Source organism: Nostoc commune NIES-4072 (genome assembly GCF_003113895.1).
In the GTDB taxonomy this organism is placed as follows: Bacteria; Cyanobacteriota; Cyanobacteriia; order Cyanobacteriales; family Nostocaceae; genus Nostoc; species Nostoc commune.
This window is the reverse complement of the sequence record NZ_BDUD01000002.1, coordinates 1-115,343: the sequence shown is the minus strand read 5'-3', so window position 1 is coordinate 115,343 and position 115,343 is coordinate 1. Positions and strand designations below refer to the sequence as shown.

At 41.5% G+C, this 115,343-nt stretch carries 118 protein-coding genes and 9 pseudogenes (1 of these 127 running past the window's edge); 73 read left to right on the top strand and 54 right to left on the bottom strand.

What is annotated here, in order from left to right; translation table 11 throughout:
* Positions 1-1,392, top strand: the 3' portion of a protein-coding gene (locus CDC33_RS32780) for a hypothetical protein (RefSeq protein ID WP_109012854.1). 168 nt of this gene lie to the left of the window's left edge; only the last 1,392 of its 1,560 coding nucleotides appear in the window; the start codon falls outside the window, past its left edge; the stop codon is at positions 1,390-1,392.
* A gap of 29 nt (positions 1,393-1,421) precedes the next feature.
* Here the strand turns inward: CDC33_RS32780 and CDC33_RS32775 are convergent, their stop codons facing one another.
* The gene (locus CDC33_RS32775) at positions 1,422-2,642 is read right to left on the bottom strand and encodes an ISAs1 family transposase (RefSeq protein WP_109012853.1); all 1,221 of its coding nucleotides are present in this window, start codon (positions 2,640-2,642) and stop codon (positions 1,422-1,424) included.
* Positions 2,643-3,001: 359 nt separating this feature from the next.
* On the opposite strand from CDC33_RS32775, the gene CDC33_RS32770 reads away from it, so the two are divergent.
* The gene (locus CDC33_RS32770; RefSeq protein ID WP_146195897.1) at positions 3,002-3,694 is read left to right on the top strand and encodes a patatin-like phospholipase family protein; all 693 of its coding nucleotides are present in this window, start codon (positions 3,002-3,004) and stop codon (positions 3,692-3,694) included.
* A 243-nt stretch (positions 3,695-3,937) separates the two neighbouring features.
* Here the strand turns inward: CDC33_RS32770 and CDC33_RS32765 are convergent.
* Positions 3,938-4,680: pseudogene (locus CDC33_RS32765) on the bottom strand (IS5 family transposase); the annotation flags it as partial.
* Positions 4,681-5,014: 334 nt separating this feature from the next.
* Between CDC33_RS32765 and CDC33_RS32760 the strand changes: the two are divergent.
* Positions 5,015-5,548 (top strand): hypothetical protein, encoded by a 534-nt coding sequence (locus CDC33_RS32760; protein WP_109012851.1) that lies wholly within the window; start codon positions 5,015-5,017, stop codon positions 5,546-5,548.
* A gap of 8 nt (positions 5,549-5,556) precedes the next feature.
* The gene (locus CDC33_RS39400) at positions 5,557-5,799 is read left to right on the top strand and encodes a hypothetical protein (protein WP_219930123.1); all 243 of its coding nucleotides are present in this window, start codon (positions 5,557-5,559) and stop codon (positions 5,797-5,799) included.
* A gap of 108 nt (positions 5,800-5,907) precedes the next feature.
* Here CDC33_RS39400 and CDC33_RS32755 read toward each other — a convergent pair whose 3' ends face one another.
* The gene (locus tag CDC33_RS32755; protein WP_109012850.1) at positions 5,908-6,213 is read right to left on the bottom strand and encodes a hypothetical protein; all 306 of its coding nucleotides are present in this window, start codon (positions 6,211-6,213) and stop codon (positions 5,908-5,910) included.
* A gap of 252 nt (positions 6,214-6,465) precedes the next feature.
* On the opposite strand from CDC33_RS32755, the gene CDC33_RS32745 reads away from it, so the two are divergent.
* From CDC33_RS32745 to CDC33_RS32735, 3 genes are all read left to right on the top strand, one after another.
* A complete protein-coding gene (locus CDC33_RS32745) occupies positions 6,466-7,221 on the top strand; it encodes a hypothetical protein (RefSeq protein ID WP_244919462.1) in 756 nt (251 codons plus the stop codon).
* Positions 7,184-10,303, top strand: coding sequence for a plasmid replication protein, CyRepA1 family (locus tag CDC33_RS32740; protein WP_109012849.1), 3,120 nt, complete (start codon positions 7,184-7,186; stop codon positions 10,301-10,303). The genes CDC33_RS32745 and CDC33_RS32740 overlap by 38 nt, the downstream gene beginning before the upstream one ends.
* A 302-nt stretch (positions 10,304-10,605) precedes the next feature.
* The gene (locus CDC33_RS32735; RefSeq protein ID WP_109012848.1) at positions 10,606-13,029 is read left to right on the top strand and encodes a CHAT domain-containing protein; all 2,424 of its coding nucleotides are present in this window, start codon (positions 10,606-10,608) and stop codon (positions 13,027-13,029) included.
* 52 nt (positions 13,030-13,081) lie between these two features.
* Here the strand turns inward: CDC33_RS32735 and CDC33_RS41440 are convergent, their stop codons facing one another.
* From CDC33_RS41440 to CDC33_RS32700, 8 genes are all read right to left on the bottom strand, one after another.
* Complete coding sequence (locus CDC33_RS41440; protein WP_280524467.1) at positions 13,082-13,213, bottom strand: DUF6760 family protein; 132 nt, start codon at positions 13,211-13,213, stop codon at positions 13,082-13,084.
* Positions 13,214-13,221: 8 nt separating this feature from the next.
* Complete coding sequence (locus CDC33_RS32730; RefSeq protein ID WP_109012847.1) at positions 13,222-13,605, bottom strand: hypothetical protein; 384 nt, start codon at positions 13,603-13,605, stop codon at positions 13,222-13,224.
* Positions 13,606-13,791: 186 nt separating this feature from the next.
* Complete coding sequence (locus tag CDC33_RS32725) at positions 13,792-14,181, bottom strand: hypothetical protein (protein ID WP_219930122.1); 390 nt, start codon at positions 14,179-14,181, stop codon at positions 13,792-13,794.
* Complete coding sequence (locus CDC33_RS32720; protein WP_109012846.1) at positions 14,181-14,669, bottom strand: phage tail protein; 489 nt, start codon at positions 14,667-14,669, stop codon at positions 14,181-14,183. The genes CDC33_RS32725 and CDC33_RS32720 overlap by 1 nt, the downstream gene beginning before the upstream one ends.
* Before the next feature lie 312 nt (positions 14,670-14,981).
* Complete coding sequence (locus CDC33_RS32715; protein ID WP_109012845.1) at positions 14,982-15,455, bottom strand: phage tail protein; 474 nt, start codon at positions 15,453-15,455, stop codon at positions 14,982-14,984.
* 72 nt (positions 15,456-15,527) lie between these two features.
* Entirely contained in the window at positions 15,528-15,998 is a 471-nt protein-coding gene (locus CDC33_RS32710; protein ID WP_109012844.1) for a phage tail protein, read from the bottom strand.
* Between the two features lie 86 nt (positions 15,999-16,084).
* A complete protein-coding gene (locus tag CDC33_RS32705; RefSeq protein ID WP_109012843.1) occupies positions 16,085-17,785 on the bottom strand; it encodes a phage tail sheath family protein in 1,701 nt (566 codons plus the stop codon).
* Positions 17,786-17,846: 61 nt separating this feature from the next.
* Positions 17,847-18,392, bottom strand: a complete 546-nt coding sequence (locus CDC33_RS32700; protein WP_109012842.1) for a Pvc16 family protein — start codon at positions 18,390-18,392, stop codon at positions 17,847-17,849.
* A 222-nt stretch (positions 18,393-18,614) separates the two neighbouring features.
* On the opposite strand from CDC33_RS32700, the gene CDC33_RS32695 reads away from it, so the two are divergent.
* Positions 18,615-19,727, top strand: coding sequence for a sensor histidine kinase (locus CDC33_RS32695; protein WP_109012841.1), 1,113 nt, complete (start codon positions 18,615-18,617; stop codon positions 19,725-19,727).
* A gap of 4 nt (positions 19,728-19,731) precedes the next feature.
* On the opposite strand, the gene CDC33_RS32690 is transcribed toward CDC33_RS32695, so the two are convergent.
* On the bottom strand, positions 19,732-19,941 hold the full coding sequence (locus CDC33_RS32690) for a hypothetical protein (protein ID WP_181374282.1): 210 nt from the start codon (positions 19,939-19,941) through the stop codon (positions 19,732-19,734).
* 404 nt (positions 19,942-20,345) lie between these two features.
* On the opposite strand from CDC33_RS32690, the gene CDC33_RS32685 reads away from it, so the two are divergent.
* The 3 genes from CDC33_RS32685 to CDC33_RS32675 all read left to right on the top strand — a co-directional run bounded on the left by CDC33_RS32685 (position 20,346) and on the right by CDC33_RS32675 (position 23,157).
* Complete coding sequence (locus tag CDC33_RS32685) at positions 20,346-21,020, top strand: response regulator (protein ID WP_109012840.1); 675 nt, start codon at positions 20,346-20,348, stop codon at positions 21,018-21,020.
* 14 nt (positions 21,021-21,034) lie between these two features.
* A complete protein-coding gene (locus CDC33_RS32680) occupies positions 21,035-22,321 on the top strand; it encodes a Pvc16 family protein (RefSeq protein ID WP_109012839.1) in 1,287 nt (428 codons plus the stop codon).
* 293 nt (positions 22,322-22,614) lie between these two features.
* Positions 22,615-23,157, top strand: coding sequence for an REP-associated tyrosine transposase (locus CDC33_RS32675; RefSeq protein WP_109012838.1), 543 nt, complete (start codon positions 22,615-22,617; stop codon positions 23,155-23,157).
* A 281-nt stretch (positions 23,158-23,438) separates the two neighbouring features.
* Here the strand turns inward: CDC33_RS32675 and CDC33_RS42125 are convergent, their stop codons facing one another.
* A complete protein-coding gene (locus CDC33_RS42125; protein WP_501193678.1) occupies positions 23,439-24,329 on the bottom strand; it encodes an eCIS core domain-containing protein in 891 nt (296 codons plus the stop codon).
* A gap of 91 nt (positions 24,330-24,420) precedes the next feature.
* Here CDC33_RS42125 and CDC33_RS39395 point away from each other — a divergent pair, with 91 nt between their 5' ends.
* Positions 24,421-24,705 carry a hypothetical protein gene (locus CDC33_RS39395; protein WP_181374366.1) on the top strand — a complete coding sequence of 95 codons (285 nt, stop codon included), beginning with the start codon at positions 24,421-24,423 and terminating at the stop codon, positions 24,703-24,705.
* Between the two features lie 149 nt (positions 24,706-24,854).
* Positions 24,855-26,813, top strand: coding sequence for an ATP-binding protein (locus CDC33_RS32665; protein WP_109012837.1), 1,959 nt, complete (start codon positions 24,855-24,857; stop codon positions 26,811-26,813).
* Positions 26,814-26,853: 40 nt separating this feature from the next.
* On the opposite strand, the gene CDC33_RS32660 is transcribed toward CDC33_RS32665, so the two are convergent.
* Positions 26,854-27,063: a Nif11-like leader peptide family natural product precursor gene (locus CDC33_RS32660; RefSeq protein ID WP_109012836.1), complete on the bottom strand. Its 210-nt coding sequence runs from the start codon at positions 27,061-27,063 to the stop codon at positions 26,854-26,856.
* A 317-nt stretch (positions 27,064-27,380) separates the two neighbouring features.
* On the opposite strand from CDC33_RS32660, the gene CDC33_RS32655 reads away from it, so the two are divergent.
* The 15 genes from CDC33_RS32655 (at position 27,381) to CDC33_RS32585 (ending at position 48,786) form a co-directional block, all read left to right on the top strand.
* Complete coding sequence (locus tag CDC33_RS32655) at positions 27,381-29,765, top strand: substrate-binding domain-containing protein (RefSeq protein WP_146195896.1); 2,385 nt, start codon at positions 27,381-27,383, stop codon at positions 29,763-29,765.
* Between the two features lie 329 nt (positions 29,766-30,094).
* Positions 30,095-30,670 (top strand): phage tail protein, encoded by a 576-nt coding sequence (locus CDC33_RS32650; protein ID WP_109012834.1) that lies wholly within the window; start codon positions 30,095-30,097, stop codon positions 30,668-30,670.
* Positions 30,671-30,755: 85 nt separating this feature from the next.
* Positions 30,756-31,547: a hypothetical protein gene (locus tag CDC33_RS32645; RefSeq protein ID WP_109012833.1), complete on the top strand. Its 792-nt coding sequence runs from the start codon at positions 30,756-30,758 to the stop codon at positions 31,545-31,547.
* 123 nt (positions 31,548-31,670) lie between these two features.
* Positions 31,671-32,180 carry a CIS tube protein gene (locus CDC33_RS32640; protein ID WP_109012832.1) on the top strand — a complete coding sequence of 170 codons (510 nt, stop codon included), beginning with the start codon at positions 31,671-31,673 and terminating at the stop codon, positions 32,178-32,180.
* A gap of 52 nt (positions 32,181-32,232) precedes the next feature.
* Entirely contained in the window at positions 32,233-34,380 is a 2,148-nt protein-coding gene (locus CDC33_RS32635) for a VgrG-related protein (RefSeq protein ID WP_109012831.1), read from the top strand.
* A 157-nt stretch (positions 34,381-34,537) separates the two neighbouring features.
* Positions 34,538-34,834, top strand: a complete 297-nt coding sequence (locus CDC33_RS32630) for a PAAR domain-containing protein (protein ID WP_109012830.1) — start codon at positions 34,538-34,540, stop codon at positions 34,832-34,834.
* A gap of 234 nt (positions 34,835-35,068) precedes the next feature.
* Positions 35,069-35,482, top strand: coding sequence for a GPW/gp25 family protein (locus CDC33_RS32625; protein WP_109012829.1), 414 nt, complete (start codon positions 35,069-35,071; stop codon positions 35,480-35,482).
* Positions 35,483-35,484: 2 nt separating this feature from the next.
* Positions 35,485-37,689 carry a putative baseplate assembly protein gene (locus CDC33_RS32620; RefSeq protein WP_109012828.1) on the top strand — a complete coding sequence of 735 codons (2,205 nt, stop codon included), beginning with the start codon at positions 35,485-35,487 and terminating at the stop codon, positions 37,687-37,689.
* A gap of 14 nt (positions 37,690-37,703) precedes the next feature.
* A complete protein-coding gene (locus CDC33_RS32615; protein WP_109012827.1) occupies positions 37,704-38,771 on the top strand; it encodes a phage tail protein in 1,068 nt (355 codons plus the stop codon).
* Between the two features lie 139 nt (positions 38,772-38,910).
* Positions 38,911-40,140, top strand: coding sequence for a DUF4159 domain-containing protein (locus CDC33_RS32610; RefSeq protein ID WP_109012826.1), 1,230 nt, complete (start codon positions 38,911-38,913; stop codon positions 40,138-40,140).
* Positions 40,141-40,334: 194 nt separating this feature from the next.
* Positions 40,335-42,542 carry a WD40 repeat domain-containing protein gene (locus tag CDC33_RS32605; RefSeq protein ID WP_109012825.1) on the top strand — a complete coding sequence of 736 codons (2,208 nt, stop codon included), beginning with the start codon at positions 40,335-40,337 and terminating at the stop codon, positions 42,540-42,542.
* 36 nt (positions 42,543-42,578) lie between these two features.
* Positions 42,579-45,671: a COG1470 family protein gene (locus tag CDC33_RS32600; protein WP_181374281.1), complete on the top strand. Its 3,093-nt coding sequence runs from the start codon at positions 42,579-42,581 to the stop codon at positions 45,669-45,671.
* Positions 45,672-45,705: 34 nt separating this feature from the next.
* The gene (locus tag CDC33_RS32595) at positions 45,706-47,433 is read left to right on the top strand and encodes a tetratricopeptide repeat protein (RefSeq protein WP_109012824.1); all 1,728 of its coding nucleotides are present in this window, start codon (positions 45,706-45,708) and stop codon (positions 47,431-47,433) included.
* 672 nt (positions 47,434-48,105) lie between these two features.
* Positions 48,106-48,453, top strand: a complete 348-nt coding sequence (locus CDC33_RS32590; protein WP_146195895.1) for a helix-turn-helix domain-containing protein — start codon at positions 48,106-48,108, stop codon at positions 48,451-48,453.
* 96 nt (positions 48,454-48,549) lie between these two features.
* Complete coding sequence (locus CDC33_RS32585; RefSeq protein WP_181374280.1) at positions 48,550-48,786, top strand: hypothetical protein; 237 nt, start codon at positions 48,550-48,552, stop codon at positions 48,784-48,786.
* A gap of 398 nt (positions 48,787-49,184) precedes the next feature.
* Here the strand turns inward: CDC33_RS32585 and CDC33_RS32580 are convergent, their stop codons facing one another.
* Both CDC33_RS32580 and CDC33_RS32575 read right to left on the bottom strand, forming a co-directional pair.
* Positions 49,185-51,071, bottom strand: coding sequence for a protein kinase domain-containing protein (locus CDC33_RS32580; protein WP_181374279.1), 1,887 nt, complete (start codon positions 51,069-51,071; stop codon positions 49,185-49,187).
* Complete coding sequence (locus tag CDC33_RS32575) at positions 51,068-52,498, bottom strand: helix-turn-helix domain-containing protein (protein WP_109012822.1); 1,431 nt, start codon at positions 52,496-52,498, stop codon at positions 51,068-51,070. Before CDC33_RS32575 ends, CDC33_RS32580 begins: the two co-directional genes overlap by 4 nt.
* A gap of 460 nt (positions 52,499-52,958) precedes the next feature.
* Here CDC33_RS32575 and CDC33_RS40790 point away from each other — a divergent pair, with 460 nt between their 5' ends.
* The 6 genes and pseudogenes from CDC33_RS40790 (at position 52,959) to CDC33_RS32545 (ending at position 58,404) form a co-directional block, all read left to right on the top strand.
* Complete coding sequence (locus CDC33_RS40790) at positions 52,959-54,167, top strand: hypothetical protein (protein ID WP_369694403.1); 1,209 nt, start codon at positions 52,959-52,961, stop codon at positions 54,165-54,167.
* 265 nt (positions 54,168-54,432) lie between these two features.
* Positions 54,433-56,010: pseudogene (locus CDC33_RS32565) on the top strand (DUF3854 domain-containing protein); the annotation flags it as partial.
* A gap of 157 nt (positions 56,011-56,167) precedes the next feature.
* Entirely contained in the window at positions 56,168-56,632 is a 465-nt protein-coding gene (locus CDC33_RS32560; RefSeq protein ID WP_181374278.1) for a hypothetical protein, read from the top strand.
* A gap of 30 nt (positions 56,633-56,662) precedes the next feature.
* Entirely contained in the window at positions 56,663-57,106 is a 444-nt protein-coding gene (locus CDC33_RS39390) for a hypothetical protein (RefSeq protein WP_181374277.1), read from the top strand.
* A gap of 12 nt (positions 57,107-57,118) precedes the next feature.
* Complete coding sequence (locus CDC33_RS32550) at positions 57,119-57,970, top strand: hypothetical protein (RefSeq protein WP_109012821.1); 852 nt, start codon at positions 57,119-57,121, stop codon at positions 57,968-57,970.
* Positions 57,886-58,404, top strand: coding sequence for a hypothetical protein (locus tag CDC33_RS32545; protein ID WP_109012820.1), 519 nt, complete (start codon positions 57,886-57,888; stop codon positions 58,402-58,404). The genes CDC33_RS32550 and CDC33_RS32545 overlap by 85 nt, the downstream gene beginning before the upstream one ends.
* Positions 58,405-58,832: 428 nt before the next feature.
* On the opposite strand, the gene CDC33_RS32540 is transcribed toward CDC33_RS32545, so the two are convergent.
* Entirely contained in the window at positions 58,833-59,363 is a 531-nt protein-coding gene (locus CDC33_RS32540) for a hypothetical protein (RefSeq protein WP_181374276.1), read from the bottom strand.
* Positions 59,364-59,410: 47 nt separating this feature from the next.
* On the opposite strand from CDC33_RS32540, the pseudogene CDC33_RS42035 reads away from it, so the two are divergent.
* The 4 genes and pseudogenes from CDC33_RS42035 to CDC33_RS32515 all read left to right on the top strand — a co-directional run bounded on the left by CDC33_RS42035 (position 59,411) and on the right by CDC33_RS32515 (position 66,267).
* A pseudogene (locus CDC33_RS42035) lies at positions 59,411-64,347 on the top strand (hypothetical protein).
* A gap of 296 nt (positions 64,348-64,643) precedes the next feature.
* A complete protein-coding gene (locus CDC33_RS32525) occupies positions 64,644-64,904 on the top strand; it encodes a hypothetical protein (RefSeq protein ID WP_109012819.1) in 261 nt (86 codons plus the stop codon).
* 279 nt (positions 64,905-65,183) lie between these two features.
* Positions 65,184-65,663, top strand: coding sequence for a type II toxin-antitoxin system antitoxin SocA domain-containing protein (locus CDC33_RS32520; RefSeq protein ID WP_109012818.1), 480 nt, complete (start codon positions 65,184-65,186; stop codon positions 65,661-65,663).
* A 1-nt stretch (position 65,664) separates the two neighbouring features.
* The gene (locus tag CDC33_RS32515; protein ID WP_109012817.1) at positions 65,665-66,267 is read left to right on the top strand and encodes a type II toxin-antitoxin system PemK/MazF family toxin; all 603 of its coding nucleotides are present in this window, start codon (positions 65,665-65,667) and stop codon (positions 66,265-66,267) included.
* A gap of 451 nt (positions 66,268-66,718) precedes the next feature.
* On the opposite strand, the gene CDC33_RS32510 is transcribed toward CDC33_RS32515, so the two are convergent.
* Both CDC33_RS32510 and CDC33_RS32505 read right to left on the bottom strand, forming a co-directional pair.
* Positions 66,719-67,009, bottom strand: a complete 291-nt coding sequence (locus CDC33_RS32510; protein WP_109012816.1) for a hypothetical protein — start codon at positions 67,007-67,009, stop codon at positions 66,719-66,721.
* Positions 67,010-67,019: 10 nt separating this feature from the next.
* A pseudogene (locus tag CDC33_RS32505) lies at positions 67,020-67,259 on the bottom strand (ParM/StbA family protein); the annotation flags it as partial.
* A 468-nt stretch (positions 67,260-67,727) separates the two neighbouring features.
* On the opposite strand from CDC33_RS32505, the pseudogene CDC33_RS41770 reads away from it, so the two are divergent.
* Positions 67,728-67,832: pseudogene (locus CDC33_RS41770) on the top strand (hypothetical protein); the annotation flags it as partial.
* A 37-nt stretch (positions 67,833-67,869) separates the two neighbouring features.
* Here CDC33_RS41770 and CDC33_RS40785 read toward each other — a convergent pair.
* The gene (locus CDC33_RS40785) at positions 67,870-68,022 is read right to left on the bottom strand and encodes a hypothetical protein (protein ID WP_244919458.1); all 153 of its coding nucleotides are present in this window, start codon (positions 68,020-68,022) and stop codon (positions 67,870-67,872) included.
* 63 nt (positions 68,023-68,085) lie between these two features.
* The gene (locus tag CDC33_RS38020; RefSeq protein ID WP_146195894.1) at positions 68,086-68,277 is read right to left on the bottom strand and encodes a hypothetical protein; all 192 of its coding nucleotides are present in this window, start codon (positions 68,275-68,277) and stop codon (positions 68,086-68,088) included.
* A 274-nt stretch (positions 68,278-68,551) separates the two neighbouring features.
* Between CDC33_RS38020 and CDC33_RS32495 the strand changes: the two genes are divergently transcribed.
* Together CDC33_RS32495 and CDC33_RS32490 are read left to right on the top strand one after the other, a co-directional pair.
* On the top strand, positions 68,552-69,364 hold the full coding sequence (locus tag CDC33_RS32495) for a ParA family protein (protein ID WP_094333474.1): 813 nt from the start codon (positions 68,552-68,554) through the stop codon (positions 69,362-69,364).
* A 2-nt stretch (positions 69,365-69,366) separates the two neighbouring features.
* A complete protein-coding gene (locus CDC33_RS32490) occupies positions 69,367-70,503 on the top strand; it encodes a ParB/RepB/Spo0J family partition protein (protein WP_109012814.1) in 1,137 nt (378 codons plus the stop codon).
* A gap of 278 nt (positions 70,504-70,781) precedes the next feature.
* On the opposite strand, the gene CDC33_RS32485 is transcribed toward CDC33_RS32490, so the two are convergent.
* Positions 70,782-71,828 (bottom strand): J domain-containing protein, encoded by a 1,047-nt coding sequence (locus CDC33_RS32485; protein WP_109012813.1) that lies wholly within the window; start codon positions 71,826-71,828, stop codon positions 70,782-70,784.
* A gap of 361 nt (positions 71,829-72,189) precedes the next feature.
* Between CDC33_RS32485 and CDC33_RS32480 the strand changes: the two genes are divergently transcribed.
* On the top strand, positions 72,190-73,074 hold the full coding sequence (locus CDC33_RS32480; RefSeq protein ID WP_109012812.1) for a DUF4351 domain-containing protein: 885 nt from the start codon (positions 72,190-72,192) through the stop codon (positions 73,072-73,074).
* Between the two features lie 321 nt (positions 73,075-73,395).
* Here the strand turns inward: CDC33_RS32480 and CDC33_RS32470 are convergent, their stop codons facing one another.
* The 5 genes from CDC33_RS32470 to CDC33_RS32450 form a co-directional block, all read right to left on the bottom strand.
* Positions 73,396-76,608 carry a plasmid replication protein, CyRepA1 family gene (locus CDC33_RS32470; RefSeq protein ID WP_244919457.1) on the bottom strand — a complete coding sequence of 1,071 codons (3,213 nt, stop codon included), beginning with the start codon at positions 76,606-76,608 and terminating at the stop codon, positions 73,396-73,398.
* Between the two features lie 113 nt (positions 76,609-76,721).
* Positions 76,722-77,321 carry an alpha-ketoglutarate-dependent dioxygenase AlkB family protein gene (locus CDC33_RS32465; protein ID WP_109012810.1) on the bottom strand — a complete coding sequence of 200 codons (600 nt, stop codon included), beginning with the start codon at positions 77,319-77,321 and terminating at the stop codon, positions 76,722-76,724.
* Positions 77,322-77,350: 29 nt separating this feature from the next.
* The gene (locus CDC33_RS32460; RefSeq protein ID WP_109012809.1) at positions 77,351-78,112 is read right to left on the bottom strand and encodes a hypothetical protein; all 762 of its coding nucleotides are present in this window, start codon (positions 78,110-78,112) and stop codon (positions 77,351-77,353) included.
* 262 nt (positions 78,113-78,374) lie between these two features.
* On the bottom strand, positions 78,375-78,791 hold the full coding sequence (locus CDC33_RS32455; protein WP_109012808.1) for a DUF1392 family protein: 417 nt from the start codon (positions 78,789-78,791) through the stop codon (positions 78,375-78,377).
* Complete coding sequence (locus tag CDC33_RS32450) at positions 78,784-78,990, bottom strand: hypothetical protein (protein ID WP_109012807.1); 207 nt, start codon at positions 78,988-78,990, stop codon at positions 78,784-78,786. Before CDC33_RS32450 ends, CDC33_RS32455 begins: the two co-directional genes overlap by 8 nt.
* A gap of 385 nt (positions 78,991-79,375) precedes the next feature.
* On the opposite strand from CDC33_RS32450, the gene CDC33_RS32445 reads away from it, so the two are divergent.
* Positions 79,376-80,593, top strand: a complete 1,218-nt coding sequence (locus tag CDC33_RS32445) for an ISAs1 family transposase (RefSeq protein WP_109008091.1) — start codon at positions 79,376-79,378, stop codon at positions 80,591-80,593.
* Positions 80,594-80,623: 30 nt separating this feature from the next.
* Here CDC33_RS32445 and CDC33_RS32440 read toward each other — a convergent pair whose 3' ends face one another.
* Complete coding sequence (locus CDC33_RS32440; protein WP_181374274.1) at positions 80,624-81,187, bottom strand: CHASE2 domain-containing protein; 564 nt, start codon at positions 81,185-81,187, stop codon at positions 80,624-80,626.
* A gap of 232 nt (positions 81,188-81,419) precedes the next feature.
* On the opposite strand from CDC33_RS32440, the gene CDC33_RS42120 reads away from it, so the two are divergent.
* Positions 81,420-81,836 carry a helix-turn-helix domain-containing protein gene (locus CDC33_RS42120; RefSeq protein ID WP_501193676.1) on the top strand — a complete coding sequence of 139 codons (417 nt, stop codon included), beginning with the start codon at positions 81,420-81,422 and terminating at the stop codon, positions 81,834-81,836.
* Here the strand turns inward: CDC33_RS42120 and CDC33_RS32435 are convergent.
* From CDC33_RS32435 to CDC33_RS32425, 3 genes and pseudogenes are all read right to left on the bottom strand, one after another.
* Positions 81,817-82,155: pseudogene (locus tag CDC33_RS32435) on the bottom strand (tyrosine-type recombinase/integrase); the annotation flags it as partial. The gene CDC33_RS42120 and the pseudogene CDC33_RS32435 overlap by 20 nt on opposite strands.
* A 191-nt stretch (positions 82,156-82,346) precedes the next feature.
* Positions 82,347-82,775, bottom strand: a complete 429-nt coding sequence (locus CDC33_RS32430) for a type II toxin-antitoxin system VapC family toxin (RefSeq protein ID WP_109012806.1) — start codon at positions 82,773-82,775, stop codon at positions 82,347-82,349.
* 36 nt (positions 82,776-82,811) lie between these two features.
* Positions 82,812-83,153, bottom strand: a complete 342-nt coding sequence (locus tag CDC33_RS32425; protein ID WP_109012805.1) for a hypothetical protein — start codon at positions 83,151-83,153, stop codon at positions 82,812-82,814.
* Positions 83,154-83,269: 116 nt separating this feature from the next.
* On the opposite strand from CDC33_RS32425, the gene CDC33_RS39380 reads away from it, so the two are divergent.
* Positions 83,270-83,413, top strand: a complete 144-nt coding sequence (locus CDC33_RS39380; RefSeq protein WP_181374273.1) for a hypothetical protein — start codon at positions 83,270-83,272, stop codon at positions 83,411-83,413.
* Positions 83,414-83,691: 278 nt separating this feature from the next.
* On the opposite strand, the gene CDC33_RS32420 is transcribed toward CDC33_RS39380, so the two are convergent.
* Positions 83,692-83,922: a hypothetical protein gene (locus tag CDC33_RS32420; RefSeq protein WP_109012804.1), complete on the bottom strand. Its 231-nt coding sequence runs from the start codon at positions 83,920-83,922 to the stop codon at positions 83,692-83,694.
* A gap of 216 nt (positions 83,923-84,138) precedes the next feature.
* Here CDC33_RS32420 and CDC33_RS32415 point away from each other — a divergent pair, with 216 nt between their 5' ends.
* Positions 84,139-84,705, top strand: coding sequence for a hypothetical protein (locus CDC33_RS32415; RefSeq protein ID WP_109012803.1), 567 nt, complete (start codon positions 84,139-84,141; stop codon positions 84,703-84,705).
* Positions 84,706-84,990: 285 nt separating this feature from the next.
* Here the strand turns inward: CDC33_RS32415 and CDC33_RS39375 are convergent, their stop codons facing one another.
* Positions 84,991-85,167, bottom strand: a complete 177-nt coding sequence (locus CDC33_RS39375) for a hypothetical protein (protein ID WP_181374272.1) — start codon at positions 85,165-85,167, stop codon at positions 84,991-84,993.
* Positions 85,168-85,227: 60 nt separating this feature from the next.
* On the opposite strand from CDC33_RS39375, the gene CDC33_RS32405 reads away from it, so the two are divergent.
* Positions 85,228-85,398 (top strand): hypothetical protein, encoded by a 171-nt coding sequence (locus tag CDC33_RS32405; RefSeq protein ID WP_219930120.1) that lies wholly within the window; start codon positions 85,228-85,230, stop codon positions 85,396-85,398.
* A 46-nt stretch (positions 85,399-85,444) separates the two neighbouring features.
* Here the strand turns inward: CDC33_RS32405 and CDC33_RS32400 are convergent, their stop codons facing one another.
* The gene (locus tag CDC33_RS32400; RefSeq protein WP_109012802.1) at positions 85,445-86,236 is read right to left on the bottom strand and encodes an Rpn family recombination-promoting nuclease/putative transposase; all 792 of its coding nucleotides are present in this window, start codon (positions 86,234-86,236) and stop codon (positions 85,445-85,447) included.
* 94 nt (positions 86,237-86,330) lie between these two features.
* Here CDC33_RS32400 and CDC33_RS32395 point away from each other — a divergent pair, with 94 nt between their 5' ends.
* The 7 genes from CDC33_RS32395 (at position 86,331) to CDC33_RS32365 (ending at position 88,794) form a co-directional block, all read left to right on the top strand.
* Positions 86,331-86,525 (top strand): hypothetical protein, encoded by a 195-nt coding sequence (locus tag CDC33_RS32395; protein WP_109013329.1) that lies wholly within the window; start codon positions 86,331-86,333, stop codon positions 86,523-86,525.
* Between the two features lie 8 nt (positions 86,526-86,533).
* Positions 86,534-86,734 (top strand): hypothetical protein, encoded by a 201-nt coding sequence (locus tag CDC33_RS32390; protein WP_109012801.1) that lies wholly within the window; start codon positions 86,534-86,536, stop codon positions 86,732-86,734.
* Positions 86,731-87,054 (top strand): G protein-coupled receptor family protein, encoded by a 324-nt coding sequence (locus CDC33_RS32385; protein ID WP_109012800.1) that lies wholly within the window; start codon positions 86,731-86,733, stop codon positions 87,052-87,054. Before CDC33_RS32390 ends, CDC33_RS32385 begins: the two co-directional genes overlap by 4 nt.
* A gap of 80 nt (positions 87,055-87,134) precedes the next feature.
* Positions 87,135-87,305 (top strand): hypothetical protein, encoded by a 171-nt coding sequence (locus CDC33_RS32380; RefSeq protein WP_244919456.1) that lies wholly within the window; start codon positions 87,135-87,137, stop codon positions 87,303-87,305.
* Positions 87,306-87,642: 337 nt separating this feature from the next.
* Complete coding sequence (locus tag CDC33_RS32375; protein ID WP_109012798.1) at positions 87,643-88,017, top strand: hypothetical protein; 375 nt, start codon at positions 87,643-87,645, stop codon at positions 88,015-88,017.
* Positions 88,018-88,029: 12 nt separating this feature from the next.
* The gene (locus CDC33_RS32370; RefSeq protein WP_244919455.1) at positions 88,030-88,281 is read left to right on the top strand and encodes a hypothetical protein; all 252 of its coding nucleotides are present in this window, start codon (positions 88,030-88,032) and stop codon (positions 88,279-88,281) included.
* A gap of 201 nt (positions 88,282-88,482) precedes the next feature.
* Positions 88,483-88,794 (top strand): hypothetical protein, encoded by a 312-nt coding sequence (locus CDC33_RS32365; RefSeq protein ID WP_109012797.1) that lies wholly within the window; start codon positions 88,483-88,485, stop codon positions 88,792-88,794.
* A 670-nt stretch (positions 88,795-89,464) separates the two neighbouring features.
* Here CDC33_RS32365 and CDC33_RS40775 read toward each other — a convergent pair.
* From CDC33_RS40775 to CDC33_RS40770, 5 genes and pseudogenes are all read right to left on the bottom strand, one after another.
* Positions 89,465-89,959: pseudogene (locus CDC33_RS40775) on the bottom strand (transposase); the annotation flags it as partial.
* Positions 89,960-90,148: 189 nt separating this feature from the next.
* Positions 90,149-91,735 (bottom strand): strawberry notch C-terminal domain-containing protein, encoded by a 1,587-nt coding sequence (locus CDC33_RS32355; protein WP_244919452.1) that lies wholly within the window; start codon positions 91,733-91,735, stop codon positions 90,149-90,151.
* Positions 91,736-91,754: 19 nt separating this feature from the next.
* On the bottom strand, positions 91,755-91,892 hold the full coding sequence (locus CDC33_RS39365) for a hypothetical protein (protein WP_181374269.1): 138 nt from the start codon (positions 91,890-91,892) through the stop codon (positions 91,755-91,757).
* Positions 91,893-91,908: 16 nt separating this feature from the next.
* Positions 91,909-92,751: a strawberry notch-like NTP hydrolase domain-containing protein gene (locus CDC33_RS32350; RefSeq protein WP_280524477.1), complete on the bottom strand. Its 843-nt coding sequence runs from the start codon at positions 92,749-92,751 to the stop codon at positions 91,909-91,911.
* The gene (locus CDC33_RS40770) at positions 92,687-93,100 is read right to left on the bottom strand and encodes a zinc ribbon domain-containing protein (protein ID WP_244919451.1); all 414 of its coding nucleotides are present in this window, start codon (positions 93,098-93,100) and stop codon (positions 92,687-92,689) included. Before CDC33_RS40770 ends, CDC33_RS32350 begins: the two co-directional genes overlap by 65 nt.
* 23 nt (positions 93,101-93,123) lie before the next feature.
* Here CDC33_RS40770 and CDC33_RS32340 point away from each other — a divergent pair, with 23 nt between their 5' ends.
* Positions 93,124-93,711 carry a Uma2 family endonuclease gene (locus CDC33_RS32340; RefSeq protein WP_109012796.1) on the top strand — a complete coding sequence of 196 codons (588 nt, stop codon included), beginning with the start codon at positions 93,124-93,126 and terminating at the stop codon, positions 93,709-93,711.
* 151 nt (positions 93,712-93,862) lie between these two features.
* Here the strand turns inward: CDC33_RS32340 and CDC33_RS32335 are convergent, their stop codons facing one another.
* Positions 93,863-94,633 (bottom strand): sigma-70 family RNA polymerase sigma factor, encoded by a 771-nt coding sequence (locus CDC33_RS32335; RefSeq protein WP_109012795.1) that lies wholly within the window; start codon positions 94,631-94,633, stop codon positions 93,863-93,865.
* A gap of 363 nt (positions 94,634-94,996) precedes the next feature.
* On the opposite strand from CDC33_RS32335, the gene CDC33_RS32330 reads away from it, so the two are divergent.
* Positions 94,997-95,314: a hypothetical protein gene (locus CDC33_RS32330; RefSeq protein ID WP_146195893.1), complete on the top strand. Its 318-nt coding sequence runs from the start codon at positions 94,997-94,999 to the stop codon at positions 95,312-95,314.
* Between the two features lie 7 nt (positions 95,315-95,321).
* On the opposite strand, the pseudogene CDC33_RS40765 reads toward CDC33_RS32330, so the two are convergent.
* Together CDC33_RS40765 and CDC33_RS39960 are read right to left on the bottom strand one after the other, a co-directional pair.
* Positions 95,322-95,831 (bottom strand): annotated as a pseudogene (locus CDC33_RS40765) (transposase); the annotation flags it as partial.
* Positions 95,761-96,084 (bottom strand): hypothetical protein, encoded by a 324-nt coding sequence (locus CDC33_RS39960; RefSeq protein WP_146195892.1) that lies wholly within the window; start codon positions 96,082-96,084, stop codon positions 95,761-95,763. The gene CDC33_RS39960 and the pseudogene CDC33_RS40765, both read right to left, overlap by 71 nt.
* Positions 96,085-96,171: 87 nt before the next feature.
* On the opposite strand from CDC33_RS39960, the gene CDC33_RS32320 reads away from it, so the two are divergent.
* From CDC33_RS32320 to CDC33_RS32300, 5 genes are all read left to right on the top strand, one after another.
* Positions 96,172-96,513: a hypothetical protein gene (locus CDC33_RS32320; RefSeq protein WP_146195891.1), complete on the top strand. Its 342-nt coding sequence runs from the start codon at positions 96,172-96,174 to the stop codon at positions 96,511-96,513.
* A complete protein-coding gene (locus CDC33_RS32315; RefSeq protein ID WP_244919450.1) occupies positions 96,494-96,985 on the top strand; it encodes a hypothetical protein in 492 nt (163 codons plus the stop codon). The genes CDC33_RS32320 and CDC33_RS32315 overlap by 20 nt, the downstream gene beginning before the upstream one ends.
* A gap of 109 nt (positions 96,986-97,094) precedes the next feature.
* Positions 97,095-97,412 carry a hypothetical protein gene (locus tag CDC33_RS32310; protein WP_109012791.1) on the top strand — a complete coding sequence of 106 codons (318 nt, stop codon included), beginning with the start codon at positions 97,095-97,097 and terminating at the stop codon, positions 97,410-97,412.
* A complete protein-coding gene (locus tag CDC33_RS32305) occupies positions 97,409-97,774 on the top strand; it encodes a retroviral-like aspartic protease family protein (RefSeq protein WP_109012790.1) in 366 nt (121 codons plus the stop codon). Before CDC33_RS32310 ends, CDC33_RS32305 begins: the two co-directional genes overlap by 4 nt.
* Positions 97,775-97,919: 145 nt before the next feature.
* Entirely contained in the window at positions 97,920-98,270 is a 351-nt protein-coding gene (locus CDC33_RS32300; RefSeq protein ID WP_109012789.1) for a hypothetical protein, read from the top strand.
* 65 nt (positions 98,271-98,335) lie between these two features.
* Here CDC33_RS32300 and CDC33_RS32295 read toward each other — a convergent pair whose 3' ends face one another.
* From CDC33_RS32295 to CDC33_RS32290, 3 genes are read right to left on the bottom strand one after another with little or no spacing between them, the layout of a single operon-like run.
* Positions 98,336-98,692 (bottom strand): hypothetical protein, encoded by a 357-nt coding sequence (locus tag CDC33_RS32295; protein ID WP_109008668.1) that lies wholly within the window; start codon positions 98,690-98,692, stop codon positions 98,336-98,338.
* Positions 98,664-98,816, bottom strand: coding sequence for a hypothetical protein (locus tag CDC33_RS39355; protein ID WP_181373980.1), 153 nt, complete (start codon positions 98,814-98,816; stop codon positions 98,664-98,666). The genes CDC33_RS32295 and CDC33_RS39355 overlap by 29 nt, the downstream gene beginning before the upstream one ends.
* On the bottom strand, positions 98,800-99,384 hold the full coding sequence (locus CDC33_RS32290; protein ID WP_244919449.1) for a transposase: 585 nt from the start codon (positions 99,382-99,384) through the stop codon (positions 98,800-98,802). Before CDC33_RS32290 ends, CDC33_RS39355 begins: the two co-directional genes overlap by 17 nt.
* A gap of 131 nt (positions 99,385-99,515) precedes the next feature.
* Between CDC33_RS32290 and CDC33_RS39350 the strand changes: the two genes are divergently transcribed.
* Complete coding sequence (locus CDC33_RS39350; protein WP_181374267.1) at positions 99,516-99,689, top strand: hypothetical protein; 174 nt, start codon at positions 99,516-99,518, stop codon at positions 99,687-99,689.
* On the opposite strand, the gene CDC33_RS32285 is transcribed toward CDC33_RS39350, so the two are convergent.
* Together CDC33_RS32285 and CDC33_RS32280 are read right to left on the bottom strand one after the other, a co-directional pair.
* Complete coding sequence (locus CDC33_RS32285; protein ID WP_244919555.1) at positions 99,619-99,831, bottom strand: DEAD/DEAH box helicase family protein; 213 nt, start codon at positions 99,829-99,831, stop codon at positions 99,619-99,621. The two genes, CDC33_RS39350 and CDC33_RS32285, sit on opposite strands and share 71 nt — an antisense overlap.
* Positions 99,832-99,880: 49 nt before the next feature.
* The gene (locus CDC33_RS32280) at positions 99,881-100,987 is read right to left on the bottom strand and encodes a type I restriction endonuclease (RefSeq protein WP_244919448.1); all 1,107 of its coding nucleotides are present in this window, start codon (positions 100,985-100,987) and stop codon (positions 99,881-99,883) included.
* A gap of 208 nt (positions 100,988-101,195) precedes the next feature.
* Here CDC33_RS32280 and CDC33_RS32275 point away from each other — a divergent pair, with 208 nt between their 5' ends.
* The gene (locus CDC33_RS32275) at positions 101,196-102,026 is read left to right on the top strand and encodes a hypothetical protein (protein ID WP_109012788.1); all 831 of its coding nucleotides are present in this window, start codon (positions 101,196-101,198) and stop codon (positions 102,024-102,026) included.
* An 89-nt stretch (positions 102,027-102,115) separates the two neighbouring features.
* Here CDC33_RS32275 and CDC33_RS40760 read toward each other — a convergent pair whose 3' ends face one another.
* From CDC33_RS40760 to CDC33_RS41765, 6 genes and pseudogenes are all read right to left on the bottom strand, one after another.
* Positions 102,116-102,463, bottom strand: coding sequence for a macro domain-containing protein (locus tag CDC33_RS40760; protein WP_244919447.1), 348 nt, complete (start codon positions 102,461-102,463; stop codon positions 102,116-102,118).
* Positions 102,451-102,651 (bottom strand): macro domain-containing protein, encoded by a 201-nt coding sequence (locus tag CDC33_RS40755; RefSeq protein WP_244919446.1) that lies wholly within the window; start codon positions 102,649-102,651, stop codon positions 102,451-102,453. Before CDC33_RS40755 ends, CDC33_RS40760 begins: the two co-directional genes overlap by 13 nt.
* A gap of 10 nt (positions 102,652-102,661) precedes the next feature.
* Positions 102,662-103,744 carry a HigA family addiction module antitoxin gene (locus tag CDC33_RS32265; protein WP_109012787.1) on the bottom strand — a complete coding sequence of 361 codons (1,083 nt, stop codon included), beginning with the start codon at positions 103,742-103,744 and terminating at the stop codon, positions 102,662-102,664.
* Positions 103,745-103,769: 25 nt separating this feature from the next.
* Positions 103,770-104,069: a type II toxin-antitoxin system RelE/ParE family toxin gene (locus CDC33_RS32260; RefSeq protein ID WP_109013327.1), complete on the bottom strand. Its 300-nt coding sequence runs from the start codon at positions 104,067-104,069 to the stop codon at positions 103,770-103,772.
* 336 nt (positions 104,070-104,405) lie between these two features.
* Positions 104,406-105,182: a restriction endonuclease subunit S gene (locus CDC33_RS32255; protein WP_244919554.1), complete on the bottom strand. Its 777-nt coding sequence runs from the start codon at positions 105,180-105,182 to the stop codon at positions 104,406-104,408.
* A gap of 12 nt (positions 105,183-105,194) precedes the next feature.
* Positions 105,195-105,404: pseudogene (locus CDC33_RS41765) on the bottom strand (hypothetical protein); the annotation flags it as partial.
* Positions 105,405-105,525: 121 nt separating this feature from the next.
* On the opposite strand from CDC33_RS41765, the gene CDC33_RS40750 reads away from it, so the two are divergent.
* The 9 genes from CDC33_RS40750 (at position 105,526) to CDC33_RS32210 (ending at position 113,337) form a co-directional block, all read left to right on the top strand.
* Positions 105,526-105,678, top strand: a complete 153-nt coding sequence (locus CDC33_RS40750) for a hypothetical protein (protein ID WP_244919445.1) — start codon at positions 105,526-105,528, stop codon at positions 105,676-105,678.
* A gap of 21 nt (positions 105,679-105,699) precedes the next feature.
* Positions 105,700-106,026, top strand: coding sequence for a hypothetical protein (locus CDC33_RS32245; RefSeq protein WP_109012785.1), 327 nt, complete (start codon positions 105,700-105,702; stop codon positions 106,024-106,026).
* Positions 106,019-106,234 carry a hypothetical protein gene (locus CDC33_RS32240; RefSeq protein WP_109012784.1) on the top strand — a complete coding sequence of 72 codons (216 nt, stop codon included), beginning with the start codon at positions 106,019-106,021 and terminating at the stop codon, positions 106,232-106,234. The genes CDC33_RS32245 and CDC33_RS32240 overlap by 8 nt, the downstream gene beginning before the upstream one ends.
* A 44-nt stretch (positions 106,235-106,278) precedes the next feature.
* On the top strand, positions 106,279-107,040 hold the full coding sequence (locus CDC33_RS32235; protein WP_109012783.1) for a hypothetical protein: 762 nt from the start codon (positions 106,279-106,281) through the stop codon (positions 107,038-107,040).
* Between the two features lie 65 nt (positions 107,041-107,105).
* On the top strand, positions 107,106-107,375 hold the full coding sequence (locus tag CDC33_RS32230; protein ID WP_109012782.1) for a hypothetical protein: 270 nt from the start codon (positions 107,106-107,108) through the stop codon (positions 107,373-107,375).
* Positions 107,372-107,701: a hypothetical protein gene (locus CDC33_RS32225; protein WP_109012781.1), complete on the top strand. Its 330-nt coding sequence runs from the start codon at positions 107,372-107,374 to the stop codon at positions 107,699-107,701. The genes CDC33_RS32230 and CDC33_RS32225 overlap by 4 nt, the downstream gene beginning before the upstream one ends.
* Positions 107,702-107,747: 46 nt before the next feature.
* Positions 107,748-108,080: a MerR family transcriptional regulator gene (locus tag CDC33_RS32220; RefSeq protein ID WP_109012780.1), complete on the top strand. Its 333-nt coding sequence runs from the start codon at positions 107,748-107,750 to the stop codon at positions 108,078-108,080.
* Between the two features lie 61 nt (positions 108,081-108,141).
* Positions 108,142-110,919, top strand: a complete 2,778-nt coding sequence (locus CDC33_RS32215) for a DEAD/DEAH box helicase (RefSeq protein WP_109012779.1) — start codon at positions 108,142-108,144, stop codon at positions 110,917-110,919.
* On the top strand, positions 110,920-113,337 hold the full coding sequence (locus CDC33_RS32210) for a hypothetical protein (RefSeq protein WP_109012778.1): 2,418 nt from the start codon (positions 110,920-110,922) through the stop codon (positions 113,335-113,337).
* Positions 113,338-113,553: 216 nt separating this feature from the next.
* On the opposite strand, the gene CDC33_RS39345 is transcribed toward CDC33_RS32210, so the two are convergent.
* Positions 113,554-113,694 carry a hypothetical protein gene (locus CDC33_RS39345; RefSeq protein WP_181374265.1) on the bottom strand — a complete coding sequence of 47 codons (141 nt, stop codon included), beginning with the start codon at positions 113,692-113,694 and terminating at the stop codon, positions 113,554-113,556.
* Here CDC33_RS39345 and CDC33_RS32205 point away from each other — a divergent pair.
* Positions 113,688-115,283: a strawberry notch C-terminal domain-containing protein gene (locus CDC33_RS32205; RefSeq protein ID WP_280524476.1), complete on the top strand. Its 1,596-nt coding sequence runs from the start codon at positions 113,688-113,690 to the stop codon at positions 115,281-115,283. The two genes, CDC33_RS39345 and CDC33_RS32205, sit on opposite strands and share 7 nt — an antisense overlap.
* Positions 115,284-115,343: the final 60 nt, after the last annotated feature.

Sequence of the window (115,343 nt, the reverse complement as noted above, 5' to 3'; positions counted from 1 at the left end):
TTGAGAACAACTCAACTACTGTTAGAGATGCAGGAATACCCTAATAAAGACATCTCTGAATTTGAATCATTAATTCCATTTCTGAAGGAATCTTGTGGTGATGGCTGGAAGATGGCGCAAAACAACTTAATAACTAAAGAATCTTTGAATAAATTTGCTTTAGAGGTATGGGAAAATTCTGGTTTTGGTCTTTTTTTGGAAAATGCTATTGATGATTTAATGTTAAAAGCAGCACCAATTTGTATAGAAGATACTCTTACTAATACTCTAAAAATACTCATACACTACCAAAAGCCATTAAACTTACGAAGAAATGGAAACCGTAAGCATAAAGAGGAAATCGAATTTGCAATTAAGTTATTAAAAAATTACTTGAATGAACTTAACAATAATTTTAATCTTGATAATATATATAATGAACTGGAAACTATGAAAGAAAGAATAGAAAAAGAAATAAATATACAACTCCAAAAAGCAAAAAAAATATCAGAAAAATCTTTGCGAGATTTTTTTTTGGATGAACTTTTAATTAAATTTCGTGACAATGATAATAAATTTAGCTCATTCTTTCAAGAAATCGATCTTCTCATTAAAAGAGGTGTAGTAGACTTTTCTCTAAATAGATTGAGGAGAAGCGCTATACCTAGAATTCAAGCGTTTTTAAACTTTGTAGACAATTATTTTAATGATTATATACCTGAGTCGCTTTTAACAATTATAAAATATAAAGTGGTGTTAAAAGGAGTGAATGTAGTTTATTTTGAGAATCAGGAAGAAGCTGAAGATTTCAGAGATTCAGTAACTACTGATGCCTGTACTATTTTTAACAAACATCTTAATGAGTTTGTATTAGAAGGTAATAGAATAATTGATTTAAATCAGGAAGAAATACAAAAATCTTTAATAGATAAAACCCGAAAATCATTAACAGAAGTTCTTGATTACCTGAACGATAAATTTGATGTTGGACTAAAGTTACCAATATTTATAGAAGAAAATATTGTATATAATAATTCTTCAACAATTATAACAATTTCTGAACGCAAGAAAATTCTTTTGCAGAGAGGTTTTGATTGGATACGTAGTCGTATTAGTGACAAAAAGATTAGTCCTAATATTTTTTCTATTTCTTTGGAAAACATGATAGACGAAATGAATATTGAATTTGATAATCAATTTATAGAAATTCAACAATTAATGTTTAACTTTGTCACTAATGAATTAACTCAACTAATTGATGAATTTTCGGCAAACATTCAAAAAAAAATGAAAAGCTTTCAGGAAGCACTAGAACAATCTTTGGTAGATAAACTTCAAGAAAAGAAAAATGAGGAAGATTTAATGATTGTGCTTGATAATTTCCTAAATGGTTTTAATGAATACCAGGGTTAGCGCGTCTCAAACCCTATTGACAGGGGGATTTATGGCAGAGGTACTGAGTTTGAGAGAGCCGCAGCTAACACAGAAAGCATATAGTGATCGTTCATAGCTGCCCGTCGTGATTTTTGGCGAATACTGCGACGAAAAGACGATTCTCGCTCTAATGCATTAAGAGCAATACGACGTAGTAAAGCAAAGTTTTGTGGACTGTGTAAAGAACGAATTCGGCATTCATCCTCGTGGAAGGTAACATCCAATGTCCAATGAACAGAATTTTCTATTCCCCAATGCTGTCGAATTGCACTAGCAATCTTGTTTGCATCATTAATAAGGCTAGTAATGTAAAATTGTACTTCGTGTGTTGTTTTATTCCAATGCTGAATCGAACGTACTACCATGACTATTGTTTTTAGTCCTCCCCATAAATCTAGTTGATAAAGTCCAGGAATCTGCGACACAGGTACGGTGTAAACTGTACGTTTTTCGATGCGGTGATGTCCTTTTTCAATACGTTGACTAATACCGATATCAATATCTTTAAATCCAATGGATTGTGCTGCCTCAAACCAATTTTTTACTTGTTGATGGAGTGTTGGATGATTATCTTTCAGACTCAGAATATAATCCGCATTAGCTGCAATAATTTTCTCGGCAATCAATTTCTGTGTACCCATCGCATCAATGGTAATGATGCAGCCAGAGATGTCTAATATGTCCAATAGTGCTGGAATTGCAGTGATTTCATTTGATTTAGAACTGACTTTTGTTTGTCCCAAAACTAAACGATGTTCACTCGACCAGGCACTCACTGTGTGCAAGGCTTTTAGTTTTGATTCTCGGTCATAAGAGCCTCTATGAGTTTTGCCATCTATGGCTACTACTTCTACTCCCAATTTCTCAACCAAGGATTGAACCCACTGCCGAAAACATTGCTCAAATTCTTTTGGGTTAATTCTTTCAAACACCCTCCTAAAAGTATCGGGGCTGGGTATTCCGAATGGTAGTTGCAAAAACGTTTTCAACCACTCTTGTTTACTGATTCCATACTCCTCAATATCTTCCCAACCTGACGCTCCTGCTATTACTGCCAAAATCGCTATGGTGATGATATCTGTGAGTAAATGATATCTTGTCCTTTCCACTCTGGGATCTTTTATTTGTGTGAAGTATTCCTGAAACTTAGTGGTAATGTCTTTGCTATTTACACTGGGTGTAAAAGATGCTTTGGTTTTGCTTTTCTTGTTCTCAAATCCTGCTGGCATTACTCGAACCTTGCACCTAGATGGATTAAATCTTACCCTAGCCCGGATAGTGCCACTTTGTTTCCAACTTGATTGCTTATAGGTAAGTCCGCTTGTCAATAGGGTTTGAGACGCGCTAACCCTGTATTGTATCAGAACACAATAAAGAAGTTTTATTAGTAGAAATTTTAGAGCCTTTCTGGGCATTTCAATCATATAAAAGTTTTAATATACCTTATTTAATATCTCTTTGGAAGACTCTAGAGCTTTTAAATTTAACTGAAACATCTGAAAACTTTGATCCTATTAAATGTGCAATTCAAATATCTCGCAAGCAAACTAATTATCCTCTGTATTATGTTAAAAGTTTAAGAAATTTTGTGTCAGTCATTGTTCATGAAACAGCCGAAAATCATTTATCTCTTTTAAGAGTATCTGAAAATCAGATGAAAGATGGAATTACTCAAGTTTCAAGGCGAGATTCAACAACCATTGATTTAAAGTTTGAAAGAGTCATACCTAAGTTTGGATTAGTCTTAGCAGGAGGTGGTGCTAAAGGTGCTTATGAAGCTGGTGTACTAAAATACATGGATGAGATAAATTTAGTCCCTTCAATTATTGCTGGTACTAGCATTGGTGCGATTAATGGTGCAGTTTTAGCTTCGCATCAATCATTTCATGAAGGAGTTAAGCGTGTAATTAAACTTTGGAAAGGAATTGGAAAACAAAATGTAATAATACGTAGCAAAGATAATAGTTCTTTTTTTGATTCAGAACCTCTTAAAAAGTTATTATATGAAGAAGTTGATCCTGACCAATTAAGAAATGGAACTGAACTTTGGGTTGCTACTTTCTCCTCTTTCAAAGATCCTAATTTTGATTATGGAATAATTCTACCGTTATTAATTGATGTATGTTCTTCCATCAATGGAAAGTCTGCTAACTACTATCGTATTCAAGACTGTAAAAACAATGAGATACTCTATAAAACTTTGATTGCTAACAGCGGTACTGGCGAATGTGCTGATGCTGTTGTAGGGCTACAGGTACAGGAAAAGTTTCGAGATCAGTAGGAGTATTTACGCTTCGCACAATTACAACGGCAGGGATTACCTACAGGCATATTATCACTACGAGTTCTGGAACCAGGGCGATCGCACCCTCAAGTCGTCGAAGTATATCCCCAAGCGGTTGAGTAGAGGGAGTTCAGGAGATGGAGCGGGGGAAAGCGGGGGTTAGGGCGTGTTTTCAAACTATAACCACAATAGAATGGAGGCGATCGTAATCATAGCTGTATAATTGGCTGCAAGTTTTTCATATCGAGTAGCAATGCGGCGAAATTGCTTGAGTCTATTGATAGCACGCTCAACAACGTTGCGTTGACGATAGATTTCACGGTTAAACGGGCCGCGTCGCGGTTCATTTGAAAGTCGTGGAATAGTGAGGCGGATACCACGGCGGCGAAGGTAATTACGTATTCTCCGACCAGTGTAACCTTTGTCTCCAACTAATCGTAAAGGGCGCAAACGTGGACGACCTCGCCCAGAACGCTTAACTGAGCCTTGTTCCATCAATTGTTCGAGAAAAATTGACTCGTTTCTCTGACCAGGACTGAGAATAAAAGTTATGGGTTTACCTTTACCCTCACACCGAATGTGTATTTTTGTACTGAAACCACCCCGGGAACGACCTAGTTTCTCGTCTTCTTCACCCCCTTTTTTCCACCAGCTGCGTGCTGATGGGCGCGTACAACTGTGCCATCGACATAATGAACTTGCCAATCAAGTTTTCCATGTTCGTCTGCGATCGCTTGTAGGTGCTCTAAGATTTGATTCCAAATTCCAGCTTTTTGCCATCGATAAAATCTTGTTGCTACACTTGCCCACGGACCATAACGCTCTGGTAAGTCTCGCCACGGTGCTCCTGTTCTCAGAATCCATAGAATTCCATTGATGACTGTGCGATGGTCTTTATTGGGTTTTCCTGTTCTGGGTTTTTGTTGTGGTAGTAACGGTTTTAACCTCTCCCACTGTTCGCTACTTAATTCTCCTCGGTTCATCAACCTACCCTGTCTGCGATCGCCTATTTTTTAGGATACAACGAGTTTGAAAACACGCCCTAGGCAGTATTGCAGGTGTTGGGGTCATGAAATCATCAAAGCAGAATTAGGGTAAACGCGCAGTATTTCTTAAACCTTTACTGCATAAGCATATTGATGAAAAATCGGTTTAATGGAAAAACGCCCAAACCTTTGCTATTAAAGGATTATACTTTAGATGCATTGCCCTAATTTTAGCTCCTATGGTAAATTTACTGAATATTGCTAATATCAATCTGGAATCAGGTTTTATGCATTTGTAGCTGTTCTGTACTACAACCAACGGAGAAAAAATATGAATGTTAATGCGTTTGAATCTTTAATTACTATTAATTTAGGATTTAAAGAACTTATTAAAACAATGATAGAGTTAATAGAAAAGAGGAGCGAAAAAAATAAAAAGCAATTTGTGGATGATCTTCAAAGAGACTTACAAGAAGTGAGCTTTCATAAAATTAAAGATATTTTAAAAAAAATTATTAATGAAGGAGAAATCAGCGTACCATCTAGATCTAAATTGATAGATTGGTATACGAATACTGCGGATAGTTTAGAGGCTGCTATATCTAAATTAGAGGACTACTATATCCCCTCAACATCTAATGATTCAAAAACTGGACGTTCTCAACGTGTTAGCTTGCCAAGAGAGTGGAATGCTATACAGACTTTTAGTAATCTGAAATTTGGAAAACAGAAGCTAAGAGAGGATGTTCAAAACTACATAACAACGGGAGCAACGCGATTTTGTGAGGTGCTAAAATCTGGGACGTATATAGCTTGTTTCAGGATGCGATCGCAACTAAAAAACCAGATTTTGTTGAGAATATAGGGGTGTAATTGAGAACTAAACCCCGATCTCACTTTTTCGCGTTGCTCCCCATAACAACTCATATAGGACATAAAGTTGGAAAACTGACCTCAGAAGAAATTCAGTATATAGAGCCACTTCTAAGTCAAATGGAGCAGACGAATGAACAAGTAGGTATACTTTTTAAGGCTATTCAAGCCAGTAGTAACCAGCCAGCAATCTCAACTGGAAGTCAGCAAACCTTGCTAGAAGCAGAAAAACAAAATAAATAATTGCCAAAAGTAAAATGAGGGTAGTCCCAATCTAGTGGGATTGTAATTGTTGGTTGCATAGATAAATTGGTTGTTTGTGAAGATGGGTTGGGCGATCGCCTGGGTGAATTACGCCGCCACTAGCTCCAAGTGCGACTCATACCCCCGTAACCGTTTCCAGTCCTGGGAGGTCAGTTCGTCAACAGGGCGGTCTAACAACTGCTCACAGTTATCCACTTCAGCATTTAGCAACTGCTGTAATTCGTCAGTAGTCAGTTGTTCCAACGCTCGGTATTGCAAATATTCATCAACAAAGCCATTCGCAGTTAAAACAATTGCGAATTGCGTTAGCGCAGCGTTAGCGAGTCCTCGAGCGTCATTGCGACTTGCGAATTGGTTTAGCGAGGGAGCAATGCGATTTTGTGAGGTGGGCAAGCAGGGGGAGCAGGGGAGGCAGGGGAGGCAGGGGAGGAGAAAGAAATTAAGTGTATTTTGAAGGATTTATAGTAGCGAAGATTACTAAATTCTCTCTTTACTCCCCCTGCTCCCCCTGCTCCCCCTGCTCCCCCTGCTCCCCCTGCTCCCCCTGCTCCCCCTGCCCCAAAAAGCGATGATCTAACATTTTCGCGTTGCTCCCGTGGAGCTAGTGGTGGTAAACTTTTAGACCAGTTGGACTGGATTAAGTCAATGACGAATGTGACTGGTGTACTGCACATTCTCATTGGCACTTATGAACTTTTGAATTTTCGCAATTTAAGCGGACAGGCATCACGACGGGGGTTGGATATTCATTTTCCTCGTTATTTGTTTCAGCATGAACTTGACCGTCAGGATTTTCAAGGAATTTTACTGGCACTGCTGAAGCAAGTTCCTCTTCAGGTTGATATTCCAGCTTTGATGCAGCATTGGGTTTATTTCTATGAGCGTTCTATTGGTTGCGTGGGTGTGTTGAAGGATTGGCTGATTCGGGCTGTGGCTGCGGCGTTGCATGATGGGGCTGACTCGCTGACTTTGGAACGGTTGCATGAACATACTCTGTCGCTGGCTCAGTGTGAGCGGATGGCGATAGAGGCGACTGAGGGAGAACAAAAACTTTGTTACATGGAAAGTCGCCGCGAACATTTATGGCATTTGTTACAGATGGGGATGACTTCAACTTCGGTTCCCGGTGGGATTGTGAATTTATCACCGGGAGTAAAGTCTACTGTTGCACCTGTTTATTCTTCTGCTACCTCTAAATCAACTCGAAAAAAACGTTCTGAACCAGAGATGGTACAGACTGATACTCCTAATCCAGAAACAATGGCTGGTAGCCCGGAACCAAAGAAGAAGCAAACTCGAAAAAAGAAGGAAGCCCCTGTGGCAGTTACGGAAACAATGCAGGACAGCCAAGAAACAACGCAGGATGACTTTGCCTTACGAATATCTGCTTTACAGTCCTAAAATCTCCCGTCGCAATGATGGACGATTGCGCGATCGCGATTTAAAGAAGTACCAGCACATTGAACTAGGCGGCTGGTGGTGCAATGGCGTTGACCCCCTCAACAACTACGTCCTAATGATGTGGGGCTGCTTCAAACCCGACCACCCTAGACGCGATCGCCAGAAGATCCACAAGTTTATCAAATACGAACACCCCTTTAGAGAAGAGACACGCGCCTTCTTCCTCTTAGTCCCGAATCGCATTTGGGTAAAAGTCTCAAATCGCTCTGGCATCCCCATCACAGAAGAAGACTTACAACACCCCGGTGGTTTCTGGTATTGGGTCTGGCGGCATAACGTACCAGTGACCATCGTGGAAGGTGTCAAGAAAGCGGGGGCATTATTGACTGCCGGTTATGCTGCGATCGCTATCCCTGGTGTTAACGCTGGATACCGCACACCCCAGGATGAGTACGGTACTGCCATCGGGAAACCCTTTCTGATTCCCGACTTGAAACATTTTGCAACACAGGGGAGGATTGTTAACATCTGCTTTGACCAGGACAACAAACCTGAGACAGTCCAGCGAGTCAGAACCGCTATCAGTCGCATGGGTCGGCTGCTGGTAAATGAGGGTTGTTCGCTGCGAGTGATTGATTTACCATTAGGGGCAGAGAAAGGGGTTGATGATTTTATCGTTGCTCACGGTCAGCCAGCATTTGATGCACTCTACAACACGGCTGTTGCACTGGAGTTGTGGGAGATTAAGTTGTTTACTCTACTGACTTACCCGCCGTCAATCGCACTCAACCAAAGATTCCTGGGTCAGTTGCTCGTCCCCGAAGGCGAAAAACTGATTGTTCTCAAAGCGCCAAAGGGAACGGGTAAAACCGAATGGCTGGCAACTGAAGTGGCAAAAGCACATGACCAAGAGAGACGGGTACTAATAATCACCCACCGTATCCAACTGGGCGAGGCGTTGTGTAATCGCTTTGGTGTTAACTATGTTACCGAAGTCCGCACGAATGAAACAGGCACATTGTTGGGATACGGGGTCTGCGTGGACTCTTTGCATCAAGAAAGTCAGGCGCGATTCAACCCTAATGACTGGTCAAATGATGTGATTATTATTGATGAATGTGACCAAGTTTTCTGGCATTTGCTTAACTCTGGCACTGAAGTGCAGAAACGTCGGGTATCTGTTCTCAAAAACCTCAAACAACTGGTACAGAATGTTTTGGGCAGCAGTCAAGGAAAGATTTACCTGTCTAGTGCCGATGTTTCTGACACAGATGTGAAGTATGTTTTATCACTCGCTGGAGAATATCGAGTTAACCCGTTCGTCATTGTCAACAATTATCGAGATAGTGCTGGAAACTGTTACAACTATTCTGGCAGTAATCCGAAGAATCTCATCGCCGCACTAGACAAAGCGATAGCCAAAGGGGGGCATCATTTACTCTGCTGCTCTGCTCAGAAAGCTAAGTCAAAATGGGGGACGCAAGCTCTGGAAGAACGTTTTCGCCGCAAATTACCATACCTGCGGATTCTGCGAATTGACAGTGAATCTGTTGCTGACCCCTCTCATGCGGCTTTCGGCTGTATCGCTCATCTCAACGAGATTCTGACTCAGTATGATTTGGTTATCGCATCTCCAAGTTTAGAAACTGGGGTATCCATCGATATTCGAGGACATTTTGATGGTGTTTGGGGTATTTTTCAGGGAGTGCAGCCTGTTAACTCCGTGCGGCAGATGTTGGCACGGGTTAGGGAAACTGTTGACCGTCACATTTGGGTCAGAGAGTGGGGAATGTCAGTTGTGGGCAATGGCTCTACATCCATCGGAGGATTACTAAGAAGTCAACACGTCGCAACACAAGCTAATATTGCGCTGTTGTCGGCGGCGGATAATGATGACTACAGCTATGTTGACCAGAATTTTCAGCCCGAATCTTTGCAGACTTGGGGGAAACGTGGTTCTGTAATCAACGTAGAGATGCGGCGCTATCGAGAATCGGTGCTTGCGGGTTTGGTCGAAGATGGATATATCGTTATTGATGCCGACGATGCTGATGACGATGAGAGTGGGGCAGTAATCGAGTCGGTTAAAGCGGCTAGTCAGGAATTGTATGCTAGTGAATGTCAGGCGATCGCGGATTCTCCAACCATCTCTGATGCCGAACTCAAGAAGCTCCTTGACACAAGGGCGAAAACGAAAACCGAACGACATCAGCAGCGCAAGGCGGAATTGTCCCGTCGTTACGAAATTGACGTAACCCCTGATTTGGTTGAGAAGGATGACGACGGGTGGTATCCTCAACTGAGAATGCACTATTATTTCACGCTGGGGCGGGAATTTCTGACGAACCGTGATGCGAAACGGGCTAAGGCGCAGTTAGAGGCTGGGGAGAATTCGGTTTGGAAGCCAGATTTTAACAAGGGGCAGCTATTGCCTGCTGTCCTATTATTGGAGAGACTGAACTTGTTGCAGTTTCTTATACCTGGGGAACACTTACGCTCTTCTGACGAGGCGATGCAGGAGTTGAAGAAGGCGGCGATGAAGAATCGGTATCTCATCAAAACTTGTTTAAACCTCACCATTTCGGAAAAATTTTCTCCCATAGTGATCGCACAGAAATTACTTGCCAAGATTGATTTGAAGTTGAACTACGTTGGTCGGTTGGGTAAGCGTGAAAATCGGGAGTGCGTTTATCGGTTTGTTGCCCCTGATGATCAGCGTGATTCGATTTTTGGCCAGTGGTTAAATCGAGATGAAGCATTTCAAAATGAGTTGGTGTCAGTCAGTAATAATATAAGTACAACTACACCAGTCATTGACACCCAATCCCAGGATATTCCTCAAACACCCACGTTAATGGAAAGTCCTGTTACCCAAGGTTGGAAAGGGCTGAAACTGAAAATGCAGCAAGGTTTGGACAGCGCTGGTCAGTTCTACCAACAGCTTGTCTCCACAATAGGCTCGGCTGTTGGAATTGCTGATGGTGAGCCTTACTGGAATGGGTATCTGGGGCAGTGGCAGGTTTGGGTTAACTTTGCTGACGGGTGTACCTCTGTGGTCTGTGATTGGTTGGCGGTGGTGTAGTGAGAGAAAGCTTTGGTAAAGAGTTCAGTAATTTTAGCTTTTGGTTTGGAACTTATCCCCATTTCTGACTTAACCGCAATGTGTTTCTTGAGAGTTACGGGAAGCTTTGCGTAGCTTGCTTCTTTATTCGCGATAGTGTTCTGTAGGAAATGAGTACGGCGAACGTAGTCGCTTAGACCAGGCTAATCTTCCTACAGCGCTGTCTCACCTGTCACTTTTTCCTTACTATAACTCTATGTTCAACTTATAATTGTAGAAGCTGAAAATGCTGAAAACAACGGTTATTACTCTCTACAAATAATATGCAATTTTTAACATTAAATAAAAATAAATCTGTTTTTTCCTTAATCGCTTTAAATTGTTTAATTACTTTACAATTGGCATTTTTTTTAGCAATACCGGGGTGGACTCAGACTATAGATGATAATCGTTTATATCAAGCTAATCTCTTACTAGGATTAGGAATTAGGCAGCATCAGACTGCCCAATTTGCAGAAGCAATAGCATCTTTAGACAAAGCCTTGCAGCTTTTTCGGCAGAATAAGAACGCTGTTGGCGAAGCAAATACTCTCAGTATTTTGGGTAAAATTTACTTTACTTTAGGACAGTACAAGCGAGCAGTTGATTGTTATCAGCAGCAAAGAAATGTTTTGTTGGCGCTTGGCGATCGCGCAGGTGAAGCTAAGGCTTTAGACGATTTGAGTAATACTTATATCTATCAAGGAAATGGGAATGAAGCAAAAAAATTGCATGATTTAGCCCAAAAAATTAGAAAAGATATAGGTAATCCCCAAGGAGAAGCTGCTTTTTTAGGTAATATAGGGTTAGCCTATGAATCTCAAGGAAAGTTTCCCCAAGCAATTGCAACTTATCAACAGCAGTTAGCGATCGCACAAAAATCTAATGATGTTGTTAACATAAATAATTCCTTCAACAGATTAGCACAGGTTTACCAGTCGCAAGGACAGTACCAACAGTTAATGCAACTGTACCAGCAGCAATTGGCGATGGCTACGCCCGCCGCAGGCATCGCCCAGCAAAATCAAGACAGGGTAAGGGTTGCTGATTTACTAAGCCAACTAGCGCAAGTATACAAATCACAAGGACAATATCTGCAAGCAATAGAAATATATCAGCAGCAGTTGTCAACCATCAGAAATCTCAAAGACTCACTGGGAGAAATTAATTCTCTAAGCAATTTAGGAGGCACTTATCGTCAGAGTGGACAGTATGAACAAGCCCTAGAAATGTATCAGCAGCAGTTAGCTATCGCTCGCAACAAAAATGAACAATTACAAACAGGAGTAGCACTCAATAATATAGGCTTAACGCTGCTGCAAGCAGGAAAACTATCAGTAGCAGAAAAAACTCTAGTTGATGTGACAAAGGTTTGGGAACTCATCCGAGCGAAAGTAGGTAATAATATTAACTATGTTCAAGAACAAGCCGCTACCTATCGAATTTGGCAACAACTATTGATTGCTCAAAATCAACCTGAAGCGGCCTTAGAAATGGCAGAACGCAGTAAATCTTGGTCTATAGCTCAGTTGTTAGGAATGCGCTTGTCTTCTGAACCAGCATGGGCTGCTGCCAAAACTGCCCCTCCAGAACTAAATCCGCCAACAATTGACCAAATTCGCCAAATTGCTAAACAACAAAACGCCACATTAATTGAATATTCAATTATTCCTGATGAAGGTTTGTATGTTTGGGTAGTGCAGCCATCAGGTGATGTAAGGTTTCGTCGCATTGATATCAAATCTCAACCCACAATTTATCCTGTTTCCTCCATAGCTGATGTAGTTGCTAGTATTGGCGAAGCTATACAAATTAAAGGTAAGAGCGAAGCCTCAGCAAAAGCCAACATTCAAACAAACCCATTATTGCAGCTTCACCAGTTACTAATTAAACCCATTGCTGATTTATTGCCAAAAGAAACTGCTAGCCGTCTGATATTTATCACCCAACAAGAACTTTCTTTAGTTCCATTTGCAGCGCTGGTTGACATCTCTGGCAAATATCTAATTGAGAAACACACAATTGTCACTGTTCCGGCAATTCAAGTGTTAGCTTTAACTCATAAACAACAGCGAGGTTTTGCCAAAAATAATGCCTTAGTAGTGGGTAATCCAAGTATGCCAAGAATTGCCCTTTTCATTGGGCAACCACCGCAACCCTTAGCGCCTCTTGTCAATGCTGAACAAGAAGCAATAGAAATTGCTGAATTGTTGAAGGCTAAACCTTTGATTGCCAATCAAGCAACGAAGAAGACTGTTTTGCAACAATTAAAGAAAGCTCAAACAGTGCATTTAGCTACTTATGGGATAATAGATAGTATAAAGCGACAAGGTATTCCCGGTGTGATCGCTCTTGCTCCAGGTGACGGTGATAATGGTGTCCTGAGTGCCGCAGAAATTTTAGACTTGAAGCTGAAAACGACACTATTTCTTATCAGCGCCACAGAAGTGACCAAGAGTCAAATTACCAGTGATGGCATTAGTGGTTTATCCTTGTCTCTGATTTCTGCTGGAGTCCCTAGTGTAATCATGCCCCTGTGGTCATCACCTGAAGTCCCCACGACTTTTTTCATGACCGAATTTTACAATCAGTTGAATCAAACGGGTGACAAAGCCAAAGCTTTACGCCAAGCAATGTTGAAAACTAAGGAACAATATCCAAATCCCAGAGACTGGGCTGGATTCATGTTAATAGGTGAGAGAAAATAAGGAAATGCCAGAAATTAATGCTATTGATTAGCGAAGGAAAATAAACATGATATTATTGCTCCTTAATCTTGGCTATTTCCGATACCCAAAGCCGCCGATTAGCATGGGTTAGTGTCAAGATATCCTCTAAAGACCAATGAAAATAAAAGGCAATTAAAGCTACCTCCTCGTGCAGTTGTTCCAAGGGGTAGCTTATGATTCCCCCGATAAAGAAAGCTCCACTTGAAAACTACTATTGCAATGGGGACAATCAACCTGAATACAAGCATCGCCTTGCTGATTTATCCGATTAAAAAACTCTCGTAAATAAGTCAAATCTCTTGTAAAAAGACCTTCTAATAATTCAGGGGTGACTACAGATAAACTTCCTAAACGAGTAATTACCTGAGATAGCATCACCAAGACACCATAGGCTGAACTTTCTTTAGCGTGACGATGTTTCTGCACATATATTTCATCCTTTGCCGTCGCCAAGCGCATCACCCCATGACGATGAACCAGTCCTTCGCTATCTCCCAAGCCTCTAGGCAAGATAAATTCAAATTCCGTGTCTGTGATATTGTCGTGACTGTGCATGGAAGTTCTGATTTAAAAATAAAATTTAGCTTATAGAAAAAGGCAGCAGGTAAACAAATTATGCTAATAGATATTGACATAATAACTAGCATCTGAATTTGGACTGTATCGGAAACACCCCTGTTTAAACTTTGCTGTTTCAGGAAGAGGCTTTAAATTCTCCCCCTTCACTAATAAGAACAGATATTAGGGGGAGAGGTTAAGCGTAGACGTTTCTACATAACGTGAAAATTCTGATACCTGCTCAGATGGTAATTTCGCATTATTTGGCGAAACTTCATCTCCCCCATCAAGTTCGTTAATCTGACGATAAAATCGTTGTAAGTAATTGAGATCGCAGGCAAATAACCCTTCTATCACAGCCGTATTCACTTCTTCCAAAGCTCCCAATCTGATAATAACGCGAGCCAGAATCACGACGGTAGCATAGGCTGGATTGGATTTTACACGAGGATCTCGCAAAGGAACTATTTCATCAATTGCTTTAGACAGACGCATTACACCTTTGCGGTGTAAATTGCCATCAGCATCTAAATATCCCTTGGGTAAGGTAAATTCAAACTCTGTTTGGAACATTACTTACTTACGTTTGTCCGCTTAAATTCTTCAACAACTAATTCGATCTCTTCAATTTCTAGCTCATTAGCAGATGCTTTCACATCAGTAATTGTATAGCTACTCGGCCATGCACCCTTGAATTCAAATGTTGCCTGTGCTTCGGCTGCTTGGTTATAGATAGTTAAAAAACCATCTCGCCTCTGTTGCGCCCAATTTCCCTCTTCTACTGCCTTCAACCAGTTCCATAAGGTCATAGATGATGTCATTCCCCGACGCAGAACTAAATTACTACTTTTGACATTACCAGGAATGTGCGTACTGACAATCCGACCAGTTTTGGCTTTACTCCAAACTTGTGGCGTTACTTCGGAAATTGGGATTACTTCCTGAGTCCGCTTAAAACCCTGACACTCCATAAAGTACCCATCTACACTATCAATGCTACCGTCAAGTTTGAGTTCCAGGTAAAAACGGCAACTTGTAAGAAATTCGGGTTGTTTTAACACAGTTAGCTTGCAGTTGAGTTAATTAGCTTTATTACTACACCACTCGAATTATGCTTGGTGGGTAAGGAATTTAGTAAATGACGGTCAAGGATGAAAGTTGCCGATTAGCCTCTGCATTTTGCAACTAATGATAGAGAGATTATAGTGCAAGCAAAGCTACCTCTTCTGAAGTACCAGCACGTCAGATGTCGCAATTTGTGGATCTGTCAGCGCCTTCTGCTTGTTTGTGAAGACGGGTTGCTTTGCTGCACTCGCAGCTTGTCACGATTTCGTTTCTGAGATAGCATTGGCAATAGACACTCAACCAACTATTTATTTTTTGCGTTCTACATACCTATAAGAAAATGATACGGTTTCTGTGAGTGCTTGGTTGCCAGCAACATCCAGATTGGACATCTTATATGACAGAGGCATTACACCCGTGAAGTGCCAGTGAGATGATTCGCTGCCATCTTGTTTAAAAACTTTGATATCAGCAGTTTTCAACTCACCTTTCGTCTTAGTCGCTCCGCCTAAATCTCTATTGGCATGAGAATCGTAAAACCAATCAGAGACGGCTTTAGGCTTGTTGCTGTTGGTAACAAATATGATGGTTATATTTTCGTTTTTAACTGCGGAAGCAGCTTGCTGGGAAGTAACTTTGCTGCCCCCACTAACTCCTAACGGGCTATCAGTACCAGTAACTTGAATCGACATTTTTAGGCCAGAAACCTTCTGGACAAATAAATCATCACCTAGTCCATCGGCGGTAAATTGAAACCTAGCCGATGCTAAATATTCTGCCATCTATTTACTCCTAGTCAATTACATTCTTTCACATTTATCTCAATTTAAATGCTTTTGATCAAAAGATTTTACTTATTTTGATCGCTGGATCATTTGAGCGTTAAATTCAAATGATTCCATCAAAATATCTTTGCTAGCAACATCAAAATCTGACACAGAATAACTGACAATTTGACATTGCTTGAGGTCGTAACTAACTACTTCACCACCGCTAGCATCTAAGATTGTTATTTTGCCATCAGTATAACCATCATTCCATTTGCCACCGCCACCGGTATAAGTTGCAGGTAAGGCTTTAGCCCAAACGTCGAACAGTTTCTTGTTGCCATCTTCCAGAGCTGCCTCGATAGTGAAGTTTTTATTATCGGTGTAACCACTAGAAGTTGTCTGGTAAGTTACCTGCGCCTTGGCACCTGATGCTATGGGAAGATCAGCAGCAGCGATTTTTGCTTCCACATCTATACCACTGAAGCTCTTAATCGGATAAACTGTGCCACCAAATTCAAAAATAAAATTACTAGAAGAAATTACTTCTACAGCCATGTTTTACTCCTTGCAAATTGTATAGTATTCGTAATTAATAATTAGTAATTGGTAATTATTATTCGTAATTACCAATTACTAATTAACTATTGCCCTGGCGCCCACTGACTGATGCGGAAGATTACAAATTCCGCAGGGCGTACTGGAGCAACACCGATTTCAATGTACAAGCGACCGAGCATCATGGTATCTGGAGTATTGAGTTCTGCATCGCACTTGACATAGAAAGCGTCAGCAGCACTTGCTCCCACTAGCGCTCCCTCGCGCCACAAGCGTTCCAAGAAACTGGAGACAGTAGCGTTAACGCGACCCCAGAGTCTAGAATCGTTCGGCTCAAATACCACCCACTGGGTACCAATTTCAATCGATTTTTCGATGTAGCTCATCAGACGGCGAACTGAAATGTAACGCCACTGAATGTTATCTGGCTCGACCAGGGTGCGAGCACCCCAAATCTTAATGCCTCGATTGAAGTTAGCAAAGTTGCGGATGCAGTTGATGCCTAACGGGTTCAACAATTCCTGTTCGCGGAAGTTGGTTTCGTATGCTAAACCGATGACACCGCGAGGAGTGTCGTTAGCGGGTGCTTTGTAGAGTCCTCTAGTTTCGTCGGTACGACACCAAACGCCCATCATGTGACCGCAGGGAGGAATAGCAATCGGTCTACCGCCATTGCGGGGGTTAGCAACTTTGATCCAGGGATAGTAGAGAGCGGCAAACTGGGAACGGCGGTTAAAAGCGCTCAACCACTGCGCTACGTGTTGGGGCTTGACTTGTTCAGCTGGTACTGCTGCACCATTCTTGCAAGGAGGCGCATCGAGAACTACCATGCGGAAAGGGGGGCTGGGCGAGGAGTTCTCACACCTGCTGATCATCATTTCCATCATACCGTGTACCTGATCGAGGTCTATTAGTCCCTCTTGGTAGACCCGCATCAGGTCTGGGCAGGCAATCATAGCAACGTCGTCAATTTCAAAAATCCCCTGAATGCCAGTACGATCGTCGCGTGTCCCTTGCAAATCGCGGGGGAAGCGATCTGGAGTAGAAATATGAGGAGGTGGGCTGACCTCGTACATCCCATTAACAGGACGGCGGGATAGAGGTTGCCCGTTTTGGGCGATATCCTCAATAGTCAAGAATTCAGATGTTTCCAGAACCGTAACTACATAGTCTGCTACCTGGGTATTGATGGTCGAGTTCATTGTCAGGTGCTCGTACCGTTCAAGCTCCTGCTCACTCCGCTTGACTACAATAGTGAAAAATTCGCCTGAGTCTAGTGGCGGTTCTGTTCCTTCGGGTGCATCTTCTGGGGGAGGTTTAGGCGTACTGGATTGAATTTGCACAGTCAGCCGGGGGGTAGATCCTGGTAGAGCGAGTGCGCTCCCTTCTTCAGATGCCTTAATAAAGAACCGCAAAGATGGACGACCGCCTGAGTTTAAAACCTTTGTAGCACTTTCTTCAGCAGGTGGCGCTGCCGAACCAGGCAGCTTGATACCGATGCTAGAAACCCAACAGCGACCACCACCATTCAGAAACCAACCGTAAACGGCAAAAGGTAAGTAAGCATTGAAGTCTGTGAAGCCATCAGATCCTTGCTTGCCAAAGTATTCAAGGTATTGATCCCAAGTGGTGACCATCATCGGTTGAAACAGTTCAGCGTCACCACGTACATCTTCAGTAAAGCCAATAAAACCAGCAACACTCAGGCTGATTCCTTCTATCGGGCGACTGCCACGGTCTACTTCTTCGACGTAAACACCAGGGGCAAAGTAATCTAATCTGGGCATAGGTACTCTTTTTGCATTTGCTATGAAGTTGGCAATCAGCAGGTACTAAACCTGCGTTTAATTAGTCTTTTGAGCTAATTAATCTACTTGGATGTATTGATTCTGCTTTTAGCTGCAAGGGTATTGTTACTGTCACATATAAAGCTGGACGCAACCTAACACCTAAAGCACTCCACAAAGCTAATGCATCTAGAGGCTTAATGGCACAAACAAGCAATTGTAAGTTGCCATGACCACGCAGTGTAGGATCTAGCACCTCTTCTGGCAGCTTGCGGTGACGCAATAGTAGCTTTAATGCCTCTGACAGCAGACGTTGTTCCCCTAGCGCTGTAAACCCCCAGACACTTACTAGGAAAGACACATCAATCCAAACAGTTGAGTATTTCTCAGAGGTTGTATCCTGTGTCTCATAGCTGTTTCTTCTCCCTATTTGCCAAACTGAATATTGCCCTTCGTTATGTTCTCGTATGTCATAACAGTAAAGGTTCAGCAATGGCTCCATACCTTGTTGTAGACCAGGATGGTTAAAATCTATTTGCTCTGTACTGATTAGAGAAGTTCCACCAGCCAGGATCTCCGCTAACGTCTGAGTAACAGCAGGGAGCATAAAACATACTGGGCACTTGGTTTGTATATATCTAGATTAAGGATAGAAAAACCTTATGGTTATTAGACTTTGGTCGAAAGTTTAAAAAATGTGTGCTAATTAATTAAGTAGTAGAAAATACTACTAATGTAGAAGAATTATTTATAGCTTGCGGTAGATGACATAGTATGAATTTTGCCAAGAGCGTGTATTATCTTCCCACTAAGCAATTACTAATTTTATATGCAAAAATCACTAGCTCAGATGTATGCAGATTCTTCAGCTAGACCTTCGTCTTATCTATTAGGCTATCCAGATATAAGAAGTATGTGTCAGCTACAAGTTGAACAGTTAGCAACACAGCTACCAAGCATTACTGTTTGGAGCGTTTATAATGATCTAGATAGAGGAAAGAGTCGGATAGGGGCAGGCTACAGGCAAGAACAATTAAGTTCTTATACAGAAATTTCTTACCTAGAATCAGAACTGTGGTGGATAGATTCTTTACCTTCTTTGCAGTTGAGCGAATTGACGATCGCAAGCAGCTACAATGCCTACGTCTTCCCTTTTTGTCAGCAAGGTTCTCATCCTGAGTATCTTTTGGTGTTGAGCTATCAGCCTCTCTTGCCATCCCAACAACAATGTGTAGAGCAATCCGCTCAACTGTTGAGCCATTATTTAGTTATTTATAAAGAATATTCACGGCAAAAGGCAGAGATTCAATTACTTGAGCAAGCATTACAGCGTTCAGAACATCAAACTCGCAATCCTCTGGCTTTGATTGCTCTCTATGCCGAAAATCTTCGCCTTTGTTTGCATACAGGAGCAGAGCAAGAACAAGCAAAAGTGATTCACGAAACTGCACAGAAGTTAAGTAGTGACTTGAAGAGTTTGCTTTACTGTGGGCAGCAGGCCAAATTGCAATTTACTAGTTGTGATTTGAGGCTGGTATTGGCTGAGAGTATTCAAGATTTGCAACCTTGGCTAGAGCAAAAACAACTGCGTGTATTGTATCCGAATGCGCCCATTACTTTAGCAGTGGATCGGTGGCAGCTAAAGCAAGTTTTTGACAATTTATTGAGCAATGCTGTTAGTTTTAGTCCTGAGGGGGAAACTATTAGCTGGCAGTGGCAAATATTTAGAAATGAAGCAATTTTCCAAGTGCGCGATCGCGGCCCTGGAGTTCCCCCAGAGGCTCTAGAACAAGTATTTGCACCTTTTTATACTCAAAGACCAGGAGGAACAGGGTTAGGATTAGCGATCGCTAAAAAAATTATCCTCGACCATCGCGGCAGTCTTTGGGTAGACAATCTCCCTGAAGGAGGGGCACAGTTCTCTTTTACATTACCTTGCTAGTCAACTACCACACCCACTCTTGGGATGTGTATCTAGGGTCTTGATGCACTACTCGTTTTGCTAATGTTTCTGCCTTGTAAGCTAAGAACTGCTCTTGCTGAAAAAATGCCCAACTACCCAACCATTTATTCATTTTCTTAAGCCAGTGCGGTGGACGAGTTCCCCGGCATAAAGCAACTGGTGTGCCTCGCCGTTGGGTGCGAATGCTGAACAAGTCCTAAAGCACAAAAATCGCAACTAAGGGTTGGTTGGCTTGCTTTTTACTTACACAATTATTCGTATCCAACATGAACCAATACTTCTCGGTTAAGCATTTTTAACTCGGAATCGGGTTTAGGGTAAAGGGTAAGGGTTAAAGGTTTTTTCTTTCCCTTCCCCCTTTTCCTCTTAACCGAAAAGTATTGCGAACCGCTTCTCGCGTCCAGACATCGATTTTAAACGACGTTTAGCGCTATGAAAGCAATATATTGCCACTCAAAAACAATGCAGAAACTGTTAAATAATGGGGTATTAAAACCCATTATTTAACTGTGATTACATCCTCACGCCACTTGCGGGATGAGGTTTTATCCATGAGCAAGAACACTGGTAATTACAAAGATTTTGAGGTCATTTATTTTGATAACTAAGTTACCTGTTTCAATTGTCTTAGTAGAAGATGAACCGCGCTTTCGAGCAGGTTTGCTGACTCTGCTGAATTTCTATAGCAATAATGGTAATGCAGAGTTTCAGGTTGTCGGTGAAGCAGATTCGATGGATGCAGCCTTAAACTTAATAGCACAGCAACAACCAAATTTACTGCTGTTAGATTTGGAGTTAGCTCAAGGAGATGGAATTACTACCCTGACGCGCTTGAAAAGTTTATCCTACAAGGGTAAAGTACTAGTTTTATCGGGACACGAGGAGGAAGAATGGATATTTCGGGCAATGCAAGCTGGGGCTTATGGGTACGTATTGAAAGACCGTGTTGCGACTCAACTTTGTGATGCGATCGCTACTGTCCTCAATAATCAGATATATCTTGCCCCAGAAGTTTCGACTGTATTTTTCCGCTTATTTCACTCTTATACCCAAACCACCATTGATGCCGCGCAAGGCATTCACTTAACTGAGCGGGAGAAAGAAGTTTTAGAATGGCTAGTCAAAGGTGCTTCTAACGAACAGATTGCCTCTGAACTTTACATTACAGTAGCTACGGTCAAAGCACATTTGACGGCCATATTTGAAAAATTAAAAGTTAACAGCCGCACTCAGGCGATCGTTAAAGCATTAAAACTAGGACTTACGCAATAAATAATAGATAACAGATGAGTAATTATTTAGCTATTGCCACTATAACAGCAGTGCTACAAAGAACTTTGCAGGCAAGCATTCAACTAGATGTGGATAGCGCTAGAGTAACAACAGTTAAGCCTAGTAATTTGGGAAGTGGTACACCTGAAACAGGGGTTAACTTATTTCTTTACCATGTCACACCTAATCATATCAGCAGTAAAAATCATGGATACGCCTATAGAGAATCTAATGGACAGCCAAGCAAACGCAGTCAAAGAGGTTTAGACCTTTACTATTTGCTGAGTTTCTATGGCAATGAAGTCGAGTTAGAACCGCAACGTCTACTGGGTAGCGTTGTGCGGACGCTGCAAGACTATTCAATAATTAATCAGCAGATGATTCAAGATACGCTAGCTGACTCAAGCTTTAGCTTTTTAGCTGATTCTGACCTTGCGAATCAAGTAGAATTAATCAAAATTGAGCCACTCGATTTGTCTTTAGAAGATTTATCTAAGGTGTGGTCTGTACTTTTCCAGACTCCATATAATTTATCAGTTGCCTATCAAACCAGCGTTGTCTTAATTGATGGGGCTGAACCTGCTCAAAAAGCATTGCCTGTGCGGGAATACAGAGCTACACTGGTGCCTTTTATGGCTCAACCAATGGTAGAAAAAGTTGTATCGCAAGCAGGTGTCTATCAGCCAATTTTAGCAGACAGTTCTTTGATGATTCGAGGTCAGCGATTAAAGGGCGATGTCACCCATGTACGGATAGGTGATGTGGTGGTGACTCCAGAACAGGTAAGTGAAAAGCAGATAGTATTGCCTCTATCTTTGGTATCTGCTAATGAGTTGCGGGCTGGTGTGCAGAGGTTGCAAGTAGTTCATCAAGTAATGACAGGGATACCGCCAGCGCCTAAAGGCAGAGTGGAGTCGAATGCAGTAGCTGTTGTAGTGCGCCCGACGATTATACAAGTCAAAGTATCTAAGATTCAAGGGAGTGCAGATGAACTGCGATCGGCTGAGGTGAGTATCAAGGTTAATCTCAAAATTGGCAAAGGGCAGAGGGTAGTTTTGTTGTTAAACGAGCGTTCAACAAATGATCCTGTAGGTTATATGTTTGAGCAGGGTAAGCGACGGCAAGAATATACTAATTTGATAAAATTCGTTATCTCTGGCGTTAAGGCAGGAGAATATTTAGCGCGTGTGCAAGTGGATGGTGCGGAAAGTGTTTTGAGCGTGGATACAAATCCAGATAGTCGAACTTTTAATCAATATATTAGCCCCAAAATAGTTTTGAGAAATAGTAGGTTGGGTTGAGGAACGAAACCCAACAAATGCGCGGAGATGTTGGGTTTCGCGATCGCGAAACCCAACCTACAATAACTTAGGTTGCTTGTATCAAACAAACTTTTAGAAAAGTGCGATCGCTCTCTCAAAACCTTACTCATCTTATTCGCTCGCACTTCTTCATTTCCATCTCATCAAACTACGGATTGCCTGTAAGTAGTGGGTTGGGTTGAGGCATGAAACCCAACAAATGCGCGAAGATGCGGGGTTTCGCGAGCGCTCAACCCAACCTACAATAATTTATAAATTTTACGCTCAATATTATGCAATATCGGCGGGCAAAAACACCAGGAGCTACTTATTTTTTTACCCTTGTTACCCACCATCGTCGTTCAATTTTGGATAAATCTGAAAATATAGATTTACTCAGGGAAGCTTTTCGTTATGTTATGAGACAACATCCCTTTAAAATTGATGCGATAGTCATTTTGCCAGATCATCTCCATTGTATTTGGACATTACCCGAAAATGATGCTGATTTTTCAACTCGCTGGCGATTAATTAAAAGTTATTTTAGTCGTAAATGCCATGTTTATTATCAAGGTAAAATGACTTCATCTCGACAAAGAAAGGGAGAAAAAGCGATTTGGCAACGTCGATTTTGGGAGCATCAAATTAGAGATGATCATGATTTTGTTAATCATGTGGAATATATTCATCATAATCCAGTTCATCACGGATTAGTTCTTGCGCCGAAAGATTGGCAATATTCGAGTTTTCACCGTTATGTGAAAGCGGGAGTTTATGATTTGATGTGGGGTGCTGAAGACAGGTTGATATTTAATGGCAATGTTGGCATGGAATGACGGGTAGGTTGGGTAGAACGTAAGTGAAACCCAACAATTTAACATATTTGATGGGTTTATATAATGTTGGGTTTCGTTCCTCAACCCAACCTACAAGATCAGGCGATCGCACTGTCTTTCTTCACACCTCACTCCAACATTCCCCACACCAACTCCCAACGATGTACCTCACATCACTAACCCCGACCCTCACCCCTTGCTCACCAGTCCTCCACTCTTCCCCTTCGCCCTTCGCCCCATCCGCCCCCCGCACATCGACAACCTTCCCCTGCATGTCGGAACTATGTCACCCTTTCCAACATATTCTTGCAGTGGACAATAAGCTCCAAGCATAAATTCCTCAGACTCTTCCCCCAATCCCCCCACACTCTTTCGGGTACCGCGGGCCTATCCACATCCCCTCCTCCCTGTCGTGATACTGGCCACTTGCCCCTCGTCCTTCCTTCTAACACAGAGACTCCCTCGAGTGCTGTTTTCTTGAGCATTTCTATCTCATGCATCTTCAAAACAGGAGCCGCCACACCATCACTCAAGCTCCTCTCCTCACTCTGCTCCAACAACAACTTCTGAAGTTGCTCCAAGATTTTATTCGCCATATCTAATATGCCTTCGTCTACTCCCTCTTTGTCTCGTCTCAATCTCAAGTCCGATAATCGTTTCTCTATCGTGTGCAAATCGCGACGTTCCCAAACTTCTACTCTAATACTACTGCCTGGCAAAGTTGTTTCAGGACTTGGACCCTCCCCACCAACCGCGTCCCCCTCCTTCATCCTCCATACCGTCCCCGTTAATCCTACCCCTGACTGCTGCATTACGTGCGTCAACTCATGCGCTAATAACTCCTGCCCCCCGCGACTCCCCGGCTCATACGCCCCCTGCCGAAAGAACACATCCTGCCCCGTTGTAAACGCCTTCGCCTGTATCGACTGATTCAACTGATCCGCCTGAGAATCCGTATGCACGCGCACGCCACTAAAGTCAGCCCCAAACGCCTGCTCCATCGGTTCTTTCACGAACGGTGACAACGGCTGACCCCCACCTCTCGCACGAATCAACTCGCTTTCCCATTCACTGGAAATATCTCCCCCTGCATCCCTCGAAGACCGCACCGTAATCTGCCGTTGTACCCGTCCCCCTTGCCCGCCATTGGCTATATTCTCACTGGGCGACATTGTATTTCTGGCTCGGAATGGGGAAGAGTGAATTTCTTTTACCACTTGCCGCGCCACCCGGTCAGCCTCTTGCTCGTACACATCGCCCACTGTGCCAAGGGTCAGCTTTGCTTGCACTCCCATTTCTCCCGATTCGGGGTATGATGCCGGTGGCCTGGCTGATGCGAGTGTGCGGTTGATATTATCAATTATCCCTCCCGGCAGATTCTCTGCACTTGAGTGGTCATGGCTGGCTTGCTTACCAATCGTCGGACTTATCGCCATCTCTGGTAATGGTCGGGCGGAGAATCCTTTCGTTGCTGTTTGCACTGCGGGGGGTTGCCAAGATTTCGCCTGTTCCTTACCACTAGTATTAGACATAATTCTTCCTCGCTAACGTCAAGCTTCTGTATGATATTTTCGGGGATTTATCGAAATTTCGCTATAGCAAAAAGTATACTGATAACCTTGGCTAGAACTATGATTTGGTTTTGGGGGAAAGCATTTGGATACAAGCTTTCTGGTTGTCTTACAAAGGGTTAATCTATGACAAATACCGGACTACCAAACTGGTATCAAACTAACTGGCAAATCATTCAGCAAGAAATCTTGCGCCTTCGTCAGTTGTTGGAAACCTTTATTGAAGGCAAACCCCAGGATGTGATAGACAATGCGATCGCCCCATCCTGTGCCATAGCTCTACTCAGCTCAAAATTTAATCTATCTGCCTTTGCACGGGATATACTTTTACTGTGTGTGGGGATGGAAATCGAGCCGAGTTTTGCCAACCTCTGCGCCCAAGCTAATGGGAACAGCGATCGCAATTATCCCACCCTCAGTTTAGCCCTGTCCATTTTTCCCGGTGCTAGTCTGTCTGTCCTCTCTCCCCAAAACCCCTTGCAGCTTTGGCAAATGATTGAGTTTGCCCCTGGCTTTTCCTTCACGCAAACGGCAATGAGAATCGACAAACGCATTCTCTGTTATCTGTTAGGGGAAGTCGCCTTTGACGAACAACTCTTAGGAATTGTCACTTTTCCCGAAGCCAAACCCCAAACTCAACCTTTACCCCCAACTCATGAGAGAATTTGCGATCGCATCATTGCCACTTGGTCGCAAACCCAGCGTAAATTACCCCTGTTGCAATTATGCGGTTATGAAGCCTCCAGCAAATATCAAATTGTCAATCATATTTGCGATCGCCTCAACTTTAACCTGGGTATAATTAATGCCGCCGTCCTTCCCACAGCCCCCCACGAACTGCATCAACTCAAGCAAAGATGGGAAAGAGAAGCCATATTAGGAAATCGGGTATTATTACTCGACTGTGACAGCATCTCCACCGCCGATCCTCTGAAAACTACGGCGATTTCTCTATTTATTGAAAATCTCCAGACTCCGGCAATTATCAGCACCCTCGAACGTCTGCCGTCTCGACAACAAACTATTGTCAGCTTTGATGTGAGTTCCCTGGGCTTCCACGAACAAAAAACCTTGTGGGAAATTCATCTGGGTACAGCAGCAAACCAACTCAACGGACAACTCACCAAGCTGGTATCCCAATTTAACCTCAGCCCAGCCACCATTAAAGCCGCCTGCCAGCAAATTACCACCCAATACGCATTATCCAGCGAAAATCCCGAATCTGTGATCGCTAATCAACTGTGGGATTTTTGCCGCACTCAAGCCCGCCCTCGCCTTGATGACTTAGCCCAACGCATCAACGCCACATCGACTTGGGAAGACTTAGTGCTACCTGATCCCCAACGTCAGGTACTCTGTGATATCTTCACACATCTACAACAACGGTCAAAAGTTTACCAAGACTGGGGTTTTGCTAGTAAAAGCAATCGCGGTTTTGGCATCACTGCCTTGTTTCACGGCGAAAGCGGTACAGGGAAAACAATGGCGGCGGAAGTATTAGCAAAGCAATATCGCCTTGACCTCTACCGTATCGACCTTAGCGCCGTTGTCAGTAAATATATTGGGGAAACCGAAAAGAATTTAGCCCGCATATTCGATGCTGCCGAAGCCGGAGGAGTTATTTTACTGTTCGATGAAGCCGATGCCTTGTTTGGCAAGCGTTCGGAAGTGAAAGATAGCCGCGATCGCCATGCTAATGTGGAAGTCAGTTATCTACTTCAACGTATGGAAGCCTACGGCGGTTTAGCTATCTTGACCACTAACTTAAAAAACGCTCTAGATACTGCCTTTTTGCGCCGTATCCGCTTTATGGTAGATTTCCCCTTCCCAGCCGCACAATATCGCGCGCAAATTTGGCAGCGCATTTTCCCACCGCAGACACCAACCAAAGGGCTAGACTATCAAAAACTCGGACAGTTACAAGTCGCTGGTGGCAATATCCGCAACATTGCCATGAATGCTGCTTTTATCGCTGCTGATGCCAATGAACCGGTGATGATGAAACATATTCTTACAGCAACGCAACGAGATTATTTAAAGTTGCAAAGACTGCTGACAAAAGAAGAGGTGAAAGGCTGGGTCTAGCTTGCCCAGACAATCACCTCCACCTAAATTTGTCACCAAATTAAATCCCTGGAATCTCGGATACTTTACACTGCAACTCTTCAACATTGACGCTAGTAACTTCTTTCCATTCTTGAAGGGTGAAGTTATAGCCAAGACCTTGAGCTAACTGCACAAATGTTTCTATATTCGGTGCTGAGTTGAGATTTTCCCGTAAAGATAAATTAGCTTGAGCCGCTCTAAATAATCTGGTTACTTCTTCTTTAGCCATAATTCCTAGTTATTGAAAGTTGACGTATATACAATACTTGGCAATCATATTTATAATATGTGTAGAGTGAATTAGTAGCAACTGAAAGTTGATAAATTTAACTGCATTTAGCAGATATTATGCTTAAGGCTAAGGCCCACTATCTCTAGATGTACAAAACCAAAAGAATTTATCAACCAAAATTCGACTATAGTCTAGTCGCTCAGACAAGCAGTAAATGCCAAAATAAAAAAATTAAATACAAATAGCTTTATATTTTGGCCATAGGGTAGAATGTACGCTTTTATCTTTAATATTTAGCACCTAAATTATCTGCTGTGCTGACAAAAATTCCCCAAAATTTACTTAGAACCTATCTACAAAGGCAAGAGCCACTGGCTAGGCTAAATCGCTATAACTTTCTAGGGCGATTTTTATGGATGAAGCCAATTCTGGGAGAAATCAAAGATGAACTATTTCCGCCAGTCGTTGAAGTTACCCCAGTTGTTGAAGAAACTGCCACAACAGGGGAACCAGTCGCTATACTCTATACAAATGAACGGCTTTACATTGAGTATCGCTCCTGCCCAATTCGCAACCCTTTAAACTGCTCTTTCCCCCAACAAGCAGTGCAGGAAGATGCAAAAGCTACTTCATGCGTCAAATGCGGTTTTCCAGCCACCTTAGCCCAGAAGACCAAGCTCAAAGGTAATCGGGGTACTTACACAGTAGAAACTTTACTGGGTAGGCGAGGAATGGGGCGCTTGTACCAAGGTACGCAACTAGATGACAGCCAGCCAGTGACAATTAAAGAATATTTACTGCCGCAAAAGGTTTTTAACAAAGAGGAATTAACTCAGCGCAAAGCCGCATTTATCAGCTTGGCAGGATTGAATTTAGCCGACGGCAGAATGCAGGACTGTCGCCTGATATGTCCTTGGGAAGCGATCGCCGATCGAACTAATATAAAGGAAGAACGCTGCTACCTGATCACCAAAAGCAAATTAGATACCTATCCAACTCTGAGCCGCTACCTAGCTCGTCATGGAGCTATGACTTCTGCTCAAGTGCAGCAAGTCCTCAAGCAAGTTTTGCAAACATTGGTATTTCTTCACGAACAGAAATTTTCGCTGCCTTCAGGTCAAATTAAACAGAAACTAGCCCACGGTAATCTCAATCTCCACAGCCTACTCATAGACGAAGAATCATTTTTTATCTATCTATGTGACCTAGCTCTCTGGGAAAATCTCTTTCACCCACCTACTACCACAACAATCAAACCAGTCCTCGCAGATGATTTATCAGCATTGGGACAAGTCGCCTTTCAATTACTTATAGGCAAAGCAGTAGACCCTGCTTCCGAAGCACCTATCCACCCCAAAGATTACCAGCAATGGCCGCCAATCAGCCCTCAACTCAAAGAATTTATTCTCCGCTTGGTTGGTATGGGTATTGGGTTTGAAAGTGCTAATGCTGCCCACCAAGCTTTATTGAAACTACCAACAGAAAAGGAAGAGCCAATTCATTCTTTGGTAGTAACAGAAGAAAAACCACAAAAGGTGAAAGTTTCTCGCACTCCCTTAATTATTTTTGGTACTACTGTGAGCTTGCTGTTGTTAGGGGGATTAATTTGGTTTTTAGCCTCAAAACTCTCTGCCCAAGAAGCAACTGAAAGCGAATTTCTTGCTTGCTGTATTAAAGATGTACCGCCACTGCCTCATGGCAAATTTACTTATACAGGTGAAGCCAAGGGAACCTGGACTTATGTTTTGCAACAGCCAAACCTAATTGCTAAAGACAAAACTTTAGAAGCAGAACTGCAAAAACGGCTGCGGAAATCGCAACTCATCTATAAACCTGTTAAGTATAAAGATAATATATCTGCCACTCAGAATGCCGTTGTTCAAGAAGTCCGTGCAGGGAAAGCTGACTTTGCTATCACCAGTTTAGTTGATCAGCAAAATGATGATTTAACCTATAAAGAATTTGCTTATGATGGCTTAGTAGTGTTCGTTAACTTCAGCTATTCCCGAAGAGAAAAAAGTCTTCCTAACGCCCTGAAGGGAAAAATTACATTTGCCCAATTGCGCCAACTTTACACAGGTCAAATCAAAAATTGGCAGGAACTTGGAGGCCCGGATTTACGAGTTAAACTATATATTCCCACGGAAACTGAGGCATTGCAAATATTTGAGCAACGGGTACTCAAAGATAAATCATCTATTGAGGCGTTTAGAAGTTTGTGGCAAAACAGCAAGAAGAAAGCTAATTCTAATATAACTACACCAGCTACATTAATTACTCAATTGTCTACTTCTGCTATTTTGCGAAAGGTGATTGAAGATTTTGAGAATAATAAAGTAGGTGGTAAAGCAGGTGGAATTGGTTTTGGTACAATCAGCAAAGTCTATGGTCAATGTTCGGTTTATCCTCTGGCAGTAGCCGAGCAAGGAGAGCCTGTCCAATCGATTGTGCAAAATAACGGCTTACCAATAGATCCAAGTACGGATTTGTGCAATAACAAGGGGAGCTACTATCCTAATGAGCAGCTTTTTAGTACAAAAAAATATCCCTTGGCTTATCCTATTACTGTAGTCTATGCAAGAGATAATAGACGCTCTACAGTTGGGGCGAACTTTGTAAATATTCTTAAGACTAAAGAAAGTCAGCAGCTTCTGAGCAAAACGGGGTTAGTACCTTTGCAACCTTTACCTGAAAATTGATGAGCCTCAATTCAGATAGATAAGTCTGTACTGCTAAGGATTTGAGAAATTCGACTTTTGTCTAGTATCAAGGACAAACCTACCTCTCTATACTATGTGGTGATTATAGGTGTTTGTTTATGGTCAAGTATTCTTCCCCAGGCTGCGCTCGCCTAAATGACCTCCATACTCTCTCTGAGTTAGCAGGGCAAGTTCTGCAAGATCCAGGGTTATTGGGGCAGATCAGCTAAAGAGTATATCAACTAATGCAGGAAGATATGCCCAGCCAAAGACAAACAATCAATAATTACACAAGACTATTTTGATGTTTGCATCATCCCCAGCTAACCATGCCAGCTAACAGCAACTCTGACAAAAAAGGCAATAACACCCGTGAACTCAACTACGTTACAGCCAATCGCTTTTATGTAGAAATGGAGAGTAGTATTACTGCCTGTTTTACTGAGTGTTCGGGTTTGGGTGTAGATTTGGATTATAAAACTCAATATGAAGGCGGGGTGAATGATCAGCAACGGATTTTTTTAGGTCAAGCTAAATTCTCGCCAGTCACACTCAAACGCGGAATTACTAACGATTTGGTTTTCTGGCATTGGTTAGAGCAGATATTAACCCAAAAAGACCCTAGTCGTAATAATGCAAGCAGTACTAAAAACCGCCGCAATGTCAATATTTTACTCTTCAATCAAGCGGGGGAAACGATGCAGCGTTGGACTCTAATTGGTGTAGTTCCTGTCGGCTGGAAAGCTCCTTCTTTAAGCGCAGATAGCACCACTGTAGCCATTGAAGAATTAACTTTAATCTATGAAGGAATAAAAGTTACTAATCAACAGTCAAAATCCAGTGGTAGTGGTGCTTCTATTCTGAAGGACGGACGCGACAATAAAGGATATTTCACTAGTTATTAAAATTTTTGTAGTGAGGAAACGGGGAACAGCAAAGAAGACAAATAGAAATTTACTGATTTTTTCCCAAATCAAATATAACTCCTATATGACAGAAGCACTCAATGACGACCCCATAAGTAGCAAGTGTTACGCACAGATAAGACCTCATGAACCTCTGGGGATAAAAGCTCCCTTACTACCTGCTATTACATTAGGTCAAAATTGGCAGCTAACACATATTTGTCCCATAGAATTGGTGTCTGCGGATATTACAGAAAATACTGCCAGCGTCCCATCCTCAGAAAGAATAATCGCCGCAGAGACAGAAGCTCAACCAAAGGAATGTGATGTGGAACTAGAGTCAGAACTGCCACAATTACCTCAAGTTTTGCAGAATTTAGCCCTCATCAGCCCTTTGGTGAGGGAATCTGACTTTATCGATGTGCAACCTGTCGCTAAAGAAAATGTAGCGCCGACTGGTCAACAGAGGGTGAAGATAGCATCTAGCGATCGCCTGACTTATTCTCCCATACCTGTGAAACACCATCAGCAAAAAAAACAGCCCAACTTAACAGCATCCGACACAACCCCAGCAGCTTGGTCAAGTATTAGTGACTTATTAACCAATGTCGATAGGACAGATATCGACAATATAGATCATGTCATGAACACAAATTCCCATGTGTTAAGTCAGTCATCAAACTCTACTGTAATCTCTCCTCAACAGCGATCGCCAACTTTTACTCAACAAACTACTTATTCACGTCAATCTTCAAAAAAGCCAGACTCACGGAATTTAGAACTTCTGGCGCAAGAAGTTTATGCCTTTATTCAACAGAAATTAATGCTAGAGCGAGAATTTCACACTCAATCCTCTTCTGGGAAACTGCCTTGGTAAGGAGGTTTTTTGACCTTAACTTATGTAGTGCAGTTTCTATGCTGATTCTTAGTTATTTAGCCATATTCCAACCAGATTAATATTGCCTCTTCCTATTCCCTGTCCCCTCATAAGAAAAATTATATGCCAACTTCTAGTCTGGTTAAAGCCAAACTGATTGCCTGCGATAAAGGTGTCGAAGATATCGAATTTATGTATAACCCTACTCAGTTAGATTTTGGGCAGTCAATTAGTTTGAATAAAAATCCCGGTGCAAGAACTGGTAGGGGATTGCCAAAAGTTACTTTTGCTTATCCAGAACCTTGTACTCTCAACATTAGAGATATATTTTTTGACACCTATGAAGATGGCACTAGCGTATTAACATACATCAGCAAATTTCAAAAAGCTGTTGACTTTGCTCAAGCCGGAGAAGGCAAAGAAAAACGCCCACCCATATATATATTTACTTGGGGAGAGCAACAGTACATACGTTGCTTTGTCACCAGTATTATCTACAGCTTAATGATGTTTCTGCCTGATGGTACACCAGTAAGAGCCAAGCTGGATTTAACTTTAGAAGAAGTAGATGAGTCAACTTCCCAACCTGGTATGGGAACTCCGGCAAATGTGAATCGTACAAGGCAGAGATAGACGCAGGCTTTAAATATTAGTAATAAAAATTAAGTTAATTAAAAAAATTCTTATGGGAACTTATAGTGCAGAACCGATATTGCAGATTGATAACAAGGATGCTTCCGCAGCATTACTTGAGGATATTCTGCAAATATCTGTGGAAGAAAGTCTACATCAACCTGGAATGTTTACTTTAGTAATTCGCAATGATTACTTTCCTGGGCGACAAGAGGATACAGCATGGCGATACCAAGACTTATTTACAATTGGTAAATCGATAAAAATTGGTTTTAAGTCTAGTACTACACAAGCACAAGAATTTTCAGAGCAGGGTCAAGGCTATATTCTTGAAGGAGAAATTACAGCTATAGAAACTCAGTTTAACAGCGAATCCCAAGCACCCCTAATTATTCGCGGTTATGATATATCTCACCGCCTGCATCGGGGACGCTTTAATCGCTCTTATCAGAATGCTAAAGACAGCGATATTGCCAAAAAAATTGCTGGGGAAGTGGGTATATCTATTGGTACTGTAGATGATAGCGGCGGCCCTCATGGTTTTGATGATCCCCCTGGATATATTTTTCAGAAGAATCAAACTAATATGGAATTTCTGCACGAGAGGGCAGCGAGAATTGGTTTTGAACTTTTCGTGCAAGATAACAAACTGCACTTTCGTAAACCTACCACAGGAGATACTTTAAATCTCCAGTGGTTAAAAAATATTCATAGTTTGGCAGTGCGTGTTACTAGTGCAGAACAGATCAATTCTGTGCAGGTTCGAGCTTGGGACTACAGCCAAAAACAAGCCATCGTCTCTAATAAAAATGCGCCTCAAGTAGTGACACAAATTGATTTTGGTAAAGGTAATAGTACCAATAATAGCTTTAATGGTAAGCCAAATTCACCGACAATGGTGATAGTAGATCGCCCGGTTTCTACTATTGCTGAAGCAGATGCGATCGCCCAAGGTATATGTAATGAAATTGCCGGAGAATTTGTCCATGCAGATGGTAAAGGTGAAGGCAACCCTTTATTACGCACAGGAAAAGTCATAAAACTAGAAGGCATGGGTAAATATAATGGTAAATATTACGTTACCCAGACCCGTCACTTATATCAAGAAGGCAACTATATCACAGAATTTAGCGTCCGAGGTTTACGAGGAAATAATTGGATGCCTCGCATTACCCAAAGCAATTTACAACCAGGACAAACGCTTTTAGTAGGGATTGTCACTGACAATAATGACCCCCAAAAATGGGGCAGAGTAAAAGTAAAATTTCCCACTTTGACCGAAGACCACCAAAGCAACTGGGCGAGAGTTGTGGGAGCAGGAGCAGCAGGCGATCGCGGTTTTGATTGCCTACCAGAAATCAATGACGAAGTGTTGGTAGCTTTTGAGCATGGCGATATTCATCGTCCTTATGTAATTGGCGGAGTATGGAATGGTAAAGATGCGCCACCCGAAACTGTAGACAAATCGGTGGTTGATGGCAAAGTACGCTTAAGAACATTTAAAACTCGCTTAGGTCATAAACTGCAATTTGTAGAAGAAGATAAAGATAGCAGTAAATCTGGCTGTTACCTGGAGACAACAAAAGCTCATAAATTCCATATGAATGATAGTGATAAATTTGTGGAAACTAAAACCACAGATGGTCATTATGTGCGATTAGATGATAAAGATAAGAAGATTGAAATTAAAACAAAAAATGGTCATCAAGTGCTGATGGATGACATGGGGAAAAATATAAAAATTAAAACAACTGGCGGTCATCAAATAATGATGGATGACATGGGGAAAAAAATTGAAATTAAAACGCCCAACGGTCAAAAAATAACTATGAGCGATACGAGCAATAGTATTAACATCGAGGCGGTGCAGAAAATTAATATTAAAGCGCCGATGGAAATTAAATTAGAATCAGGCCCTAGTAGTATAAAAATTGCTCCTGGTGGTATTGAAATGCAAACTCCAGCTAAAATCAGCGCCCAAGCAGGAGGAATGTTAGATTTTAAAGCTGTCGGTACTGCAAATATGAAAGCTGGAGCGGCAATGTCACTGCAATCTGGGGCGGCGCTATCAGTACAGGCTGGTGCTTCTTGTAGCGTTCAATCCGGTGCAGCACTAAATTTACAAGCTGGGGCTGCTGCTGCTTTGATGGCTGCTGTTACAGCTAGCGTTACAGCACCTTTGATTCGCCTTAATTGTTAAGTCGTGTAACGGCAAATCTGTGAACATAGCCTTCCTCCATGCCCTAAAAGTGCGGGGATTGTCAAGCCTATACCTACTAATGGCTAATAACTGGATGGCAAGATTTCATACATAATCAACGTTTAAAACTATATTGCAATTAGCAAAAGGAAAGTTTATGTTACCAGTTGCAGTTTTAGGAGATTTGGCTAGTGGCAGTCCAATAATAGGGCCTGGAGCGCCAAATGTCTTAGTTATGGGAAGACCAATCGCTTGTATGGGGGATGCTGTAGCCGGGCCAACAATTGCTACTGGGGCGCTAGTTATGCCCTCTTCTGTCACGGTTTTGGCTTGTGGTCGTCCTGTAGCACACATGGGGACTATGGCTGTAGGCGTGACTCCACCAGCGCCAGTGCCAGTACCCATATCCTTGCCTGTGATTGCTACCGGGGTGACGGTGTTAGTAGCACCATAATGAGGACTGGACTTACCAATGAAGCTCAACCCATTACCAACTCAACCAACCATATCGTATATAATTAGCCGGACTTGATATCACCTGTCATCTGTTCCCTGCTTTGATACTCCCCACTGCATAGGCGGATGGGGTTTTCCGCGAATTTAGATAAATAACTCGACTTTTGGCTAATAGTGTTTGCAGTTACTCTAAATTACATTAACTGCACAGTTAGCCACTAAAGTTATTTGCATGTCAGATGCAGCTAATAATCGACAATCATATCTGGGTACAGGCTGGTCATTCCCTTTACGGGTGAATGTACAAGGAAGTATCCAGATCAGTTCAGCAGAAAGAAATATTGAGGAGTCTATTTGGCTGATCTTGGGTACGCAATTAGGCGAACGGGTATATCGGCCTAACTTTGGGTCACGTCTTTCAGAATTGACTTTTGCACCCATGAATACTCAAACTTTACTGCTGCTGCGTCTGTATGTGCAAGAGGCTTTGGAAATGTGGGAACCGCGTATTGTCGTCGATGCTGTACGCACTGAACCAGATCCAGTGCAAGGTCGAGTAGATATTACTTTGGAATATCGCCCCAAGGAAAGCCATGATACTCGCAGTTTGGTCTATCCTTTCTATTTGTTGCCGCGAGGGGAGTAATCGTGGAATTTGATTTTCTACCCAATTTACCCAAGTCGGATTTAGACGATCGCACTTTTAAGGACTTAGTAGAAGAATGCATTCTCCGCATTCCTCGTTACTGTCCTGAATGGACAAACTACAACCCCAGCGACCCAGGAATTACCCTGATTGAACTGTTTGCTTGGTTAACAGACCAAATGATGCTGCGGTTCAATCAAGTTCCCAGACGCAATTATGTTGCCTTTCTGGAGTTACTAGGGATTCGCTTACAAGCACCAACTCCCGCTAAGACTGATGTTACTTTTTATCTGAGTTCGTCTCTACCTGAGACTTACACAATTCCTGAAGGTACAGAAATAGCCACACTGCGGACTGAAACCGAAGAAGCGATTGTCTTTAGCACAGATCGTCAGTTACAGATTGGCAATCCTAGCATTCTTCATTTTCTCACGGCGGAGATGGCAGAGGATTTGCCGCAAATATTGCGCGATCGCTTTGGCGGATTGTGGACGCTCAGTGCTGATGGTCACTGGAGCGGGCGAGAGCTAGCATTCTTTAACGAACAACCCCATGCTGGCAATTGCTTTTATCTAGTATTTGACCCAGGACAGCCGATTGATGGCAATGTGATTGCAGTTAATTTTCAAGGAGAAGCTGCCACATCTACTGGTATCAACCCAGAAGCACCGCCACGTCGCTGGGAAGCTTGGAATGGCAGGGTTTGGGAACCAGTGTTAATGCGAGAAAGAGATGACCGCACTAAAGGATTCAGTTTTAGTGAAATAGCTCGTGCTGGTGGGAACCCACTACAAGGTGCAGATATCGTGCTGCATATGCCCCAGTTCTGGCCTGTGACCCAGTTTGCCACATACCAAGGTCGCTGGGTGCGCTGCGTTTATGCTGACCCATTACCCAATCAATCTGGCTACATTAGCTCTCCCCGAATTGTCGGGCTATCTGTGCGCGCTATTGGTGGTACTGTGGGAGCAAGCCAAAGCGAATTAATCACCAATGAGCCGCTAGGAGAGAGCAACGGTAAACCCGGACAAACATTTCAGCTAATGGGTTCTCCTGCGCTGGAACGTAAAGAAAAAGAATATATCCTAGTTACGCCACCAGGAGAACTGCCCCAAAGGTGGTATGAGGTGATGGATTTTGCTAATTCAGGGCCTCAAGACCGTCACTATACCATCGACTCGCGCACCGGAACTGTGCAGTTTGGCCCCCTGATTCGTGAACCGGGTCAAATTCAGCAACAAACAATGTTGCGTGCCAAATTGCAAATGACACAGGCGGCAGATAGAGAACGACTGCTCAATACAATAGGCGAAGAAACAGTGAACTCTTTAGAGCGGCAATATGGGGCTGTGCCACCGAGAGGTTCGACAATTACGATGGTTGCCTATCGCATTGGCGGCGGTGTGAAGGGAAATGTACAAGTTGGCTCAATCAGAGTTTTGAAAAATTCTGTGCCTTATGTGGCCAATATTGTCAACTACAAACCCGGACGCAACGGTGCTAATGCCGAATCTTTAGAAGAAGCAGTCATCCGCGTCCCGGCAATGCTGCGTACACGCGATCGCGCTGTCACTCCTGAAGATTTTGAAGCCTTAACCATCAAAGCGGCTAACGGCGCTATTGCCCGTGCTAGGTGCTTACCAGCCAAAGGCGGTAGCGAAGCTGGGATAGTACGCCTGCTAGTCATACCACACGCGAATACAGAAGGGATTGCGCGTAGTCAAGGTATAGACCCAGACCAACTTGCCCTCAGCCCCCAACTGAGTGAGCAAATTCTCGCCTATCTCAATGAACGGCGATTACTGGGGGTGCAGGTATGTTTACAAGAACCGGAATATGTGGGGGTTGCAGTCCAAACAGAGGTAGCCCTAGAAGCAGAATATCAAAATCCCCGCGCCCAACAAGAAATCCTCAGCAAATTGCAAGTCGCCCTTTACCGCTTTCTCAATCCCCTAACTGGGGGAATGGAAGGGAAAGGCTGGCCATTTGGTCGCCCCGTTTATCCTTCAGATATTGTGACTTTGTTTCAGCAAATTGCCGGGGTGCGCTACCTGGGTGTAGTGCAGTTGTTCGAGTTACGCAAACAAGGTACAAACTGGGTGCGATCGCTGCCACAAAATCCAGTCATCGCTCCTGGCCCATTGGGTTTAGTTTGCTCCTGGCAAAATGCTCAACTCCGCTCTGGTCATATTATTAACTTGATTTAACCTGCAAAGAGAAAATGTCACAAGCCCGCTCTGGTTCTTCCCTACATCTGCAACTTACTCCCATGCAGATCCCCGAAACAGCCATATCATCGGGGTCAGGAGGAGCCATGCAGATGCGGCGCTTCCCCGCAGCCTCTGGGCTTCAGCAGCATACCCCCATCACCAACTCCTTGGTTTTGTACCCAGGCGAACCCAGTGAAATGGTTGTCAAAATGAAAAATTCGGGAAAACCGTTGCAGGAATTGCACCTGGAAAGCCAAGGGAATTTTCCGGCTTTTTGGTGTCGCACCCATCTAGAAGGGCAGACAATTGATCATGATAAAGAGATTTATGCTTTGCTATACTTCCGAGTGCCAGAAAATTTCTTTGAGGAAAATGAGTCTTTAGCTGCTGACCAATCTCTGGTTATCGATTATCACTGTCGCCTTGATGTCAGCTATACAGCGATGGATGGTAGTGAGCAAGGGTTAGAAACTGCCAGCTTTAACCTGCACGTGCGTCCACGCAGCCTGTACCTCGATTTTTTGCCGAGTATTTACCGTGAAGCAGATTTTATCGGTCGCTTCCTGCACATTTTTGAGCAGGCGTTTGAACCGACAATGGATATTCTCGATAGCTTATCGGCTTATCTAGATCCTTTAACGGCTCCTCAAACCTTGCTGCCGTTTCTGGCTTATTGGGTAGGCTGGCCGATTGACTCTCGCTGGGGTATGATGCGCCAGCGTTATCTGATTCGTCAAGCTTTAGAGCTTTACCGTTGGCGGGGTACTCGTCGGGGTTTGCGATTATATCTGCATCTTTATACAGACTTGCCTTTAGATGAGCATTTGCCTGAAAACCAGAAGCATATCAGTATTGAAGAAATCTTTAGTCGAGGCTTTTTGTTCGGAGAAACGCACCTGGGAGAAGACTCACTACTAGGGGGTGGACGACCCTATCATTTCATTGTCCGGCTGCGTCTTGAACCAGATCAGCAGGTAGATGCAGGTTTAGTGCGCGAGGTAATTGACAGAGAAAAGCCAGCTTTCTGCACCTACGACCTCTTCATCGAACAAAGAAATCAGGAGTTACCAACAAACTAATACCAATTCAAAATTCAAAATTCAAAATTCAAAATTAATAATCAAGACAGGACAAGCGTTTGGGGCTGTATATCTGTCGTATTCTTTTTTCAAATTGGTATAATTTCTCACTTTCCAACATCCACAATCCTGAATTGCCATGACTGAACAATTTCCCCTACCACCGATTAAAATTCTCGAACGCTTGCTGGTGACTGATGGACTGCTGATGAACGCTGATCGCTGGCGAGTAGCTCACGAATACCATCGTCACAGACAAAATATTCACTATCAATCCCTCAATCAGCCAGGAATTGTTTGTGGATTGGGAGTGCATTTAATATCTGCCCCAGCAGAAGTGCCAGCAAATTACCGCGATGAACGTTGGCTAGAAGTTCAGCCCGGTATTGCTATTGACATAGCTGGCAACCCGATTATTGTACCGCAGCCAGAAACTTATCGCATTGCTACCCAAGCGCCGCTAGATAAATCACTGACTGTATATTTAGTCATCAGTTACGTAGATCCAGAAAGATTGCGCCGTCCCACAAACCCTGAGATTATCGCAGAAACTTTTCGGATTGACGAGAAACTTAGCCCCCCAACAGAAACAGAAGTAGAATTGTGCCGGATTTTCCTAAAACAGGGAGAAGTAAAGTTAGCGGTAGAAGTAAAGTTAAAAAATCCCGTTGATGTGTTTTTTCCTGAGCATAACCAGCTAGACTTGCGTTATCGGCAGCAGGTGCGATCGCGCCCCCAAGCAACTATACGTGTTGCCCAAATCGCCAATAGTGCAGCCACAAAGCGCAGTGCCGAAAATCTCTCGTATTTAGTCAAATCTGTTTCTAGTCTTTACCCAAATTTGTCTGCTCAACAAATCGAGCCAATCAACTTAGAAATTAAAGACATTGATTCGCAAATCCAAACTTGCGATTTACTATTTTTGGCGACTAGTGCAGAGTTTTCTTTAAACCCAATAGAACTGGCAGTTCTCAAGAATTACTTAGATTTAGGAGGCGTTTTATTAATAGATACACCCAGTAATAGCAATATCACAATTAGCAGCGTTTTAGACTTAGCAAAACAGTTAGGAACTTCTTTACAAGATATCAAAGACATCAAGCCTAATCATTATTTGCGAACAGAACCATTTTTATTTTCTTCACTACCTGTTGTGAATCAAGAACACATTCAGATACAATACGGTGAAGGCATCATCTTAGTTACAGGCGACCTTTCTAGCGCCTGGGGATTAAATGATGCCTTGTTATTATCGCGGGAAACGATCCGCACTGCTCAGGAGATAGGAATTAATATTTTACATTTTAGTTGGAAACGAAGACAGATTATGCAGTTATTAAAACTTGAAAATAAAAACTCAAACTCTTAATTGTCGGCATAAACTGTGGGAAGACTTGGTGTATATCAACAATAAATTCTTTCTCAACTTTATGGAATATTTAATCCTTGCCATGTCAGTAAATATGAATTAATCTGTTATCGATTGATGCCAAAATTTTATTAAAAACACATTTATAAAAACATTAATTATTTTGATTTATAGAGGCGTTGGGTATCTTGATTATGGCAAATAGTATCAGTACAACAATTTCCGAACAAGTTGTGAAATTTAAGCCAGGTGGAACGCCCGCCTCTTTTAACATAACTGTAACCAATGACAGCGATCGCTTCGTTGCCTTTCAATTAGAGATAATCGCTGCTGGCGCTGACATCATTTCTGGACTGCGTTGGTACAGTCTTTCGCCAGAAGTCAGCGCCAAAAAACCACCAGGTGATAGCACGCGATTTACTGTCATGATCACAGATAGCCCAGTTCCAGGGTTTGTTGGCATCATGAACCTGACCGTGCGGATTTTCTCATTAGAACTGGGACTGGGAGAAGACACAAGAGAAGTGGTGCGTCTGATTGTAGAACAAAGCAAAGGATACACACCTGTAAAAGTGACTCTCCCTGTAGCCACATTTTCAGCTTCTCCTAAAGAATTAAAAGAAATTCCTGTCAGTGTCTACAATCCCAATCAACTCACAGCCGATGTCGTCCTAAGTTTTTTAGGCGTAGACCAGAAATGGTTAGTTAAAGGTAGCAAAATAAGCTTGAAAATTCCCCCCGGGGAAGAGAAAGATAGAACTTTCTCATGCCAATTGCCTAATCCTAGTGAAGTTCCTAGTCAGCCATATCCCTTCACCATTGAAGCTAACCTCGTTGACGGCCCTTCATCTAGCACCAGTGGAATCATAAAAGTTCTGACTCAAGGGTTTATAGAATTTAGCTGTATACCCAAAGAACAACAAATGCCACCATCAGCCTCAGCATGGTGGATACCTATGTGGAAATGTCACTCTACCATCTACATACTCAACTTCGACAATGCCAGCAATTTAAAATCTGATGTGATGGTGCAGGTTGAACCAGAAGCGGGACAGAGTAAAAGCAGTTGGGAACTACTACCAGAGAAAGCCAATATTTCCCCAGGTGAAACAGTACAGTTGCAGTTAGTGATCAAAAAGCGCCGACACTGGTGGGGGGGAAGCAGAAAATTGCGATTTGAGGTCAAAGCTAGTAAGTCAGAAGCAGATGTCAAAGCTAGTAAGTCAGAAGCAAATATAGATATCCGCAACGATACCCAATTCTTAAAACTGAATTTACTGCCTGTTTTGCCAATTTGGATGCAGCTATTGATAGGTGCAGGCTTGCTCACAATAGCTTGGGCTTGTTCTTGGTTAAATCCTGCTAACCGATGGTATGGTCATGAAAAGCCTGTGAAGTCTGTGCAATTCAATGGTACAGGAGAAAGTGCCATCAGTGGGAGTGATGACCAAAAAATCATTAAGTGGAAGAGTGCAGGCTTCCTCAATCCACTAATTAACCAGTTTGGGGGTGATTTGCCCTCCCAGGGCAAAGCAGTACGAGTAGTTCGCTATCGCCCAGTGGATAATAATCTCTTAGCCGCAGGGTTAGAAAATGGCGAAATCAGGATATTTAATCTGGCTGGGGCTGACAAAAAACCGATAAATTCTTTATTTTTTCGCAAAGACGATCGCGTTGGCACGGACGATCGCGTATTTGCTCTAGAGTTTACTAAAGACTCGCACTTTCTGTTCAGTGGTCACGGTAGCGGTTTGGTTTTGCAGTGGGATATCCAAAGCGACCTGGAAAAGGGTGTCAGTCAGAACACAACGCCTTTTAAACGAAAAAAATTCGATTTTGCGGTCTCTGCTTTAGCCCTAGCCGGAAAAGAAGGTAAAAATCTCATAATTGGCGGTCGATTTAACCAATTGTGGATGTGGAATTTGGAAACGGATCAAGTCCGTTCCTTATCAGATCCACAAGGCAGCAAAGACGATTACATTCAAAGTTTAGCTGTTGCCGCTTATAAGCCAAACTTAATGGCAACAGCCGATACACAGGGACAGATCACTTTGTGGAATCTGGAGCAATGCTTATTAACTAAGGATGTTCAATGTACCGCCTATCCCTTGTATAAGGATAAGGCTCTTGGTAACAAGCCCGTGCGCTCTGTAGCGATCACTAGAGATGGTTGCTACCTAGCTAGTGGGGGAGATGACGGTAGGGTGATGCTTTGGCCTTTGACTATTGACGGCAAACGCTCTTCTCAATTTGAGAATGTTAAACAACTGCGCCAATATAACAAACGTGTCAATAGCGTTGATATCAAAAGACAAGGCAAAAATATTTTTGTAATTAGTGGTGGTGACGACACACAAGTGAGAATTGATGTTGCTCCACAAGTCGATACGGGCTGTAAATAATATGACTAAGGTGCTAATCAAAGGAAGGTAAAAATCATGACGGCACAGCGCCAAACTAATCAAAGAGCTAATGGACTGAAGATGGCTGATGTTGAGGCGCTTCCCGATTCTGAGCGGCAGCTCGTGCTGTGGATGTTGGAAACAGCAGCAGCAGTCAGCTTGTCTGAAGTTTCAGCTTATCTCGATCTTGGGAAAAATAAGGTAGTTGCCTCCACTATACTTGACTATTTACTACAACGTGGTTTTCTTCAGTTATTGGAAAGTGGAGGTCAGCCACGCTACAAAATAGCCTTTCGTCACCCAGATTCCAGCCCAGACACTATTACTCAAATATCTCCCGGTCAGCCTTTAGCGCTGATAGTCAATCCTTCTGGCGCTCAAACAGTTGTTGCTGGCTCTAAGTTTGAACTCTGCGTCACTGTCATCAACAAAGGCAATCAAAGCGCCTTAATAGACCTTTCTCTTGATGACAGCACTTATACCGTTCGTCAATGGTGTAGTGAACCTAACAAGCGGTTAGCTTTAAACTCAAATAGTAGTAGCGAAGTTATTTTCGAGTTTCTAGTACCCATACAAACGTTAATAGGTACATACAATTACAATATCAAAGTTGATGCGCCACAGCACTATCCAGAAGACACGCCCATACTGCACCCGCAACGATTGCAAGTTTTGCCGCCAGTGGAAACTGCCATTCGAGTTAGTGACCCTACCTTTACGCTACAACCAGTCACGACTTCTCAAACACCTACTCCTGTGCGACCCGGAGATTCTTTCTCTGTCAACGTCAGCGTATATAACCGCTCTGATCGGGTAGACCGTTTTCGCATCACTTGCCCAGACATACCGGAAAATTGGTATAAAGTGATATATCCTCAAGGGTTGGAACAAATTGGGATGCTAATAGCACCAGATGCGTTAGACCTTAACCCAGGTGCTAGGGGGGATATTCTGTTGCTGCTGACTCCTGGGCTTAATGCTGTCGCGGGAAATTACTTTCCTAGCGTCCGTCTGCATTCTGCCAATAATCCGAATTTGGCACTAATGGATGTGGTGTATTTGCAAGTTCTGCCAGTTTATGCACTAAATGCAGAATTTCTGATTTTAAGAAGCAGGGTGAGAAATCAGGAAGGTATATTTCATCTCAAGTTGAATAATTCTGGTAATACGACGCGGGAAGTTTTGATCCGCACGCAAACTGCCGATGACAAGGAGCTTTGCACTTACACTGTAGAGCCTGATGCTGTGCGCTTATTACCCAACAGTTCAACTAATATTGATTTACGGGTCAAACCTAATAAATGGTGGCGCAGACCTGTCTATGGAGCGCCGGAGCTAATTGAGTTCCGAGTTCAACTTGAAGATACTCAGCAGTTACCTCTACCTGATTATATTCCGCAAGGAACACTAATTTGGGAGCCGCGCCCTTGGTGGCAATTTCTGCTGTTATTTATAGCCGGGGTCGGGACTTTGGGAGCGATCGCTTTTTTGATTTGGGCAACTTTTTTTAAACCGCCTGCTCAACCCAAAATCGTAGAGTTTGCGGCTGACAACAATTTATATCAAGAAGTTAATAATGACTTTATCCGTCTCAATTGGCAAGTCCGCAATCCGCGACAAATTTATCTGTTGAAGCTCACGGGTCAGTCAACTGACGGGACTGCTTCTGTCGCACCGATAGTTTATGACTTTAGCAAAGGTATACCCAATGAACTCAAGGAATCTTGTAGTTGGCGATCGGTACTAATTTGTCAGAATATGCGTACAGATGCCCGTCTGCCAGGGGAATATATTTTCAACCTCCAGGTTTTCTCTAAAAGTAACCAAGAAGTAGCAGCCGATGCACTCAAAACCAATCCCATCAAAATCATCCCCATCAAAATCATCCCCTTACCCATACCAAAAATTCTGGAATTTAGTTCTGATCAACCTATCTATGAAGCAGCAAGATTAAATGCCAAACCTATTATAAAAGTAGCTCCAGGCAAAGCCAACCCCGGTAATTATATAAATAAGAGTATTTTATTGAACTGGCAAATTAGTAATCCAGAACAGATTAACCAACTCAAGCTCACGGGTCAGTCAACTGACGGGACTGCTTCTGTCGCACCGATAGTTTATGACTTTAGCAAAGGTATACCCAATGAACTCAAGGAATCTTGTAGTTGGCGATCGGTACTAACTTGTCAGAATATGCGTACAGATGCCCGTCTGCCAGGAGAATATATTTTCAACCTCCAGGTTTTCTCTAAAAGTAACCAAGAAGTAGCAGCCGATGCACTCAAAACCAATCCCATCAAAATCATCCCCTTACCTATACCAAAAATTCTGGAATTTAGTTCTGATCAACCTATCTATGAAGCAGCAAGATTAAATGCCAAACCTATTATAAAAGTAGCTCCAGGCAAAGCCAACCCCAGTAATTATATAAATAAGAGTATTTTATTGAACTGGCAAATTAGTAATCCAGAACAGATTAACCAACTCAAGATTATTGCTAAAGCGGCTGATGGTACGGCTAATATTCCAGTGGCATCATATGACCTTAGCCAAGGAATTAATAGGAAACTCAAGCAGTCCTGCCAAGTAGGAGATACCTTAATCTGTAAAAATGTGCCTACAGGTATTAAAGAAGCAGGTAACTATACATTTGAATTGATAATTTTATCTCCACAAGGACAAGCACAACCTGCTGATGCTAAAAAAATAGATAATATTCAAATTAAACCTCAACTACCCCAGATTGTGGAATTTAAGGTTAATGGTAAAGATGCGCCAGCAAAATATTTATTCCCCATTGTTGGTGCAAAAATCGCAACTAATATGAATATATCTTGGAAGGTGGAAGGGGGAAAAGACCTGAAAGTAGAATTACTGCCTGCACCTGGAACTGTACCTGTATCGGGTAATATATCTTATCCCTTAAGTGACAAGCCAAGCATTGTGACCTTGACACTGCAAGTCAAAAGTTCGGCAAGTGAACCAATTACTAGAGCAGTCACTATCGAAACCTTTGTACTACAGCCAGCGCCTAATTCTGGTGCAACATCGGCTCCTGCTGTTGGTGCGCCTACACCTGCGGAACCAGATTTGCTCTCTCCTGTGGAATTACCTCCTAAATTTGATTAAAAAAATTAGCAAAAATTCTAGCTGTTCGCTGGATATGAAAAATATATTGAAATCTATTAGTAGCAATAAACAAAAGGCTAAAGGTAAGGCTATTTTTTTCTGGTTCTTGCCTGTTTCACTGTTAGCTGTGAGTTTTTATCCTTCACAAAAGGTATTAGCTCAAGAGGAGTTAAAGGACTTTAATTACTGGGCGAGTTTGTGTGATTTGCTGGGCAGTGAAAACAAATATACTGAAGCAATGGCAGCTTGCGATCGCGCTTTAGGATTGAATCCCAAAGAGCCAAAAATTTGGACGGCAAGGATTGAACCGTTAATCAATTTAGGCAAGTATGCAGAAGCAATTGTGGCTGCGAATACGGCGATTAATTTTCAGCCTAATTATTCTTTGGCTTGGGTTTACCGTTGTCAAGCTTATTCGGGATTGGGAAAATATGAAGAAGCGATCGCCGCTTGTGACCGCGCCCTGCAAGGTGATGGTAATTGGGGACAACATACAGCCGCATTAGGTTGGTATCTCAAGGGAGCAGCTTTAGACAAGTCAGGGCAACCAGAAGAAGCGATCGCCGCTTATGACCGCGCCGTGAGTGTTAACCCTGATTATTCCTTAGCCCTAACTAACCGTTGTCAGGCTTTTTCGGAATTAGGTAAGTACGAACAAGCCATTAGTGCTTGCGAGTTGGCATTGAAAATTAACCAGAATTGGGGCAAAGCAACGCCTGCAATGGCTTGGTATCACAAAGGCTTGGTAATGAGAAAATTAGGCAAGTATGAAGCCGCCCTCGCCTCATACAACCAAGCGATCGCCATGAAAATTGACGATGCCCCTACTTGGGCAGAACATGGTTTTGTGCTAGGGCTTTTAGGAAAATATGCTCAAGCACTTTCATCTTATGAATGGGCAATCAAAATTAAACCCGACTATTCTCTGGCCTTAGCTAGTCAATGTACAGCCTTAAATCGGTTGGGAAATTATCAAGATGCCCTCGCTGCTTGCGACAAAGCCCTACAAGGCGATGGTAACTGGGGGGATCTCACGCCTGCCATTGCCTGGAACCAAAGAGGAAATGCCCTCGTTGGCGGTGGTAAGTACGAAGAAGCACTAGCTTCTATTGACCGTGCCATCGGTTTAAAAGCTGATTATGCCGAAGCTTGGAACAATCGCAGCGTCGCCCATTGGTATTTAGGAAGATTGCAAGATGCCCTGGCTGCTAGTAATCGTGCTACAAAACTTCAGCCTAAATACTCTCAGGCTTGGTTCAATAAAGCCCGCATCCTCAGAACTTTAAAACAGTATCCCAATGCTTTAGCTGCTTACGATCAAGCGCTGGCTGGGGATGCGAAGTCAGGCGATAACCTCACCCTGTCCGATATCTGGACAAATCGCAGCGTCGTACTCTGGTATTTAGGAAGGTATGGTGAAGCCTTAGCTTCTAGCGATCGCGCTGTTAGTATCAATCCAGAGCTATTTCAGGCATGGTACAATCGCGGCGTGATTTTATCTGAGTTGAAACGCTATCCAGAAGCACTCACAGCTTATGATCGGGCAAATGCGCTCAAGGAAAACGATCCTTTTGTCTTAGTTGGTAAAGGCATAGTCTTCATGAAACTAAACAAAGATAAAGAAGCGATCGCGGCTTTTGATGCTGCGTTAAAAATTGATGCTAATAATATTGTTGCTCAGCAAAACAAAAAGTTTATCCAGCGCAAGTTGGAACAAAAAAAGATGTCAACACCGCCTCCTCATCCAAAATTAAACAACTGAAATTATCTAAAAATACCCGAATTTTCTCTACTCTGGGAAAATGAACATCTACCAAATCCTTCATTTGGTGAGCAAAATCTTTTTTGGTTCTTGACTGTGTAACTTCTAATACCATTTCACGAAAAATCTGATACAGATGCAAACCTTAAAAGCATTGCTGTATCTAAGTTTTTTAATTGCGAATTGCGAATTGTGAATTGGTATAACATGTCGCCAGCCGTAGTGTGGAGCATAAAAAACAAATAAGTTACACACCCCTTGACGAGAGTATTGGTAATCTATTCGTGGTGGTTGTCCAGGTTCACAAGGTAAAGCTTTTACTATATCAGTCAATAATTGATAGGGTCTTTCGTCAAAACAAACAATCGGGTTGAAAGGGGTAAAATACTCCGCATATAAGCATAGTAAGTCTTCCATTCTATATATGCCTTGGTGCAGCCCAGTGTGGGCATTCGTTGCACCATTGATTGCTGGAAAGTATTACTTGTGGGTCTGTCATTTTTTAGAACCCCTTCAGAGTAAGAACTCTCAACTTAGTTCCTAAAAGACAACACAAAATTAGAGTGATCGCTTTCACGATTTAGGCTCTACGCTAATACTGCTTAGGTTTTACATACTTCATAGAAGAAGTATACCACTATTTCCACACATTGTGTAAATATAGGAGTATCAGTGAGAGAAATCGTAATGCAAGGAATACCTTTGGATTTGGTATCCCGGATTGACTGGGATCAGGAATATGGTGAGTTTTTATTTCAGCAAAGAGAAGACAAGAAACTTTCTAGAGAAGAAGTAGCACAAGCAATTACAGGGCTTGGAGAACCTTGTTCTCAGCAGTTAATTCATAAAATAGAAAAATGGAAGGGTAAAGGTGATCGCTCTGTTTCTTTGTCTCTTATCTTGAAATATTGTCAAATTTTAGGGATCGAGCTTAGGCAATTTTATCCTGTTGTAGCGCAAACCCTTAGTTACCCATTGTTACAAAAAATCTCGTCCGTAGGTGTTGACCAGTTTCCATAAAATATGTAAAATAATAAGAGATAAAACAAAGGACAACCGCTTCAGCCTGGAAAACTTGTGCGATCGCCCTTTGACCCTTTTACAGGAAATCTTATTATGACCCATCCAACTTACACACAGCAAGCCCTTTCCCGCTATAACCTCCCCCGCCTCAAAAGAATCGCTGCCGAACGTGGCGTAACACCCACCGGGGACAGAAGAGCGACCCAAACCTGGGTAAACGCAATCATCACCCACCAATCCACCAAGCTTCAGAAAGTTGACAACCAAGCCGCAGCCCAAGCCGAACTCGACGACTACATCACTAACCAAAATGATATTTGTAAATTCTAAAAGTTTTGTGACCTGTAAGTGAAAACTTTTAACTGAGTTGTTTAAATCAAGAGTTGCACTTATATTTTTTGCCATAAAAGGTAGACGTTAAAACTCTGGAAAGATTACTTAACCGGAATCCTACCTTGTTTTTGACCTTTATAAATTTTTGCACACATCACTAGACTTAAAATTGGTTGACAGCTTATGTATTAATACGGCTCTTAATGTAATAAATATTTTTTAGTACTGAAGAAAGTTGTTAGCGATCGCTGGTTTTTGATCCTACCTCACCAAATCGCGTTGCTCCCGTAAAGACTGCATTAAAAGCTTTTATCTATTTACTTGCTTGTTAATAGCATACATAAGTTTGATAGCGAAACAAATAAACTAAATCCATACTTTCGCAAAAATTCACTCTATTGAGAGATTTTTGAGTTATTGGTAAGGCGGTCTAATAATTCCTGCCTCCACTGAAAAACATCTTGCTGAGTAGTCCTAGCAAGCATACAGATTTCCCATGAAAGTCTAGCATCCTCAATTTTACCTAGAGCTTCTTGCACCTGAGCCAGCAAGCAGACAGCATCTATTCTCTTGCTATCTAAATCACTTGCTTTTTGTAAATATGTCTCTGCCTCGTTATACTGATTTTGCATGAACTTTGCCCAACCCAAATTTTTATATAAAGCAGCTTGTAGTTTTGGGTCTTCAGTCAGGCGCAATCCTTCAAGCGCTAATGCACTAGCCTGGGTATAGTCTTCTTTGAGATTTCTGAGGCGTGATAAATCATTGAGCGCAGGCACTGCTTTTTTATTAATTCTAATTGCTATTTTATATTGTTCTTGAGCTAAATCCTCTTTTCCTTCTTGATCATAAAAACTTCCTAACCTATAATATCCCTCCCAGTCATTAGGCTTTAATTTCAAAATCTGCTGATAATTATTTAAGGCACAAGCGACTTCTCCAAGTTGCCAACAAACTACAGCTAAACTATTATAAGCATTTATATCTTTATCATTATATTTAAGGGCTAATTCATAATATTTTTTCGCTAGTTTGAAGTCGTTAAAATGACGGGCAGCTTGCTCTAAGTAAAACTGGGAAACAGAAAGTTTAAGTTGGGAATTATATTCTATAGCTTGGTTAAAATAGTTTTGTGCAGTTTGGGAATCATTTGCTATTTCTGCTTTTTTGCCTTCTACTACCAACTTATTAGCCATTATTGGGAAAAAAACTTGGAACCCTCCAAAAACCCCTAAAGCAATTAATGTAACTAATACACTAAATAAAAATTTTTTAGACTTAATTAATCTATTTGATTTGCTTTGCAGAGAAAGGCTTTTTAACCTCTGCAAAATTACTTGAGTATTTTGTGGACGTTGCCCTGGGAAGGGAGCCATCAAATCATCAATAAAATCAGCCAAAGATTTATCGATATGAGGTGCTTTATTCCTCCAAAGTAGCCTCCCTGTTTTTTCGTCGCTTTTAATTTGAATTAAAGGAATACCAGTAACTAAGTTAACAAAAGTTCTGCCTAATGCATAAAAGTCTGACTGTGGTACAGCTTGCCCATTAATTTGCTCTAAAGGGGAGAAACAAGCTGTCCGAACGATAGTTATGTCATGCCCACTACCTAATCCTGTACTGGTTCCTCCGCTAGTGCTAACTTTCGCTAAGTAGGTTCTAGTAATATCTCTTGCGCCACCAAAATCAATAAGTGCTAATTTGCCGTTGGGTTGAAAAATAATGTTATTTGGCTTAATATCTCTATGAAACACACCAGAGCGGTGAACTAAATCAAGAATATCCATTAATTGTGAAAGCCAATCAATTGCTAGGCTCTGAGGAATTTTTCCATAAGATTTTATCCACTTCCCTAAGTCCTCTCCTTCAAACTTCTGCATTACTAAGCAATGCAATTCTAAACGATTGTCATTCAGCCTCAAAGCAAAATAATCTCCTCTATTAGACTTAGGAATTCCAGGATGGTCAAGAATTTGTAATAAAATTGATTCTCGTCGAAGCAGTTCAACTAATTTAGGCTCGTCTATCCATTTTAAGATTTTCATCACTTTTCTTTGAGGATGTGGATAGGATTCTGTGCTATCATCCTCATCCTCAACAATACCAACGTCTTCAACCTCAAAAATATCTGTATAAGTATATGGATCTTTATCTAAAGAACGTAACGGATGTAACAAACGAAAACGTTTGTTTATTAATAATGGATTCCCGCAAGCTAAACAATTTTCAATATTATCAAGATTGTGACGCTGAGTACAAAGAGGATTTATACAGTAGCTCACATTCGCTCCTGAACGGCATTACTTGTTTGCGATGCACTTGTCTTATCGTACACCAAGCCGAGTGCATCGACCAAAATATACTTCTTAACTACTGGTTCCAAACTATAACAAATTTCCTGTTTACTTGATTTTCTACTAGTTTCAATTAACGAACGTTCATCTAAGGCTTCCATTGCTGTTATTACTTCAGAAACTGACACTTTTAAACCTAATCGTTCTTTTAATCCACTAACAAGCTTAAAAAAAGGAATTGGAGTTGAATCTTTTGATAGCTCTTCTGCTAAAAAAATCATGATTTTTTTTTGGAGATCACTTAAAAAGCCAGCTCGCCCAAATTGCATATTAAGCATTACTTTAAGTCTAGGGCCAATTACCGTTGTTTCATAATCAAAGAATTTTTGAACATTCCCTCCAAAAATGCGGTTAATTCGTTCAGCAACTGTATCTAACTCTGATGGATTTCCGCGATAATTTTCAATTAATTGTATACATCCGTCCCCAAATAATCCTTTATCACGTAGCATTTGCATTGCAGCATTTGAGTCTAAGCCTTCCAAGCGTAAAGATTCAATAGGCAAACTTTGAGTTACGTAAGCAATGTCCTTTAAAGGCACTTGACTCGTTACTAATATGCAGCTTTTATGACGACCTTTTGTAATTCCAACAAAAAAGTCTTCATATTCTAATCTTTTTTTAAAACTCTCTACTTGTGCCACTTTTTCAAACCCATCTAATACTAGTAAACAGCGATGCAGATGAAAATGTTTTGATAGCAAAGAAATTTTTTCTAACAGAGTTTCTTCCTCTGCTTCTAAGTCAAAAATACTAATTAATTCAGTGACTATTTCATCAATGGAGAAATAACGAGTAACTGTATTCCAAACTATGTATTCATATGCATCTGATTTATCTAAAAGTATTTCTTCGATTACTTTCGCTACCAATAGACTTTTACCTATTCCTCCTATTCCAGTTATGGCTATGCAAGATTTTTTAGAAAAATTAATTTGCTTTTTCAAATCAATAATTTCTTTTTTTCTACCATAAAAAAACGCTGCTTTGGGCAGATCTCCATATATTCTTGTCTTGCCCACTAGACAATCATCGTCCAGCCTAGATGCTTCCAGCTTTATACAATACTCTTTTGCTACTTTAAGCAAAATATTTTTTAAAGTTATTTTTTTTACCTGCACCCCATTACCGATTACCTTTGAAAGTGTTGTCCATAACTGTGGTCCAACTTCCTGCTGCAAATAATACCCACTGTATCCAGAATCACTTGCTATTTCCTTATAGTCTTTACCATGCCAAGACCCTTCAATTACAATCCTTTCAGCTTTAGTCAAACGTTTTCCAGTATAACTAAGAACTTGAGCTTCTAGTATGTCAATTACTGTTCTTATGTCTAAATTTTGACTTGAGTTCATGCTTGAGCCGTAATACCACTACAAACAATACTGTATTTGATCTTACTTATGACCAATCTTGTCAACCCCTATTCCCTTTACAATTATTAACTTAGAGTAGGGATTACAATCTGCCCTTCAAGTTATAAGATTTAAAATGTTACATGGCTTAAATAGCAATAGACACCTGTGAATACATTGTCACGGTTATAGGTTAGCTATTTTAAAGCTGAAATTGACCAATCCCGTACCAGCAACTACCTTCCATAGGTAGCTAGACTTACGGACAAAACCGATCATCAGGTCTAATTGTAACATCTGGCGCAGGTTTACTTAAGTTAAAACCCTTCCCCGGATAGGAGGCTTGGCACAAACATCACAAGTGTGGAGAACTTAAAAGTGAAAAGTAAAAATCTCACAGAACAACTGTTATTACAAAGACGCTGGACACAAGAGCTTTGAAGACTATTGCGAAAACGAGTTGACCAAACATGGTGGATATCGCCGGGTCAGAGATTTGCTTTCTGCCAAAAAAGTAGTTGATACTCTACCTATTGAACTGAGGGCGCATATTACCAAACCTTCTCAGACTCGTTTCCTACTCCGACTGGTCAAAACTCCCGATAAGTTACAGGAAGTCGTAGCGATCGCAGCCAAAGAAAAACCCTTCCCCACTGCCGCAGATTTCGCTCAAGCAGTACAACTTGTCGCACAAACAACTGGAAAAACCACAAAAAGCGAAGAAAGTCAAACGCAATTGTGTAATTCTGTCACTGTTTCATCACAATTGCATCCGCGCTATGGCGAAGAAGGAGTAATTGAGGCAGACGCACCGAATAATTCGCAGCAGATTGTCACCTTCTCTGATAGTGAAAGGCTGCTGGTAAACAATGCTGATTTGGATGCCGCAATTGTGTCACCAGACCGGACTTATCCGAAAGAATACACCGAAGCGATCGCTGCACTCAAAGAGCAACATAAGCTTGAGCTAGAGTGCCTGGAGCAGGAATTGAGGATTGGACTACAAGCAGAGGTTAAGGCTAGAGCCGAAGCCCAAGTAAGTGAGCAAATCCAATCCTTGCAAAACCTGTACAGGCAACAGAAGGAGGAAAATATCCAGTTGCAGCAGCGCTTAGACGAGATGGAATCGCTACGGCAGTTGGAAACTGAGAACCAGCAGCTAAAAGAGCGCATTCGGGATTTGGAAAACGCCTTTGAGCCGCATCAATTACAAGATTGGGGGAATACCTATACTAAACAAGGGGCTAAAGCATTAAACAAGAAGGTTCAGCAAGCACTGGAGAAGACAATTGATTTGAGAACTCTGGCAGCAGAGCCACCCAAAGAAAATGCGACTGAATGTCTGCGCCTCATGGGTATGGCATTGAAAAACCTAAGCATTGCCATGAACAATACCCAAGCTCTTGAGGCGGCGGCCATAATTTTGGGTACTAGTCCCACACTCTCTGCCATCGCAACAAGGACGGAGCAATTACAACTATTACCCCAGGCGGTTAAGGAAATTAGGCAAGTACTTGCACGTATTGAGTTTACATGGCTTGACTTTTGGGCTGTGGCTGAAAAATACGAGGTGATAAAACCTGACTACTGGGCTGAACTTACCACCCAGGAGACTGATTTAATCACACAAGCTCGAAAAGACAGTGAACAGTTAACAGTTAACACTTAAGCTAATCGTCATTCATTTTTCCTTCTTTGATTTGCTGTAAGGACAACTTTACGGGTTCTGCTCCCGGAGTACAGCATGACTGATGACTGATAACTGATAACTGTTCACTGATGAATGCGGCATAGGTGCAATGTCGCCAAAATTGTCATGGAAAATTTTAGGAAAAAATGTGAATACAAATAAAAATGCAATTAAGAGTGGCAACAAAGAGCGATTCGAGCCTAAACCAGATTGCAAGGTATCAGTTGAGCAGAGCGAACACCCAATTGAATACCCAAACAATCTCACGCCTGCCGAGTACCATGAGTTGCTAGCTGGTAGTGCTATTCATCCAGCACTGATTGAGAGCAGTTTCTTCCACATAGAAGGAGAAACAATCTACGACTACCTGTTCATCTCTAATAAAATTCCTCGCAGAAATGCAGGTCGAGTCACGGATGCATACATAAGGCAATATCAGCATCTATTACTGGGGGGAACATGGATTCAATCTCTTGACCCCTTCAACAATTGGCAACCAATGGAGTGGGGGCGGATTAAGCCCAATTTCCCTCGGATTGATTGGGAAAAAGGTAAACCAGTTAAGTACGAGTCGCCACCTAAGACAGCAAACCGCGTTACCTACTTCGATATTCGCAACTGTATTTGGGACAAAGTTGCAAAACGTTATTTAATTAAGCGCTATCATTCAGTTTTGGCGCTGCGCTTACTGGATAAACTCAATCCACTAATATTTTGGGAGTGGGTGAAGCAGCATCCAGAGATTCCAATTATCTTATGCGAAGGCGAAAAAAAAGCTGCTTGCTTGCTGAGTCTGGGGTTTGTAGCGATCGCACTGCCGGGAATTTGGAACGGGCGCGTGGGCAAACAAGATTTTGATGAACGGTTGCATCCTGACTTAGTACCGATGGCTCAGGCGGGACGCAAGTTCATTATACTATTCGACTACGAAACCAAAGCCAACACCCGTTGGTCAGTGTTTCAAGCCACTGTTCGCACTGCAAAAGCAATCTTAGCTGCTGGTTGTGAATGTGAAGTTGCACTGTTGCCGGGACCAGAAAAAGGTGTAGATGATTTCGTGGTAGCCAGGGGTGAAGATGCCAATACCCTACTAACTGCAATTATTGATGATGCCAAATCACTTGCCGATTACCAGCGCTCGTATCGGGCTAAAAAATGGGGTTTGAGTAGGTATAAACCCGATGTCACAGTCAATATTAAATATCTGAGCCAAGCACTCTGCATTCCGGATCTGGAGGAAAAATGTTCATCTGTCCCAACTCTTTATGATATCGAAAAAGAGCAATTGTTTACCCCAAGTGTTAGCTCTACAAGCTGTGGGGAGGGAGAAGGAAAACAAGAGTTAATAATTTCTGACTGCCCTGACCACAAACCCAGTACCCAAAATCCCAAAAAGTCTTTCCGTTTTCCAGAAATTGGACTGGTTGTACTGTGGAGTGATATGGGCACTGGTAAAACTGAACTTATGCGCTGGTGGCGTGACCAAAACCCCAACGCGCGGTTCCTTAACAATGGGCATCGGGTTAACTTGTTGAAAAATCTTGCCGAACGCTTGCAGACGGCGATGTATTCCGACTTGGGTTACACAGGTTTAGCCCAGGCTCAAGCCCTTAGTATTACTATCGACAGCTTGCATAAGCTGAATACTCAGTCTCTCACCTACGGCTGCATATTTATAGATGAAGCCTGCCAATACCTCACCCACCTACTACACAGTAATACTTGCAAACAGCACCGTGCAGCAATACTTGAAGTCCTGGAATATATAGTATACAACGCGCCACTGGTCGTCATCGCTGATGCACACATGGAGGGAGCAACGCGATTTTGTGAGGTGCTAAAATCTGGGACGTATATAGCTTGTTTCAGGATGCGATCGCAACTAAAAAACCAGATTTTGTTGAGAATATAGGGGTGTAATTGAGAACTAAACCCCGATCTCACTTTTTCGCGTTGCTCCCGGTTTGGGTTTAGCCTGGATGCTGGAGAGAATCAAAAGCCGAACATCGGGACAGAACTTACATGATTTGTTAAAGGCTGTTCATCTATCAGGTTCAGCGTTAAAACCGAGATACTTTAACACCTTGGCTCGGAGTAAGAATGCTGAGTTTAAAGCTGAGGAAGTAGCACAAATTGTTGAAGTAGCGGAGTTGTCTCGGAAAGAATACTGGAATAAAGTATCTATTTGGCTGAGTATGAATATTCCTGTTGATATTCAGCAAGTAATTATTGGTGGGGGAACATCGGAATATTTAGTTGCTGAGTTGAAAAACTTATTTACTTATACCGAGATTTCATGGGCGGCAGAATTAGAAGAGGATGTGCGCTTGGCTTTTAACCTGCCGATTAAAAAAGATGCGTTGTGCTTACGTTTCACGGATGTATACGGATTATTCCGTTATCAAAACGCTACATCAGCTATTTCAAACCATCGTGCGTCCTAGTAATTTGCTCGTTTTAAAGGAATATTAGCAATGTTTTCAGATGTTGAGTTTCGCTTACGAAGTAGAGTTAAGACTGATAGCTCCGAAGCAATGCTGTTTAAGTATTTAAACTCCAGAAATACTCTTTATCCTGCGAAAGATATGGTGATAATTGCTATTAGCAGCTATTGGCTTCCTTTAGCCTATCAAGCCCAAGAGCAACCCGTAGATTTAGAACCACACATTCGTGCTTGTCTTTACCGCCTTCAACTTCACTCTTCATATCTGATGGGACTGCTGGGAGAAATCCCGTCTCAGGCAGCCACGATGATTGCAGTAGACAGAAATTCACTTTCATCACTTTCCCTTCCATCCAATATTCCCCCAACAGAACCATCTAAGATTTCCCCAACAGAACCGTCCAATATTCCCCCAACAGAACAAAGACAGTTAAAAGTTGACTGGTTAAATCCTTTTTCAACTTTATCTAAATAGAAATTGATAATTATGTATCAACCACAAGAACTTTTCAACAACCTCTCACCATCCGAAATTAGCCGAACTTTACGCTTGAGTGGGATACCTGAAAAAGAGTTATATACCGAGAATGATGCAGACAGGTTTCGTGAATGTCGCACCTTAATTGAGCAGGGTAGAAATGATGAGGAAGTAATGGCTCTATTATCTCCAGTTGTTGACAATGCACTGTCAGAAACTCAGGGCAATTCCTCGTCGTCAACGAAGAATGGAGGGAAAAAACAAGGAAAAAAAGCCCAATCACCATTAGATATCACTGAATTACTAGTTATTGCTCGTGAAAGAGGCTATAAAATCGCACTTTCTCAGGCTTTATTAATTCTCCAAGTCTGCGGACTATCTGAGCAAGATGAGTATAGCCCAGATGAGTGCGAACGCTTTCTTGAAACCTACAAATCAATAAAAGAGCAAAACAAATCCTTTGAAGAAGTTGCAGCCAGCTTAACAACTCTAAGTAAAAGCGAAAATTCTCAACAATTAAAATTAGATGCAGTCATTGAGAATGTTAGTGAAAAAGCTGTAGCGGCAAGAGAAGATTTATCTAGCTTGATTGATAAAATTACTGCTGCTCAGGCTGAAGAAGCCCCAGAGTTAGTTCAATCACTTTACCTGAAAAATGTCGCATTGAAATTACAACAGAGCGATTCTGAAAATAACCTCTTCGCTCAATTAGAAGAAAGAATCATGGCTCGAATTGCCCAAAAAAAGCAACAGAGGGCACAGTTATCTGGAATGAATTGGGAGACGACACCCTCATTGCCTTCTTCGCCAATGCCGATGCTGTCGCCCAACGTATCCAAGAATGGAATGAATACCGATTAAAACAAGAAATTGCAGCCAAAGAACGCACTATTGATATTCAAGTCGAAAAAGCCTCCGATGCTAAAGCCAATAAATTAGCTGCCCACAAGCTGGAAAAACTGCAAGCTTGGAACGAAGCACAACTAGAACGTCAAAAACTTCGTCAAAACCGCTTTGAACAGTTCAAAGGACTTGTTTTTTGGCTCGGTGGTTGGGTCGGTTCTGGCCGCTCTGGTATTTTCTTTTTTGGCTCTGCCATGTTAGCTTCTGCGACTTTTGCAGGAGTAACAATCATTAATCTGCCAACAAATCTTTCCTGTCCTGATCCCAAAAGTCCCTGTTATCTGGTATATCAAATGCGATTTAACAATAAAAGTGTCATTCTTCCACAACAGACCAAGGATATTATTGCTGAGTATGAGCGCAATAAGAGTAAACCTAAACGGCGCAGATAATTAATTTATTAGAGGAGAAAATACTGTTAATTCTCCTCTAAGCAATTTTTTAGTCAGGTATAAGTCATTCCCTACAAGCTTTTGAAGCCATTGGAGAGCTGTATTTTTAGTCAGGTTTTCAAGTATGTTTTGTATTGCTCTGAGTTGCATTCCAGAAAGTCTAGATAGTCCTCAGCAGCGAAAGCGATTGATGCTTTTATCAAAGAGCTATGTGACAAGTAAACCTTAATATCCAGTAGCGGATTAGTTTTATGCAGGAGCAAAAGACGTTAGAAACTTATCAACAGGCGATCACAATTTATGAAACTGCGATCGCTGCTTTACTTAACGATGCGTAACCGCCGTAGGTATCGCTTTTTTCACATATTCAGATAAAATCACTGTATTTGATGGATAAAAACTTTCTTTACAGCCTAACCTCACCTACTTTAATAGGAGGTGTCCTTATCGAAAGGCAAACTGTCAACATCCTCAAAGTTACGCAGGTCTTGCTCCATCTGCTGACGACGTTGGACGTATGTTCTGCTATCTTCAATCCTTCCTCTCATTAACCATGCACCAAAGTTGATGCCTTGTTCTACGTGTGAGGCAGACACTTTATTGTAATTATCAACCTCCATTTTCTTGCGCCACTCAAGCTGTTCGAGGGCACTTTCACTGATGCCAATTTTCTGAGCATATTCTACATATTCAGGTCTGAGAGAACCATCTGGGTTAAACTCCTTTTTTTCTTGTTCAGTGAAGAAATCGTAGGCTGTGTAGATTGGCCACGGTTCTGGATCAGTCTCATCCAGGTGCTTCCACTCGTCATACTCTTCTTTTACTCTACGAGCATAACTATCAATTGCTCCTGGATGTGCGCCATTAGATAACTTTTGTTGTCTTACTTCATCTTTTAAAGTTCCATCTGCATTGAATTCTTTCTTATGCATATTTATCCAACGTTTAATTCTCGACATACAAACCTCTCAAGAGATTAACCAAGTTTCATTAACTTCTTAAAACCATGACTCTGGAAATTAAACATTTTGATCCCAGGCTCAATCAATGGATTTATACAGATGAGTGTCAAACTATTTTAACTGAAAAGCTCAGTAATACTTTACTGGAATTTTACTTTCCTGATAAAAAATTCTTCTTTGGACATTCAGATGAATACAGTACAGATGAAAACTTAAAAAATCATCCAGATGGACATATCCTACTATTATCTTCAAAAACTCGCTTACTTTATGGAGAAAAGGAATGTTTAGAAACGATTCAAAAAATTTGTCCAGATAGTAAAGACCGTGGGGCTTATGGTTCCATCTTCCTTGGGGCTTGTAAAAATGCGATTCACGAAAAGCTAAATATTCTGGTAGTAGATGATTCTACTGATAACAGGGGTGAAAATGGAGGGATATTATCGAATGATTTGGCATATAAATTAGTTGGCGATTGTTATGGGCAGATTTCAACACAACTTTACGACAAGCTAACCTTAAGAGAATCCCAAGCAGATAAAAGCTATCGTGTAATTCAGCATCGATTCGGTTGGGTGGATGGAGTTGGAGAAGATACTACTAAATACCGTTTTGGCAAAGGAACACTCCGACCATACAGATTAGATAGAATAGAATATGCAAATCCTAAAAACGAACCAAAAATCGATATAATTCTCCCCGTAAGCAGTTTTAAGGGAACAGACAAGGATAGACCAGAAGGCCCCACTAAACCTCAAATTCAACCAGGATTATATCAGCAAAATATTTGGTTAGCTGAAAAAGGGCAATCTCAGCAAGGTCAGATGTCTATCTCCCAACTCTTGGCATCTTTCCCTCACGGACTTAAAGATTTTATTGAGGAACTAGAGGTACAAGCTCAAAGATTAACCTCTATTCAAGATGATCCAAGACTTATTGCTGCTTACTATTGTGAAAGATACGAAAAACGTAAAGAATCATTGAGCCAAAATAAATTAAAAGCATCAGAGATTATCAATCAAGAAACAGATGTTAAAAACTTAGGGGCAAATGATGACTTAGATGCAGATCAGGAGTTGGATAATGATCCCGGCAAAGATGACTTGTTCATGTACAAACTCATTAAAGCTGATTTACTAAGGCATCAGCAGCTTTTAGAAACTGAGAAGGTCAAACAAGAATTAAGCCGATTTGTCCAAAGTGAGTGGCGAGATATTGCTATTGGGAAAACGCTTACTTTTGACCGAGCAATGATTATTCCTTCCAAGGAACTCAAAAATGGTGAAATTTGTGCCCCTTGGCTGGAACTTGGAGAAAAAGTTCTTAACTTTCGTTCTCCTTTCCTCAACTCTAATGGATTGTGTGTGTCTATCAATAAACACGTTGAAGACCGCCTTTCTCCAGATGGTGAACCCTTAGAAGGCATAATTGTGGTCAATGACGAAGACCACAAGCGCATACAGCAAAGAATTACAGAGTTAGAAGCACGAGGGGTTGATGTTGATTTTATCGATCCAGCAGAAACAGAATCAGAACGCCAAGCACGAGACTACGATGGTGACTGCATTGGTGTAGCAAGAGCTAGCTTATATCCTAATCTGACAGCAGAGGCAGAGCGAAGAAATCTTCCACAAAACGCCTATTCGCCCACGGTTAAGCTCAAAAAACAATCATTTTATGAACCCACCGATGGAACCCAGCCGCCATTTGAAGAAATAGCTATCCACATGAGTGATAGCATCAGCGTGGGCATAATCAACAATCAAGTGACAGCACTGGAAGCATTAGAATCGGAAATTGAGGTACTTAAAACTTATGGTACCTTAGAACAGCAATCAACTTATTTAGACCAAGTATCTAAGCGCTATCAAAGTTTATTTGAACAGGAACATGGCGAGAAGCCCAAACCAATTAGAGCAGAGTACAAGCCTTTCATGCAATCTGTTGTAGCTCTAGCAGAGAATCCTAACAGAACGCCAGATATTATTCAGCAGGCGATGGATGCTAATCGGCTGATGTACCGAGAAATGATTGGTGAGGGGTGTTATCAAAACCAAATAGCAGTTGATCTATTCAAAAGCGCTAAAAAACCTGAGATGGATAAAATCCGGGAGAACAGCCGCTACTTGTATCGTGATGTTAATTATATTAAAGATAAGAAATCTTCGTCAGTTTATTTAAGCACGGGGATAACACCAAAGGGTTACTCACCAGTAGAATTATTAATTAGCCAAACTAATAAATATTTCCAAGAATCACAGTTAGAATCGCGCCCCATCGTCCAGTTTAAAGACTTGTTCAAAAGAGTAGAATTTACACCACAGCAGAAATTTGCAGCGATCGCCGCGAAGTACGAGTTCGATCTGAAATTCAACGCTGCGGTTCGTGCCTCAAGGCGGCGAGAAACAGAGTCTGGCCCTAGCGCAATTGTTCAAACGGATTCAGGAACGCAACTCGAAATTACCAACCTCACCCGCTACGGGCATCCCTTAATCTGGAAAGCCCAGACACTTAATATTCGCCTAGATGAGATTAAATTCACAAACAGTGAACGCCCCCACAAATTACTAGCAGTTGCACAGATAGATGGCGAGGTTGGGTCAGATGGAAAACCCGCTTACCGCAACCTGGGGACAGTTAGCCAACAATCGCAGGCAGATTACAATCTCAAGGCGGGGATGACCATGCAGGGAGCTAAACTCCTAGAACTAAAACCAGAACTTACTAGAAGCCAAACTAAACTGGGAGCAACGCGAAAAAGTGAGATCGGGGTTTAGTTCTCAATTACACCCCTATATTCTCAACAAAATCTGGTTTTTTAGTTGCGATCGCATCCTGAAACAAGCTATATACGTCCCAGATTTTAGCACCTCACAAAATCGCGTTGCTCCCAACTAAACTATTCTTTGCCTTGGCGCAGGAGACGGCAGAAGCATTTTACGCTTCTATCCCAGAGTCAGAAAAACTTGCTCTATCCGCCGCCGCTTGGAACATCTGTGCATCCCGCCAAGATGAACTTGAAGTTGCAAGAAAAGAAAATGCAAATCCCCAGGCGATCGCTAAAAAAGTCTCCAATTTTGCTTTCGCTGCTTTCCCCAATGAGATTATCTCCCGCTTGGAGAAACTGCAATTTAGCGAACCGAAGTTAGTCACACTTAATAATGAAGCAAATCAATTTTTGGGCAGAAAGTGGAACCCAGACGAAAAACACCCCATAGAAATCAGAGCCTCTCATCACCCACCGGGACACGAACGCCACGTTTCCAGACTGTTATTTGTACAGGATAGTGACGGCGAATATAAAGAATTCGCCATGTTGGAGACAAGAACTGGACAGCTACCGATTGGCACAAAGGCGCAAGCTAATTTCCTTGGGGTGGAACCTGCTACTGCTAAGGCCACTATTGGTTTACCTGGAAATGAACCCATTGAGATTACCATCCGCGAACTCAAGAACTTCTCTTATGCAGGACAGGTTTTTAATGCCGAACCGGTCAACTTAGAATTTGGCACTGTGCCGGTGACTGACAAAACAGTAAAAATTAAGTTAGATGGTAAAACATTAGGGGAGTTAGACAGCGATTCTGTCCAGCAGTTAAAACAAGTTGATTACCTGAAAAATGGTAATCCCCTAAAATTAAAGCTCACGTCAATCTCCGAAACTGGAGATCAAGCTTTTGTCCTGGGTGAATCTCCCAATGGTAATCTCCTCAAAATCAATAAAATCAACTTTTATGATTTTTCTGGTCAGTCATTTTCGGATCGAGATTACCGAAAACTGACTATCGAAACGCCACCTTTAAAAACTAGAGATGCTGTATTTTTAAATGGTGAACCCTTGGGGGTATTACATTTCAAGAAAGACAAAGATGCGCTCAGACAGCTTGGACTACTCAAAACTGGACAACTTACACCCGCTCCCGCGATCATTGAAAGTAATTTCTCTGTGATTTGCGCTCAAATTGACTCTAATACCGTTGAATATCCCCAGAAGTGGACGAAGGAATTTCAGGTTTTTGGGACTCAATCGGTTAATTCTGAACAACAAGACATGATTGAGAGTAGTGGGAAAATTCTACATCATATTAAAGAGCGTCCTACTTTCTTATTTTCGACAGAATCAAACAAAAAACTTGGAGTCATGGGCTTGGCTGTTGACAACCAGAAAACTGTGACTAAATGGTTAACTGCTCAAAAAGTTGTATATTCCCAAGTCCCGCCCGAAGATGTTATCAGGGAAACTAAAAAAGGTCTAGCGGTATTTAACTTAGTCAGCAGTTCAATTCCCCCCAAAACTTTGGAGAACATGACCAAGAAATTTGGATCTGTGATTGAATCTACTCTTGAGTATCAGCAATTTGTTAGCTCCCTCGCCACACGACCGCAGTTTTTGAAACCACCAGAACAAACAGCACAATCCCCACCTAACCAATCTATAACTCCATCACTTTCCACTACTCCTTCTACAATAGACATTACTAATAGTACAAAAACCGAACCTCTAGGTGTAGAGAAGCCCCCGACAGTTACTATTGATGATTTGAGAAATTGGTACAATGCCGCAGATAAGTTAGGGAAGTCGGAGAATTACAAAAAACGCATTGTAGAAGTGGCTAATGGGTTTAAAGCTGGTGAGCAATTATCAGCCGAAGCGTTAACAGTAATGAATAAAGATAAATTTGAACTTGAAGCCATCAGTCGGTTGACTCAAATTGCTCAAAGGATTGGCATGGTCTGGGGTAAGTCTGATGAAAATATTACTCAAGTTCAAGGAAAGATTTATGACTTGGCTTTCAATACCCAGCAGAGAGATTTAACTATTTCGCAGAAAAATGGAGAGGTAATTTTAAACTTGCAATCTGGTCAGGTACAGACTAATAAACTAACTTCCCAGATATTGCAAACTTTTGAGGATGCTAATACTCAAATTGATAAAATATTAGCTAAATCTCAAATACAACAAGTAGACTTACAAAGATAGATTTATCTGCCTCCGGCAAGGCAGAAGGCAGAGGGTAATTCTTGCTGGAGGAAAGAATAAGTTTTAAATTTTGCCTTTTTGCCTTGCTAAATTGGGTTTAAGCTCCCTGCTAAATCGTAGATTTAACGGTCTACAATTACTGTTATTGTCAGAATCCCCTGTAATTGACCTTCTACCTTCTGCCTGAATTATTCATATCAAAGCCAAAGATGCATCCAATTCAAGCTTTACAGGTTCAAGCGATCGTTCCATGAATTCGTTTTCCTAGTCCCTGCTGAAACAATCAGCTTACGGCAATGCATGAGCTGATCGCTTGTGGCTTCTACAAGAAAACCACACCAAATGGTAAAAAAGTGTTTGATAAAAATGCGTTAGCGTTAGCTCCTCTGAAAGAGGTTCGCCACAAATTAAGCTTACTTTCAGAGTACCCCAACCGTGCAGCAAGGTTCAAAGTTCCAGCATTGTGGGTGGATGCTTGGTGTCAAAGGTGCTTTGTATCGTTCACGGAAATGGTAAAGTGGCGAAGGGTTATTCAGCGAGATGCGACAAGTCCATGAGACAGTTACAACAAACACATGAGATTTTAGTCAAAGATTGTGTCGGTTACATTAATCGTGTACTATTGTATTAGTACAAATATACTGTAGTCTACGATGAGCAAGCCAAAAAGTGTTAAAGATTGCAAAAAGAGCAACTATAATTAAGCAATAGAAACATTGGATAAAATCTTTATATTTTATTAAATAAAAAGGATTATGAATCTCTATATACATTTAATACATTTATATTTTTTCATTAATTAGACTATTTTGTGGCAGTTAACAGAGAGAAAGGTCATGTTGGATAAACTAATAAAATATTTTGTCTACGCGACAAAAGGGTATATTACAAAAACACAGCTAATCAAGTTTTTGTATTTAGCTGATCTTTACTCTGTTAAGTGGACAGGAAAGCAGCTGACTGATCTAGATTGGTGTTATTATCAATTTGGCCCTTGGAATGAAGGTATAGATACTGCTTTAAATCAAATGAATGGGAAAGAGATTATTCAAGAGTCTCAGTATAATGCAACATATATTAGACCTGTGAATCAAGTTGCTCAGGCAGATGATTTGGACATACCTCTCAGTATTAAGTTTGTACTGGATAATATTCGTAGAGAGTGGGCTGGCTCAGAGAAACTGAATCAGTTACTAGATTATGTATATAGCACTGCTCCAATGGTGGAAGCAAAAAATACCCATCGACCAGAAGAGAAAGTTAAACTTAACTTACAAGCAGAAAGAGAAAAATTAGTCAGTGAGTTAGGATTGTAAAGTGGCTGGAAAAAGACCTAGACAAGGTTGGATCTATTCTACAAATCCCTATAGGGTATCTCTTCGTTGCAAACTGGGTCATATTCATATTTATAATTTAGATGAGCCTGCTGAAGTAGAATGTCAAACTTGTAGTGAGAATATTAATTCAAGTAGGGTTTTTAGAGGTACACATCCTTATATCATCTGGACAAGTGATCAGTTTCAAGATGAATCTGGATATATAGCAACGTTTTCTGTTATTCCTCTGACTTCACAAACTACATTTAACGGTTTACCAACCACATATCCAATTAATTCTACAAGTAGAAATGGTCTTGATAAAAATTCCTACGCTTTAGTTCATCAAATATGTACTGTTGATGCTAATTGCTTTAAAGGCTCATCAGCCAATTGGTTAGAGAGAATTGGACAATTGGATAAAGCAGATAGAGAAGCTATAGAAGAACGTTTAAAGTATTTTTTGAGTATTCAAGAGAATCCTAGTGAAGACTGGTTTGCTCAAAATGCGTCTCCAGAACTTTTGAAAAAAATCTTTGATTATCTACCTGAAGATACAAAAAATTTAGTAATAGAAGAATTAATTAACAATTTAGACTCATAATACCTGTATATTTGTCAATAACATTGATATTCTAATTATTACAAATTCGGCAATCTCCGTACTGCTGTTAGCTTGGTCAGTGCAAAGTGCGATCGCTGATGGAATGGCACGCTTGATTTATGTGAAACCTGCTTGCTGACTATCTTGTTGGGGGTAGGGTGTAGGAAAAAAATCAAGAAAAGTAAATATGAGTGCGAACATAATTGAAAAAGAATTCAGCTATTCAGAATTCAGGAGTCAGCAATCTTGACGCTCTCTACGAGACGCTACCCGAACGTAGACTCGCTATCCGCCAGTCATAGAGAATACCCAACTGAATTCTGACTCCTGACTCCTGAATTCTGTTTGATAAACTTCTTTGCAGGGAGCAACGCTGGCATGAGCATTACTACACCCCACACCCAAAAACCTTATAAATAAGGGATTTAGCGTTATCAAGCGTACTATTCGGCTATAAATCAAAGTCAAGGCTGAAGGTTTCCGGTTCAGAATCTTCTTCTTTCTCTTGTGCAAATGAAGTTTGAGTCCAAGATGTAAGTTGGTTTGACCCAGTATTAATGGGTGTGTCAGCTAAAAGTTGTGCAGGTAATCCAGCCTTGATGAAAACAAAATAGCAATCAACGATAAAGTAAAGCGTGTCCAGGTAACTTTTATCTAGTTTTTGGGATTCTGCAAATATGCGCTCTCGGTAATTATCTTTGAGGCGAACTTTTTCCGGTGCTAAGTCTTTTTTATCTGCCATTGTAATAACTTCACTTAAGAGTTGTAATAGTTGGGTTCTTACTGCTGATGGTTTTTGCCATCTCTAAAAGCCCAGAGACATTGGCTTCTACCGGATTGTCCAGGATTTTGAAGCCGTTTTTCTCCAGCAGCTTCTTAAATCCAGGTAAGAGGCAACCTCCACCAATCGCCCAGATTTCATCCCCTTGGTGCTTGGCATCAAGTGTCAGATTCACTACTTTCTTCAAGTATTTTTCATACCAATCTTCCATCTCGGCATTAGTTATATAGCTCGGCACACGAACTACTTCAAATCCTTCGACTAAAAGTTTTAGGCTTCCATAACCGTTATCAAAGCCAGCAGGAAAAATTTTTTGTAAGGTGTGAATGTTTGACATAGGCTCCAAGTAATACACAATAAATTGTGAAAGTTATCCGTTCAGATAATTTTGGGGAGCAGAGGAGAGAAGAATAAAATAGCTACTCCTTTTTGCTCCAGAACCAAGAGTTTATCATAACCCCTTGGGGGCTAAGTGGGGCACACAATATCAAAAATTCAAATATACCCCATTTAGCACCTATATGTACCCTCTATAGGGGTCAAAATTTCATCAAAGTCCTGAGATAATGTTGGGGTATATATAGCCCCTATATAGCCCCCAATAAGAATTTTTGAAATCTTTTTTATCAACGCAGCAGAAATTAATTTAGATGGTTGACTCTTTGATTTATACTCTACTATCAATGTCTTTGTTAGCAATTTATTTCCTTGCAAGAGGTCTAGCCAAAGCTCTGATACACTTGGAATTTACCTACGAGAAATTGGTCGCATTGATAGGCTATTGCCTGAACAAGAAATTTTCTATGCAAGACTTGTAAGGTCTATGCTGGCACTTGAGCAGCAAAAGAATCTTCTTGTGCAACGGCTAAAGCGTTCTCCAAATGGGTCTGAACTTTCTCGTGTACTCCATTTAATCGCCGTTTGCTCACAGTTGGGGTACTTAACCTTAATCTAGATGATTGAAGGTCGCCCATTATTTTCTCCAACTACAGGTTCACTCATAAATTTGCAAAGTATTCCTGTTGCAGTTCTTGTACTCAAAATATAATCTGCCTCACTGGTTTGTTGCAGTTTAGAAATCTCACATACTGAAACCGCTTGAAATATTCTGAGTTTTCAACACGGTGTTTAGAAGCTTGCTGCGCTTTGGGCGACTGTGGTGACTCATGAGCAGCACTGCGATCGCTGCGAAGAATAATGTTAATCGCCTCCTGTACATTTCGGGTCAACTCTATTGACCATCCATCAGTTACATTTAGAAACTCTGCCTCTAACTGATTAGCATCAGGGGTTTGTTTTAGTTTTGAACTTGGGTGTTTGAGCTTTGATTGTCGTTTGGGTGGAGTTTGCTAGATTTCATGATGTCTGCCATAAAACCTTCTTTAATAAACTATCTTGAATGGAAGACACAATAAAAAAGACAAGTAATTAGTTGGATCATATATTGATATATGATCTCAGCGTCACAATATATGATTCGGAAATAGCACTTAAAGCGAAGCCATGCAAATTCGACTAGCTGTAATTAGCAATGCTGGAGGCAGTGGTAAGACTACACTTTCAGTTCATTTAGCTTACGACTTAGCAAAACGCAAGTACAATGTAGCCCTACTAGACCTAGATCCACAAGGCTCATTAACGTTATTCTGTGGTTTGAATCCACCAGAACCAGAACAGACTTTAGCAGGAGTTCTCAAAGATCAATTTGACGGTGTTTGGCCATTAACTCCTTGCTGGAGCCAATACACTAATAATGTTGTCGTATGTCAAGGGGGAATGGTATTAACCCAAACAGCAGATGAACTTGTCCTACACAAAAGAGGAGCCTACCTTTTAGCCGACTGTTTAACAGATTATCCACTAGCACAGGACGTAGTTATTTTTGATTGTCCTGCAACCCTTGGCCCTTTACCTTTAATGGCTCTAGCCGCTTGTACACATATTATTATCCCCGTACAGCTAGAACCAAAATCAATTCAAGGTGCAGCACATTTATTGGAATGGTATTACTATCATTGCAAACACTTACGTTTAAATCCAACTCCAGAAATTCTAGGGTTTGTTCCCAATCAATATGATGTTCGCAGAAGTACTCATAGACAGATGCTTGCGGGATTACCTGAACAGTTGCAACAGATGAAGATTCGAGCATTTCCGGCAATCCGGGATAGCGCAGAATTTGTCAATGCCAGTGGTCAAGGTTTACCATTGCATCTTTACCGTCCTAGTCATCCTGCTAAAGATGATTTTAAAGAAACTACTTCTCATATTGTGACTTTAATTGGAAAACCTAAGACAAATAAAAAGACAAAATAATTATGTGCGCTCGTAACACTCCTAATCTTACAAATTATTTTTCAGGTGCGAAGCAATCTCAGCAATTATCTGAAGCAGAGGAAGAAATACAGCAATTAAGAGCAGAGATTGAAGAACTTCGTGACAAAAATTCTGGCGAGTTGGAAAGACAATTGGAAGAGTTGCGAACGCAACTTCAGTCACAAATAGGCATTTTGTCAATTCCTATCGAGCAAATAGAGCCAAATATAGAACAACCTAGACAAACATTTTTACCTGAAAGTCTTGAATCTATGTCTCGCTCTTTAACTAGTGATGGACAGTTACAACCAGTTATTCTGATTCAAAAGGAGAATCATCTATTAATATTTGACGGAGAGCGACGCTGGCGCAGTGCTAAAGCTTTAGGTTGGCAAACCTTGTCAGCAGTTATTATTCCAGAACCAATTGGTTTACATCGTAAAGCATTACTAACTTCTCTACATCGAGAAGACCTTAATCCTTTGGATAAAGCCGAGGCGATCGCGCGCGAATTGTCTACGATTACTGGATTAGAACTTCAAGATATTCCGCGTATTCTTTCAACAGTAGTTCGACGTTTGAATAGTCAAAAGCGTATAACATCGCTAGTGGATTTAATAACAGCAGATGCAAAGAAACAAGAAAAAGAACTAGAGTCTTTAGATTTAAGCGACTCAGAACGAGCAATTTTAAGTCTACTGTTAGATTTACAGCTAAATCCAGCTTCTATCGATGCCAATATTTTTCCGATGCTATCTTTAGCAGAAGACCTAAAACTTGCCATAAGAGCAGGACTTAAAGGTGTTCATGCAATGGCTCTACAAAAACTTTCTGCAAAAAATTTGGGATTAAATGAACAAAAAGCTCAATTAATCAGAGAGAAGACTACACAAAAAGTAGTATCAGAGAAATTATCTGTTATTGCTACCCGGAAATTAGTAGCAGAGGTGATAACATCTCATTCTAAGTCAGAGGTAACAAATACTACTAAGCAAAAAGCAGTGTTACAAGTATCTCGTCGTTTAGAACAACTTTCTTTAGAAACGCTTAAGCAAGCTAACTCTACTGAACTAATAGATTTACAGGAAGTCCTACGCAAAAAATTAGTAGAAATAGAACAAGTACTGAAACAAAATTAAAACAATCCAAAAGAGAATCTAATCAAGATGCGGAGTCAAAGAAAATATGTGTTAATGTCAATTCAACCTACCCAAGCATTTCCGAACTCATACAAGCTTCTAAGTATTCTGCAACACAAGCAGTCTAATTGCTACACAACTTATTCAAAAGTGGCTTTTAACTGACAAACGGGAGGCTTGATAGAATTAATCGGATCTGACTGAGATATTTCAGTAATTTATTATTCCTATTTTCTGTTCATTGAGTGGAAACTCTTATTTGTCATAAAAATCAATTACTATCTCATTAATTCTGATAACATCTGCTCCAAAATATCTTCTATAATTTCTTCATCTAAGGAGTACAGAGGTGTTGGGCCAGTAAGAAATTCTTTAATAGTGATTTTCTGTTCTCTAAAATCCTTAACAAAATCCCGAATCCCAGAAACGACGTTAATTTGAGATTCCATTGTTTCTACTATCGCAGCCATAGGGTCAATGCCTTTTTTAGCAGCTTTTCGAGAATCGCAAACCATCGTCCCTTCTGGAGTATTTTTTGTCAAACGCAGTTCCTGTTTCAATTTTTCATATTGAGCCATGAGAATTTGATTGTGCTGTTCTAGAGTTCGGCATCTACGGGTTAAATCATCCTCGTTATTACTGTCAATAATTTCTAAGGGTTGTTGACTTCGTTCAATTTCAAGAAGTCTTGCTAAATCCCCCTCTTGGTAGGCTTTATTGATTTCTTTCATAATTTCTGTGTGAGACTTTTGTGTTTCACTGTCTCTTGCTTTATCAGGGTGAAAGATTTCAGCTAATTTCAGAAATGTTTGACGAATTTTTCTTTGGTCATCTGTTCTGGCTACAGAGGCAGAGTCTACAGACTGTTGTCCTTGCCAATATTGATGCTGTTCTTCACTAGTTTCCTTTGAAAAATCTGATTGGGAATCTTCATTGTCAAACGATTCGTTTAATGTGTCTAACTGTTGGCTGTTGGGTTTTAGACTGATGGCTCCAGTTACCTGTAGGTTACGGTAAACTGCTTGTATATTTTTGAGGGTTTGTTTACCGAACTTTCTAGTAGTAAAAATCTCCTCAAACAGAGCATGGATTTCCTGGTCTAACTCAGCCATTTTTCGGAAACCGGGAGTAGCTTTATTGAGAAATTCTGTGCCAAAAGAACGCATCTGTTCAACAAAGTTCTTCAGTTCTGTGCGCTTTCTCTTGATCTGTTTGAGTAGTGATTGATGTTCTTTTTCTAGAAACTCTAAGCGGATATGTAATTGAGACAGAGCTAGCGGAGTTACTTTTATTGATTGCGATGGAACTGTAGTTTTTCGAGGCATGAAACACGTATGTAAGTTTAAAGTTTAAAATATAACTGTTGCATTACTTAGGGAATGCGAAAAAAGACACCTCAAGGATTATACACTGCGGGCTTAAATGAAGTTTTTAATAGTTTTTTTCATCAAAGCGCCTGAGTGTGATTCATAAGTAAGTGAAGCAGTGATAAACTTGCCCCTTGTTAAAGTCTATCTTACGATAATGCTCATACTGCCATAATTGTTGGGCGCAAACTGTCGGCTGATTGTGAAACAGCATGAAACAACCGTTCAAAGCATCAATTTGATGTGTGATTAAAATGGGTTGTAAATACAGATAAAATATTATTAATCACTTCCAATTAATTCTTAATAACCTAATTGAATGACTCGATTTGTACATGACGAATTTGCCAAAGATTATCTAGAAGAACTGTTAAAACCTTATGGGGAAGTAAAGTCATCATCAAAAATATCAGGAGAGATCAAAGAAATTGATGTATTATTTACTCCTTCAGTACAGCAGAACTCTAATTTAGAATTGTTAGGGTTACTTGGAAGATTTACAGAGTTTCCAGCAATATTAGAGCCATTTCGCAATGCCGCTTCTGGTGATGAAATTTGTGATTGTATTCAAAAATTACTAGAAGTAAAAGCTCTCCTGCGACGAGACGCTAAAGCGAATAAAATCAAACTCCAAGAGTCAGATATTCCGAAACTATGGGTTCTAACTCCAACTGCATCCCCAGCATTACTATCAAGCTTTAATGTTAATCAGAAATCGGGGTGGTTGCCAGGAGTATACTTTTTAGGTGATGCGCTACGGACAGCAATTGTAGCCATACATCAACTACCACAAACACCGGAAACCTTGTGGTTGAGAATTCTTGGCAGGGGGAGTGTGCAGTCACAGGCAATTGTGGAATTATCAAACTTACCATTGAATCACCCATACAAGCAAGTGACGCTAGAATTAGTTTACAACCTACGCCAGAATTTAAGAATTAATCAAAATTTAGAATCAGATGATAGGGAGTTAATTATGCGATTAGAACCACTTTATCAGCAAGACCGTGAAAGAGCAAAACTTGAAGGACAACAGGATTTAATTATACGTCAACTAAATCGTCGTCTGGGTGAAATTGATGCATCGTTGATTGAAGGAGTTAGAGGATTATCTATTGAGCAATTGTCTATTCTAGGAGAAGCGTTATTAGATTTTTCTGTAGTGGCGGATTTAGAAGCTTGGTTGAATCAGCAAGCCGGATAATAACATGACCCAGATATCCATTCTATAGAGCATGGTAGTATTTGGGGGTGTTTATCTTGGCTTTTAAAATGGCAAGAACCGTGTTTCCATCATCATTCTATTGCGACTGTGGACATAAATCGTATTTCTTTGAGAATACTGTCTCTGAGATGGAAAAAATGAGCAGAACAAAACTTGTCACTTTAAGCGACGGACAAGATAACGAACACGAAATTGTTTTTTTCAAGGGTAAGGCAATAGAGATTATTTGCTCTAAACTGGGAAAGTGTAAAATAACCGACTCACAGTAACAGTTTTGATGAAACAGTAAACTACTGTGACCTACACCACCGTCAACCAATCGCACACTACAGACCTACACTCGCTCCCAAAGTTAACCCAAACCTGCCACTGCCCCAAGTGTGCGTTCCAGAACGGTTCACCATCAGCAACGCCGATTGCATCACCAAGCTGGGAAACCAAATGTTGGTGGAACTGTCCAACACTGTCGAGTCCTTGGCGTAATTTCAGGCTTAACCCTTTCCATCCAAGGACTTCAGGATCTTCCTGGGTAAATGTTTGGGGAATGTCAATAGGTGTAGTGTCAGTGACTGATGTGGTTAACACTATATTATTAGTGACTGACACCGATTCCCTTGAAAACGCTTCATCCCGATTTAACCACTGCCCAAAAATTGAATCACGTTGATCATCAGGGGCAACAAACTGGTAAACGCACTCCCGATTTTCACGCTTGCCCAATCGACCAACATAAGCCAGCTTCAAATCAATTTTGGCAAGTAACTTCTGAGCGATCGCTATGGGAGTAAATTTTTCCGAAATGGTGACGTTTAAACAAGTTTTGATGAGATACCGATTCTTCATCGCCGCCTTCTTCAACTCCTGCATCGCCTCGTCAGAAGAGCGTAACCGTTCCCCAGAGGTAAGCAACTGCAACAAGTTCAGTCTCTCCAATAATAAGACAGCAGGTAATAACTGTCCTTTGTTAAAATCCGGTTTCCAGATAGCATTATTCCCAGCTTCGGCTTGTGCCTTAGCCCGTTTCGCATCACGGGTGGTCAGAAACTCTCGCCCCAGCGTCAAATAGTAGTGCATCCGCAGTTGAGGATACCAGCCGTCGTCATCTTTCTTGACCAACTCAGGGGTTACGTCAATTTCATAACGACGGGACAATTCCGCCTTGCGCTGCTGATGTCGTTCAGTTTTTGTTTTCGCCCTTGTGTCAAGGAGCTTCTTGAGTTCGGCATCAGAGATGATTGGAGAATCGGCGATCGCCTGACACTCCGCAGTATACAGTTCTTCAGATGCCGCCTTAACCGACTCGATTACTGCTTTACTGTCATCATCCGATGCATCAATTGCATCTATAATAATGTACCCATCCTCAACTAACCCCGCAAGCACAGATTCTCTATAGCGCCGCATTTCTACATTGATTACAGAGCCACGTTTCCCCCAGGTTTGCAAAGATTCGGGCTGAAAATTCTGGTCAATATAGCTCAAATCCGCATTATCCGCCGCCGACAACAGCGCAATGTTCGCTTGTGTTGCGACGTGTTGACTTCTGAGCAATCCTCCTATCGTTGTGGAGCCATTGCCCACGACTCCCATGCCCCACTCTCGCACCCAAATGTGACGGTCAACTGTTTCCCGGAGGCGTGCCAACATCTGCCGCACGGAGTTAACCGGCTGCACACCCTGAAAAATCCCCCAAACACCATCAAAATGTCCTCGAATGTCAATAGATACCCCAGTTTCAAGACTAGGAGAAGCGATAACCAAATCATACTGGGTGAGAATTTCGTTCAGGTGAGCGATACAGCCGAAAGCCGCATGAGAGGGGTCAGCAACAGATTCGCTGTCTATTCTCAGTATCCGCAGGTGTGGGAATTTGCGGCGAAAACGTTCTTCAAGTGCCTGGGTTCCCCACTTAGATTTCGCTTTTTGAGCAGAGCAGCACAATAAATGATGCCCACCTTTAGCAATGGCTTTATCGAGTGCGGCAATCAAATTCTTCGGGTTACTCCCAGAATAGTTGTAACAATTGCCAGCTACGTGCCGATAATTATTGACGATGACGAATGGGTTAACACGATATTCCCCAGCGAGTGATAAAACATACTTCACATCTGTATCTGACACATCAGCACTAGACAAGTAAATCTTTCCTTGACTGCTGCCCAAAACATTCTGCACTAACTGCTTGAGGTTTTTGAGAACCGATACCCGACGCTTTTGTACCTCCGTACCAGAGTTAAGTAAATGCCAGAATACTTGGTCACATTCATCAATAATAATTACATCATTCGCCCAGTCATTAGGATTGAATCGCGCCTGACTTTCCTGATGCAATGAATCTACACACACCCCGTATCCTAATAATGCACCTGTTTCATTCGTGCGAACTTCTGTGACATAATTCACTCCAAAGCGATCGCATAATGCCTCACCAAGTTGAATCCGATGGGTAATGATTAACACCCGTCTTCCAAGGTCATGCGCCTTCGCCACCTCAGTAGACAGCCATTCAGTTTTACCAGTTCCCTTGGGAGCTTTGAGGATAATCAGTTTTTCACCTTCGGGGACGAGAAGCTGGCCCAAGAATCTTTGATTGAGTGCGATGGCAGGGGGATAAGTCAGCAGAGTGAACAGCTTAATCTCCCACAACTCTAGTGCAACAGCCGTATTGTAGAGTGCGTCAAATGCTGGCTGACCATGAGCAACAATAAAATCATCAACCCCTTTCTCTTGTCCAAAAGGTAAATCAATCACCCGCAGCGAACAACCCTCATTTACCAGCAGCCGTCCCATACGACTGATAGCAGTTCTGACTCGCTGTACAGTTTCGGGCTTATTATCTTGGTCAAAGCAAATATTAACCTGTCTGCCCTGTGTTGCAAAATGTTTCAAATCGGGGATGAGAAAAGGTTTCCCGATGACAGTACCGTACTCATCAGTAGGTGTGCGGTATCCAGCGTTAACGCCAGGAATTGCGATCGCAGCATAACCAGCAGTTAGTAACGCCCCCGCTTTCTTGACACCTTCTACAATTGTCACTGGCACATTATGCCGCCAAACCCAGTACCAGAAACCACCGGGATGCTGTAGGTCTTCTTCAGTAATGGGAATGCCGCTACGATTGGAGACTTTCACCCAAATGCGATCCGGGACTATGAGGAAGAAGGCGCGTGTTTCTTCTCTGTAAGGATGCTCGTACTTGATGAATTTGTGAATTTTCTGGCGGTCACGTCGAGGGTGGTCGGGTTTGAAGCAGCCCCACATCATCGGCGCATACTCATTGAGGGGGTCAACGCCATTGCACCACCAGCCGCCTAGTTCAATGTGCTGGTATTTTTTCAAATCGCGATCGCGCAATCGCCCATCATTGCGGCGGGAGATTTTGGGACTGTAGAGCAAGTATTCGTAGGGTAAAGTCCCAGACAGCGAACGCACATTCAGGGCAGTGATTTCTTCGTCAACTCCACTATTGAGCCATTCAGTTAAATGCTGGTTTTCTGAACTAATTGTAGTCATGTTTCCTCCAGAAATAGACGCATGGAAATGAAGCGGCATTGCACCCATGCCGCCGATTCAAGTTTTTGCAATACTTTTGCTGGCTATAAAATTCTCAACAGCCAGCTACAGCGTTATCTCCCGCCTCCCGTGTGTGGGCTGAAGGTAAGATTAATACGTGTGTTAACCACTTTGTTGGTTTTAGGAACTTGGTGCAGATGTGTGGACTGACAACCAGGGTGCATCACAAGCAAGCTCCCGTGTTCCAGCCAGAAGTCCGTTGGTCTGCCACCGATTGGTTTTATCTGGAATTTGCGACATGACCCCAAGCTGACTGATGCGATCGCTGGGTTAAATCCCATCGATGGCTCTTTGTCTGCGTGCCAGCCGATTGAGTCAGTCCTCGTGCGGTACTGGTTGCCGATGACGATGCGAAATTTGTAGCTTGTAAGTGCGGTGATAGAGTCCCGCAACTTAGCCAGATTATCTGTCCAAGTCAGGGGTTTCAAAAATACGCTGTTGGAGTAAAGGTAATCACATCCGGCATCACCATAAATGCACTCCAGGCGGGGAACGGGCATTGTTTTACCCGCGATCCTGATTTGATTCTGCTGCCACTCCAGCTTCAAGCAGTGTTGGTAGAGTTCGTTTGCTTGTTCAGAGCTTAAGAAATCGGGGTAGTAAGTGACTGGTAAAACTGGGGCTGATTCAGTGAATAGATTGAGTTGTTGCATGTTAGTCCTCTCAAATTTTGAAACTGCTGTTAGCTTTGTTCAGCTTTAAAAACCTCAATCAACACGCTTTCTGGATACAACCCAACTTGTCCAAATCGTGGGTCATGAATCCGTTCTATTTCTATTCCTTGTTTTCGACATAAAGCACTGGCTTTCTTACCTTTAGTACCCGCTTCTTTTACCGATATTTCTAAACCTTGAAGATTGGCAAAACCAACAACACTATATTTATGTCCGCATGGTGTGTTTACCCTGTCTTGCTCAACTTCAACCGCTTTGAGACGGTGCAAAATTTCAGTCTGTTGCTGTTGTTGTTGGAGTAAATGCTGTTCTTGCTGTGCCATCTGTTGAGCGATTGCAGCGAGTAACTGTATTTGTGTCATCGCTGTTTCGCTATTAGAGGCAGGTTTTGTCCAGCCCAATTTGTTTTGAATCCATGCTCGAATGCCGATGGTATTGAATGAACGGCATATCAATCTGGCTTGCTTGGTGCAGTATCTACCAGCTTCGTAAGCGTAGTACTCTAAGATAATTGCGATCGCAACGTCGGGGATACCTTTGGTTTTCCATTCGGTTAGGTCGGCGGTTTCAAACCCTTGCAGCATAAGTTCTTTGGCTAATTTGGATGGTGCTAGGTCGGCGCTTGATTTCAAAGCTTTTCTGATCGATTCATCATCAACCCCAGCCAGTCTTGCAGTTGCTCTAACACTGGCTTTCGCTTGACCATTAGCGTCAACTTCAATCTCTTGAGATATTTGTTCGATAATTTCGGCGATTTGAATTTGCGACATAACTTTAGTTGGGTGATAATTTTCCTTGTTGATTAGAGGAAATTAGACATTCACGCGCACCAAACTTTTTTCACCAACCAGGGAGAAGCGATTCGATATAGTTGGTGTCTAAACAATTCGCAATTCGCAATTCGCAATTCGCAATTAATTAAATGTGAATTATCCAAGTAATTCCCCTTGTTTAAGAGAAAAAGTCTTTCATTTAATAATGGAGAAGTACTTAGCATCTTAAACTCAGATTTAGCATCTTTATTCATTGGTATTAATTGCGAACTGCGAATTGCGAATTGCGAATTGCTTGCTGTGCAATCCCCAAAATCAGCCGTTGCTTTGTTCCCTTATCGTGAGAACAGAGCATTACTCTTTCGCCCAAAACGAAGGCAGGTTTTTGCACTTTGATGGCTTCTAATTCTCCAGTACCGATGATTTGGTTTTGTGTAGCGTGATACCAATTCGCAATTCGCAGTTCGCAATTCGCAATTGGGGAAAAATTAGAAATTGACTCATTGAGTACAGAGCTAATATTGTTAACAAGATGAGCGTGGTGTTCAATCAGTGATGAGTTCCAGTTCTCACTGATATTAATTGCGAATTGCGACTTGCGAATTGCGAATTGGAGATTGCCCCAAGGCGGGGAGAGATACCAACTTGTTTGAAGCGTGTTAATGTGGTCAATCATGCTTTTCTCCCAACAGTATTGAAGAATGTTCTTTGACAATTCGAGCGTTGATAGATTCAAAATCCACTTGGAAAATGTTCATATCTGTGGACATTTCCCCAGTGTTGTAGCGGTCTACTATGTGCTGCTTGATTGCGGATTGATTTAGCCCATCAGGGATATCGATGTGCGCTTCACTGACAGGGTTAGCGCGTCTCAAACCCTATTGACAAGGGGATTTGTTTGAATTAGGAACTGTACTGTACGTTCGCTCCTGATTGAACGGTGAGAGGAATTAATAGCTTACTGTCCAAGGAAACAACCTGATTCTGGATCTTAATCAAGCTAATACCGTGTAATACTTGGGGAAAGGTTTGAGATTAACGGTGTATTACATGGAAAAAGGAAATTAATTTGTTGGATGTACTCCATGAAATTAAATTGAATTCATTTAGAGGCTGTTATTTACCTATTAATAGGCATGGTCGGAGTCTTGTTTCCGTGTAATACATGGGGAAAGACTACAATTGAGAATTAGTTTAAAAGAAAGTGGCGCTATCTGAGGTAGGGTAAGATTTAATTCATCTAGGTGCAAGATCAAAGTCATGCCAATAGGATTTGAGAACAAGAAAAGCAAAACCAAAGCATCTTTTGCACCTAGCATAGATAGTAAAGACATTACCACTAAGTTTCAGGAATACTTCACACAAATAAAAGACCCCAGAGTGGAAAGGACAAGATATCATTTACTCACAGATATCATCACCATAGCGATTTTGGCAGTAATAGCAGGAGCGTCAGGTTGGGAAGATATTGAAGAGTATGGAATCAATAAACAGGAGTGGTTGAAAACATTTTTACAACTACCATTTGGGATACCCAGCCCCGATACTTTTAGGAGGGTGTTTGAAAGAATTAACCCAAAAGAATTTGAGCAATGTTTTCGGGAGTGGGTACAATCATTAATTGAGAAATTGGGAGTAGAAGTAGTAGCCATAGATGGCAAAACTCATAGAGGCTCATATGATCGGGAATCTCAGCTAAAAGCTTTACATACGGTCAGTGCCTGGTCGAGTGAACACCGTCTGGTCTTGGGACAAACAAAGGTCAGTGACAAATCCAATGAAATCACCGCAATTCCAGCACTGTTAGAAATGCTAGACATATCTGGCTGCATCATCACAATTGATGCAATGGGTACACAAAAATCGATTGCCCAGAAAATCATCGCGGCTGGTTCTGATTACATTTTGAGCCTGAAAGATAATCACCCTACGCTGCATCAACAAGTGAAAAATTGGTTTGAAATAGCACAATCTCTTGGGTTTAAAGATGTTGATGTGAATGTTAGTCAACGGGTAGAAAAAGGGCATCACCGAGTCGAAAATCGTCAGGTTTACACCGTGCCAGTGTCAAAACTTCCTGCACTTCATGAACAAGATTTGTGGACTAGTTTGACAACAGTAGTTATGGTAGTGCGTTCGATTCAGCATTGGAATCAGACTACCCATGAGGTGCAATTTTATATTACTAGTCTCGCCTGCGATGCTCACAAGATTGGTAGTGCAATTCGACAGCACTGGGGTATTGAAAATTCTGTTCATTGGACATTAGATGTCACTTTTAATGAAGATGAATGTCGAATTCGTTCTCTGCACAGCCCACAGAATTTTGCTTTACTACGTCGGATTGCTCTCAATGCCTTAGAACGAGAAACATCTTTTCATCGCAGTATCCGCCAAAAATCACGGCGAGCCGCGATGAATGATCAGTATATGGTTTCTGTCTTAGCGACGGCTCTCCCAAACTCAACACTCTCCTAGAATCCATTTGTCAATAGGGTTTGAGACGCGCTAACCCTGAATATCTGCTTCATCAATAGTAATAATTAAAATCCGCTCGTCAGGTTTTTCTGTGACGAGATGCGATCGCAGTTGCATAAAATGGTCAAACGCTTGTAATTCCGATGTTTGCAGATAACCCCAATACCGCACCCCCATAACCAAACTTGTTACCAAAAAGCTTGCCAGCAATATTGTCAAAACACTCTTGGTAGTGGGAGCAACGCGATTTTGTGAGGTGCTAAAATCTGGGACGTATATAGCTTGTTTCAGGATGCGATCGCAACTAAAAAACCAGATTTTGTTGAGAATATAGGGGTGTAATTGAGAACTAAACCCCGATCTCACTTTTTCGCGTTGCTCCCTTTCTCCAGTGGCTTTCATACTTTGAAGCACCACAGCAATGGCCTTTGCCTTTTGGTCTAACTCTTGATAAGTTAGGCTTACTTCTTCTTTTTCTCCGTCCACTAGAAAGGTAAAAGCCAGTTGACTTGATTGGTTGAGTGCTTTGTCTCTTAAAAGGTCAACTAAAGTGGTGAATTTAAGCAAATTAGCTGAAAACAAATTGTTATACATTCCCTGAAATTCTTAAGTTATATCCAAATTTGAAAACTTTATAGTCATCGATTTCTGAATTCTTCAGATCACTCAATGACTAATCTAAAAATTAGTTTCTAATATTTACTCATAATTGTCGATATATATAAGTTCGCATAAAGTTCGTAAAAGCTCGTATGAAGTTATGGTAAAGTATTGATAATGCTTGGTACTTCATGCTTACATCCTTACAGTACCAATATTGCAATTTATGAACTTTGAACAAGGACTGGAAGTAGCAGATGAAGCAGTCTTTACCAAGGCTGGAACAAGGTTAAATCATGCTGAAATTGCTATTCTACAAGGTTCATGGCAAAACAAGACCTATGAGGAAATTGCCAAAGAAACAAGTTATTCGGTAACTTACTTAAAGCAGACCGTGGGACCAAAGCTGTGGAAATTGCTGACAGAAGCTTTGGGTGAAAAGGTTACTAAGACCAACTTTCAATTAGCACTAGAGCGTCGGTGGCGTAGTACTTTGGACATGCCAAGTGTGAAAACCAGATTTGAAAATCAGCTTTCAGAAGACCGCCAGAGTGAACAAAGTTTAGAAAACGAAGTACAACAAAATCAGTTCGCAATTCCTCGCACTGACTGCCAAGATCGCTCGCTGCCAACCGTCGATTGATGGTTGCCTCCCGCAACCCAGATTTAATCAACATCGCCTTATATTTCAGCACCACCATCACCGCTTGCTCTCGCTGCAAGTGCAAAAACTCCAGCACACTATCACCAGTTGGCGGTAAGCCTGTCATCTTCAAAAAAAAATCTTTCAAATCCTTTTCATAAGCCCGTCGAGTATTGGGATTGCGTTTATCTGCCAACAACTGCGCCAACACATCTGGATCTTTGTCAAGCTGCGCGTCAAAATATCTTGCGATCGGCGCATCTAAACACGCCTCCAATTCAACTTTAACTAGCTCACCAAATATTAGCTCGTTAGGCATAAATGCTTACTGCTTCGTTATTGATAATGCACCTTTCCAATAACGAATATCATACGGCACTCACCAGGGGCATCAATCAAAACATGGAGTAGGGAGCTAAATACTCCTTGCGGAAGTTTAATGGTATCGATTAGTAATAGTATGTCTGTAATTTCCTACTTTGATATCAAAATTGATAGCAGAGGATGTAGTCAATGTGTCCAATCCTCCAGCACCAAATTGGGAATTTGAGAGAAATCCTTTTGGTTACGAGTAACCATCACCGCATTTGCCCTTAGAGCGATCGCAGCTATTCGCAAATCTTTCTGTAGCCTTTTTTTATTTAGTTGCTGGTTTTCTCTGAGTAAACCTTGGTGGCAAGTGTAGGCAGCAGCATCAAAGTTGAGTATTCTCACTCCTTTGAAATATTCTTGAGTAGTCCACAGTTTAGTGTAAAGGTTTACTAAGTTGGCAGATTCAGTCCGGTCATTAATTTTGACTACCCACCCGTTAAAAATTTCTTGAACTGTGACAATGGTGATAGCCAGATTGGGATAAACTTGAGCAACTTTAGATATAACAGCTTGGTTTCCTTGAAGTAAAAGCGAAACATGGTCTGTGTCGAGTATATAAAAACTCATCCTGCATTTCTCAATCTGAATCTAATCCTCAGCCTTTTAATCTTCATCTACTGCGTTACGTTCTGCTCTGAGATTATTAGCAATTTCAGCAAAATCTGCATCGTCTTTAAACACACCCGCAAATTTCATCCAGGGATTTTCTGCTTCGTTTTGAGATAATTGAATTTCTAATGGAATAATTTCTATCTTCTCAAGACGAGTTGACAAAAGTTTTTTCAATTCTTGCACAGCTTGTTCAGTAGTAGGTGCTTCAACCTGAGTGTTGGGAAATTCTAGGACAGAAGCTATTACATTTCCTTCATTGTTACGTGACAGTAGGATATGTAACTTCAAGTTTTCAGACTGAGGTAACGTTACGGAGGAGAAATTGATAACCATATTTTAATTATTACCAAGCCTTGAACAATAATGTACTCTTCTACATCTAGCATACAGGGCAGGAGTATAACTTTCTAACTTGCCAACAAGTTAGCTGGTGGGAGCAACGCGAAAAAGTGAGATCGGGGTTTAGTTCTCAATTACACCCCTATATTCTCAACAAAATCTGGTTTTTTAGTTGCGATCGCATCCTGAAACAAGCTATATACGTCCCAGATTTTAGCACCTCACAAAATCGCGTTGCTCCCCTTGGCAGTTAAAGGATTAGTCTGGGCGATTGTTCTTCTTGGCGGGAGGCGATCGCTTTTAACTTAGTCCAAGAGTAAATATGTCAATAAAGTTTTCTAGTGACTCAAATAAAGATGGCGTGGGATTCATAACTGTATAACCTCGTACATAACTAAGAAATTATGTTAGCACTAGTTAGTACGCTGTGATCTATAAAAAACAAAACCCACCTAATGCTCGGCGGGTTTGTCTTTGATAACAGTGTTAATAATGTGATCACGCCATTGCCTGAGAGTGGTGTTCTCCTCTCTCAGGCGACTAATTCCCCCAGGCATTCCTCTACAAGAGATTCAAGTCTTTGAACTCTTTGCTCAATCTGAGCTACATCATGGCCATTTTCCGAATTTTCTGTCTCTACATATTCTTTAATAAATTTTAAAAGTACATCTGTAACAGTTTTGCCCTGCGCTTCGACTTTAGACCGAAAAGCTGTTCGTATCTCCTCTTCAATGCGAATCGTTAGACGAGATTCAATAGCCATAGACAATCTCCTTTTGTTTTAGGTTATCACAAGCCGTTAGTACGATTTATTCTATCAGGAAATATATTGGACTGGGGTTTTGTACTAACTATATTGACAAGCGTACTAACTAGTACTAACATAGTAAATATAAAGGTTTGCACACATAACAAAGGCAATCGCCCACCCTGAGAAAGTTTGCGATCGCCTTTTACCCTTTTATCAAGGAACTCTATTATGCCTTATACAACACATACACAGCAAGCAATTCTTAGTTCTTCTATTGATGAACAAGCCCTCGCCCAAGCAGAACTGTACAGCCACCTCGAAACCCAAGCTGAAGCTGTAGCCCCAACCCAAGACCCCCTCACCAGCAGAGATCGCCGCATCATTGGCGAGATTATTGAAGTCCAACCCGAATCCGTTCGTACAATCTGGATTGAAGGCGGTATTACCGTTTGGGTGCAGTTAGTCGGTGGCGGACGGCTCCCATTTGATCGCAACTGGTTCGCTACAAGAGTTGCAGAGGTCAAAGCCACGTTACCAGAAACCCCACGGGAACGAAATGAACGATTGAGCGATGAATTGGAAAAAGCCTGCGCTGTTTTTGGTCTATATCACGGTGAGATTGACTGGTTAAGTTTCAGCACCAAACTCTACCAAGACGGGCGCTTTGTCGGCTTCGTCGGGTGTAATCAACAAGTCTGGTACGCAAGACCCAGACAGTACGGGGTGAATCGGGTTGCTGGCAGTGCAAAAGATGTAATTGCGTCGTTGGGAGTTCGAGCGACAGTAGCGGCGTAAGTTGCTGAAGGTAGAAAGGGCGATTGCACACCAAAAGAATTGCAATCGCCAACGAGGTTAATCTCGAATAAATACAATCATGACACAAAGTACAGCAAGTAACCTCTCATTTCAAGTAGGTGACTGTCAGAGGAAAACTCTCCTACCTGCTACAGATGCGAATGCAGAGGTGTAAGGAATCCCTAGCCCTAAAAGTGAGAAAAGCGATTGCAGTCCAAGAAAAATGCAATCGCCTCTACAACAAAATCTATGACAACTCAAATCATCATGGCACATCAAATATGATTAGCCTATTTCCTCTTCAAGAAGCCCAGTTGGATGATCCAAGAGGGGAGCAACGCGATTTTGTGAGGTGCTAAAATCTGGGACGTATATAGCTTGTTTCAGGATGCGATCGCAACTAAAAAACCAGATTTTGTTGAGAATATAGGGGTGTAATTGAGAACTAAACCCCGATCTCACTTTTTCGCGTTGCTCCCAAGTGAGCTTGATACTACCAAGATTGATGAATTAGTGAAAACCATGTGCTTGGCTTGGGCTGGGAATAAATTTGGACATCCGGATCATGCTGCTAACTCTTATCAGAAACAGGTAATCGATACTGTATTACGAGGTGTTTCTGAAATGGAAGCGATTCAAGCATGGATGGAAGGTGCGCTTGCACAATTGCCTGAACTTAGCGTACATCATTAATTTTAAACTTGGAGCGATCCACTTCAGTACAAGAATCGTATCAAAATCACCCTTGATTCTCGGATTCTCCCTTCTGTAATTGTTGCACCACTTCTACTGATAAACCAGTAATTCGAGCAACCGCTTCTACTGTCATCCCTTCAATTAGTAAGTTTCGGGCAATTTCATGAGCTTTTTGTTGACTTCCTTCTTCTCGCCCTTCTTCCTTACCTTCGGTTTTAATTTGTTGGTAAATCACAGACTCACGCATTATGTCTCTCCTGAATAAACGCTCAATTACATCTTTTTCTAATACTAACCCAGCCAGAATTGCAGAGGCGGCAGCAATATTACTTTGTGTTCGCCTGTCAGGAATTTTGTCAACAGCAGCAGATGACTGTTGTAATGTAGCAACTTTATTCTCAGTAGCACTCAAAACCGCAAACGGCAGTAATCCTGGTGCTGCCAAAAAGACCTCTGGCGGTTGCTCCCACAAACGAATCACTGAAAATTCATGTTGTAAACTTCCAGCAATGAAAGTAGTTTGATACACTTTCTCCGATTCGGTTTTATCTAAGTAAATTACCACTTGGTGCATTCGTTTCTTGGGAAAACGGCGATACACCCTCAAACGGTAATCAGCCATCCGAAACGGCATATCGTCATCTGGTTTGGTCTGAAATTCAATGTGGAGAACAACTTCATCTGATTGCAACAAGATTAAAGCATCAGCACGAATAGGTTCTAAAGACAATTCTGTAGGACTTAATTTGGTTAAAGTAATCGGTTCACCTAATAGCCAAGTGGCGAAATCAGGAGAATACATTTCAGCGATAAATTTGCAGGTGTTATCAAACATAAACGAATTTTATCAAATATCAGCTACTTCCACTATTAAAGTCATAACTCACCAGATGTACTTCCATAATAAGCTGTTCAGCCAAGGATTAAAAATGGCTAATCTTCCACCAATTAATTCAGTTGTCAAAGTCATTAAAGCACTGACAGAAAAAGACCCAAGGTTAGGGCAAACAGGTACAGTCATCCAGTATTCAGGACACGGCATGGTTTGTGTTCATTTCTCAGATATGCCAACGGGTCAAGGAATCTTTTTCAATCCACATCATTTACAAATCATAAAGTCATAGCCAAGATTATGCCGAGAAAATCAACTTATCCCACTCCTACTGACCAGTCCTCGCTGTGCCTACAATATCTCGGTCGTTGTGGTGGTAGCGCACGATTGGGCAGTATCAAATTTAGTCTTAGTGTGATTCAAACCTTAGTAAATCAAAGAAAGGTAAAGATTAGCAATACTGGTACGGGATTTTTTGTTGAATTGGAGGATGCTAAATGAAAACACAGAAAGCGGCTTATCAATCATCTTTGCCTTCAAACACTCGTAATAAATTAGTTCTTCGTCGGACTCGAAAAAGATTTAAACCCAAAGTATTCATTGACCACACCATAGAAACAACTGCAATTGTCTCTCTGCTGATTACTGGGTTTTCGGGAGTTGGAGCAATGGGGTGCTGGGGAATGGAGATTGCTACGAGTTCTCAACATTGGCAGCAACAGAAAAATATTTGCCTGGGGGGAATGTTGGTCAGCTTTTCAGCTTTCTTGAGCAGTGCTTTGATTGGAGCGAGTTTCAGTATTCAACGAGATAAATTTTAGTAGGAACAACGATGGAAATTAAATTAACTACACAAGAAATCTGAGCCATTTTACAAGGATGTCAATATACGTTGCGGCTTGTGGGGAGTAGTCGAGATTATCGTAAAATTCAATCGTCAGAACACTTTTCTACCTCAAATGATGTGGCGCTAAACGATGCTTTCAGTATTTTGGGAGAAATAGTGGACGCAATCGAGCAGGTAGAGCAATTTTCTCAACAAGGAGAATCAAGTCATGGAACAGGAAATTAAATCAGTTATCAGTTATCAGTTATCAGTTATCAGGCGTATGGTGGGGGATTTAGACCCGCCACCAACGCATTCCACCTGGAGGTGGGGGACTTAAACCCAGGGATAAATAGATCACTGATAACTGTTTACTGTTCACTGTTCACTGTTAAAAATGCACTTGGTTTAGGCATTCCTGAACTTGCCATAGAGTCGAAACCAAAACCTGAACCAGAACCAAAACCAACAGTAACGATTTACGACTTCGGCGCTTTGTTATTAAAGCACGAACCACCGAAAAAACAGAGGTAAAGCCGCCCTTCGCGTTGCTAAAGGACGGGGTTTCAGACCAATTTTTCTGATGAACACAAAACAATTGATTCTTAAATCTGCCATTGGAGTTTTCGCATTTTCCACTATTTTGAGTGGCTGTGTTATGGTTTTCGGGCAAAAGAAAACCAATCACTTCAATATAACAATACCTGCAAGTGGAGCGAGGCTGGCTTTTGGTCTGGGTATGCTTGGCACTGGATTAACCATGCTTTTGGCTAGCCGGATTGAGGCAGCACAATTTGAAGAATCACTAAAACCTAGACCTGTTCCCACTCCCTGCTCTTGTTGCAGGTACTTTCACGGGGTTGTCTACAACGGCGTAACACTCAATTGCACTATTCATCCTAGCGGGTGGCAGGGCGATAAATGCCCGGATTGGCAAAGCTTTCGACTATCTAAATAAGGAGCAAATTTTATGACGTTAACCTTGGACAATCGTTCTCAAAACAAAGAATCGTCTCTGACGCAAGCATTACGGCAGATACAACAGCTAAACTCCAAGATTCAGGAATTAGAGCAGCAGCATCAAGATTATGTGCAGAAGCAACAGAATTTGATTCCAGCCATCGCCGAAATTTGCGTTTCTCCGATACAGGAAGTAGAGGCGCTGCGGATTCCATCGGGGAGAAGCAGCTTGTCGGCAGTACTTGCGATCGCTGTTGGTTAGACAACGAAAGACTTCTTGAAGAAGAATTCATGAGTCAGAAATATTGAGTGTGGCGGGTCTTAAACCCAGTTATTCAGCCGCTACTCGTTATTAATACCTTTTGTGACTCCTGACTCCTGAATTTCAAAAAGTCGCAGCCATATCAAGTTTCGCAGTCGAGTCAGTAAACAATTCACCTTAAACAATTTTGTAGAGGTATAAATGGAAACTCCAAAAGTTGTCACTATTCCCAATCATTGGACATCACCCAAATATTCATTAGGGCAAAGAACCAAGCAGGGAGTGATTGTTGGGATTCAGTATTACCCACCCAATAATCTACTGACTGGCTTATGTAACGAATCTTGGCGTTATGCTGTCCTAAATAAAAACGATTTTTCAGAAGTGTCACATCTTGAAGAGGAGAAAATTCATCCACTTACACCGCTTGAATTACGCACTGAACTTCAGGCTGAAATTGAAGCGTATCAATGTAAAATACTAATTCTCAAGCACCAGTTAACAGAGGCGTAAACTTCCCGGCAAGTGATGGAGCAACGCGCAGATTCGAGCCAAGAGATTTCATAAAAAAGCCTCAAAAACGGGGCTTTTTTTTCATCCCTGTTTTTTTCGTCAAGTGGGCCGCTTTTCGCGTGACACCCATTCTGTATGGCTTTGAGTCCTGTCAGATCGCGCTGATGTCACAGATTAACTGTGCCGCTTTTTGTGACATTAACGGAAACACAAGGGTTCTGGGCGTTGCCAACATCATGCCGCTTTTTGTGACATTTATACACAGCAAGGTTTTTGGATGTCACGGCATACCTGCCGGAATTCTGTGCCACTTTGTGACAAAGCAGTGCAAAAAAAAAGAGCGGCTATAAATCAGAATTCAGTCCTTCTGGAGTCACGAGTCAGAATTCAGGAGCCAGCCAGTTGAGTATTCTGACCGAAGAAGTGGTGCTTTCTAGAGTTTGGTAGAGAGCATCCTAATTCCTGGTTCTGAATTCTGAATTCATCTTATTGATGCAGCATTTCCTAATTCCAGCCATTTAATTAGTTCTTGTGGGGGAATAATTCTCGATACAGAGAAGGGAATACTGTGTTTTTCAGCCCAACGATACACAGTTCGCAAGCTGATTTTACGCTTTGTTCTGTCGTAGATATAATTCGGAAGTTCTCGCCCAGATAACGGAAAATCTGGTTCTTCTAAGTCGATACCAATCAAATGAAGCTTAAACCCAAAGTGCCAGCCCACAGAATTTTTGCCCCATTTCACTAATCCTTTAAACACAAGAGTGAGAATGTGCCCTACAGTTATGACAAACATTAATTGGTATGGAATCAATAAAGCTAATCCCAGTAATTTCTCAATAACGTGTATGTAAAAAGCAACATAACAGCCATTTTGCACCAGGGCATCAGTTCCACAAACCGAGTGTAGCTGACTAAATTGGGAAATGCTTCATGCCAACTTGTAAGCACATGCAGCGTGCAAAATTCCTTGAAAGTCTTATATCCACTGCCATGAAATGCGATGACTATTGTCATCACTTCCGATAGATGCATCCTGGATTTACTGCGACGTTCTCCTGTTGTCGATGGCAATTGTGGTACTTGCTGCCATAGATTTTCCCATTGCTTACAGAAATCATCTACGTCGCAGAAAATTTGCGCTCTGGTCGAGGCGAGATACAATCGTAGACTAAGCCCTGACTCTCATTTTTGTTAGATATTCTTAGTCTCGGCATTTTTTTGTGCCTTTTTTGCTGATTCTCAATCAATCGTAGCGATCGCCTTCGGTGGGTGCTTCGCGCCATCGCTTGGTCTTTCCCAGTTGAGCAAATTCATATATCACAAGCTTTTTGGCTTTTTCTAATCGTCGAACTCACGTTAAATTAGCTTTTTTTCTGAAATGCCTTCGAGATATGCTTTTCAGCCATTGCGTGGCGGCAAATTCTCTCTTCGCTACTTTTACCCCTAAAAGCTTGTTCTTCATACCCAATTGCTCGGCAACTTGGCGAATATTCTCGGCATTAACTACTCGCCCTAAGACTTTCTCTCCATTGCTCAATTGCAATCGAAAAACTCGGCTATTCAGTCTAGGTAGTATTTTCCAAATCGGCAGAAGAATGCCAGTAACTAGGTGAATGTAGTCAGTAGTGAATTTGGGTAGTTCTTCGACTTCTTTAGACCAAGCCCCGACAAATTCATCAGTCAAAACCTGCTTCCAGTTAGACGATTTCAACTTGTCAACTGGTACCCGATTTTCCTTCTGTGGTCGTACTAACAAAACCCTTGGCACAACTCCACCATCATCGTCAAAGATGCTGTGTGTGGGAATGCACACAGCCGCGTTACCAGACTTCTCATTTACTATCAACCGCCCTTGGTAATTAGTAGCCAACTCAACCGCTTCAGCAGCAGTTTTGATGTCGGTCTTTTGGACGCGCTCAATTAAGAGGTAGTTAGTCACGCTACCAGTACCAGGATGAGTATAAACAGACTCAATGCTGGCAACAGTGAACCGTTCTGCCCGAAGTGTTTCCACTCCAACCTCAAAGATCCCATGAGCGATCGCTGTCTCGATCTGTTGACTTAGCAGCAACTCGAACCGCTCGAAAATGAGATTCTGCATTCTAATTCTTAAAGCCAGCAGACGATTGAGAAACTGCGGCAAAGGTGGTAAGTCGATTTTCATTCCTCCTTCAGTGGAAGTCAGCGATAACCCAGTAAGAAGCTCAAATGTTCCTAAAGGAACTTCAGCAAATCTGCCCTGGAAAATCTGCTTGAACAATTCATACAACGCATATTCAGCATAGTTCGATTCCAAATTGTCCGATTCATTGAATATCCCGTTGCCGCCCGTTTGCCTTTGTCCACGGGTAAGTGCGCCTAGACTGTCCAATCTCCGAGCGATTGTGGAGATAAACCGACGTTCACCCCTGACATTGGTAGTCACAGGTCGAAATATTGGTGCAGATGCTTGGTTTGTACGGTGACTGCGCCCAAGTCCCTGAATTGCGTTATCAGCCCTCCAGCCTGCTTCGAGTAAGTAGTCCGATCGCCTTTTACGATTCACGGCGTTCAAATCCGCATGATAGCTACGTCCAGTACCGCCAGCGTCACTAAAGATGAGAATTTGTTTTTCATCAGCCATGAATGCTGTAGTTTCAGCAATATTCGTCCCATTACCTCTTGAATCCACAAATAGCCGTCCGGTTTCAGATTTCAGTACCCGTTTGCTCCGTCCTGTGACTTCAGCCACTTGCTTATAACCAAAGTGCCACAATAGCTGCTCTAAAGCTCCAGGGATAGGGTCAAGGCTTGCGAGTTTGTCAACTAGTCCATCTCGTAACACCAAGGCTGCTTGTGAGATAATGGGCGAACCATCAGCATCAAAGGCAGGTTCGGAACGTTCTTCACCATCTCCAAGAGAATGAATTTCGTGCAAGTGAACGGGAAAGGCACTCATTAAGTAATCCATGACATACTCACGCGGGAGCAACGCGATTTTGTGAGGTGCTAAAATCTGGGACGTATATAGCTTGTTTCAGGATGCGATCGCAACTAAAAAACCAGATTTTGTTGAGAATATAGGGGTGTAATTGAGAACTAAACCCCGATCTCACTTTTTCGCGTTGCTCCCTACTCACGCGGAGTCAGGTCAAGGTTTAAGTCCTTCCATTCCGAAGCGGGAACCTGATGAAGTCGTCGTTTCAACAGTTCCTCATTGGTCGAAACTATTTGCACAACAACAGCATGACCTTGCGCGATATCCTGCTCAATCGCTTTAATCAGTTTCGGGCATTTCATCCCGGTCAGCAAATGGTTAAAGAATCGTTGTTTGTGGGATTCAAACTGTGACATCGCGGACATTTTAGCCATACGGTTGTATGTTTTCGCACCGGAGATATTACACGCTTCTAACGCCTTATATAAGTTGTTGTGGATAATTTGGAAAGCGTCGGCATAACTGTCGTAGATTCTTTCTTGGGTAGGAGTTAAGTCAATCTCCAATGTGTCATATTCAACTCCCTCAAAACTGAGCGATCGCGCCAAGTATAATCCTAGTGCTTTCAAATCTCTGGCAACAACTTCCATCGCCGCAATACCGCCAACTTCGATTGACTCAACAAAGTCTTCACGAGAAGTAAAGGGAAAATCCCCAGTCTGCCAAAGTCCCAGACGATTGGCATAGCAGAGGTTAGAGACTTTAGTCGCTCCGGTAGCTGACACGTAGACAACCCGTGCAAGAGGCAGTGCATTTTGCAGCCGAAGACCGACGATACCTTGCATGGATGCCTTCACCATTCCCAACTTTCCCTCAATAGCCATCGCGTTGCCCATTGCGTGGCACTCATCAAAGGCGATCGCACCTGAAAAGTCAATGCCTGCCCATTCTATAATTTGCTTAAGCCGACTTTTATCGCCTTTTTGCGATCGCAGAGTAGAGTATGTAGCAAAGAGAACACCTTGCGAAAAGGGGATTGGATCGCCTAGTTTGATAGTGAGGACTGGGGAAAGGGGTAAGGGAAAGGGGTAAGGGATTTGAAACCTTTCCCCCTTCCCCCTTACCCTTTACCCCGCCAAGTTCACTTGGCGAACTATTAGGTTTCTGTTTCTTTCCCTTTCGGCTACGCTCAAGGCAAGCCTTACGGGTATTTCGCAACTGCCCTTCAGCCTTAAGGCTGTCAGGTCTTATGTTCGCTCCACAGACTGAAACTGCGAGTCCCGCAGCCAAAATATTCTTACTTGCGTTAATATCTCTGTCGTAATGTATCCCACAGTTGGGGCAATTCCACTCTCTTGAATACAGATGGTAAGCTAGAAAGTACATAACAGTTAAATCGATGATGTCCCATGAACGTTGTCACACCAAAACGATTTACTATTGACGAATATCATCGGCTGATTGAACTGGAATTTCTAAAGGAGAGCGATCGCATCGAGTTGATTCGCGGAGAACTAATTCAGATGGTAGCCAAGGGCACACCTCATACAGTCTGCGGTTCTATTTTATGCCGCCAATTGGATCGGTTGTTGGGCGATCGCGCTGTGATTCGCGGACAAGATCCGATTACTTTGCCTTCGCAAAGTGAACCTGAACCAGATGTGGCGGTAGCACGTGGCAAAGACGAAGATTATCTCGCCCATCATCCTTATCCAGAAGATATTTTTTTAGTGATTGAGATTTCGGACTCAACCCTAGATTACGACCAAACAACAAAGTTAAAAATCTACGCAGAAGCCGCAATTTCTGATTATTGGATTGTCAACTTAAATGTTCGCCAACTTGAGCGTTATAGCCAACCCTATCAAAATGCTCAAGGTGAATTCAATTATCTCAGCAAGCAGATATCTTTACCACATCAGTCAGTAGCGATTCCTGGATTTGAAGATGTTTTATTAGACTTGAATCGGGTATTTCCCAAGGTTGTAAATGCCTAGAAATACGCAATTTCCCATTTCGCACCCAACATTTGAAACGTTGCAATGCAGCGTCTCTTAAGAGCAAGCACAGAACCCGGATTTCTCACAAAGGTTTAAACGAGTAGCCCAAAACGCTTATGCCACTTAGACTTGAGATAAAATACGCCGTTCACATATTGTTGTGATTCGTGCAGTGTCTAAAACGCTCAAAATCTAAGCCTGATAAAGGTTTGGTAATAGCGATCGCACCGCTTGTGAGAAATGCGGGTTCAGTTTCACCCTCATCTCCCACTCGCATTTCGAGTGAGACTGGAGACTTAGAAACCTGAAGGTAATCTCTTATTTGGCTTGGCGACAGATTTAATGATTCGGCAATTTCTGCTACAACTGGAGGACGACCCAACGATTGAGACAGTTGCTGCTGTATTCTTCTGATTTTGTTTAACTTTTCATTGATATGGATTGGCAAGCGGATAGTGCGAGACTTATCTGCTACAGCCCGTGTTATTGACTGGGTAATCCACCAATAAACATAGGTTGATAGTTTGTAGCCTTTGTTAGGGTCAAATTTCTCGACCCCACGCTGTAGTCCCAGTGCCCCTTCTTGGATCAAATCGAGAAAATCTAAATTGTGATTCTGGTACTTTTTAGCGATCGCTACCACCAATCGTAGGTTAGCTGTCACCATTTTATGTTTAGCTTTTTGACCTTGTTGAACGATTGACTGTACTTCAGCTTCGCTTTGCCCAAGCAAGGTAGCTAATTCTCTTGTGGTTGGTTCTCGGTTTAATTGAAGTGCAAGGCTTGATCGCTGTTCTTCAATCGCCATCATCTGCTGCAACGCCCTTGCATTTGTAATTTCTTGCTCAGGAGTTAGCAGAGGGTAGCGTCCGATTTCTTTGAGGTAGGAGCGAACTAAGTCCGTAGTTGGGCTGGGCATACTTTAAATTAATTATGAGGAACACTTTTATTTTTCGTTTGAATAGAATGTTTTATCTCAAGAATTAGCTTACAAATCAAATCTTAACCATAGAGTTAAATCAATGTTTATCTTTGTCAAATAATAACAATGCTGCCAACAAGTTACCGAAAACTATAAAGGCTGATGTAAATTCTTCAGGCAAGCGCAAGCCAGGCAGACCGCGTAAAGCTGGTTAATTCGCTTTTTAAGCCTCGGCTGATCACCGAAGAATAAATGTCTGAAGGTTCAAAAGTTCAAATGAGGCAAGTAATTGCCTCATTTATTAATAAGAGAAAGGCTTCGCCATAGCAAAAGTGAAAAAGTAATATTGTGGGTGATGCAATGGTACAGCAACTTTTCACTCAAGGTTCTTTATTCGATTTGCAAACAGTAATCGATTATGGGCAGTCAGTTATTAATGTTGCCCAAGAGCTTGCAAAAGTTTTAATAGATAATCGCCCTCTCTCTACGAAAACTGTTCAAGCCCAGATGAATCGCCACTTTCACGGCACGGCAGCAAAGGGTGCATGGCAGTGGAAAGATGCTTACGAAGCTGTGGAAGTGGCGCAAATATTATATCTGCGTCAAAAAGGTTACAAGCTTTTATTAGAGTCGCCGCTAACAGTAAGTAAGTCGTGGAGAAAATTTATAAGTATGTAACAAAAAGTTAAGCAGAAGAATTAGAGTTAAATCTTACACGTTGTGTACTGTAATTTCCTTTTTCTCCTCTCGTTTGGACTCCATCAATGACGGCATAGGCAAGGTCTAACTCATCCTCAAAAGTTTTCGCGGCTAGTTCATCTTTTTTGAGATGTTGCCATTCCAATTCAATCGGGTTCATTTCTGAGCAATATTTGGGTAGAAAGAAGATGTACAAACCCATGCCTTCCCACTTTGACCATAATTGCTGTACTTCTTTACACCGATGAATCGGGCCGTTGTCCTGGACGATTACTCTGATGCGTCCTGTTTTTTGAGCTTCAAGCGCTTCAAGCTCCATCATCTGTATATAAGATTTGCGTGAAACGCCGCCAATCACCAAACCATACACAAAACTAATTAGGGGTTGAAGAAACCCAATAATACTTAGCCTTCGACCCCGACGTTTACTCTGCTCTAAACGTTTTTGCTGTCCTCGAAAGTAATAACTGTAACTTGGTTCGCTCCAAGCACAAAATGGGAGCAACGCGATTTTGTGAGGTGCTAAAATCTGGGACGTATATAGCTTGTTTCAGGATGCGATCGCAACTAAAAAACCAGATTTTGTTGAGAATATAGGGGTGTAATTGAGAACTAAACCCCGATCTCACTTTTTCGCGTTGCTCCCCCTCTGCTCTGTCTTTTACCTTCTGGGGTACATCTGCTGTTCTCAGGTTAAAAAGAATTTTATCTTGCTCTCTAGTCAAAAATACCCTTAAACGGCTGCCCATCTCCTGTTACCTTTATAGAAAAATTCTATGTATTTACTTATCTTTACATAGTTTGGTTTTTTCACCTCGTTCTACTTATTATTGGAATTGGAGAAGTTAGTAGCCCTTTGCCCAACGCAAACACGGCGCAGTGAAGAGTCGGTACAACTTCAGCAATTCTCGACACCGTTACCATTGGCTTATCTGGTAGCCAAAGCAGCATTTATAAAGGCTGATGATTTGATTCTGGAGCCAAGTGCCGGAACTGGTTTGTTAGCACAAATGGCTAAACTTAGGGGTGCAAGTCTGATGCTCAACGAGCTTGCACCCGATAGATCGAAGATTCTGCGGCGATTATTCCCTGGTACACCATTATTCTCAGTAAACGCGGGAGTTATCCCGGCTGCACCGACAAGGACAAGGAAGCGAGGTGCTTCACTCTTTGGATGAATTAATACTGGCGTTGGACAGTAACAGTAGAAGCGCCAACTCTACTTCCCAAACGATATTAGCTATTTGCGAACGACTGGATAATCTAGAATTACGTTTGTCGGGTGATATTAGTAGCGATGCATCCAGTAACCAGCATCTCGCCGATTTAGAACAAAAAATCGACTCTATAAATAATCGGCTAGCACAATTTGCCGAGGTAATTATGCAGCTTCAAAGTAATATTAATAATCAACCAAGGCGGGGTAAGTCATACTACGGCAATTCTTATAATCAAGGGCAACCTGTTAAGTTTCAGCCAATTACAGAAGAAAGTTTGGCTTCAAGGTTAGGGGTAACTCCAGAAACTATTCGTAAGGAAAGAGAAAGTCAACCCGCGCCGCTTTTTTTCGCATGGTCTAAGCGCAAGGATACTTCTGGTATTGGCTGGGAATTTAATCACAAAACGGGATTGTATCATCCAATTACTTGAACCCGACAGCGATGATTATTTTAATAAACGCAGCTGAGGCGGAAATCCCGGTTCACTCTTTGATAGCTTTACCGTTAAAATAATAGATATTGGTTTATAGGTAAAAAGCATGACAGAAACCAAGTCTACCCGTGTTGTCCGTAGGGGGAGAATATTTCCCGAAATCCAATGGAATGAGGAACAATTTGCACGACGTGAAGCCGAACGCGAGGCTTTTTACCAACGTTGTCAACCTATTTTTGAGCGAGTAAAATCAGAATTAATTGAAACTCACTACAACTGGTTTGTTGCAGTTGAACCGGATAGTGGAGAATATTTTGTTGATAAAGATTTAGAAGTAGTCTCATTACAGTGTCGCCAACAGCATCCAGGCAAAATCCACTATACTTTTCGGATTAATGAGTCTGGGGCTTGCGGCACGATATGACGATTTCCGGTTTTTTTGGTGATGAGGATGCACTACTTTTTGAAATTAATTTAATAACATCAGATGGATTAGAATTACCTGTTGAGGCGATGTTTGATACAGGGTTTTCGTATTGGTTAGCGATTAATGACCAAGATATAGATGCACTTGGTTGGGAGCGTTTACGAGAGCAAACAATGCGAACTGCACGGGGAGATGTAAAATTTGACATCTATGTTGGTCAAGTACTATTTGATGGTCAAGAGTTTGACATCCCTGTACATGTTGGCAAAGATTTAACAGAAGTTTTACTCGGTCGTCAATGGTTAACAAATCGTCGGTTAGTCGTTGATATCCAGTCGGGTGAATTGACGTTGGGATAAGTACCTAAAAATAATTAATTATCGCTTCTATAAGTACCTAAAAATAGTTAATTATCAATCCAATTAGGAAAGAATAGTATTGGAATTAAGAAAGAGCTTCATGGTTAGCAAACAAGCTTAACCTTATGTTTAAAAAGGAATCATCATGGCACAACCAATCGAATCAATTGTTGTCAAACAACCTAACACCTTTGTACTTCATGAAATTGACCTTAGCATTGTTTACTCAGTAAAAGATAAAGAACCGAAACTAACCTACTCGATTAGCTCGCTGCCTCAATCGCCCCAAATCTTCAAGGGGAATGAAATTCGCACACTAAACACAGAGATTGGCACTTTGGTCAGCGTGACGCTTGGGACTGTTCTCAATCCTGATGTTGGGGGGGATGTTACTACCTTGAGCTTGCTGTTGCCGATTGTAAATTTAAGCGTGGATGGTGGGTCTGCCCCGGCTCACAAGTGTAGGTTTTTTACAATCAGATCTAGAATGAGGTAAGACTTGGAAGACTTGGGGGGAAAGTAGACAAGGAAGCTTTTTTACGCCAGAACCATTCATTGAGATTAGGAAGTATTGGCAGCAGCAGCAGATGTACTGTGGTAGGGTTGTGGAAACAAACCAGTTAAAGAAATAGCCTTGCCGTTAAGTAAGTCAGCAAGAATATGAATTAAACCTTGAAGAAAACAAGAAATCTTACAAACAGTTTTTTTGGGAATATCTTGTTTTTTGTCCAGATGATTTGGAGAAAGTTCTTTCGATAAATTATTTAGGTAATGTGGCTCTATATCAGTGCCAATTGTTATAGTCCAAAGGGTAGCTACAGCCATAGCTAACCATACCCTTTCGGCTCTATTTGGTTCTCGTAAACGAGTTTTATGCCACTGCCAACCATCACTTTTGATATCCCGATAAGGGAGCAACGCGATTTTGTGAGGTGCTAAAATCTGGGACGTATATAGCTTGTTTCAGGATGCGATCGCAACTAAAAAACCAGATTTTGTTGAGAATATAGGGGTGTAATTGAGAACTAAACCCCGATCTCACTTTTTCGCGTTGCTCCCTCCCGATAACTACACTCAATCCAAGAACGTAAAGAATACCAGAGAGCATCCCCTTGTTGGGGTAGTAAATCCGTGACAATTAACCAAGGATCTTTGTAACCTTCATCCCAACGGGCAAGTATTGTGCAATTGAGTGGATTAGTTTTAAAACAGGTGACTATTCCAGACCAACTCGTCCCTGTTTTTTGTACTAGTTTATCTAAAAACTGCCATTCGGTCTCTCCTCTAATTTGATATGTTCCAGTATAATTAATTCGTAAAAAAGGATGCCAATTCAAAGCGCAAATTGCGTCAAACAACCAGTCAGCATAGAGTCCTCTATCTGCTGAAACAACGACTTGCATTTCCGGAGGAACAACATCTTTCAATGATTGGAATAATTGCTGCCAATGAGGTTTCCAAGCTCCTTTTTCTGTTCCTTTGACAATTTTCCAAGCTACAGGAATGCCGCAACCCCGATAGAGAACATGAACAGAAAGAACCGTGAAGTGTTGTCCAATATTAGTGCTATCTACCGCAAGAGGAAGCCATTTTTCTTCACTGTTCCACATACTCAAAATCCATTGGAGTAGGGGAGCAAAGCACTTAGTTACATCTATAGCAGTTCTTTTTTTTCCTGTTTTGGCATCTGCTTCTTGATACCATTCTTTTAGTCTTTGTCGAACGGGAGCAACGCGAAAAAGTGAGATCGGGGTTTAGTTCTCAATTACACCCCTATATTCTCAACAAAATCTGGTTTTTTAGTTGCGATCGCATCCTGAAACAAGCTATATACGTCCCAGATTTTAGCACCTCACAAAATCGCGTTGCTCCCCTTTATCTTCTTGGGATTGGCGGATATTGTATTCGTCGATAAATGAACCAAAAATTTGCAGCGTGGTTTTTTTGGCAGCTTTGACAATCGGTGTACCAGTGAAGCCGATACGGACACAGTTAGGTAAGGCTTCTAATAAATTAGTGTGGAGGGTTTTGGCGTGAGAACGGTGTGCTTCGTCAATGGGAGCAACGCGAAAAAGTGAGATCGGGGTTTAGTTCTCAATTACACCCCTATATTCTCAACAAAATCTGGTTTTTTAGTTGCGATCGCATCCTGAAACAAGCTATATACGTCCCAGATTTTAGCACCTCACAAAATCGCGTTGCTCCCACCATTGTCAGGCTTTTACCTGAACCTTGGGTATGCCAGATAATGCCACCGCGTTGGTCATCTGTGCCATGTTCAGCGCGGGTTTGATTGTGTTGAAGTTGGTACAGTGCTTTATAAACTGCTCGATATTGCTGGTAACGGGGGACAATTTTGATGGTGCGTCCGCCACTAGTTTTAAATAGAGTGAAATTACGAAAAATGTCGATCAGATTAGCTGGTTTCAGCATTCCGGCGATTAGGGTTTGGCGAAAATTCAATTCAGAAACGCCTAATTGTGCAGCAATTTCCGCTTGGGGACTGGGAATGGTATCTTTCCAATCAACATAATGTTCATAATTTGCGCCGATGGTTCCGGCTGTTGCCCGCCCTCTAGAGGCTGCTATCATCAGTAGATTGTAGTGGAATAATTTTTCTGCGCCTTCTGGTTGACTGCTACCCCGTTGGTTGGAATATTTCAATAAGTCTTGAATTGCTTCAGTTATCGGGTTATCTAAATTAGGACTTTTACATTCAATCACTACTAGAGGAATGCCGTTAACAAATAGTACCATGTCTGGGACTATAAACCCCCGATTACCTGTTGCCCAAGGTGGGTCTACTCGGTATTGATTGATGGCGAGAAAATCGTTGCGATCGCAATGTTCAGGGTCAAATTCAATAAAATGAACAGTATGCTGTTTGCCGTCTTGTCCTAAAACTGTAGTTCCTTTGAGTAGTAATTCTGTGGCGGCTTGGTTAGCCTCCATTAATCTATTTGCACCCAAGCGTTCTAACTGACTCACTGCGGTTTGCACTTGAAGATCATCGAGCCAGGGATTACCGTTGTCATCCAGGTTGATGCGTTTGATAGCGGCTTTGAGGCGCTCTGTCAGTAGAACTTGCTTGAAGTTTTCGCGTTCGGTAACTTGAGGGTCGTTCCAGTTACCTTCCACATAATGCCAACCCATACTGATGAGTTGATCAATGGTTGGTTTTTCTACATGGGTAAATTCTGGGCTTTCTGGCATTATTTTTGTTTTTGGGCAGTGTTTCAGTATTTATACTTTTATATCAATACTAAAAAGTATCATTTTTAGCTAGTAATTTACCCTTTATAACATCTGTTTGTTTTTTTAATCTAAAATAAATGGTATAAATGTACTACCAATATGCTTGTAGGGAAGCTATAACTAACTAACACACTGAGCATAGTTATTACTATATCTAATTAGTATTATGAAAAATTCCAAACAATCGATTGTTGAAAAGTTTAAAAAGAAAGACAGAATTTGTAATATCTGCCAACTAGAGAAAGAATTATCGGAAGATCATGTGCCTCCTCAAGCTTGTCCTCCAGCTAAAAATACAGTTATTTCCAAGCTGTTTTATCAAATGATTGGAGATCGCTCATTTCGTCCCAGAATGTCTCAAAAAGGAGTAAGTTATAAAACAATATGTAGCGATTGTAATAATAAATTAGGTAATAGATATGATTGGGCTTTAGGTGACTTTAGTCAGAAAATTGAAAGTTTTATTGGAAGTAGTGTAATTCTGCCAGATTCTTTCGAGGTTGAATGCTATCCAAATGCAATTATGCGTTCTGTTTTAGGTCATCTTCTTGCAGCGAAAACACAGACAGATGAAGTCGTTGTAGATACCATTATAAGACCTTGTATTTTAGATCCGTCGTTACCAATTCCTGATGAGATTCATATTTTTTATTGGGTTTATCCTTATGAAACAATTAGTATACTCAGGGATTTTGCAATGCCAGCCGTAAGAGGAAACCTTCAAACCAGTGGTTTTTTTAATATGATTAAGTTTTATCCGATTGCTTTTTTAATTACTCACCAGCTCCCCAGCTATGAAAAATTACTAAGTCTGGATAAATTTAATCAGCTTCCTTCAGGCGATAAGGCTAATTTACAAATTGATTTACGTCCTATAAAGCGCTCTACATGGCCGGAAGAGTGTCTCGGAGAGGAGAACTTTCTTCTAGTTGGTCGGGCTGCTAATGATTCAGTTTATGCAGTTCCTAAACTTAATAAAATAAAAAATCGTTCTTAATTTAATAATTATTATTGCATCTCCATAGCAGTTAGCCAATTTTTGCTTATGTGAACGCTGTCAAGCTTTGCGAATGAGTTGGGGTTAAATTAGGTTGCACTTTCTTTCGCTCCATTCATGTACCAGAGCGATCGCCTGCTCACTATACTTGTGCTAGTTTGGGATAACGGCTCAAAAATAATTACCTGCACATCTGGTAGTTGGGCAAAGGCTGATTCTATCAGTGGCTTAACATCAGCCCAATTCAAGCCACCATTACCGCATCCTAAAGCTGGTATTGCAATTGATGTAATATCTAATCGCTGTACTTGTTGCACCAAAGCCACCAGTCCCCTTTTAATATCTTCTATTTTTGAATTATTTCTCCAATGGCGCTTTGTAGGGAAGTTGATAATACATCTGGGCTTTAATAAGCTACCTGTTGCTACGATAAACATCCGTCCTGGCTGGACTTCACTAGCTTTACAGGCTTTCTCATAGTGGCGGAAGCAGGATAAGCTTGCTTGAATTGCAAGGCAATCCCTTTGCCCATGATACCAACACAATTAACAGTGTTAACTAGAGCTTCTGCTTCTTCTTCTAATAGGTTGCCTTGCTTAAATTCAAACATACTTATGTTAACCAACTATGTTAACCTAGTTATCAATCCAATTTTCCAACAGAGGGCTTACTTTCACGAGTAACGGTCTCAAGTTTTTGTGGTCAACTAATTTGTCATGCTGTAAACGACCAAGAATTATCCCTGGATATCTGCGATGAGTGTAAGCAAATTCTTCAATTGCTTGACGAGAGAAGTATTTTTTAACCCCAGAAATAAAAACCTTAAAGGCTTGAGGTTCTATCAACCAGTTAGCAGCTTCTTTATCAGCTTCTTTCTCTTCGTCATTGTCTTCTAAAGCATCTAAGTTATCTAAATAAATCCCTTGATGTCCTAAAACAATATGTGCTAACTCATGCATAAGAGTAAACCAAAATGAGTCAATCCGGTCATATCTCAATGTCAAGGCAATAATTGGTTTATCGTTCAAGTAATAAGCTGCACCATCGAGATAGGTTTTTTTTAGATGAGGCACGATTACAAAATGTACTCCTAAATCTGCTAGCAATTTAGGAATTCGCGCAATAGTTTCTACTTGTTCAGCACAAGCAAGAATTTCAGGGATAGCAGCTTCTAGTTGCTTGCGGTCAAAATTAGCAACTGTTTGTTGTTTGGCTCGATACTCAACTCGTTTTATCCAAGCTATCCGAGAGGTTTCTTCTGGTTCTCTATGTTCGGAACAACGAAAGTTAACTGCTAATTGGGGTATTTCATTTAAAGACGAGATTCCGAGATAATTACAGACTTGCTGTTCTAATTCATCAATCGAATCTGTTGCTTGAATCCACCTATTTTTGATGAGTTCGGAGATGGGGGCTATTGTATACAATCGGCTTTTACGAGCTATATCTTGCTCATTTTTTTCTTTTCCCGCTAGATGAAGACGATATTTTGCCTCAAGGTTTGTCCAGAACTCAGGAGAAGTCCCCAAAGCTTGGGAGAGTTCGATAGCTGTTTCTGGTGTAATTTGCTTACTTCCCCGGATAATTTCGTTGATGGTTTGAACTGGACGACTCATAATTTCTGCTAAATCTTTCTGTGTCCAGCCACGCGCTTCTAATTCTCTACTTAAAATTTTTCCTGGTGTTGTTACTCTTGCTGGTGTTAGCTTTTGGCTCATATTGCTGTCTCTCCTGCTGCTCCGGTTAGTGGTAATCTTCGATATCGATTATTGTGAGGTAATGTCCCTGTTCATCCTCATCCACTGCCACGATTAGACGCCACTGGTCATTTAAACGTAAGGAACGTTGTCCTTGTTTTCCTCGTTTACCTTTGAGTTTCTCAAATCTCAACCCTTTTAGAGCATATAATTCTCGCTCATCGACAGCAGCATCAATAATCGACATGACTTCAAAAAAGTCATCAACCACACCTGGATATTTATGAGCATCTTTTTCTTCTGTGTAAAGTGCTTCGAGTTTCTTCTTTTTGAAATAAAAACGCAAAGCTCCCCCCAAGGTAAATGCAGCGGATTCTGCATTATACTACGGCAAAATTCAGCTTTGGGGTGAATCACTGATATTTTAATTTTAAATCTTAATGTGATAAGAATTTTAAGCAGTTTGTAAAGATTCTCAGATTATGTTGAAAGTTAGTGCAAACCTAATACTGTCAAGGGTTTCGATATTTTCCTCTAACCACATACTTTACTTAAACCTCATCATCTAGCTTTATTAGTACAAATATACTACAAAACAAAAATAAGGGCAAGTTAGCTATATCAAGGGTATAGCCATTGCTGGATATTGCTATTGAGACTATAAACACTTTTTACTGTTGGATTACTTGATTTTCCTAACTTGCACTTTTCCGGTTAATAAGTCTTGCATTAGTCCCTGTTTTTGAAGTTTGAGCTTGTTAAGGTAAGCTTCTTCTGTGCGTAACCGAGTATTTTGAGACTCAATTACAGCAGTAATATTTTTTTGTTCTTTAAGGCTGGGAAGAGGGATATAAAAAGAGGCTAATTCTGCTAAATAAAGCCCTGGTTGTGCTGTTTGGTTCACCTTGCGCCAAATTAACCGCTGGAATTTCTCACTTGAGATATAGAGATGTAAAAAAGAGTTTTCAAGAGTATCTATCTTTCCTCGAAGCACTGCCACACTACGTTGCAAAGTAAACGGGGGCATTGGCCGTACTACAGCCGTCTTACCAATAGTTGCTCCCACAATTGCAAGTAATACATCTCCAATCTGAATCTGCCAATTCTTGTGCATGGTTTTGTAAAAATCCCAAGAGATTCTGGTATCACCTTCAGTTAGTTGAAAACCGCCATTTATCATGTTTTGAACACTCAATAGTAATGGGCCATTTTCAACACGCTTAGGTGGGAGGTGTGACCCATCCTTGACAAGCGAGCAGGCTTCGCCAATTGTCGCTACTTCCCACTCCTTTGGAATTTGCCCCAGTGGTGAATCTTGGAATTTTTCAGGATGCGCCTGTGGATCTCTCAATTTGCCATCTTCATCTAAGCCGCGTGTGAGTAAGTCTTGCAGTAGTCCGGCTTTGGTTTGTTTAAGTTTTATAATAAGGGAAGATGTGCGTGCGATCGCTTCATCCACTGTATCCAAAATTTCAGCAATGCGAGGTTGCTCAGGTAAAGGAGGAAATCGAAAGACAATCTTACGAAATACGGATTGTTTAATTCCTAATACTGTTGAACCTGTTGATTTTTGTTCTAATCTTTGGCGAGACTCAGACCAATTCAGTAACCAAAATAAATAACCAGCATCAAGTTCTTCAGAGCTAGCACGAAGTGTAAGAAGACGTTGAGCTAAAGCAATTTTATAACTGGGAACTCTTGCAACAGACCCAAATGCAGAGATTATCGAAATCCCTGGTTACACACTCGTTTACGTCAATGGAGCCTGCCCCAGGAATTATCGGGTCTATAAAGGTCATTCAATGATTGGGGTGATATTTCAGCACATCACCCACTGGTCTAACGCTATGGATCAGATTCGGTATGCTCAAGCAGCAGAAGCAGCAGTTGGGTTGGATGACTTCATGAAAGTAGCAAAGAAATCCAGAGTTACAGATAAAGCCATAGCAGCATAGTTAACTTCACCAATTACAACCATGCAACCAACAATCACCATTCCACACGGTTGGAAATACCCCTGTTTCACCTTGAGACAACGTGCAGAACAAGGACTGATTATCGGCATCAAGTATTACCCAAGCGATAGTCTTTTAGCATACGAATATGGCGAAGGCTGGCGGTACATCGTCATGCCTGATATTAATTCTATTGATGAAGGAAATCACTTAGAGAACGAAATTAAATTACTGACACCACAGGAATTGAGAGCAGAAATTCAAGCTGAAATAGAAAAATGTCTACGCCAACTTGAACTGCTTAAGTACGAATTAAAAGCAATTCCTGGAGGTCTAGCTGATGGCTAAATCGCCCAAAAACTGCTCTGACCTCACGGCTGCTAGCTTGCTGCTTTTCTTGCGCCGCTATGGTGGTTCTGCTCCTTTACACAGCATTAATTTCTCACGAGCAGTAATCCAATCATTACTCGATAGAGAACTAGTACGAGTGCAGAATACCAAACACGGTTTTTTACTGACAATCACACAAGATTCTGACAAATTGCCGACTAACTAAGTCCATTAACTCATTCAAACAAACACAGCCATCACTTTGCACACATGGAAACTATCAAAATCAACAACAGCGTTTTTCTCATCCCACCCAGTCAACCAAAACTACAAGCTAACTGTGCTAAAGAATACGGGCAATTCCTTCTTGATTGCCCCCCGAAACTGACGATTTTAGAAGCACAAGCGGGGGGATATCTCAAGGGAAGTAAGGCAGACTTTGCGATCGCAATCTCTCGCCCTGACCGTCTACTCACAATCAACGAGAACTTCACCAATGAACCATTTACCGAATTGTGGGTGATTCCAGTGACAGGCGGACTCAAGGATCAGTTTAAAGGGCCAGCGTCCATGCTTTTAAGTTTTCTGATGCACCGCCGGAGTAAGGATTCATTTGCTGGACTGTACAACCATTTCGCTCATCGTGCTTTCCAACAATGGTGTGAGGATGGAATGCCCGGAGATCCGAAAGAATTCTGCTACGCCGCGATCGCATCTGTCCTCAAAAACTACATCTTCTGCGCCGAGTTCCAGAAGGTAGAAGGTGCGTTGGGAACGTATTGGTTCATTCAGTGGTCTTACCGCAACCCACAATCTGATTTTGAGCATGATGCTCTCGTTGCAGCCGAGATGATTCGCTCTGGTGCAGAATCAGGGGCGACATTGCACTGGGTGACTAACGAGACTTACGAACGCTGGGCATCAAACGCGATTGTTACCGCGCCTGCATTACCGGCTGTTTCGGAAGCAGAGGCAAGAGCATCTTTACAAGCTCAAAATCAACAAGTATTGCCACAAGGTAACAAACGGTAATTAAGCATTATAAAGGCGATTCGCTCAAGAGTCGCCACTACATCAATTAGCAACAAAATCACTCCATGAAAATCGGTACTGTCTCAATTAATTATTCAAGAAAATTCAACTTAGGAAACTACGAATCTCTCGAAGTAGGCTGTTCTCTCTGGGCGCAAGTGGAAGATGAAGAAGATGCTTCGGGCGTAGTTCAATTCCTTTACCACCAAGCTAAAGCAGCAGTCAAAGTTGCTGCAATGCCAGTAATTAAAGCGTCGGAATTTCAAATCAGTAAAGCCAAATCTCAAAAGAAGGTGGCAACTGATTCGGGTGTTAGGGAATTGGAGGATTTATGAAACAACTAACAGGTTCTATGCCCATCGCTGCACTACCATCATCTACTGCGGCATCTTCTAAAAAAGAACTGCTTGAAACAATTGAATGGCTCCAAAGAGAAGGAGCGGCAACTGAAACTAATCTCAAGCTTTTGACTGCAATTGTTGAATCAATTCTATGGTCTGAAGAATCATGCACCAGGTTTTTACAATGCGGGTTTGATGCTGCAATTGAACTATTTGATATTACTTCTCAAAACTGGGAGATTGAGCAAGCAAGGTCATCGCCTCATAACCCCAAGAATTGGGACAGGTACAAACTGCTAGAAAAAACACCTCACCAATAAATTAGTTTCCCTAAATATTTTTCTCAGCAATTCTGGAGGTTAACAAATGAAGAAAAAATGGACTCCTCAAGAATTAGAAATTCTTGATGAAATGTCTGAAGCTTACACACCTAAACAGATAGCATACAGACTTAGAAGACGAGGCTATCATCGCACAACTTTAGCTGTTCATAAAAAGCTCTATGCGTTGGGTTATTCTGCACGTCCCACTCTCGACAATTATAGTTGTAGCCAAATTGCTCAAGCTCTTTCGTTGAACCCCTGTACTGTAGCTAAATGGGTAAAACGAGGATGGCTCAAAGCTATTCGGCGTATGGCTGAGTGTACAAGAATTTCGTGCCAGATTAACAGCAGCAAGGCTTTCTCATCCACAAATTGATAATCTCTATGCCCTCCAATCAGCACGCATCAAGTTTATACCCTTTCAGTTCAAACCTTTATTGCGTTTTTTGCGTGCTGACCAGCCTCGGTTATTAATTGCCGATGAAGTTGGTGTGGGGAAAACTATTGAAGCTGGTTTAATATTACGGGAACTCCAAACCCGTCAACAGTTAGACAACATTCTGATCGTTTGTCCTAAAGCTCTCGTTTCTAAATGGCAAGTGGAAATGCGCCGTTTCGATGAAGAGTTTCGACCACTGACTTCAGAAACTCTTTCCTACTGTTTGGGAGAAACCAATTTAGATGGAGTTTGGCCTCCACAGTATTCGCGTGCCATAGTCCACCTAGAACTTCTAAGAATTGATAAATATTGCAAGGGAACGAAAGGTCGCCGCTCTAGTCCTGGATTAATGACTCTTAAACCATCGCCCCACTTTAGCTTGGTTATTGTGGACGAGGCACATCATGTTAGGAATCCAGGAACTAGTTCTCATGAGGTAGTGAAATTCCTTTGCGAAATCAGTGAAGCTGTAATTTTTCTCTCCGCGACACCGCTACATCTTGGCAATCGCAACCTCTACACATTACTTAATCTGTTACGTCCAGACCTGTTTATTGATGAGACAGTTTTCAACGAGATGGTGCAACCTAATCAGCATCTCAACCAAGCCATTCGGCATATTCGCAGTTGCAGATTCCAAAGTACTTGGCAAACTTTAGCATTCCAAGCATTACGAGATGCTGCAACAACAAGCTGGGGTAAGCAAGTACTAAGCCAAGATCCTAGATTTTTAGATTGGTATCATAAATTTCAGGAACGTGCAACATTAACTGATGCAGATCGGATCAATTGTTTGCGGGATTTAGAAGAGGTGCATTTACTGGCTCATGTAATGAATCGTACTCGTAGGAGAGATATTGGAAAATTTACGATTCGTGAACCACACACTATTTCTGTACCGTTCACACCAGAACAAGAAGAGTTTTATCAAGCATTGATTGAATTTCGTCGAGAAATGCTCTCTCTAGACTATGAAGAACAGGTGATAAGGCTGATCACTGATACTTTAGAGCGTCAAGCAGCTAGTTGTTTACCAGCTCTTGTACCTACACTCAATAAATTCATTCAAACTGGCAAAATTGCCCTTTCCGATATTAGTGACAACATTGAAATAGAGGATGAGGATACTAAACTTATCCCTGATTTACTAGAAAAAGCTAAGAATCTGCGTAAGTTAGCTATTGCTTTACCTCCAAATGACCCGAAGTTAGAGCAATTATTAAAAATAATTGAGGAAACACTACTAGGTAAAGGTTCTGGCAAAGTACTGATTTTTTCTTTCTTTTTGCATACATTGGCTTATCTGCAAAAACACTTGCAAGCAGCTAGTTACAGAGTAGAGGTAATAACTGGAAAGGTTGAAGATGCAACAAGAGAAAGGTTAAGAGAGCGTTTCCGCTTACCTAGTGATGACCCGGATGCGCTCGATATTCTTTTATCTTCTGAGGTAGGTTGTGAAGGATTAGATTATGAATTTTGCGATCGCCTGGTAAATTACGACATCCCTTGGAATCCAATGCGGATTGAACAACGTATTGGACGGATCGACCGTTTTGGTCAGCAAAGCGAAAAGGTACTGATATTTAATTTTGTTACTCCAGGCACTGTTGAAGAGGGCATCTTCTTCCGTTGCTTTGAACGCTTAGGCATCTTTCAAGACACAATAGGGGATTTGGAGGAAGTATTAGGGGATGTTGTGCAAGACTTAACTCGTTTAGCACTTGACCCCAATCTTAGCTCTGAACAAGCTGAACAGAAAGCACAGCAAATGGCAGACAATGCACTCCGTCTAGCAGCTGAACAAAATCGGCTGGAAGAAGAAGGTGGGTCATTGTTAGGACTTGATGAGGGATTTACTTCAGATGTTGACACCCTAGTTGCTGAAGACAAATTTGTTTCCTCTGATGATCTACGTCAGCTGATTGAAATATTTTTGGAACAACCGACATTAGAAGGGCAATTGACTGTTGATAGTCGTCATTCAGAAATCTATCGACTACGCCTGAATAAAAATGGACGCGGGGATCTGCTTAAAAAAGTACGTTCTCTCAAACAATTAGACCGTTCCACAATTGCTTTTATACGTTGGCTGGAAAGTAATGATCCGCATTGGCAACTCACGTTTGACCAGCAAATAGCTCTCGAACATAGAGACATTCCATTTATTACGCCTATTCATCCTTTAGCGCGGGTAGCGATCGCTTATTTAGCAAGCATAGATGAGCCGCTTGTTACGCAGGTTGCAATTCATGATAATACAGTGCCAAGAGGACGGTACTTTTTTGTTTGCGACCTTTGGGAAACAGTTGCTGTGCGTCCAGAAGTGCGGCTAGTGGGAAAAGCTTGGAATATTGATAATTCATGTCTTGCACCTGAAACGTCAGCAGCGTTGGTGCGCTTGTTGAGCCACGCTGTACAGCCAGCAGAGTATGTCAGCTTCCCGCCATCTTTAATCGATTCCAGCATTCAACAACTAGATGAGACTGTACACCAGTACCGTTTAACAGAACTCAATGAATTGCGAGAAAGAAATAATGCGCTATTTAATCGCAAACTGGCTAGTCTTGATGCTTATTATCAAAATCGCCTTCAACGTGTGGAAACTGAACTCAATCAAGCGAAGGATGAGCGGATTATTCGGATGAAAGAGTCAGAGCAATCACGCATTCAACGAGATTATGAAACTAAGCGGCAAAATTTAGAGAATCGTCGTGAAGCAGACATTATAAGTCAGAGGCTTGCTGTGGGAATTTTAATAATAAAAGGTAAAAACTAAATGGTTAGCGACTATACAAAAATTAAAGACGATAATATTAATGGGACTGCTGAAACTTTAAACAAAATTGGAGAGTTTTTAGCTAGAGTACTTTATAATGACCAAACCCACTTTATTGATGAAATAATTCAAAATACCGAAGATGCACTTTCACGCCGACATCAAAATGACCCAGATAGCGAGCTTCCTAAAAGCCTTACATTTCGGCTTTATAATGATCGTTTGGAAGTAAGTCACTTCGGAAAGCCGTTTGATGAACCTGACGTTCGTGGTATTTGCAATATCCTTGAAGGAACTAAGCAAAATGATGAAAAAGGTAGATTTGTTTCAGCAACACAAGCAAAGTTAGCCAGAAGCAAAGATTTCCGCCAACTAATTTTAGAAAATCAATTACAACAACTGTATGGTAGCACTTACACATGGGTTTCTGATGAAATTACTCAAGGAAAAACTCCTGAGATTTACCGATATCTGACTGAAGAACTAAAAATTCAAGAAGTTGAACCAGAAGATTTTGGGCGAAAATTTACTGAAAACTTTATTAACATTCAATCAGATGAATGGATAGCCTGTTTTTATGCTTTCCTTATTAAACAAGAAGCTCTTTGGCGGAGTGATGGTATATTACGTAACAAACCTTTTATCCGCTTACAAAATAATAAACACGTAGCACCTTTTGGACAAGATGGTTTGCCGAACGCTTATATTCCATTGTCTTCAGGTGAAGAGACAGAGTTCCCTATTGTAAAAATTAATATTTTACAGAATAAGTTTTTTGGTAAAGATGTTAAATACTTCTTACAAGTATTAGGATTTTCAGAGCCAGATATTTTTGCTGAAGTTGTCGAAAAAACTATTCCAAAATACAAACAAAAGAATATTGATATTCATGACAAAATTCAGCATCAAAAGAATATTGATAAAATTATTCAGGCTTTGAAGTTCACTGCATTGTCGAGTGCTACCCAAGAAAAAAGAAAATATTTAATAAATCAACTTAAAGAAACTCCATTTATTCGCTCTCTTAATATAACAACGGGTAAAATAGAATATAGGTATCCTGGCAATAAGACTGGAGAAATAATATATTTTCGCTCTTCTAACCTGGAAATATATTTCAAAGGTAATCCAAATGTTTGGTTTCTTGATGAATCATTTCCAGAAAAAGAACAGTTTGAGATTTTAGGGGTTAGCGAGAAAGTAAAAGTATTTTGCAAAAAATCTGATAGTAAAGGAAATATTATTATTTCTAATAAAGCAAGGAATTATCAGCGTGGGCTTAATGGCTTTGATCCTGACTGTGAAATAGATGGGCTAGAATTTGCTTTGAAAACTAATCCATCTTACGGCAAAGCTCTTTTTGTGTGGAACGATTTATTACTACCCAATTATCAACATATAAATGGTGAGGTTGAAAAATCTACAAATCAAAAGTTTACTAACTCTCAACCTCTCTGCACACAATATTCAAAAATGGGAATAATTGCTTGTAAATATCAATGGCTACCCAATAAAAATAATGTTTTTTTTAAACCATGTGAATTATCTATTGATGACCTAAATGATGACTTTTTAAAAAATAGCAAATTGGCTAATACCCTAAAATTAAAACCAACTGAAACTTCTCAAAAAATAGCAAAATTGTTATCTAAACAATTTAAGAAAAATATTAAATTAGAAGATTTAGAATTTATGATTTCTAATTTAGATAAATTACCTCAATTTAAAAAGATAATTGATGATTTAAACAGAAAATCTCAACAATCTAATTTAGAAGAATATGAATTAGACTTTGAGCCAAACCAGAATAATACTGAGTTTGATTATGTTACTGCTTTTCAGGCAGCATTTAATCAACCCGGGGAAAAAGAATTTAAGTCACTAGATAATGATATTTTATTAATTCCAATACCTAATCCTAAAGCAAGAGGCGATAAAATTATAAATGAAATTCGGGATGCTCAAAAAGAAGAACCACTAAAAGTTGAACGTTTTAAGAAAATTCCAACAACTCGATGGGAATCTAAAAATACTGAGACAATAAGAGGTTTCCTAAAACAACTGTATGATGGGCAATGTCAAATTTGTGAAGTAACATTTCCAAAACAAGATGGTTATCCTTATTTTGAAGGACTTTATATAGTATCTTACACAAATGCTAGATGGATAGACCGTCCTGGTAATGTTTTATGTTTGTGTCCTAATTGCTGCGCCAAGTTCAAGCATGGATCAGTTGAAGTTGAAGAAGATATACTGCAACAAATACGTAGATTTCGTCCCTATAATGACGGAGGCACTGTAGAATATGAAGTACATATTAAACTTTGCCATAAATCGACCAAAATTCGATTTAACGAAAGACATATTTTGGAAATGCAAAAACTGTTAGAGTTTGCTTCGCAAGATAAACATTCTTAACCAGAATTTTATCAAACAAAATCAATAATCTGTAGCTTCATCTACTGTATGGGTTTTAAATAAGTATTAAAACTAAAATTTGCTTAATGAGATAGAAATTAACGCTCAGAGCCAGTCTTTGACGCTGATGGCTCTCCAGTTATCTCTATTGAAGCTGTAGCCTTGAGAGATGCCTTAGTCGATAAGTTAGCATGTCTTGATCCAATCCCTGGCGCACTAGAGCAGGGGAGCAACGCGATTTTGTGAGGTGCTAAAATCTGGGACGTATATAGCTTGTTTCAGGATGCGATCGCAACTAAAAAACCAGATTTTGTTGAGAATATAGGGGTGTAATTGAGAACTAAACCCCGATCTCACTTTTTCGCGTTGCTCCCCTAGAGCAGTTACTATGGCACTTCGGTAACAAGCAAGTGGCTGAAGTTACAGGTCGTAGCAAGCGAGTTCTGAAAGATGATTCGGGGCGTTTGTTCGTTGATTCACGGGGCAGTGGGGCGAATATTGCTGAAACTGCTGCATTTATGCAGGGAGACAAACAAATCCTCATCTTCAGTGACGCTGGTGGGACAGGCAGAAGTTATCACGCTGACCTCAACGCTATGAATCGGCGGCGGCGATCGCACTATCTTTTAGAAGCCGGCTGGAGAGCAGACAACGCAATTCAAGGGCTTGGGCGATCGCATCGTACAAACCAAGCATCAGCACCCGTGTTCAGACCTGTTACCATTAACGTCATCGGTGAACGCCGCTTTATCTCAACCATTGCCCGAAGGCTGGATAGCTTGGGCGCTCTTACTCGTGGTCAACGGCAGACGGGTGGCAATGGAATATTTGAGGCTAAGGATAATCTGGAATCAAATTATGCAGAACACGCCCTGTATGAGTTATTCAGGCAAATATACCAAGGTCGATTTTATGAAGTGCCTTTAGGAAAGTTCGAGCAAATGACTGGACTGTGCTTAACCTCTCACGAAGGCGGGATGAAAATCGACTTGCCCCCATTGCGGCAATTCCTCAATCGCCTGTTGGCTCTACGAATTGATATGCAAAACATCATTTTCGAGCGTTTTGAGTTGTTGCTAAGTCAGCAGATTGAAGCAGCGATCGCGGCAGGGGTTTATGAGATGGGTGTAGAGACACTCCGGGCTGAACGCTTTACTGTATTGAGCCAAGAAGCTGTCTACACCCACCCTGCCACAGGTAGCGTCACCAACTACCTCAAAATTGAGCGAGTTCAGAAGAACAACATCAAAACGGATATTGAGATGGTTGAGTTTGCTGCCAAGTACCAAGGGCAATTCATGGTGAATGAGAAAGGTCGTGCGGCGATAACAATTCCAACGCATAGTCTATTCGACTCTGAGGGTGGAGTTGTCCCAAGAGTTTTGCTGATTCGCCCACAGAAAGAAACTCGCCTACCAGTCCAAGACTTGGAATCTTCCACTTGGCGGCAGGTTTCGGCTGATACCTTTGCTGCTGCTTGGTCTATTGAAGTAGACGCACTGCCCAAGTTCACTACCGATTCCCTACATTTGGTAACTGGTATTCTCCTACCCATCTGGAAAATACTACCACAGCACAATAGTCGAGTATTCCGACTGCAAACCAGCGATGGACAAAAGATTCTCGGTCGGGTGGTGAATGCTCATGACATTCAAACCGTGCGCGAACAACTTGGACTAAGGAACCAGCTGCTTTCTCCTGAAGAACTTGTGAAGCTGGTACTAAACGAGAAATATACACAGCAACTACCAGGAGGAATTACGCTGCGGCGGTCTTTCGTTGCTAATGAACCTCGCATAGAACTGGTTAATGCTATCTCACTGGCAGAGCGACTCTTAGCTGTGGGTTGCTTCACCGAGATCATCAACTGGCAAAAGCGGGTATTCATTCCGGTTTCAGACAAAGCCCCAGCTATTCTAGCGGCTGTGATTGAAATCTTGGGATGATTCCCAACCTCAAAGACCCAGGCATTTAATCTGGGTCTTTTTTTCTCTCAAAAACTTACT

Bases quoted from the DNA above. Each gene is read 5' to 3' on its own strand.
- CDC33_RS32540 (WP_181374276.1), bottom strand. From the start codon at position 59,363: ATGTCGAGAATTAAACGTTGGATAAATATGCATAAGAAAGAATTCAAT.
- CDC33_RS32370 (WP_244919455.1), top strand. From the start codon at position 88,030: ATGACGTTAACCTTGGACAATCGTTCTCAAAACAAAGAATCGTCTCTG.
- CDC33_RS32375 (WP_109012798.1), top strand. From the start codon at position 87,643: ATGAACACAAAACAATTGATTCTTAAATCTGCCATTGGAGTTTTCGCA.
- CDC33_RS40770 (WP_244919451.1), bottom strand. From the start codon at position 93,100: ATGTACTTTCTAGCTTACCATCTGTATTCAAGAGAGTGGAATTGCCCC.
- CDC33_RS32230 (WP_109012782.1), top strand. From the start codon at position 107,106: ATGAAAATCGGTACTGTCTCAATTAATTATTCAAGAAAATTCAACTTA.
- CDC33_RS32495 (WP_094333474.1), top strand. From the start codon at position 68,552: ATGCAAATTCGACTAGCTGTAATTAGCAATGCTGGAGGCAGTGGTAAG.
- CDC33_RS42120 (WP_501193676.1), top strand. From the start codon at position 81,420: ATGAACTTTGAACAAGGACTGGAAGTAGCAGATGAAGCAGTCTTTACC.
- CDC33_RS32550 (WP_109012821.1), top strand. From the start codon at position 57,119: ATGTATCAACCACAAGAACTTTTCAACAACCTCTCACCATCCGAAATT.
- CDC33_RS32480 (WP_109012812.1), top strand. From the start codon at position 72,190: ATGACTCGATTTGTACATGACGAATTTGCCAAAGATTATCTAGAAGAA.
- CDC33_RS32455 (WP_109012808.1), bottom strand. From the start codon at position 78,791: ATGATTGACCACATTAACACGCTTCAAACAAGTTGGTATCTCTCCCCG.
- CDC33_RS32600 (WP_181374281.1), top strand. From the start codon at position 42,579: ATGACGGCACAGCGCCAAACTAATCAAAGAGCTAATGGACTGAAGATG.
- CDC33_RS32710 (WP_109012844.1), bottom strand. From the start codon at position 15,998: ATGGCTGTAGAAGTAATTTCTTCTAGTAATTTTATTTTTGAATTTGGT.
- CDC33_RS32650 (WP_109012834.1), top strand. From the start codon at position 30,095: ATGCCAGCTAACAGCAACTCTGACAAAAAAGGCAATAACACCCGTGAA.
- CDC33_RS32490 (WP_109012814.1), top strand. From the start codon at position 69,367: ATGTGCGCTCGTAACACTCCTAATCTTACAAATTATTTTTCAGGTGCG.
- CDC33_RS32355 (WP_244919452.1), bottom strand. From the start codon at position 91,735: ATGAGTGCCTTTCCCGTTCACTTGCACGAAATTCATTCTCTTGGAGAT.
- CDC33_RS32485 (WP_109012813.1), bottom strand. From the start codon at position 71,828: ATGCCTCGAAAAACTACAGTTCCATCGCAATCAATAAAAGTAACTCCG.
- CDC33_RS32440 (WP_181374274.1), bottom strand. From the start codon at position 81,187: ATGTATAACAATTTGTTTTCAGCTAATTTGCTTAAATTCACCACTTTA.
- CDC33_RS32585 (WP_181374280.1), top strand. From the start codon at position 48,550: ATGACCCATCCAACTTACACACAGCAAGCCCTTTCCCGCTATAACCTC.
- CDC33_RS32225 (WP_109012781.1), top strand. From the start codon at position 107,372: ATGAAACAACTAACAGGTTCTATGCCCATCGCTGCACTACCATCATCT.
- CDC33_RS32520 (WP_109012818.1), top strand. From the start codon at position 65,184: ATGTTGGATAAACTAATAAAATATTTTGTCTACGCGACAAAAGGGTAT.
- CDC33_RS40750 (WP_244919445.1), top strand. From the start codon at position 105,526: ATGATTGGGGTGATATTTCAGCACATCACCCACTGGTCTAACGCTATG.
- CDC33_RS32405 (WP_219930120.1), top strand. From the start codon at position 85,228: ATGTGCTTGGCTTGGGCTGGGAATAAATTTGGACATCCGGATCATGCT.
- CDC33_RS32715 (WP_109012845.1), bottom strand. From the start codon at position 15,455: ATGGCAGAATATTTAGCATCGGCTAGGTTTCAATTTACCGCCGATGGA.
- CDC33_RS32305 (WP_109012790.1), top strand. From the start codon at position 97,409: ATGACGATTTCCGGTTTTTTTGGTGATGAGGATGCACTACTTTTTGAA.
- CDC33_RS32290 (WP_244919449.1), bottom strand. From the start codon at position 99,384: ATGTGGAACAGTGAAGAAAAATGGCTTCCTCTTGCGGTAGATAGCACT.
- CDC33_RS32705 (WP_109012843.1), bottom strand. From the start codon at position 17,785: ATGCCCAGATTAGATTACTTTGCCCCTGGTGTTTACGTCGAAGAAGTA.
- CDC33_RS32330 (WP_146195893.1), top strand. From the start codon at position 94,997: ATGGTACAGCAACTTTTCACTCAAGGTTCTTTATTCGATTTGCAAACA.
- CDC33_RS32470 (WP_244919457.1), bottom strand. From the start codon at position 76,608: ATGACTACAATTAGTTCAGAAAACCAGCATTTAACTGAATGGCTCAAT.
- CDC33_RS32525 (WP_109012819.1), top strand. From the start codon at position 64,644: ATGCATGAGCTGATCGCTTGTGGCTTCTACAAGAAAACCACACCAAAT.
- CDC33_RS32465 (WP_109012810.1), bottom strand. From the start codon at position 77,321: ATGCAACAACTCAATCTATTCACTGAATCAGCCCCAGTTTTACCAGTC.
- CDC33_RS32460 (WP_109012809.1), bottom strand. From the start codon at position 78,112: ATGTCGCAAATTCAAATCGCCGAAATTATCGAACAAATATCTCAAGAG.
- CDC33_RS32560 (WP_181374278.1), top strand. From the start codon at position 56,168: ATGCTGGAGAGAATCAAAAGCCGAACATCGGGACAGAACTTACATGAT.
- CDC33_RS32210 (WP_109012778.1), top strand. From the start codon at position 110,920: ATGGTTAGCGACTATACAAAAATTAAAGACGATAATATTAATGGGACT.
- CDC33_RS32335 (WP_109012795.1), bottom strand. From the start codon at position 94,633: ATGCCCAGCCCAACTACGGACTTAGTTCGCTCCTACCTCAAAGAAATC.
- CDC33_RS32390 (WP_109012801.1), top strand. From the start codon at position 86,534: ATGCCGAGAAAATCAACTTATCCCACTCCTACTGACCAGTCCTCGCTG.
- CDC33_RS32675 (WP_109012838.1), top strand. From the start codon at position 22,615: ATGCAATATCGGCGGGCAAAAACACCAGGAGCTACTTATTTTTTTACC.
- CDC33_RS32615 (WP_109012827.1), top strand. From the start codon at position 37,704: ATGTCACAAGCCCGCTCTGGTTCTTCCCTACATCTGCAACTTACTCCC.
- CDC33_RS32420 (WP_109012804.1), bottom strand. From the start codon at position 83,922: ATGGCTATTGAATCTCGTCTAACGATTCGCATTGAAGAGGAGATACGA.
- CDC33_RS32425 (WP_109012805.1), bottom strand. From the start codon at position 83,153: ATGGTTATCAATTTCTCCTCCGTAACGTTACCTCAGTCTGAAAACTTG.
- CDC33_RS40785 (WP_244919458.1), bottom strand. From the start codon at position 68,022: ATGGGCGACCTTCAATCATCTAGATTAAGGTTAAGTACCCCAACTGTG.
- CDC33_RS32275 (WP_109012788.1), top strand. From the start codon at position 101,196: ATGAAAAATTCCAAACAATCGATTGTTGAAAAGTTTAAAAAGAAAGAC.
- CDC33_RS32645 (WP_109012833.1), top strand. From the start codon at position 30,756: ATGACAGAAGCACTCAATGACGACCCCATAAGTAGCAAGTGTTACGCA.
- CDC33_RS39960 (WP_146195892.1), bottom strand. From the start codon at position 96,084: ATGGGCAGCCGTTTAAGGGTATTTTTGACTAGAGAGCAAGATAAAATT.
- CDC33_RS32735 (WP_109012848.1), top strand. From the start codon at position 10,606: ATGCAATTTTTAACATTAAATAAAAATAAATCTGTTTTTTCCTTAATC.
- CDC33_RS32660 (WP_109012836.1), bottom strand. From the start codon at position 27,063: ATGGCTAAAGAAGAAGTAACCAGATTATTTAGAGCGGCTCAAGCTAAT.
- CDC33_RS39390 (WP_181374277.1), top strand. From the start codon at position 56,663: ATGTTTTCAGATGTTGAGTTTCGCTTACGAAGTAGAGTTAAGACTGAT.
- CDC33_RS32595 (WP_109012824.1), top strand. From the start codon at position 45,706: ATGAAAAATATATTGAAATCTATTAGTAGCAATAAACAAAAGGCTAAA.
- CDC33_RS32725 (WP_219930122.1), bottom strand. From the start codon at position 14,181: ATGTTCCAAACAGAGTTTGAATTTACCTTACCCAAGGGATATTTAGAT.
- CDC33_RS32635 (WP_109012831.1), top strand. From the start codon at position 32,233: ATGGGAACTTATAGTGCAGAACCGATATTGCAGATTGATAACAAGGAT.
- CDC33_RS32740 (WP_109012849.1), top strand. From the start codon at position 7,184: ATGACTTTGCCTTACGAATATCTGCTTTACAGTCCTAAAATCTCCCGT.
- CDC33_RS32575 (WP_109012822.1), bottom strand. From the start codon at position 52,498: ATGAACTCAAGTCAAAATTTAGACATAAGAACAGTAATTGACATACTA.
- CDC33_RS32245 (WP_109012785.1), top strand. From the start codon at position 105,700: ATGCAACCAACAATCACCATTCCACACGGTTGGAAATACCCCTGTTTC.
- CDC33_RS32395 (WP_109013329.1), top strand. From the start codon at position 86,331: ATGGCTAATCTTCCACCAATTAATTCAGTTGTCAAAGTCATTAAAGCA.
- CDC33_RS32625 (WP_109012829.1), top strand. From the start codon at position 35,069: ATGTCAGATGCAGCTAATAATCGACAATCATATCTGGGTACAGGCTGG.
- CDC33_RS32400 (WP_109012802.1), bottom strand. From the start codon at position 86,236: ATGTTTGATAACACCTGCAAATTTATCGCTGAAATGTATTCTCCTGAT.
- CDC33_RS32240 (WP_109012784.1), top strand. From the start codon at position 106,019: ATGGCTAAATCGCCCAAAAACTGCTCTGACCTCACGGCTGCTAGCTTG.
- CDC33_RS32640 (WP_109012832.1), top strand. From the start codon at position 31,671: ATGCCAACTTCTAGTCTGGTTAAAGCCAAACTGATTGCCTGCGATAAA.
- CDC33_RS32700 (WP_109012842.1), bottom strand. From the start codon at position 18,392: ATGCTCCCTGCTGTTACTCAGACGTTAGCGGAGATCCTGGCTGGTGGA.
- CDC33_RS40760 (WP_244919447.1), bottom strand. From the start codon at position 102,463: ATGTTTATCGTAGCAACAGGTAGCTTATTAAAGCCCAGATGTATTATC.
- CDC33_RS32745 (WP_244919462.1), top strand. From the start codon at position 6,466: ATGACGAATGTGACTGGTGTACTGCACATTCTCATTGGCACTTATGAA.
- CDC33_RS32510 (WP_109012816.1), bottom strand. From the start codon at position 67,009: ATGGCAGATAAAAAAGACTTAGCACCGGAAAAAGTTCGCCTCAAAGAT.
- CDC33_RS32415 (WP_109012803.1), top strand. From the start codon at position 84,139: ATGCCTTATACAACACATACACAGCAAGCAATTCTTAGTTCTTCTATT.
- CDC33_RS32310 (WP_109012791.1), top strand. From the start codon at position 97,095: ATGACAGAAACCAAGTCTACCCGTGTTGTCCGTAGGGGGAGAATATTT.
- CDC33_RS32680 (WP_109012839.1), top strand. From the start codon at position 21,035: ATGAGTAATTATTTAGCTATTGCCACTATAACAGCAGTGCTACAAAGA.
- CDC33_RS42125 (WP_501193678.1), bottom strand. From the start codon at position 24,329: ATGTCGCCCAGTGAGAATATAGCCAATGGCGGGCAAGGGGGACGGGTA.
- CDC33_RS32775 (WP_109012853.1), bottom strand. From the start codon at position 2,642: ATGCCAGCAGGATTTGAGAACAAGAAAAGCAAAACCAAAGCATCTTTT.
- CDC33_RS32695 (WP_109012841.1), top strand. From the start codon at position 18,615: ATGCAAAAATCACTAGCTCAGATGTATGCAGATTCTTCAGCTAGACCT.
- CDC33_RS32430 (WP_109012806.1), bottom strand. From the start codon at position 82,775: ATGAGTTTTTATATACTCGACACAGACCATGTTTCGCTTTTACTTCAA.
- CDC33_RS32385 (WP_109012800.1), top strand. From the start codon at position 86,731: ATGAAAACACAGAAAGCGGCTTATCAATCATCTTTGCCTTCAAACACT.
- CDC33_RS32605 (WP_109012825.1), top strand. From the start codon at position 40,335: ATGGCAAATAGTATCAGTACAACAATTTCCGAACAAGTTGTGAAATTT.
- CDC33_RS32445 (WP_109008091.1), top strand. From the start codon at position 79,376: ATGCCAATAGGATTTGAGAACAAGAAAAGCAAAACCAAAGCATCTTTT.
- CDC33_RS32280 (WP_244919448.1), bottom strand. From the start codon at position 100,987: ATGCCAGAAAGCCCAGAATTTACCCATGTAGAAAAACCAACCATTGAT.
- CDC33_RS32300 (WP_109012789.1), top strand. From the start codon at position 97,920: ATGGCACAACCAATCGAATCAATTGTTGTCAAACAACCTAACACCTTT.
- CDC33_RS32630 (WP_109012830.1), top strand. From the start codon at position 34,538: ATGTTACCAGTTGCAGTTTTAGGAGATTTGGCTAGTGGCAGTCCAATA.
- CDC33_RS32610 (WP_109012826.1), top strand. From the start codon at position 38,911: ATGACTGAACAATTTCCCCTACCACCGATTAAAATTCTCGAACGCTTG.
- CDC33_RS32730 (WP_109012847.1), bottom strand. From the start codon at position 13,605: ATGCACAGTCACGACAATATCACAGACACGGAATTTGAATTTATCTTG.
- CDC33_RS32665 (WP_109012837.1), top strand. From the start codon at position 24,855: ATGACAAATACCGGACTACCAAACTGGTATCAAACTAACTGGCAAATC.
- CDC33_RS32265 (WP_109012787.1), bottom strand. From the start codon at position 103,744: ATGAGCCAAAAGCTAACACCAGCAAGAGTAACAACACCAGGAAAAATT.
- CDC33_RS32340 (WP_109012796.1), top strand. From the start codon at position 93,124: ATGAACGTTGTCACACCAAAACGATTTACTATTGACGAATATCATCGG.
- CDC33_RS32235 (WP_109012783.1), top strand. From the start codon at position 106,279: ATGGAAACTATCAAAATCAACAACAGCGTTTTTCTCATCCCACCCAGT.
- CDC33_RS32220 (WP_109012780.1), top strand. From the start codon at position 107,748: ATGAAGAAAAAATGGACTCCTCAAGAATTAGAAATTCTTGATGAAATG.
- CDC33_RS32760 (WP_109012851.1), top strand. From the start codon at position 5,015: ATGAATGTTAATGCGTTTGAATCTTTAATTACTATTAATTTAGGATTT.
- CDC33_RS32365 (WP_109012797.1), top strand. From the start codon at position 88,483: ATGGAAACTCCAAAAGTTGTCACTATTCCCAATCATTGGACATCACCC.